General features: G+C 70.3%; 79 protein-coding genes, 1 tRNA gene and 4 pseudogenes (1 of these 84 cut by a window edge). 40 read left to right on the top strand and 44 right to left on the bottom strand.

Going from position 1 to position 92,666, the window contains the following annotated elements; translation table 11 throughout:
• Window positions 1-178: pseudogene (locus tag SPR02S_RS55855) on the bottom strand (DNA-directed RNA polymerase subunit alpha); the annotation flags it as partial.
• A 362-nt stretch (window positions 179-540) separates the two neighbouring features.
• Complete coding sequence (locus SPR02S_RS63135; RefSeq protein ID WP_019058182.1) at window positions 541-1,572, bottom strand: LysR family transcriptional regulator; 1,032 nt, start codon at window positions 1,570-1,572, stop codon at window positions 541-543.
• An 82-nt stretch (window positions 1,573-1,654) separates the two neighbouring features.
• Between SPR02S_RS63135 and SPR02S_RS16980 the strand changes: the two genes are divergently transcribed.
• The 8 genes from SPR02S_RS16980 to SPR02S_RS16945 all read left to right on the top strand — a co-directional run bounded on the left by SPR02S_RS16980 (window position 1,655) and on the right by SPR02S_RS16945 (window position 9,331).
• A complete protein-coding gene (locus tag SPR02S_RS16980) occupies window positions 1,655-2,395 on the top strand; it encodes an amino acid ABC transporter ATP-binding protein (RefSeq protein ID WP_043258314.1) in 741 nt (246 codons plus the stop codon).
• 118 nt (window positions 2,396-2,513) lie between these two features.
• Window positions 2,514-3,470: a glutamate ABC transporter substrate-binding protein gene (locus SPR02S_RS16975; protein WP_019058180.1), complete on the top strand. Its 957-nt coding sequence runs from the start codon at window positions 2,514-2,516 to the stop codon at window positions 3,468-3,470.
• Between the two features lie 8 nt (window positions 3,471-3,478).
• Entirely contained in the window at window positions 3,479-4,126 is a 648-nt protein-coding gene (locus tag SPR02S_RS16970; RefSeq protein ID WP_019058179.1) for an amino acid ABC transporter permease, read from the top strand.
• Window positions 4,123-4,941, top strand: coding sequence for an amino acid ABC transporter permease (locus SPR02S_RS55850; RefSeq protein ID WP_019058178.1), 819 nt, complete (start codon window positions 4,123-4,125; stop codon window positions 4,939-4,941). Before SPR02S_RS16970 ends, SPR02S_RS55850 begins: the two co-directional genes overlap by 4 nt.
• Before the next feature lie 52 nt (window positions 4,942-4,993).
• Window positions 4,994-5,800, top strand: coding sequence for a class II glutamine amidotransferase (locus SPR02S_RS16960; RefSeq protein ID WP_019058177.1), 807 nt, complete (start codon window positions 4,994-4,996; stop codon window positions 5,798-5,800).
• A 22-nt stretch (window positions 5,801-5,822) separates the two neighbouring features.
• On the top strand, window positions 5,823-6,179 hold the full coding sequence (locus SPR02S_RS16955; protein WP_019058176.1) for an ArsR/SmtB family transcription factor: 357 nt from the start codon (window positions 5,823-5,825) through the stop codon (window positions 6,177-6,179).
• 17 nt (window positions 6,180-6,196) lie between these two features.
• Window positions 6,197-7,657: a substrate-binding protein gene (locus SPR02S_RS16950; protein ID WP_019058175.1), complete on the top strand. Its 1,461-nt coding sequence runs from the start codon at window positions 6,197-6,199 to the stop codon at window positions 7,655-7,657.
• 129 nt (window positions 7,658-7,786) lie between these two features.
• Window positions 7,787-9,331: an amidase gene (locus SPR02S_RS16945; RefSeq protein ID WP_019058174.1), complete on the top strand. Its 1,545-nt coding sequence runs from the start codon at window positions 7,787-7,789 to the stop codon at window positions 9,329-9,331.
• On the opposite strand, the gene SPR02S_RS16940 is transcribed toward SPR02S_RS16945, so the two are convergent.
• A complete protein-coding gene (locus SPR02S_RS16940) occupies window positions 9,326-11,140 on the bottom strand; it encodes a flavin-containing monooxygenase (protein ID WP_019058173.1) in 1,815 nt (604 codons plus the stop codon). The two genes, SPR02S_RS16945 and SPR02S_RS16940, sit on opposite strands and share 6 nt — an antisense overlap.
• A gap of 123 nt (window positions 11,141-11,263) precedes the next feature.
• On the opposite strand from SPR02S_RS16940, the gene SPR02S_RS16935 reads away from it, so the two are divergent.
• Entirely contained in the window at window positions 11,264-12,286 is a 1,023-nt protein-coding gene (locus SPR02S_RS16935; protein ID WP_026150623.1) for an SMP-30/gluconolactonase/LRE family protein, read from the top strand.
• Window positions 12,287-12,302: 16 nt separating this feature from the next.
• Here SPR02S_RS16935 and SPR02S_RS16930 read toward each other — a convergent pair whose 3' ends face one another.
• From SPR02S_RS16930 to SPR02S_RS55840, 6 genes and pseudogenes are all read right to left on the bottom strand, one after another.
• On the bottom strand, window positions 12,303-12,893 hold the full coding sequence (locus SPR02S_RS16930) for a TetR/AcrR family transcriptional regulator (protein ID WP_019058171.1): 591 nt from the start codon (window positions 12,891-12,893) through the stop codon (window positions 12,303-12,305).
• Window positions 12,894-12,959: 66 nt separating this feature from the next.
• Entirely contained in the window at window positions 12,960-14,495 is a 1,536-nt protein-coding gene (locus tag SPR02S_RS16925) for a class I adenylate-forming enzyme family protein (protein ID WP_019058170.1), read from the bottom strand.
• Window position 14,496: 1 nt separating this feature from the next.
• Window positions 14,497-15,039 carry a hypothetical protein gene (locus SPR02S_RS16920; protein ID WP_019058169.1) on the bottom strand — a complete coding sequence of 181 codons (543 nt, stop codon included), beginning with the start codon at window positions 15,037-15,039 and terminating at the stop codon, window positions 14,497-14,499.
• Window positions 15,040-15,159: 120 nt separating this feature from the next.
• On the bottom strand, window positions 15,160-17,205 hold the full coding sequence (locus SPR02S_RS16915) for an MDR family MFS transporter (protein WP_019058168.1): 2,046 nt from the start codon (window positions 17,203-17,205) through the stop codon (window positions 15,160-15,162).
• 19 nt (window positions 17,206-17,224) lie between these two features.
• A pseudogene (locus SPR02S_RS60225) lies at window positions 17,225-17,509 on the bottom strand (SDR family oxidoreductase); the annotation flags it as partial.
• Window positions 17,497-17,988 (bottom strand): annotated as a pseudogene (locus SPR02S_RS55840) (IS110 family transposase); the annotation flags it as partial. The pseudogenes SPR02S_RS55840 and SPR02S_RS60225, both read right to left, overlap by 13 nt.
• Before the next feature lie 299 nt (window positions 17,989-18,287).
• Here SPR02S_RS55840 and SPR02S_RS55835 point away from each other — a divergent pair.
• Together SPR02S_RS55835 and SPR02S_RS16895 are read left to right on the top strand one after the other, a co-directional pair.
• The gene (locus SPR02S_RS55835; RefSeq protein WP_373283322.1) at window positions 18,288-18,965 is read left to right on the top strand and encodes an MFS transporter; all 678 of its coding nucleotides are present in this window, start codon (window positions 18,288-18,290) and stop codon (window positions 18,963-18,965) included.
• Between the two features lie 100 nt (window positions 18,966-19,065).
• Entirely contained in the window at window positions 19,066-19,794 is a 729-nt protein-coding gene (locus SPR02S_RS16895) for a GntR family transcriptional regulator (RefSeq protein WP_019058164.1), read from the top strand.
• Window positions 19,795-19,833: 39 nt separating this feature from the next.
• Here the strand turns inward: SPR02S_RS16895 and SPR02S_RS16890 are convergent, their stop codons facing one another.
• The 6 genes from SPR02S_RS16890 to SPR02S_RS16865 all read right to left on the bottom strand — a co-directional run bounded on the left by SPR02S_RS16890 (window position 19,834) and on the right by SPR02S_RS16865 (window position 26,033).
• Window positions 19,834-20,157: an L-rhamnose mutarotase gene (locus SPR02S_RS16890; RefSeq protein ID WP_026150621.1), complete on the bottom strand. Its 324-nt coding sequence runs from the start codon at window positions 20,155-20,157 to the stop codon at window positions 19,834-19,836.
• Complete coding sequence (locus SPR02S_RS16885; RefSeq protein WP_019058162.1) at window positions 20,154-21,680, bottom strand: sugar ABC transporter ATP-binding protein; 1,527 nt, start codon at window positions 21,678-21,680, stop codon at window positions 20,154-20,156. The genes SPR02S_RS16890 and SPR02S_RS16885 overlap by 4 nt, the downstream gene beginning before the upstream one ends.
• Window positions 21,677-22,720, bottom strand: coding sequence for an ABC transporter permease (locus tag SPR02S_RS16880; RefSeq protein WP_019058161.1), 1,044 nt, complete (start codon window positions 22,718-22,720; stop codon window positions 21,677-21,679). Before SPR02S_RS16880 ends, SPR02S_RS16885 begins: the two co-directional genes overlap by 4 nt.
• Complete coding sequence (locus SPR02S_RS16875) at window positions 22,717-23,781, bottom strand: ABC transporter permease (RefSeq protein WP_019058160.1); 1,065 nt, start codon at window positions 23,779-23,781, stop codon at window positions 22,717-22,719. The genes SPR02S_RS16880 and SPR02S_RS16875 overlap by 4 nt, the downstream gene beginning before the upstream one ends.
• A complete protein-coding gene (locus SPR02S_RS16870) occupies window positions 23,778-24,872 on the bottom strand; it encodes a mandelate racemase/muconate lactonizing enzyme family protein (protein WP_019058159.1) in 1,095 nt (364 codons plus the stop codon). The genes SPR02S_RS16875 and SPR02S_RS16870 overlap by 4 nt, the downstream gene beginning before the upstream one ends.
• 69 nt (window positions 24,873-24,941) lie before the next feature.
• Window positions 24,942-26,033, bottom strand: a complete 1,092-nt coding sequence (locus tag SPR02S_RS16865; RefSeq protein ID WP_019058158.1) for a sugar ABC transporter substrate-binding protein — start codon at window positions 26,031-26,033, stop codon at window positions 24,942-24,944.
• Between the two features lie 335 nt (window positions 26,034-26,368).
• On the opposite strand from SPR02S_RS16865, the gene SPR02S_RS16860 reads away from it, so the two are divergent.
• Window positions 26,369-27,271, top strand: coding sequence for a helix-turn-helix domain-containing protein (locus tag SPR02S_RS16860; RefSeq protein ID WP_019058157.1), 903 nt, complete (start codon window positions 26,369-26,371; stop codon window positions 27,269-27,271).
• Between the two features lie 15 nt (window positions 27,272-27,286).
• Here SPR02S_RS16860 and SPR02S_RS16855 read toward each other — a convergent pair whose 3' ends face one another.
• Complete coding sequence (locus tag SPR02S_RS16855) at window positions 27,287-28,102, bottom strand: SAM-dependent methyltransferase (RefSeq protein ID WP_019058156.1); 816 nt, start codon at window positions 28,100-28,102, stop codon at window positions 27,287-27,289.
• A 213-nt stretch (window positions 28,103-28,315) separates the two neighbouring features.
• Window positions 28,316-29,485, bottom strand: coding sequence for an MFS transporter (locus SPR02S_RS16850; protein ID WP_019058155.1), 1,170 nt, complete (start codon window positions 29,483-29,485; stop codon window positions 28,316-28,318).
• A gap of 643 nt (window positions 29,486-30,128) precedes the next feature.
• Between SPR02S_RS16850 and SPR02S_RS64880 the strand changes: the two genes are divergently transcribed.
• Window positions 30,129-30,452, top strand: a complete 324-nt coding sequence (locus SPR02S_RS64880) for a hypothetical protein (RefSeq protein WP_019058154.1) — start codon at window positions 30,129-30,131, stop codon at window positions 30,450-30,452.
• A gap of 303 nt (window positions 30,453-30,755) precedes the next feature.
• On the opposite strand, the gene SPR02S_RS16835 is transcribed toward SPR02S_RS64880, so the two are convergent.
• The gene (locus SPR02S_RS16835) at window positions 30,756-32,507 is read right to left on the bottom strand and encodes a serine/threonine-protein kinase (RefSeq protein ID WP_019058153.1); all 1,752 of its coding nucleotides are present in this window, start codon (window positions 32,505-32,507) and stop codon (window positions 30,756-30,758) included.
• A gap of 480 nt (window positions 32,508-32,987) precedes the next feature.
• Between SPR02S_RS16835 and SPR02S_RS16825 the strand changes: the two genes are divergently transcribed.
• Genes SPR02S_RS16825 through SPR02S_RS16810 form a run of 4 tightly spaced genes read left to right on the top strand, consistent with a single transcriptional unit; the run spans window position 32,988 to window position 38,340 of the window.
• Entirely contained in the window at window positions 32,988-33,491 is a 504-nt protein-coding gene (locus SPR02S_RS16825) for a DUF4365 domain-containing protein (protein WP_019058151.1), read from the top strand.
• An 8-nt stretch (window positions 33,492-33,499) separates the two neighbouring features.
• Window positions 33,500-34,585: a hypothetical protein gene (locus tag SPR02S_RS16820; RefSeq protein ID WP_019058150.1), complete on the top strand. Its 1,086-nt coding sequence runs from the start codon at window positions 33,500-33,502 to the stop codon at window positions 34,583-34,585.
• A 30-nt stretch (window positions 34,586-34,615) separates the two neighbouring features.
• A complete protein-coding gene (locus SPR02S_RS16815; RefSeq protein ID WP_019058149.1) occupies window positions 34,616-35,227 on the top strand; it encodes a hypothetical protein in 612 nt (203 codons plus the stop codon).
• The gene (locus SPR02S_RS16810) at window positions 35,224-38,340 is read left to right on the top strand and encodes an ATP-binding protein (protein WP_019058148.1); all 3,117 of its coding nucleotides are present in this window, start codon (window positions 35,224-35,226) and stop codon (window positions 38,338-38,340) included. Before SPR02S_RS16815 ends, SPR02S_RS16810 begins: the two co-directional genes overlap by 4 nt.
• A 365-nt stretch (window positions 38,341-38,705) precedes the next feature.
• Here SPR02S_RS16810 and SPR02S_RS55825 read toward each other — a convergent pair whose 3' ends face one another.
• From SPR02S_RS55825 to SPR02S_RS16795, 4 genes and pseudogenes are all read right to left on the bottom strand, one after another.
• Complete coding sequence (locus tag SPR02S_RS55825; RefSeq protein WP_019058147.1) at window positions 38,706-39,260, bottom strand: nucleotidyl transferase AbiEii/AbiGii toxin family protein; 555 nt, start codon at window positions 39,258-39,260, stop codon at window positions 38,706-38,708.
• Between the two features lie 90 nt (window positions 39,261-39,350).
• Window positions 39,351-39,425, bottom strand: a tRNA-Gly gene (locus SPR02S_RS63130).
• Window positions 39,426-39,504: 79 nt separating this feature from the next.
• A pseudogene (locus SPR02S_RS64875) lies at window positions 39,505-39,780 on the bottom strand (MFS transporter); the annotation flags it as partial.
• Between the two features lie 225 nt (window positions 39,781-40,005).
• Entirely contained in the window at window positions 40,006-41,112 is a 1,107-nt protein-coding gene (locus tag SPR02S_RS16795) for a sugar ABC transporter substrate-binding protein (RefSeq protein WP_019058145.1), read from the bottom strand.
• A 609-nt stretch (window positions 41,113-41,721) separates the two neighbouring features.
• Between SPR02S_RS16795 and SPR02S_RS16790 the strand changes: the two genes are divergently transcribed.
• Window positions 41,722-43,470, top strand: a complete 1,749-nt coding sequence (locus tag SPR02S_RS16790; RefSeq protein WP_106436968.1) for an esterase — start codon at window positions 41,722-41,724, stop codon at window positions 43,468-43,470.
• Between the two features lie 65 nt (window positions 43,471-43,535).
• Here SPR02S_RS16790 and SPR02S_RS16785 read toward each other — a convergent pair whose 3' ends face one another.
• Window positions 43,536-47,198 (bottom strand): nSTAND1 domain-containing NTPase, encoded by a 3,663-nt coding sequence (locus SPR02S_RS16785; RefSeq protein ID WP_026150619.1) that lies wholly within the window; start codon window positions 47,196-47,198, stop codon window positions 43,536-43,538.
• A gap of 333 nt (window positions 47,199-47,531) precedes the next feature.
• Between SPR02S_RS16785 and SPR02S_RS58960 the strand changes: the two genes are divergently transcribed.
• A complete protein-coding gene (locus tag SPR02S_RS58960) occupies window positions 47,532-49,190 on the top strand; it encodes a serine/threonine-protein kinase (protein ID WP_052346991.1) in 1,659 nt (552 codons plus the stop codon).
• A 204-nt stretch (window positions 49,191-49,394) separates the two neighbouring features.
• Window positions 49,395-49,934 carry a hypothetical protein gene (locus SPR02S_RS16775; RefSeq protein WP_019058142.1) on the top strand — a complete coding sequence of 180 codons (540 nt, stop codon included), beginning with the start codon at window positions 49,395-49,397 and terminating at the stop codon, window positions 49,932-49,934.
• Window positions 49,935-50,218: 284 nt separating this feature from the next.
• Here the strand turns inward: SPR02S_RS16775 and SPR02S_RS16765 are convergent, their stop codons facing one another.
• Entirely contained in the window at window positions 50,219-51,088 is an 870-nt protein-coding gene (locus SPR02S_RS16765; RefSeq protein ID WP_019058140.1) for an SDR family NAD(P)-dependent oxidoreductase, read from the bottom strand.
• 146 nt (window positions 51,089-51,234) lie between these two features.
• Here SPR02S_RS16765 and SPR02S_RS16760 point away from each other — a divergent pair, with 146 nt between their 5' ends.
• From SPR02S_RS16760 to SPR02S_RS16750, 3 genes are all read left to right on the top strand, one after another.
• A complete protein-coding gene (locus tag SPR02S_RS16760; protein ID WP_026150618.1) occupies window positions 51,235-52,095 on the top strand; it encodes a helix-turn-helix transcriptional regulator in 861 nt (286 codons plus the stop codon).
• A gap of 206 nt (window positions 52,096-52,301) precedes the next feature.
• Window positions 52,302-54,056, top strand: a complete 1,755-nt coding sequence (locus SPR02S_RS16755) for a hypothetical protein (protein WP_019058138.1) — start codon at window positions 52,302-52,304, stop codon at window positions 54,054-54,056.
• A 187-nt stretch (window positions 54,057-54,243) separates the two neighbouring features.
• Window positions 54,244-55,977, top strand: coding sequence for an LCP family protein (locus tag SPR02S_RS16750; RefSeq protein ID WP_019058137.1), 1,734 nt, complete (start codon window positions 54,244-54,246; stop codon window positions 55,975-55,977).
• A gap of 6 nt (window positions 55,978-55,983) precedes the next feature.
• Here SPR02S_RS16750 and SPR02S_RS16745 read toward each other — a convergent pair whose 3' ends face one another.
• The 7 genes from SPR02S_RS16745 to SPR02S_RS16715 are packed head-to-tail and all read right to left on the bottom strand — an operon-like array spanning window position 55,984 to window position 63,234.
• Window positions 55,984-56,451, bottom strand: coding sequence for a DUF5990 family protein (locus SPR02S_RS16745; protein WP_019058136.1), 468 nt, complete (start codon window positions 56,449-56,451; stop codon window positions 55,984-55,986).
• A gap of 34 nt (window positions 56,452-56,485) precedes the next feature.
• Window positions 56,486-57,466, bottom strand: a complete 981-nt coding sequence (locus SPR02S_RS16740) for an ABC transporter ATP-binding protein (protein ID WP_019058135.1) — start codon at window positions 57,464-57,466, stop codon at window positions 56,486-56,488.
• 23 nt (window positions 57,467-57,489) lie between these two features.
• On the bottom strand, window positions 57,490-58,560 hold the full coding sequence (locus tag SPR02S_RS16735; protein ID WP_019058134.1) for an ABC transporter ATP-binding protein: 1,071 nt from the start codon (window positions 58,558-58,560) through the stop codon (window positions 57,490-57,492).
• Complete coding sequence (locus SPR02S_RS16730; protein ID WP_019058133.1) at window positions 58,553-59,521, bottom strand: ABC transporter permease; 969 nt, start codon at window positions 59,519-59,521, stop codon at window positions 58,553-58,555. The genes SPR02S_RS16735 and SPR02S_RS16730 overlap by 8 nt, the downstream gene beginning before the upstream one ends.
• Window positions 59,522-59,526: 5 nt before the next feature.
• Window positions 59,527-60,564 carry an ABC transporter permease gene (locus tag SPR02S_RS16725; protein ID WP_052346990.1) on the bottom strand — a complete coding sequence of 346 codons (1,038 nt, stop codon included), beginning with the start codon at window positions 60,562-60,564 and terminating at the stop codon, window positions 59,527-59,529.
• Window positions 60,552-62,279: an ABC transporter substrate-binding protein gene (locus SPR02S_RS16720; protein ID WP_019058131.1), complete on the bottom strand. Its 1,728-nt coding sequence runs from the start codon at window positions 62,277-62,279 to the stop codon at window positions 60,552-60,554. Before SPR02S_RS16720 ends, SPR02S_RS16725 begins: the two co-directional genes overlap by 13 nt.
• A gap of 58 nt (window positions 62,280-62,337) precedes the next feature.
• Window positions 62,338-63,234 carry a proline iminopeptidase-family hydrolase gene (locus SPR02S_RS16715; protein ID WP_019058130.1) on the bottom strand — a complete coding sequence of 299 codons (897 nt, stop codon included), beginning with the start codon at window positions 63,232-63,234 and terminating at the stop codon, window positions 62,338-62,340.
• Between the two features lie 299 nt (window positions 63,235-63,533).
• Between SPR02S_RS16715 and SPR02S_RS55815 the strand changes: the two genes are divergently transcribed.
• Window positions 63,534-64,235 (top strand): FadR/GntR family transcriptional regulator, encoded by a 702-nt coding sequence (locus tag SPR02S_RS55815; RefSeq protein ID WP_019058129.1) that lies wholly within the window; start codon window positions 63,534-63,536, stop codon window positions 64,233-64,235.
• Here SPR02S_RS55815 and SPR02S_RS16705 read toward each other — a convergent pair.
• The gene (locus tag SPR02S_RS16705; protein WP_019058128.1) at window positions 64,232-65,074 is read right to left on the bottom strand and encodes a PhzF family phenazine biosynthesis protein; all 843 of its coding nucleotides are present in this window, start codon (window positions 65,072-65,074) and stop codon (window positions 64,232-64,234) included. The two genes, SPR02S_RS55815 and SPR02S_RS16705, sit on opposite strands and share 4 nt — an antisense overlap.
• 76 nt (window positions 65,075-65,150) lie before the next feature.
• On the opposite strand from SPR02S_RS16705, the gene SPR02S_RS16700 reads away from it, so the two are divergent.
• The 4 genes from SPR02S_RS16700 to SPR02S_RS16685 all read left to right on the top strand — a co-directional run bounded on the left by SPR02S_RS16700 (window position 65,151) and on the right by SPR02S_RS16685 (window position 68,225).
• Window positions 65,151-66,167, top strand: coding sequence for a permease (locus SPR02S_RS16700; protein WP_019058127.1), 1,017 nt, complete (start codon window positions 65,151-65,153; stop codon window positions 66,165-66,167).
• Entirely contained in the window at window positions 66,164-66,910 is a 747-nt protein-coding gene (locus tag SPR02S_RS16695; protein ID WP_019058126.1) for a TIGR03943 family putative permease subunit, read from the top strand. Before SPR02S_RS16700 ends, SPR02S_RS16695 begins: the two co-directional genes overlap by 4 nt.
• Window positions 66,911-67,126: 216 nt before the next feature.
• The gene (locus SPR02S_RS16690; protein WP_019058125.1) at window positions 67,127-67,579 is read left to right on the top strand and encodes a phospholipase; all 453 of its coding nucleotides are present in this window, start codon (window positions 67,127-67,129) and stop codon (window positions 67,577-67,579) included.
• A gap of 55 nt (window positions 67,580-67,634) precedes the next feature.
• Window positions 67,635-68,225, top strand: coding sequence for a dihydrofolate reductase family protein (locus SPR02S_RS16685; RefSeq protein WP_026150612.1), 591 nt, complete (start codon window positions 67,635-67,637; stop codon window positions 68,223-68,225).
• A gap of 49 nt (window positions 68,226-68,274) precedes the next feature.
• On the opposite strand, the gene SPR02S_RS16680 is transcribed toward SPR02S_RS16685, so the two are convergent.
• Window positions 68,275-69,063, bottom strand: coding sequence for a DeoR/GlpR family DNA-binding transcription regulator (locus tag SPR02S_RS16680; protein ID WP_019058123.1), 789 nt, complete (start codon window positions 69,061-69,063; stop codon window positions 68,275-68,277).
• Between the two features lie 125 nt (window positions 69,064-69,188).
• Here SPR02S_RS16680 and SPR02S_RS16675 point away from each other — a divergent pair, with 125 nt between their 5' ends.
• Complete coding sequence (locus SPR02S_RS16675; protein ID WP_019058122.1) at window positions 69,189-70,070, top strand: SIS domain-containing protein; 882 nt, start codon at window positions 69,189-69,191, stop codon at window positions 70,068-70,070.
• A 34-nt stretch (window positions 70,071-70,104) separates the two neighbouring features.
• Window positions 70,105-70,971, top strand: a complete 867-nt coding sequence (locus SPR02S_RS16670) for a class II fructose-bisphosphate aldolase (RefSeq protein ID WP_019058121.1) — start codon at window positions 70,105-70,107, stop codon at window positions 70,969-70,971.
• Here SPR02S_RS16670 and SPR02S_RS16665 read toward each other — a convergent pair.
• The gene (locus tag SPR02S_RS16665; RefSeq protein WP_026150611.1) at window positions 70,968-72,101 is read right to left on the bottom strand and encodes a methyltransferase; all 1,134 of its coding nucleotides are present in this window, start codon (window positions 72,099-72,101) and stop codon (window positions 70,968-70,970) included. The genes SPR02S_RS16670 and SPR02S_RS16665 overlap by 4 nt on opposite strands.
• 77 nt (window positions 72,102-72,178) lie before the next feature.
• Between SPR02S_RS16665 and SPR02S_RS16660 the strand changes: the two genes are divergently transcribed.
• The 4 genes from SPR02S_RS16660 to SPR02S_RS16645 all read left to right on the top strand — a co-directional run bounded on the left by SPR02S_RS16660 (window position 72,179) and on the right by SPR02S_RS16645 (window position 75,699).
• Window positions 72,179-72,820: an alpha-ketoglutarate-dependent dioxygenase AlkB family protein gene (locus tag SPR02S_RS16660; RefSeq protein WP_019058119.1), complete on the top strand. Its 642-nt coding sequence runs from the start codon at window positions 72,179-72,181 to the stop codon at window positions 72,818-72,820.
• Window positions 72,821-72,932: 112 nt separating this feature from the next.
• Entirely contained in the window at window positions 72,933-74,147 is a 1,215-nt protein-coding gene (locus tag SPR02S_RS16655) for an ROK family protein (protein WP_078622915.1), read from the top strand.
• A 107-nt stretch (window positions 74,148-74,254) separates the two neighbouring features.
• Window positions 74,255-74,506 carry an NfeD C-terminal domain-containing protein gene (locus SPR02S_RS16650; RefSeq protein WP_019058117.1) on the top strand — a complete coding sequence of 84 codons (252 nt, stop codon included), beginning with the start codon at window positions 74,255-74,257 and terminating at the stop codon, window positions 74,504-74,506.
• Window positions 74,507-74,517: 11 nt separating this feature from the next.
• Entirely contained in the window at window positions 74,518-75,699 is a 1,182-nt protein-coding gene (locus SPR02S_RS16645) for an SPFH domain-containing protein (RefSeq protein ID WP_019058116.1), read from the top strand.
• Window positions 75,700-75,819: 120 nt separating this feature from the next.
• On the opposite strand, the gene ilvY is transcribed toward SPR02S_RS16645, so the two are convergent.
• Window positions 75,820-76,671 (bottom strand): HTH-type transcriptional activator IlvY, encoded by an 852-nt coding sequence (gene ilvY, locus SPR02S_RS16640; RefSeq protein WP_019058115.1) that lies wholly within the window; start codon window positions 76,669-76,671, stop codon window positions 75,820-75,822.
• 88 nt (window positions 76,672-76,759) lie between these two features.
• On the opposite strand from ilvY, the gene SPR02S_RS16635 reads away from it, so the two are divergent.
• Window positions 76,760-78,229, top strand: coding sequence for a ketol-acid reductoisomerase (locus SPR02S_RS16635; RefSeq protein WP_019058114.1), 1,470 nt, complete (start codon window positions 76,760-76,762; stop codon window positions 78,227-78,229).
• Window positions 78,230-78,272: 43 nt separating this feature from the next.
• Here SPR02S_RS16635 and SPR02S_RS16630 read toward each other — a convergent pair whose 3' ends face one another.
• From SPR02S_RS16630 to SPR02S_RS16615, 4 genes are all read right to left on the bottom strand, one after another.
• Window positions 78,273-79,073, bottom strand: a complete 801-nt coding sequence (locus SPR02S_RS16630) for a TIGR03943 family putative permease subunit (RefSeq protein ID WP_026150610.1) — start codon at window positions 79,071-79,073, stop codon at window positions 78,273-78,275.
• On the bottom strand, window positions 79,070-80,083 hold the full coding sequence (locus SPR02S_RS16625) for a permease (protein ID WP_026150609.1): 1,014 nt from the start codon (window positions 80,081-80,083) through the stop codon (window positions 79,070-79,072). The genes SPR02S_RS16630 and SPR02S_RS16625 overlap by 4 nt, the downstream gene beginning before the upstream one ends.
• An 81-nt stretch (window positions 80,084-80,164) precedes the next feature.
• A complete protein-coding gene (locus SPR02S_RS16620; RefSeq protein ID WP_019058111.1) occupies window positions 80,165-80,749 on the bottom strand; it encodes a DUF4865 family protein in 585 nt (194 codons plus the stop codon).
• Window positions 80,750-80,760: 11 nt separating this feature from the next.
• Entirely contained in the window at window positions 80,761-81,342 is a 582-nt protein-coding gene (locus tag SPR02S_RS16615) for a TetR/AcrR family transcriptional regulator (RefSeq protein WP_019058110.1), read from the bottom strand.
• 201 nt (window positions 81,343-81,543) lie between these two features.
• Here SPR02S_RS16615 and SPR02S_RS16610 point away from each other — a divergent pair, with 201 nt between their 5' ends.
• The 3 genes from SPR02S_RS16610 to SPR02S_RS16600 are packed head-to-tail and all read left to right on the top strand — an operon-like array spanning window position 81,544 to window position 85,162.
• A complete protein-coding gene (locus SPR02S_RS16610) occupies window positions 81,544-81,855 on the top strand; it encodes an SHOCT domain-containing protein (protein ID WP_019058109.1) in 312 nt (103 codons plus the stop codon).
• Window positions 81,852-82,604 carry an ABC transporter ATP-binding protein gene (locus SPR02S_RS16605; RefSeq protein WP_019058108.1) on the top strand — a complete coding sequence of 251 codons (753 nt, stop codon included), beginning with the start codon at window positions 81,852-81,854 and terminating at the stop codon, window positions 82,602-82,604. Before SPR02S_RS16610 ends, SPR02S_RS16605 begins: the two co-directional genes overlap by 4 nt.
• Window positions 82,601-85,162 carry an ABC transporter permease gene (locus tag SPR02S_RS16600; RefSeq protein ID WP_019058107.1) on the top strand — a complete coding sequence of 854 codons (2,562 nt, stop codon included), beginning with the start codon at window positions 82,601-82,603 and terminating at the stop codon, window positions 85,160-85,162. The genes SPR02S_RS16605 and SPR02S_RS16600 overlap by 4 nt, the downstream gene beginning before the upstream one ends.
• 410 nt (window positions 85,163-85,572) lie before the next feature.
• Here the strand turns inward: SPR02S_RS16600 and SPR02S_RS16595 are convergent, their stop codons facing one another.
• Together SPR02S_RS16595 and SPR02S_RS16590 are read right to left on the bottom strand one after the other, a co-directional pair.
• Complete coding sequence (locus SPR02S_RS16595; RefSeq protein WP_026150607.1) at window positions 85,573-86,130, bottom strand: ATP-binding protein; 558 nt, start codon at window positions 86,128-86,130, stop codon at window positions 85,573-85,575.
• A gap of 359 nt (window positions 86,131-86,489) precedes the next feature.
• Window positions 86,490-86,813: a hypothetical protein gene (locus SPR02S_RS16590; RefSeq protein ID WP_019058105.1), complete on the bottom strand. Its 324-nt coding sequence runs from the start codon at window positions 86,811-86,813 to the stop codon at window positions 86,490-86,492.
• Between the two features lie 374 nt (window positions 86,814-87,187).
• Here SPR02S_RS16590 and cds1 point away from each other — a divergent pair, with 374 nt between their 5' ends.
• Window positions 87,188-88,312, top strand: a complete 1,125-nt coding sequence (gene cds1, locus SPR02S_RS16580) for an L-cysteine desulfhydrase Cds1 (protein ID WP_019058103.1) — start codon at window positions 87,188-87,190, stop codon at window positions 88,310-88,312.
• Window positions 88,313-88,323: 11 nt separating this feature from the next.
• Here cds1 and SPR02S_RS16575 read toward each other — a convergent pair whose 3' ends face one another.
• Window positions 88,324-88,794 carry an SRPBCC family protein gene (locus SPR02S_RS16575; RefSeq protein WP_026150606.1) on the bottom strand — a complete coding sequence of 157 codons (471 nt, stop codon included), beginning with the start codon at window positions 88,792-88,794 and terminating at the stop codon, window positions 88,324-88,326.
• Between the two features lie 65 nt (window positions 88,795-88,859).
• Window positions 88,860-89,690, bottom strand: coding sequence for a DeoR/GlpR family DNA-binding transcription regulator (locus SPR02S_RS16570; RefSeq protein ID WP_019058101.1), 831 nt, complete (start codon window positions 89,688-89,690; stop codon window positions 88,860-88,862).
• 291 nt (window positions 89,691-89,981) lie between these two features.
• On the opposite strand from SPR02S_RS16570, the gene SPR02S_RS16565 reads away from it, so the two are divergent.
• Entirely contained in the window at window positions 89,982-92,324 is a 2,343-nt protein-coding gene (locus tag SPR02S_RS16565) for a membrane protein (RefSeq protein ID WP_019058100.1), read from the top strand.
• On the opposite strand, the gene SPR02S_RS16560 is transcribed toward SPR02S_RS16565, so the two are convergent.
• Window positions 92,294-92,666: the final stretch of a right-handed parallel beta-helix repeat-containing protein gene (locus tag SPR02S_RS16560; protein ID WP_019058099.1), read on the bottom strand. The gene runs 2,063 nt beyond the window's last position; the window shows 373 of its 2,436 coding nt (coding positions 2,064-2,436); its start codon lies beyond the right edge, outside the window — the gene reads right to left on this strand; it ends in the stop codon at window positions 92,294-92,296. The two genes, SPR02S_RS16565 and SPR02S_RS16560, sit on opposite strands and share 31 nt — an antisense overlap.

Below are 92,666 nucleotides of genomic sequence, written 5' to 3'. Positions count from 1 at the left end.
GGACACCGTCGATCCGGATGGACGTGACCGCCGCACCCGGGATCGAGGACAGCAGGGTCCGACGGAGGGAGTTGCCGAGGGTGTAGCCGAAGCCCGGCTCCAGAGGCTCGATCACGAACCGGGAGCGGAACTCGTCGACAACTTCTTCGGTCAGGGACGGACGCTGAGCGATCAGCACGGTGGTGTTGCCTCCAGTGGTTTGGCGCCCGCTATGTGACGCCGTGGACACCACGAAGGGTACGGGGCGGCGCGGGTGATTCGGTCTCCGCCATGGCCGAACCACCCTCCTCCCCGCTCCGGCGAGGAGGCTTTGGGCTTTTCGCCCGCCGTCTCCACGGCCGATTCTGCCTTGCCGGCGTCCAGTTCCAGGGCGTGCGGGGCGGCCAGGCAGGGATGCGAGGATCTTGACGAAGGGGCGCGGAGCGTCACCGGCCAAGGAGGCCGGCCTGGCAGCGCCGGACCGGCAGACGCATCACGTCACCCTGTTCAGCGAGCGCCGTGATGACGGAGCGGCGCACGATCTCGCTGGGCCGCTCCCGGTCACGGCGGCCCGGCCGTGTCGCGCAGTGCGTGAAGGAGGGCGGCGGCCGCGGGGATGCGCAGGGTGTCCGGCCAGAGCAGGGCGAAGACCCGGCGGACCGGCCAGTCGGCGAGAGGGCGGGCGACGACCCGGGGGTCGCAGTGGGCCGTCACGCCGAGTTCGTTCATGACCGCGAGGCCGATGCGGTTGGCGACCAGGCTGTGCAGGGTCAGCTGGTCGTCGGCGGTGGCGGCGATCCGGGGCACGAACCCGGCGTCGCGGCACGCGGCCAGGAAGCGGGTACGCCCGGACTCCAGCACCCAGCGTTCGCCCGCGAGGTCGGCCAACGACACCGTGGGCGAGGCGGCGGCCGGATGGTCGGCAGGGAGCAGGACGCAGCGGCGGTCGGTGAGCAGTGGGACGCGGCGCAGACGGGGGTCCACGGCTACGGACGGGTCGCCTGTGCTGTCGGGCGTGCCGCCTGTGCTGTCGGACCGGTCCGCCTCCGTCTCCCTGCCCGTCCCCGTCTCCCCGCCCGTCTCCGTGTCCCGCTCCCGGTCCCTCTCCTTGTCCTTCTCCCTGAAGTCCAGCTCCCTGAAATCCAGATCGCACATCACCGCGAGCTCGACCGCGCCCTCCAGCAACAGACCGTGCGAGACGCGGCACTCGGCCTGGGTGACCGTGACCTCCAGCTCCGGACGGGTCCGGCGGAGGGTGCCCAGCGCGCGGGGGACCAGGCTGACGCAGCTGCTCTGCATCGCGGACAGGCGGACCCGGCCGGCCTCGGGGGCGGTCAGCGCGGCCAGTTCGTCCTCGGCGGTGCGCAGCGCGGCCAGCACCGTTCCCGCGTGGCGGGCCAACGCGCGGCCCTCCGGGGTGAGTTGGACGCCCCGCCCGCGACGGGTGACCAAGGGGGCACCGACCGACCGCTCCAGCATCCGCATCTGATAGCTGATCGCGGGCTGCGTGTAGCCGAGGGCGTCGGCCGCGGCCGTGTAGGTGCCGGTGCGGGCGACCTCGGCCAGGACCTGCAACTGTCGGGGGTCGTACATCGGGCAAGCATAAAGAGCCTTTATTAATTCCGGGTGACATTCGAATTGGACGCCGGAGAGCGGCGCCGACGATGCTGATCGCGTGCCTGAGGTTCTCGTACGTATAGAAAAAGTGAACAAGCACTTCGGGGAAAACCATGTGCTGTGTGACATCGACCTCGACATCCACTCCGGCGAGGTCGTCGTCCTGCTCGGCGCGTCCGGTTCCGGGAAGTCGACGCTGTGCCGGTGCGTCAACCGGCTGGAGACCGTCGACTCCGGAGTGATCAGCCTGGCGGGCGTTCCGCTGCCCGACGAGGGAGGCGAACTCGCGCGGCTGCGGGCCCGGGTGGGGATGGTCTTCCAGTCGTTCAACCTCTTCGGGCATCTCAGCGTGCTCGACAACATCACCCTCGCCCCGATCCGCGTGCGCGGACTCTCCCGTCGGGAGGCCGACGAGCGGGCCCGGCAGCTTCTCGACCGGGTCGGACTCGGCGACAAGGCGGACGCCCGGCCCGCGCAGTTGTCCGGCGGGCAGCAGCAACGGGTCGCCATCGCACGGGCGTTGGCGATGGACCCGCAGGTGCTGCTCTTCGACGAACCGACCTCGGCACTGGACCCGGAAACGGTCGGCGAGGTGCTCGACGTCATGGCCGCACTGGCGGCCGACGGGATGACCATGCTCGTCGTCACCCACGAAATGGGGTTCGCACGACGGGTCGCCGACCGGATCGTCTTCCTCGACGAGGGCCGCGTCCACGAGACCGCCACCCCCGACGAATTCTTCGACGCGCCCCGCACCGAACGGGCCCGTGAATTCCTGTCGAAGGTCCTCAGCCACTGAAGCCGTCGAGACCATCGAAGCCACTGAGTCCGGCAACCGCCGCACCCTGATTTCGCTGCATCGCGTATTCGCCGCTCCTCTCCCCGCATTCGCGCAATGACGAAAGGGATTCCGCCCGATGAGACTGTCCCGGCCCCGCCCTGCCCTCGGTGCCGCCTCCGCCACGGCCGCGCTCGCCCTGACCCTCACCGCCTGCGGCGGGTCCGCGACCCTGCCGGCCGCCTCCGGTTCGTCCGGTTCCGCCGCCGCGGACGCCTCGAAGACCTACGACGAGATCCTCGCCGTCGCGCCCGTCGCGCCCGCCGGTCAGATACCGGCCGGCAGCCTCATGGCGAAGATCAAGAAGCGCGGGACGCTGATCGTCGGCGGCACCGACACCTCCGCGCTCTTCTCGCTCAAGGACCCCGTCACCGGCGAACTCACCGGATTCGACGCGGGGTTGGCCGCGATGCTCGCGAAGTACATCACCGGGAGGACCAGCACCAAGCTGGTCCAGGTCAGCGTGGCCACCCGTGAGCAACTGCTGCGCAACGGCACCGTCGACACGGTGTTCGCCACGTACTCGATCACCCCGGAGCGGGCCAAGAAGGTCGACTTCGCCGGGCCGTACTACTCCTCCGGCGACGCGATCCTCGTCAAGAAGGCCAACACGGCCATCAAGGCGGTGGACGATCTCAACGGCAAGACGGTGTGCACGCAGAGCGGTTCGACGGCGGCCAACGACATCAAGGACTTCGCCCCGAAGTCGAAGGTGATCCTCTTCGACGGCAACAGCCAGTGCGTACAGGCCGTCAAGCAGGGCCGGGCCGACGCCTATGTGATCGACCAGGCGATCCTCGTCGGCACGCAGTACCGCGACCCGTCGGTCAAGGTGGTCGGACAGCCCTTCACCACCGACCCGTACGGCATCGGTACGCCGAAGGCCGACCCGGAGATGAAGACGTTCGTCGACGCCTGGCTGAAGAAGATCGAGGCCAGTGGCGCGTGGGCGAAGCTGTGGAAGGCGACGCTGGGCACGGCTGTGACCGGTGCCGCGCCCAAGCCGCCGGTGGTCGGCTCGGTCGAGGGCAGCTGACCGAGCCCATGTTCACCCATGTCGACGCCGTCGCCGGGCAGTTGGGGCGAGGGCTGCTGCTGACGCTCGCCATGACCGCGCTCACCTTCACGGGCGCGGTCGCGGGCGGCCTCGTGGTCGCGGTGCTGCGGATCTGCCCGGTGGCACCCCTGCGGGCGTTCGGCGCCGGGTACGTCACGGTCTTCCGCAACATCCCGCTCCTCGTCCTGCTCGTGCTGTTCGTGTTCGGACTGCCCGATCTCGGGCTGCTGTACCCGCTGTTCGCCACCGTGACCACGGCGATGGCCCTGTACTGGGCCGCGTTCGTGTGCGAGGTCGTGCGCTCCGGAGTACGGGCCGTACCGCGCGGCCAGGCCGAGGTCGCCCGGGCGCTCGGACTCGGCTTCGGGCAGTGTCTGCGCCATGTGATCCTGCCGCAGGCCGTACGCCCGATGGTGCAGCCGCTGGGCAGCATCTTCATCGGCTGCGCGCTGAGCACCTCACTGGCGGCGGCGGTCGGCGTCGCCGAACTCACCGGCCAGGCAGAGTTCCTGACACTCCGTTACGACCAGCCGCTCACCAGCTTCGCCCTCACCACGGTCGTCTACGTCGCCCTCACCCTCACGTCCGGCCTCGTCGCGGGGCGCGTGGAACGGAAGTTGGCGGTGGCCCGATGAAGCAGCTCACGAAAGCTCGGCGCGACGACATCCACCTCCTCTTCGATCCGCCCGGACCGCGCGCCCGGCGCCGGATCAGGATCGCGACGGCCGTCTCCCTGGCCGTGTTCGCCGCCCTACTCGCCTTCGCCGTACGGCAGTTCGCCGCGCACGGACAGCTCGACGCCGACCAGTGGCGGATGTTCGGCGAGTGGCCCATCATCCGCTTCCTGCTGTCCGGGCTGGGCCAGACCCTGCTGGTCACCGCGGTCGCCGCCGCGCTCGCCTTCCCGCTGGGCGGGATCGTGGCCCTTGGCCGGCTGGCCCGCAACCGGCCGACACGCGCGCTCGCCCGGACGTACGTCGAACTGTTCCGGTCCGTCCCGCTGCTGCTCCTGCTGTACGTGTTCCTGTTCGGGCTGCCCGGAGTCGGTCTCACGTTCCCGGTCTTCTGGCAGCTGGTGATCCCCATCGTGCTGGGCAACGCGGCCGTCGTCGCCGAGATCTTCCGGGCGGGGGTGCTGAGCCTGCCGCGCGGACAGACGGAGGCCGCGTACAGCCTCGGTATGACACACCGTCAGACCATGTCGGGCGTGGTCTTCCCGCAGGCGCTGCGGGCGGTGAGCCCGGCGCTGGTCAGCCAGTTGGTGCGGCTGCTCAAGGACTCGACGCTGGGCTATGTGGTCAGCTACCTCGAACTCCTGCACCAGGCAAAGGTGTTGGGCGAGTACTACCACGCCGTGCTGTCCACCTACCTGGTCGCCGCGGCCTGTTTCATCGCCGTCAACTCGGCGCTGTCCGGGGCCGCTTCATGGCTGGAAGCGCGTCGCGCCTGACACCGGCGTGCGAGAAGAATCGTAAGCAATGTGAGAGAAGGAGCGAACCGGCATGTGCCGTCTGCTCGGCGTGGTCACCCGCGCCCCCCTGCCGCTCGACACCGCGCTTGACGGTCTGGTCGGGCCGTTCACCGAGCTGAGCCTTGAGCACCGTGACGGCTGGGGCATCGCCGCCGGGCAGGGGAGCGGGTCAAGCCCCTTGGTCGTCAAGGGAATTGAGCCCGCCGCCGGGACCGACTCCTGGGGGCGGACCCTCGCCGGCACGGTCACCGACGCCGCCCTGCTGCACCTGCGGCTGGCGAGCCCGGGGCTGCCGGTCGTCCCCGGCAACACCCACCCGTTCACGGTCGGCACCGTGGCCTTCGCGCACAACGGGTACTTCACGCCGTACGACGCCCTCGACGAACTGATCGCTCCCGAACTGCTGGCCGGGGCGGCCGGGAGCACCGACTCCGAGCGGTACTTCCTGCGCGTGCTGACCCTGCTGCGGGAGACGGGGCCCGCCGACGCGCTCGCCCGGGCCGCGGCGGACGTCCGGGAACGGGCCGCCGCCTACGCCAGCCTCAACTGCCTGCTGCTCACCGAGGACGCCCTGTACGCGTACGCCGACGAGGACCCGGAGTCCGAGGTCAGCAGGCGGCGCGGCCCCGACTTCTTCCGGCTGCGCTACCGCGTCGACGAGGACCGGGTGGTCATAGCCTCCAGCGGCATTCCGCAGCCCGACGACCGCTGGACTGTGCTGCCGTACCGCGAGGTCCTGGAGATACGCCGGGCCGACCTGCGTGTCACGACCACGCGGGCGGCTCCGCACAGCGGTCCGGCACCCTCGACTACGCTGGCACATGTCAACCGTCGCTGACCTATGGAGGGGGCGAACACAGGTGCCCGCAGACCTGGCGTTCGACGCGCTCGCCGACCCCGTACGCCGCCAGATCCTGGGCGTGCTGGCCGAGCGCGAGGAGTGCACCGTGGGGGAGCTGGCGGAGCGGATCACCAGCATCGGCCGTACCGGAGTCTCCAGCCATCTGCGTGTCCTGCGTGCCGCCGGCCTGGTGACCGAGCGGAAGGCGGGCCGGTTCCGGCACTACTCGATCGACCCGGCCGGCCCCGCGCGTGACGTCATCGCGACGCTGCAGGCGCTGTTCCAGGGCGCGCTCGCCGACGCCGGGCGCGCCGCCACCGCGACGGAGGCCGCGGCCACCGACGCCGACATCCAGGACAGCCGGTCCGCCGGATGACCGCATGAGGTGACGTGATGGCCGCACTCCTGCTGCCCGCCGAGGAATGGACCGACGCATCGCCCGTCACGACGTTCGGCCTGTTCGGCGCGGGCGCGGGTGCGGGCTGGGTCTTCGACGCCGTGTGCGACCGGGTCGCGGCGGGCGCGGTGGTGCGGATGGGCGCTCCGCTCGGCGGCCCGGTCGCCGACCAGGTGGAGATCATCGGCCGGATCACCGAGGCACGGCCGCCGTCGCCGGCACGCGGCCACGCCGGGCAGGGCGGCCGTATCGAGATCGTGCACGACCAGCCCTGGCGGGGCCGCATCAAGCTGCGATTCGACGCCGACCGGGGCGGAACGAGGGTCCGGCTGTTCGCCGAACTCGACGAGGCCGGGCTGGAGTGGCTGATGCGCCGCCGCGGCCTGCCGGCCGGTCACGGGGCCGCGCTGAATCCGAACGCGCGGCTCGGCCTGCTGAACAGCAAGTCGGGCCTGGGGAGCATGTTCGGGGCCGCGACGGACCACATGGCCATGCTCGCCGTCGAGGAGATCAACGCGGAGGGCGGGGTGCGCGGCCGGCCGGTGGAGCTGGTGGTCGGGGACGACGCCTCGGACCCGGCGGTCGGTGTCGCCGAGGCCCGGCGGCTGGTCCGGGCCGGCTGCCGGACGATCCTGGTCGCCACGACCTCCGCCACCTACTTCGCGGTCTCGCGGGCGCTCGCCGGGACCGAAGTGCTCCTGATCCAGCCGCACATGAACGAGGGCGGCGGCACCGGCCCGCTGCGCGTCCAGCTCGGCGAGCACCACGAGGGCCAACTGGCCGCAGCCGTAAGGCCGTTGATGCGGGCGGCCGGCGGAAAGCGCTGGTTCCTGGCCGGCAACGACTACTGCTGGCCCCGCAGCACGCACGCGGCCGCCCGTCGCATCCTGCCGCGATCGGGCGCGCGGGTGGTGGGGGAGCGGTACGCCGCACTGGGCACCCGCGACTTCACCCAGGTCATCGACGCGGTGACGGCCTCGGGCGCGGACATCGTGCTGTCCACGTTCGTGGGCGCGGACGCTGCCGCGTTCGAGCGCCAGTGCCACGCGATGGGCCTGCGCGAGCGGTGCGTCACGCTCGCACCGGCCATGGACGAGTCCACTCTGGAGCACGTGGGAGCCGACGCGGCGCCCGGCCTGTACGCCGTCTCCGGCTACGTCGAGCAACTCGCGTCGCCCGGCAACGCCGTACTGCTGCACCGCTACCGGGAGGCGTACGGCCGCTGGGCCCCGCCGCTGTCCACTTTGAGCGAGTCGGTCTTCGAGGCGGCGCACATCTGGTGGTCCGCCGCGCGCCGGGTCGGTGCGGACGAACCGCGGCTGATCGCCGAGGCGATGCGCCCCGGCAGCTTCCAACTCCCGCGCGGCACCGTCACGTTGGACGACAGCGGCCGGGTCACCCAGGACCTCTTCGTCACCGAGGCGACCGGCACCGGACTGCGGCCGGTCTCGCTGTAGCCCTGCCGGTCCGGTCGGCCCAGCCCTACCCGGCCCGGTGTGGTTAACCGCGAAGTTACGTCAATAAGTATTGACCTATTGGCGCAATGTTCTAGGTTGATGGGTGCCCAGCCGAAAAGGAGTCGTCCCTTGTCCTCACTCCCCGCACCCGATGCCGCCCGCCTCGCAGAGATCGACAAGCACTTCCACTTCGGCCTGTCCGCCGAGGAGTTGGCGGAGTTCGCGCCCGCGGTGGCAGGCTCCCTCGCCGCCTCGGAAGCGGTCGAGCGGCTCTACGAACGCACGGCTCCCACCGCCCCGGACCGCCCCTGGACCTCGCCTGCTCCGGACGAGAACCGGCTGGGCGCCTGGTACGTGAAGACCTCGGTCACCGAGTCCGCCGAAGGCCAACTGGCCGGCCGTACGGTCGCGGTGAAGGACAACATCGCGGTCGCGGGCGTGCCGATGATGAACGGTTCGCGGACCGTCGAGGGCTTCGTCCCGCGCCAAGACGCCGTCGTCGTACGGCGGTTGCTCGCCGCCGGTGCGACGATCGCGGGCAAGTCGGTGTGCGAGGACCTGTGTTTCTCGGGCGCCAGTTTCACCTCGCACCCGGCGCCGGTGCGCAACCCGTGGGACGAGAGCCGGAACACGGGCGGTTCGTCCAGCGGCAGTGCCGCGCTCGTGGCGACCGGTGAGGTCGACCTCGCCCTAGGCGGGGACCAGGGCGGCTCGATCCGGATGCCGGCCGCGTTCTGCGGCATCGTGGGACACAAGCCAACCCATGGCCTGGTGCCCTACACCGGCGCCTTCCCCATCGAGCGGACCATCGACCACGTGGGCCCGATGACCCGTACCGTCGCCGACGCGGCCGCGATGCTGGGCGTGTTGGCCGGCGTGGACGGCTTCGACCCGCGCCAGCCCGACGCGATCGAACCGGTGGACTATCTGGCCGCCCTCGCCGAGCCCGCCTCGGGCCTGCGCGTCGGTGTCGTCACGGAGGGCTTCGGCACGCCGGTGTCGGACCCGGGCGTCGACGAGGCCGTCCACGCCGCGATCGACGTGCTGGCCTCGGCCGGACTCACCGTCGAGAAGGTGTCGATCCCCTGGCACCTGGACGCCCTCCACGTGTGGAACGTGATCGCGACCGAGGGCGCCGCGTATCAGATGCTCGACGGCAACGCCTACGGCATGAACGCCGAGGACTTCTACGACCCGGAGCTGATCGCCCACTACGCGCAGGGGCGCGTCGACCGGGGCGCCACCCTCTCCAAGACCGTCAAACTCGTCGGCCTGTCCGGCCGTTACACCTTCGAGGCCGGGGGCGGGAAGTACTACGGCATGGCCCGCCGCCTCCTGCCCGAGGTCCGCGCGGCCTACGACGAGGCACTGGCCCGGTACGACGTGCTGGTCATGCCCACCGTCCCGTACACGGCCAAGGAGATCCCGCCCGCCGACACCTCCCTGGCCGACTACCTGCACACCGCGTTGTCGATGGTCGGCAACACCGCGCCCTTCGACGTGACCGGCCACCCGTCGTGCAGCGTGCCGACCGGCCTGGTCGACGGCCTGCCGGCGGGCCTGATGATCACCGGCAGGCGCTTCGACGACGCAACGGTGCTCCGCGTCGCGCACGCCTATGAGCAGGCGGTCGGCGGATTTCCGAGGCCTCCTGTCACCGGGAGCGGTTCATAGCTCGATGCCGGGGCCGGACGATGCGGAGAGGATCTCGTCCATCGAGTTCTCCCGCCAGTGCTTCAGGAGTTCGTGGAAGGCGACCGGGCTGTGGGGATAGGCGGGTGAGTCGTTCGGCCGGCCGCGTCCTTCGCGGTTGTAGTAGCCGGGGGTGCACTCCGCGTGGAACCACTCGTGGTCGGGGGCGTCCTCGGCCAGGGTGGCGAGCCAGGCGTCCTCGGCCGCGCGGGACGGTTCGATGAGGGCGCCCTTCGCCTCGGCGGCGGCGACGAGGGCGGCGGCGTGAACGGCCTGCTCGTCCAGGATGTGCGTGAAATTGACGCCGACGGCGTTGTGCAGGGTGCCCAGCCGGATCAGGTTCGGGAAGCCGTTGCTGGTGAAGCCGTGCAGCGTGCGCGGACCCTGTTGCGCCCATACACGCAGGAGTTGAGCGCCGCCCCGGCCGTGGACGGGGAGTGTGCCGGAGTGGATGCCGGAGGTTCCGACGGAGAATCCCGTGGCGAAGATCAGGCAGTCGAGCTCGTACGTGGTGTCGCCGACCACGACGCCCTGTGGGGTGACGCGCTCGATGCCGTGGGTGTCCGCGGTGTCGACCAGGGTCACGTCGGGCCGGTTGAACGCCGGGTAGTACCGGTCGGAGAAGGTAGGGCGCTTGCAGGCGTACCGGTACCAGGGTTTGAGCTGCTCCGCCGTGTCCGGGTCGATGACGGTCCGCTCGACACGGGCGCGGAGTTCGTTCATCTTGGCGGCGTCGGCGGCCTCGTAGGCGGCTTCGAATTCCTGTCGGTCGCCTTGACGGCGGAAGCTCGTCAGGAGTTTCTCCAGGAGGCCCGCCGACATGGTCCAGCGGTCCGCCACGAGATCCTGTTCGGCCATCTCGCCGGAGACGATGCGGAGATGGTTCTCGCGTCGCTCGCGTGCCCAGCCGTCGTGGTCGGCACCGACATCTCCAGCGGTGGTACGGCAGTTGGCGCGCACGTCCACGGTGGAGGGGGTGCGCTGGAAGACGTAGACGTGTCCGGCGTCCTCGGCCAGCATCGGGATGACCTGGACGCCCGTGGCGCCGGTGCCGACGATGCCCACCCGTTTCCGGGAGAGGCCGGTCATGCCGCCGTCCGGGCCGCCGCCGGTGTAGGCGTAGTCCCACCGCGAGGTGTGGAAGGTGTGGCCCTCGAAGTCCTCGATACCCGGTATCCCGGGGAGCTTCGGTTCCGACAGCGTGCCGGTGGCGGTGACCACATAGGTGGCCCGGAACGCGTCGCCCCGATCGGTGGCCACGATCCACGTCCCGCTTTCCTCGTCCCAGGTCAGCGAGGTGACCGAGGTGGAGAACAGGGCGTCCGAGTAGAGGCGGAACTTCCGCGCGATCCGCACGGCATGGCGGCGGATCTCCTCGCCGGGAGCGTACTTCCACTCCGGCACGTATCCGGTCTCGTCGAGCATCGGCAGATACACATGGGACTCGATGTCGCAGTGGATGCCCGGGTACCGGTTCCAGTACCAGGTGCCGCCGAAGTCGCCCCCCTTCTCGACGATCCGGACGCGCTCCAGGCCCTGCTGCCGCATCCGCGCCCCGGCGAGGATGCCACCGAAACCGCCACCGATCACGGCGACGTCGACGGTGTCGCGGAGCGGCTCGCGCTCGGTCACCTCGTCCACGTAGGGATCCGCGGCGTAGTAGCCGAACTCGGCGTCGGTGGAACGGTATTGGCGGGCGCCGTCGGGCCGTACGCGCCGTTCTCGTTCGAGGCGGTAGCGCTGCCTCAGCGCGGCGAGCTCAGCGGGGGACGGTACTTGAGGGGGTGTCATGTGGGGGACCCCGATCCTGTCGGTCGGCTGACTTGCGGGCCACCCGTGCTGATGTGAGCGGCTGTCGGCTACCGTAACAAGAACCGGACAACAGTGTCCGGTTGGATGGCTGGAGCACGCCCCATGCGACGAATCCCGATCCACCCCCTTGCCTTACTCGCCGTGTTCGGCACGCTGGCCCTCACCGGATGCGGTACGGCCACGGGCGACCCCGGTGACACGGCCGGCTCCGTCGGAGCGGGCAGGACCATCCGCGCCCAGCAGCTCATGCAGCTGACCAAGACCCACGCGGAGACCGGGACGACCCTGCTGGAGGGCCCGACCTTCGACGCCGACGGCACCCTCCTCGTCGTCGACGTCACCGCGCCCGAGGGCGAGCCGAAGGTGATCCGGGTCGACGTCGGGAGGAAGACCTCGCGCTCGGTCCACACCGACGACCGGGGGGCCTACACCTCGGCGCAGTTCAGCCCGTACGACGGACGGCTCTATCTGACCGACTACGCCCACGGCGAGATCGTGAGCCTGGCCGCGGACGGTGGTGATCAGCGGACCTTCTTTGCCGGAGAGGTCGACGGCGCGCGGATGAACCCCGACGACATCGCCTTCGACAAGGAGGGCAACCTGTACGTCAGCGACTCGGGGGGCGACTCGTCCGGCGGTGCGGCGAAAGGCCGCGTGATCCGGATCGACCGCGACGGCAAGAAGACCGGCGTGCTGGCCGACGGCCTGGCCGACACGAACGGGATCTCGTTCGACGTGGACTACCGCGGACTGTGGATCAGCGAGCTCACGGAGAACCGGATCTCCTACCTTCGCCTCGACGCGACCGGAGAGGTGACCGCCCGGCACACCGCCATCCACGTCGACGGCGGTGTCGCCCAGACCGACTCGATCGCGGTGGACGCGGACGGCAACCTCTACCAGGCGCTGTACGGCCGACCCGCGATGGTCGTGTACGACAAGTACGGTGAGCGCCTGGCGACGGTCGAGGTGCCCCGCGGCGCCACGGGAGTCGACTCGGCCACGAACGTGGCGATCACGCCCGGCGGCACCAAGGCCTACATGACCGTCAGCGGGCCCGCCGGAGGCTACCTCTACACGTTCGACGCGTTGGCGGCGGGCGTCCGGCAGTCCAACGGCGGCTGATGCCACCCCGCCGCGCTCACCCCTCGTAGGGCCGCACCGGTCCCACCTCGACACCGAGCAGCCGCCAGGCCGCCAGCACACGGCGTTCCCGTTCCTCGTGGCCGGGGCCGGTGGCGGCACCGGAGACCATGGCGACCGCGAGCATCAGGTCGTCCGCCGTCTCCAGCCGATGACCGGCCGGCAGGTGCCCGCGCAGCGCCCGCTCGACCCGCTCCGACAGCGCCAACGCGTACGGGCGGGTCTCGGAGCCGTTGCTTGTCCCGTCGGCGTGCATGAGGCCGATGAAGGCCGCCGATTCCGCCATGTGCCAGGTCAGTACTCCCAGCACACCGGCGAGACGGGCGCCGTCCGCGGCGGCCGCCTCTTCCACCTGGCACACGTTCTCCTCCAGCACCGCGGCGGACAGGGCGGCCCGGTCGGGAAAGTGCCGGTACAGAACTCCCTGCCCCACCCCGGCCCGACGCGCGATCGCGAACAACGGGGCGTCCAGGCCGTGTTCCGCGTAGACCTCCCGGGCGGCGGCGACCAGAGCGGCACGGTTGCGGGCGGCAGCCTTCGGCCCCTGGTTGGGGGGCCGCCGTTCGTCCGGCACCGGGCGCTGCGTCACCCCGGAAGGGTACCCGGGCAGGCCGGAACGCCCTGTCCGCTCCCGGGTTCGACGGGGGTCGCGTGGTCACGCCATCGGGGTCCCCGGTGTGCCGGCCGGCGGTGCGAGGTCACGGCGTCTGATCTTGCCGCTCGACGTGGTGGGCAGGGCCGCTACGACATGGACCGCCTTCGGGATCTTGTACGGGGCCAGCTGGGTGCGGGCGAACGCGAGGCCGGACTCCGGATCCGGAGTCCGGCCCTGCGCCGGCACGACGTAGGCGTGTGCGACCTCGCCGAGTCTGGGGTCGGACACCCGGCCCACTCCGACCAGGGCGACGTCCGGATGCCCGGCGAGGACCCGTTCGATCTCGGCCGGATAGATGTTGTACCCGCCGGTGAGGATCATGTCCTTGAGCCGGTCGACGATGTAGAAGTGCGCGCCGTGCCGGTGCGCGATGTCGCCGGTGTGCAGCCAGCCGTCCGGTTCGATGGTCTCGCGGGTCGCCGTCTCGTTGCCGTGGTACCCGAGGGTGACCAGCGGACCGCGGACCATCAGCTCGCCGTCCTCGCCCTCGGGCGCGTCCGCGGTGACCTGGTCGAGGGAGGCCACCCGGACCTCCGTCCCGGGGAAGGCCACCCCGATGGAGCCCCTGGCCGGCGGAGCGTACGCGGCGTGCGTCGTCGCCAGGCCGGAGAGTTCCGTCATTCCCCACAGCTCCAGCAGGGGTGCGCCGGTCGCCTTCTCCCATGCGTCCACGACCGCGTCGGAGATGGTCTGGCCGCCGACCGTGCAGCGGGTCAGCGTCGTGAAGTCGGCGACCGTCGTGGCGAGGGCGTCCAGCAGCATCGCGTACATGGCCGGCACGCCCTCGATCATGGTGACGCCGTGCTCGGCCACCAGTCCCAGCATGCGCGTGGCGTCGAAGCGCGGCTCAAGGACGACCGTCGCTCCGGCCAGCAGAGCGGAGTTGACCGCGCAGTTGCCGTAGACGTGCGGCAGGGGCAGTGCGGTCAGTACGACGTCCGCGGCGGACCGGCCGTGCATCGCGGCGGTGTAGGCCCAGTTCAGCAGGAGCGCCTCGCGGGCCTGCATGGCGCCCTTCGGACGGCCGGTCGTGCCCGAGGTGTAGGAGATGCCGCACAGGTCCCGGGGCCGGGCGGAAGCGGAGTCCCAGCCTGCCGGGCCGTCGCCGAGCAGATCGGCGAACCGTACGACCGCTGCCGGGGAGTCGTCGAAGGTCACCCGGAGCCGGACGGCGTCCGGCAGTGTGGAGCCGATCCGCTCGGTGCAGGGTCCCGAGGCGAGGAGCGCCGCCGAGCCGCAGTCCTCGACGATGGCCGCCAACTCGGGTGCGGTGAGCATCGCGTTGACCGGGTTGACCACGCAGCCGGCCCGCAGGATGCCGTGGTGAGCGGCGACCCACTCCCAACGGTTCTCCGAGAACAGGGTCACCCGCTCGCCGGGCCGGATGCCCTGCCCGGTCAGACCGGCCGCGACCTGGCCCGCGGTGGCGTCGAGCGCGGCGTAGGTCAGGGTCCGGCCCCGGCAGACGAGCGCGATGCGGTCGCCGTGCCGTGCCGCGGCGACACCGAGCATGTCCGCGGGATCCAGGGCGCGCATGTCAGCCCACCAGTCCGGCGGGATAGTCCGCGGGGATCTCCTCGTCGGCCAGCGGGCGCGCGCCGGTGACCACGGAGTAGCTCTCCTCGCCGACGATCAGACCGGCCTCGTCGAACGGCCAGGAGATGATCGTCCGGATCGTCACCTCGTGGACGGCCTCGGGCCGCGGGGTCCGCAGGCCCATTCCCACCACCGTCGTGCCGGGGAAGAGCGAGGTCATCACCCCGTCGGTGACGATGATGTCGTCGGCGACCGTGAGCCGGTCGATGTCGAACTGGAAGTACAGCTGGCCCAGGGCCTGTCGCTCGAGGTAGAACGCCCGGATCGCTTCTCGCGAAGCCGGCTGCATGTCCTCCGGGGAACCCCAGCTGCGGTACTGCTGACGCACCGGGGAGATCGTCGCGAGGAGCGCGTCCACGTCCTCGTTGACCTCGCCCATCATGTGCGCGCGCAGCATGTTGAGCAGTGCGAGGTGTTTCGGGTCGTCGGTCTTCGCGATACGGGCATCGATGTAGTCGATCATCGCGGTGCGGTTGATGGGCATGTCGATCTCCTGTGTCGGGGTTGCGGGTCTCCGGTCGGTCGACTGCGCGACCGACCGCAGGGGGCTTGGGACTTGGGACTGTGCTCCGCCCGGCTCAGGGTGGAGACGTGGTGGGTGTCGTCAGGTCAGCGCGTGCTGTGCGCGTGTCGGGTCGTCGACGCCCTGGTCGAGCAGGCGTCCGGCCACCCGGCCGATCGCGGCGTCCAGCTCGGGGCCGCTGCCCCAGTCGTCGAGCCGTTCGGCCAGCCAGTCCTTCCACGCCGTGGCGAGCTTCTCGAACTCCGTCCGGCCGCCGGCGGTGAGCGTCCACTGGCCGCTCGCGTGCCGCAGGTGTCCGGTTCGCTCCAGGTGCGTGAACGCCGGTTCGAGCACCTGGGCCGGTACGGAGAACCGTTCGCCGATCGCCGTCAGGGTCGGTGGCTCATCGCGCCGTTCCTGGAGGTACACCTGGACCAGGCACCACAGGCCGCCGGGATCCAGTTCCGTCCCGGATCTCGCGACGATGCCGGGCGCGGCCTTCTTGCGTTCACGGAAGAAGAGCTTCGCGACGGCGCGTTCCAGCTCACGGTCCTGATCACGCGCCTCGGGCCTGCCGAAGCCGTCACCGATGTCCGCCGCGCCCGCCTTCGACGTGTCGCGCAGCGGGACCTCCTTGAGGAACAACGCGAGCACCAGCGCGACCAGGCCCACGGGCGCGGCGGCGAGGAACACCGTCTGCAGCGAATCGCTGTAGGCGTCGATCACACCCCGGGACACCGAGGCCGGAAGCCTGTGCAGCAGCGCCGGAACCTCCGCGGCCCGGGGGTCGGTCCCCGCAGGCAGCGGATGCGCGGCCAGCGCGTGCCCCAGGTTGGTCGACAGCCGGCCGGTGTAGACGGTCCCGAAGATCGCGGCTCCGAAGGCGCTGCCGATCGACCGGAAGAAGCTCACCCCCGAGGTCGCCACCCCCAGGTCGGAGTAGCCCACCGTGGACTGCACGGCGATGACGAGCACCTGCATGCCGAGCCCGATGCCGAGGCCCAGCACGGCCATGTAGAGCGACGCCTCCCAGAAGCCGGTGTCGGCGTCGAGGCGGGAGAGCAGGAACAGCCCGAGGGTGATGAGCACGGCGCCGAGGACCGGGAAGATCTTGTAGCGCCCGGTCCTGCCGACGAGGCTGCCGGACACGATCGACGCGATCAGCGGGGTGAGCACCATCGGCAGCAGCCGGATGCCCGAGGACGTCGCCGTCGCACCCCGCACGTACTGCATATAGGTCGGCAGATAGGACAGCGCGCCGAGCATGGCGAAGCCGACGACGAAGCTCAGCAGCCCGCCGATGGTGAAGACCGGGTTGCGGAACAGCCGCATCGGCAGCATCGGTTCCTTCGCGCGCAGCTCCACCAGCACGAACAGCCCGAGGAGCACGACCGACCCGACGGCCATCCCGATGATCGTCGGCGAGCCCCAGGCGTACTGCGTCCCGCCCCAACTGGTCACCAGGATCAGGCCCGTTGAGGCGAGGCCGATCAGCAGGATGCCCAGGTAGTCGACCACGGGCTTGAGCGCGGCGTGGGCGCTCGGCATCGCGGACGCGGCCACGGCGAGCACGACGACGACCAGCGGGATGTTGACGTAGAACGACCAGCGCCAGGACAGGTGGTCGACGAACAGGCCGCCGAGCATCGGGCCGGCGACGGTCACCACGCCGAAGACGGAGCCGAGGATGCCCTGGTACTTGCCCCGTTCGCGCAGCGGCACGATGTCGGCGATCAGCGCGGTCGAGGTGACCATCAGCCCGCCGGCGCCGAGCCCTTGCACCGCGCGCCACAGAACGAGCGCGGTCATGCTGTCGGCGAACCCGCAGAAGAACGAGCCGGCGCCGAAGACGACCACGGACAGCTGGAACATCGGCTTGCGGCCGAACAGGTCGCCGAACTTGCCGACGACCACGGTCATGACGGTCTCGGCGAGCAGATAGGACGTGACCACCCAGGACAGGTGGCCCGCGCCGCCGAGGTCGCCCACGATGGTCGGCAGCGCCGTGCCCACGATCGTCTGGTCCAGCGCGGCCATCAGCATGCCGAGCAGCACCGCGCCGAACACGGCGTTGGTCTTCTTGCGGCTCAGCCGCGCCGGGGCCGCCGCGCCCCGTTCCCTCGTGGCCGTAGCCGTGGCCGTCATCATGCCCAGTTCCTCGTTCGGTTCAGGGTGCGAGCGTGCGGGCCGCGGCGACGACGCCGCCGTCGACGGTCAGGTCGGTACCGGTGATGAAGGTCGCCTCCGGTCCCAGCAGGAAGGCCGTGGCGCCGGCGATGTCGCCGGGGGTGCCGACTCGCCCGGTCCCGGACATGCCGATCAGTTGGCGCATGAACTCGCCGTCCGGACCGGCGAGTTCGGCCTGGCCCATGGCCGTGGAGATGACGCCGGGGCTGACGCTGTTGACCCGCGCCCCGCGCTGCCCCCACGCCGTACTGGCCGCTCCAGGCCGGGGAAGAAGCCGGTGAGTCGAGACCGGAGCCGGTTGACGGTTCGGGTGCGGTCGGTGACCAGATCGATGCGACGGCCGGTGAGAATCTTGAGGTCGGTGACTGTCTCGTCGCCAGTGCGCAACGGGTGCAGGTCCCGTCGGATGCGGACCTGATCGGCGATGACCGCAGCGTCCTTGGCATCGGTTTTTCCTTCGCCGCGGTAGCTCTCTGAGGCGCGGTGGATGGCCCGGCCGGAGATGTAGTGCACCGGCTGGTCGTGGTTGAGGAGGATCGTGATGGTCAGGGCGGCTCCGCCGTCTGCCATGTCGATGCCCCAGACCACTTCGTCGCCCAAGGCCAGTACGTCGGTGAGGAGTTCGAGCAGTTCGGGTTCGTCGTTGGCGACGCGTCGGGACAGCAGCCGGTGGCCGCTCTCGTCGATCGCGACGCAGTGGTGGTGGGTCTTGCCTGCGTCGATGCCGGCCCAGGTCGTGGCCATGCGGTGCCTCCGTGCGGTGTGGTGCTGATGCCTCCCAACGGACGACCTCGCTGTCGATTCCCTACGGAGCGATCATTCGCGATTCCTAATTGGCAGCCGAGTCGTCGTGGGGTACCCGGCGGCCAATCACTGAGAGCCACAAGCGGCAGAGCTTTTTCAACCACACCCGGCACCCCTGGGCGGGTCAACCATACGAAGGGCTCACCGCGTCCCGCAGAACAACGTAGGGAGCGGTTTCCAACCTCACGCTGATGCGTGGTGAAGGCCGTCCTCGTCCTTCACCACGCATCAGCGTGAGGTTGGAAAAAGCTCAGTACTTCCAGCTCAGCCGTGGGCACAGTCCGACCGAGGCGGGCCTGCTGACGATTCCGATGATGGCCGGCATCCTCGTCGCTTCCACGGTCGCGGGGCGGCTGATCAGCCGGACCGGGAAGATCAAGCCGTTCATCATCACCGGCGCCGTCCTGCTCACGGTCGGGTTCGCCGTACTCGGCACCATCGACTCGAAGACGCCCATGCTCCTGCTGGGCATGGCGATGCTGTGCGTCGGGATGGGCGTCGGCATGACGTTGCAGAACCTGGTGCTCGTCGTGCAGAACACCGTGCCACTGAAGGACATCGGCGCGGCCAGCTCCACGGTGTCGTTCTTCCGCTCCCTCGGCGGCACGATCGGCGTCTCCGTCCTCGGCGCCGTACTGGCCCGGCACATCCAGGACCAGATCGCACACGGACTCGTCTCGGCGGGACTGCGCACCACGGGCTCCGCCTCTGACGTCTCCGCGCAGCCCGCCGCCGTACAGGAGATCATCCGTGTCGCGTACGGCGACGCTACCGCCCAGATCTTCCTCCTCTCGGCCGGGGCGGCCGTCCTCGCCGTGATCGCCGTGATCCTGCTGAAGCCGGTCAGCCTGCGCAGCAGCCTCGACCTGACCGAGAAGAGCGGGGGAGCGGCGACGGTCGCGGCGGAGGCGGGGTGATGGGCCGAACCAGTCGGCGATGTTCTGCGGGCACCCCTCTCTCAACCCGTCTACCTGGGTAAACTGTCGGGAACGCCAAGTGCCTTGAGAGGGAGTCGGGATGCCGCCGCACAGTCCTTCCGCGGCCGGGGTTCCGGACGAGGGCGAGGGTGACGAGCGGAGTGCGCCGCCCGTCCGGCAGGCGCTGTCGGACAGCGTGTACGAGCGCATCAAGGCGATGGTCATGGACCACGAGATCGCCCCCGGCGCCCGCGTCGGCATCGAAGCGCTCGCCCGCACCCTCAAGGTCTCGCCAACTCCCGTACGGGAAGCGCTCGCTCGACTGGAGTCCGACGGTCTGGTGGTGAAGCGGGCGCTCTCCGGATACCGGGCCACGCAGCTGCTCACCAGTCAGGGTCTCGGCGAACTCTTCGAAATGCGGCTGCTGTTGGAGCCGAAGGCAGCCGCGCTGGCCTCCGTCAACGCGACCGAAGCGCAACTCGACGGACTTGAGCGGATCGTCGAGGAGATGCAGGCCCACCCGAGCCCGAACGAACGGTACGCGTCGTACCGCGACTTCGCCGCCCTCGACCAGCGCTTCCACGAGGCGATCGGACAGGCCGCGCACCGACCGCTGCTGGCGGACGCGGTGGAACGGCTCCACGCGCATCTGCACATCTTCCGGCTCAGCAAGGTGGTTGGCGCGTGGGGGCCCACCGTCGCCGAGCACGAGCGGCTCGTACGGGCCGTCCTGCGCCGCAACCCGGAACGGGCGGCCGAGGCCATGACGGAGCACCTGACGCGCAGCCTGGAACGGCAGATCGAGGACGGCGAGGGGCCTGTTTCCTGAACGGCCGCCGCAGAAGCCGGAGTTGGGGTCCTGCCCCGCTCACTCCATCAGGAACACCTGTTCCGCCGTGGCCCACCATTCGCCGGGCGCCGCCTCCGGCACGGGCACCTGGCAGGGGGCGGTGAGTTTCCACCACCGCTGGGTGGCCTCGTCCTCGGTCATCAGGGCCAGGTCCGCCGCGAGATCGTCGCCGTGGTACTCGAAATAGCTGAACAGGCGGTCGCCCAGCAGATGGATCGAGTAGTTGGCGATGTGGCAGTGCCGGAGCCGGTTCAGGACCGGCTCCGGCACCCCGCGGTGCAACTCCCGGTATTCGTCCAGCCTTTCCGGGTGTACGGCGATGACCTGGGCCACGCGCCTCACGAGCGCACCGCGTCGCGGTCGTGGATCAGGCGGATCACCCGGCCGCTCATGCGGTCGTAGTCGCGGTCGTTGTCGAGTTCGCCGCGGATGCGGTGGTCCGTCATGACGACGATGCGGTCGGCGAGGGTGACCATCTCGGCGAGGTCGCTGCTGATGAGGAGGATGGGCAGGCCGTCGCGGGCCAGGTCCCAGATGAGCTCGTGGAAGGCGCGCTTGGTGCGGACGTCCACGCCGACCGTCGGCTCGTCGATGACCAGCAACTTGGTGTCCGCGGCAAGCCACTTGGCGAGGCTGACCTTCTGCTGGTTCCCGCCCGAGAGCTCACCCGCGTTCTGCCCGAGCCCCGTGACCCGGATGCCGAGCCGGTCGACGAGGTCCTGCGCGACGTCCCGTTCCTCGCGCGCCGAGACGAACCCGAGGGCCTTGGCGAGCCGCTTCCACACCGTCACCGTGATGTTGCGGATGATGGGCTGCTCGAGGAAGACGCCCTCCTCCTTGCGGTTCTCGGTGACGTACCCGATGCCGAACTCGTGCAGGGCCTGGCGGGGTGAGGTGATGCGGACCGGGCTGCCGTGGACGCGGACCTCGCCGCCGGTGATGCGGTCCAGGCCGAGCACCGCCTTGACCAGTTCGCTGCGCCCGGCGCCGACCAGTCCGTACAGGCCGACGATCTCGCCGGGCCGGACCTCCAGGCTGATGTCACGGTGTCCGCCGGCCGTGGAGACCTTGTCCAGTACGAGAGTTGGGGTGGCGGTGTGGTCGACCGTGCGCGGGCGCATCTCCGTCGCCGCGTGGGCGCGGCCCACCATGAGGCCCACGATGTCGTCGTGGGTGTGGTCGGCCAGGGGCGAGGACTCCAGGACCGACTTGCCGTCGCGCAGCACGGTGACGGTGTCGCAGACCTCGAAGACCTCCTCCAGCTTGTGGCTGACGAAGACGACACAGGCGCCTCGGGCGGCCAGTCGCCGGATCACCTCGAAGAGGCGCTCGGTCTCCTGCGGGGAGAGGGACGCGGTCGGTTCGTCGAGCAGGAGGACCCGGCTCTCGGTGTAGAGGGCCTTGGCTATCTCCACCAACTGCTGTTGAGCCACGGACAGTTCACGCACCGGCCGCTGCGGGTCGAGGTCGACGCCGAGTTCCGCGAGACAGGCGACGGCCGGTGCGGTCATCGCCTCGCGGTCGACCAGGCCACGGTGGGAGGGCGGGTTCTGCAGGGTGATGTTCTCCGCCACCGAGAAGCCCGGGATCAGATTGCGTTCCTGGTGGACGACACCGATACCGGTGCGGGTCGCCTCCAACGGCGAGCGCAGATGGACCTGTTGGCCGTTCCAGGTGAGCCTGCCGCCGTCGGGGGAGTGCACGCCGGTGAGGACCTTGATGAGGGTCGACTTGCCGGCGCCGTTCTCACCGAGGAGCGCGTGCACGCTTCCGGCAGTGAGCCGTAGCCCCACGCCGTCCAGCGCCCGGACACCGGGGAAGACCTTGACCAGGTCCTCGCATTCGAGAAGAACCGTGCCGCTCACTGGGCACCTCCGGTCTGCGGCAGGACGGCGCCGTCGGTCGTCGCGGACTTCTCCAGGCGCGTCTGGTGCAGCCGGCCACCGGCGACCGTACCGAGCACGACCAGACCGATGAGGAGGTTCACCCAGCTCGGGTCCAGCGAGAACTGGGCGCGGGCAGCGTCGATCAGCCTGGTCACGAAAGCCGCAAGTACCGTGCCCAGCACGGCGATTGAACCGCCGGTGAGGGCCACGCCCCCGATGATCGGCGCGGCGAAGCTCGGCAGCAGCCAGTCGCCGCCGACGCTGCGGTTGACGCCGGGCAGCGAGGCCGTGGCGGTCACGGCGGCCACGCCGATCAGCAGCCCGGACAGGGTGTGGGCGGCGACGATCTGCCGGTCGGTGGAGATGCCGGAGAGCCGGGCCGCGAGGGGGTTGCCGCCCGCGGCGAGGAGCCGCCGGCCCGCGACCGTGCGGTACATGAACGCGGCCAGCAGCGCCGCCGCGACGAGCGCGGTGACGAAGACCAGGGGGATGTTCAGGGGCGCCGCCGTGCCGAAGTCGCGCAGGGTGCGCGAGTAGCCGTCGACGGTGCGGGTGCCGGTGAGCCGGTACTGCGCGCCCAGGAGGATCGTCATCGTCGCGAGGGTGACGATGAACCCGTTGATCTGGGTGCCCACGATGGCGACACCGGTCGCAAGCCCGATGGCCGTCGCCGTCAACAGGCCCACGATCACGGCGACTCCGGCGGGCACACCGTGGTCGGCCATGAGGACGCCCATCAGGCATGCCGTGAAGCCGCCCAACGCGCCTACGGCGAGGTTGAGTTGACCGACGCACAGCGCCACCATCTGGGCCAGCCCGATGAGAATGGGAGTGGCCAGGTACTGGAGGAAGACCCGCACCGAGGGGCCCTCGAAGAATGAGCCCGACGAAGCGATGCCCAGCGCCACGTACCCCACCACGACCACGCACAGCAGCATCGCCGCCGTGGAACGGGAGAACCGGCGCAGCGCCGAGCCGCCCCAACTCCCTTGACCCAGCGTCACGTTCAAGCGGTTCATGTCGAACGCACCACCTTGCGATAGGACACCACGGTGCGGATCCGGTCGGCCGACAGGGCCAGCAGGAGGACACAGCCGAGATAGATGTTCAGGCTCTCCAGACCTACGCCGAGCAGGTCGAGGCCCTTGCGGATCACACCGACCAGCGCGGTGCCGAGCAGCGTGCCCAGCACGGAGACCACTCCGCCGGTGAGCAGGGTGCCGCCAAGTACCGCGCCCAGGAAGGACGGCAGCATGAAGTCGTCGCCGATGGAGGCGCGGAACGTACCCGTGCCGGCCGCCGCCATGAACCCGGCGAGCGCCGCGAGCAGCCCCGACAGCGTGTGCGCGAGCAGGACCCGGCGTCCGGTGGGAATGCCGGACAGCTCGGCGGCGGCCGGATTGGCGCCGGTGAGCAGCAGTTCACGGCCGATGCGCGTACAGCCGTAGAGGAAACCGAGGGCGAGCATCGCGAGGACGGTGAACTGGGCTATCTGCGGGACAGCGGGGGATCCGCAGATGGGGCCCGCGCAGATGTCGGCGAGGGAGTAGGAGCGCAGGGCGTCGATGCCGGCGGGGTGGGTGGTGAAGGCGGCGTCGTCGGTGAGGGACGAGTACATGAGGGAGACCAGGCCCAGGAGGGCGAAGTCCATGGCCAGGGTGACGACGAAGGAGCTCACTCCGGTACGGGCGATGAGCCAGCCGGTGACCGCGCCGATCGCCGCCCCGGCGGCCAGGCACATCAGCAGCCCGACCTGCATGGGGACGCCGAGACGGTCGTAGCCGAGGCCCGCGAACATGGCGCCGAAGGCGGCCATGCGGCCGACCGCGAGGTTCATGTGGCCCACGGACAGGACGACCATCTGCGCGAGTGCGACCACGGTGAGTGTGGCGATGTCGCGCAGGAGCGGGAAGAGCACCAACTGCTGGTCCAGGAAGGCCGGTCGGAGCACGCCGAACAGGACGCTGAGCGCGATGACGAGGACCAGGAGACCGAGTCGCTGGTTGACCCAGAACGGCATGCGGTGCGTGGCCGCCTTCTCCTCCGGGACGGTGTCCGGCGGACTGATCGAGGTCGTCATGCCACCCTCCGGTCGTCCAGCGCGTCCGGGTCCCAGTCGATGCCGATGCCCGGCGAGTCCGGGGCCACGGCCTGCCCGTCGCGGATGGTCAGTTCGGTGCGGGTCACCGCCCTCAACTGCGGTATGTACTCGACGTATTGGCCGTTCGGCACGGCGGCGGCGAGGCTCACGTGCAGCTCCATCAGGAAGTGCGGGCAGACCGAGACGTTGTGACTCTCCGCCAGATGCGCGACCTTCAGCCACGGCGTGATGCCACCGATCCGCGCGGCGTCGACCTGCACGACGGACGCGGCACCGGCCTCCAGGTAGGAGCGGAACTGCATGAGCGAGTACATGGACTCGCCGACGGCGACGGGGATGCGGGTCGCCGCCGCGAGCCGCGCGTGCCCGCTGATGTCGTCCGCGGGCAGCGGCTCCTCCAGCCAGTACGGGTCGTACGGCTCCAGCGCCGCCGCGAGCCGGAGAACGGAGGACGCCGTCTGGGACTGGTTGGCGTCGGTCATGATGTGCAGGGAAGGTCCGACTGCCTCGCGTACCGCGCGCAGGCGTTCCGCGTCCTCGGCGGGATGCGGCCGGCCCACCTTGATCTTGACGCCCGCCCACCCCAACTCCTGGGCGCGCAAGGCGCTTTTGACCAGTTCCTCGGCGCTCAGATGGAGCCAGCCGCCCTCGGTGTCGTAGACCGGCACCTCCTGACGGTGACCGCCGGCCAGCCGCCACAGGGGTTCGCCCGCCCGCTTGCAGCGCACGTCCCACAGGGCGGTGTCGACGGCGGCGAGGGCGAGTGAGGTGATGGCACCGGTGGTGGTGGAACGGGTCAGCGCGAACAGCCGTTGCCAGAGCCCCTCGACGTTGCGGGCGTCCTGCCCGACGAGCGCGGGCAGCAAGTGGTCGCGCAGCAGGGCGAGTACGGAGCTGCCGCCGGTGCCGATCGTGTAGGAGTAGCCGGTGCCCGCGAGGCCGTCGGCCGTCTCCAGGCCGACCAGGACCGTCTCCTGTTTGACGAACGACTGCACCGCGTCGGTACGGTCCTGCTCGACGGCGATGTCGACCAGCCGCGCGGTCGCGGCCGTGATGATGCTGCTGCTCATTCAGCAATTCCGGTTTCTGTCGGGGGAGTTGGCCATCAGCGGTGCTTGGCCGTCAGCGGTGGTCGGTCGTCAGCCGCAGGTGAGGATCTTGTCGGCGAACTGCTTCTTCAGTTCGGCGGTCTTCGTCTGCCGCGCCTTGTCGTACCCGGCGACATTCGCCTTGGTGACGACGAACGAACCCGAGTCCACCTCCACGCCGGGAGAGCGCACCGTGCACTGCTTCGTCTGGAGCAGCGCCAGCGCCCAGGTCCCGATCTCGGCCTGGCCGACCGGGTTCTGGACCACGGTGGCGGTGACCGTGCCCTGCTTGATGCCGCTGAGGATCTTGGCGTCGTCGTCGATCGCGATGACCTTCGCCTTGGACCCGGACGACTTGACGACGTCGGCCGCGGCGACGGCCGGGTTGTAGGCGGTGGCGACAATGCCCGTGATCTGACTGCCCTTTGCGGCCATCAGGTCGGACACCGCCTTCTGCGCGGTCTGCAGGTCCGTGTCGATGTCGGTGATGGTCTGCAGGAGCTTGACCTTGCCGCCCGACTCCTTCACGGCCTGGGTGACGCCCTTGATCCTCAACTGGGTATTGGCGTCGACGTTGTTGCCGGTGAGGTGGACCAGGGTGCCCTTGCCGCCCATGGCCGCGATCGCCGCCTTCGCGGCTTTGTAGGCGGCGAGTTGGACGTCGGTGGAGAGACAGAAGTCGGCGTCGTCCTTGTCACCCGCCGGGCAGGACCCCAGTGAAGCCACCGGGAAACCCTGGGACTTGAGGTCCGCGAAGGTCGAGTTGATGTCGGTGGGGGAGACGCCGAACACCCCGAACGCGTTGTAGCCGCGGGCCGCGAGCGTGGACAGCAGGTTGTTCTGCTTCTGCTGGTCCCACTCCGCCGTCTCGTCGAAGGCGACGGCTCCGAGGCCGTACGTCTTCTTCGCTGCGGCGCCCGCTGTCTTCCAGGGCTGAAAGTACGGGTGGGCGCCGCCGGGCACGAGGGCGACCTTGGTCTTGGAGCCGTCCACGAGGTCGGCGCCGGCGCCGGTCCGAGCGGCCGGCGCGGCCTGACTGCCGGACTGCGCATCGGAGTTCTTGTAGGTACAGGCCGCTGTCCCCGTCGCCAGCAGCGCGACGGCGACAACTCCGGGCAGGACAGATCTGGTTGGGAAGCGCATGACCCACCCCTGCGGATTCAGATAGGAATCAGATAGGAAATCGATGCGGCGATCGTGGGGGGAGGAACCTGCGCCCGTCAAGACTTGCGGCACGAACAGGTGTGCTGGGTAGGGAGTTTGTGACTCTCAGGGCTCCTGTCCGTGCCTCTCGTGTGGCCCGGCTGTGAGTGAAATCGTATAGGAAATGCCTGCGTGTCGGCCTGGCCGTAAAGGTATAGATCATTCCCGCAACGTGAAGATCGTGCGCCCCTCGGCCCTCTAGGATGACTGGCTTCAGCGTTCGCGATGGGGCAAGTAGCGGGCGTGCAAGGGTCGTTCACCGCAGGGAGTTGCGCATGGGTTCCGACATGGGTTTCGACGAGGTCTTAACCACGCCGCTGGACGGGCTGTCGGCCGGACCCGTGGTGCCACGGCTGGTGCTGGGCGCGCGGTTGCGCGCACTGCGCGACGAGCGGCGCATCTCCCGGTCGGCCGCGGGCGACGCCATCCGCGCCTCCCGGTCCAAGATCAGCCGACTGGAGGCCGGCCGCCACCGCTTCAAGCCGCGTGACGTGGCCGACCTGCTCACGCTCTACGGCGTCACGGACGAGGCCGGGCGCGCCACCCTGCTGGCCCTGGCCGAGGAGGCCAACTCCCCTGCCTGGTGGCAGCACTTCAATGATGTGGTGCCCACCTGGGCGCGGGCCTACCTCGGGGCCGAACAGGCGGCGAGTCTCGTCCGCTGTTTCGAGGTCCAGCGCGTTCCCCACCTGCTGCAGACCCCCGACTACGCGCGCGCCTCCCTCAGGCTCGCCCACGCGGGCGCCGGTGGCGCGGAACTCGACCGGCGGGTCAAGCTGCGGATGACCCGGCAGCGGATTCTGCGCCGGCGGCCGGCGGCACAGCTCTGGGCCGTGATCGACGAGGCGGCGCTGCGTCGACCGGTGGGTGGAATCAGCACGATGCGGGGCCAGTTGAGGCATCTCATCGAGATCTGCCGGCTGCCGCAGGTCACCGTCCAGGTGATGCCGTTCCTCGCGGGCGGGCACGCGGGGGAGGCCGGACCGGTGACCATCCTGCGGCTGCCCGGCGGCCGGCTGCCCGACATGGTCTACCTCGAACAGCGGGTCACCGCCCTCTACCCCGACCGGCCGACCGAGATCGAGTGCTACTGGGACGTCATGAACCGCCTGGTGGTGGAGGCGGAATCGCCGGAGGAGACTCCGACGATCCTGCATCGCATCCTTCAGGAAACGTGAACTGCCGGACAGGCGCTAGCGCTTGAGGGCGACACCGCCGTACTGGTGCACCTCCGCGGGGAGGCCCCAGGCGCTGTCGTCGGGACGCCAGCGGGAGCAGGACGCGACGCCCGGTTCGATCAGCTCCAGCCCCTCGAAGAAGCCCGCGATCTGCTCGGGGCTGCGCAGGATGTACGGGATCGAACCGCCCTCGTTGTACTGGCGGATGGCGTCGACGTAGGCCTCGCTGGTGTCGGTGCTGTCGTAGTGCACGAGGTAGCTGCCGGAGGGCAGGGCCTCCACCAGGCGCCGTACGATCGAGCGCGCCTCGTCGTAGTCCTCGATGTGGCCCAGGATGCCCATCAGCATGAGGGCGACGGGCTTGTCGAAGTCGAGCGTCTTGCCGGCCTCCCGCACGATGGTGGCCGGGTCGCGCAGGTCGGCGTCGACGTAGTTGGTGACGCCTTCCGGGGAGCTGGTGAGCAGCGCGCGGGCGTGGGCCAGCACCAGCGGGTCGTTGTCGACGTAGACGATGCGGCACTCGGGGACCACCCGCTGGGCTATCTCATGGGTGTTGTCCACGCTGGGCAGTCCGGTGCCGATGTCCAGGAACTGCCGGATGCCCTCCTCGGCGGCCAGATGCCGGACGGCGCGGGCGAGGAAGTACCGGGCGGCCCTGGCTCCGGTCTCTATCCCGGGGAAGATCTCGCGGAACGCGTCACCGGCGACACGGTCCACTTCGTAGTTGTCCTTGCCTCCCAGCCAGTAGTTCCAGATCCGCGCCGACTGCGGCACGGTGGTGTCGAACCTGGCGAGCGGATCCTGCTCGGAGTTGTCTGCCGCTTCGGTCATGGAAGCTCCTGTGCGTACGGCGGTGAGAACCACGGAACCGTCGAAGATCGGCCGTGGACACCCACGTTATTCCCCCGTGGCTCGACTCATGCGCCACGTCGGCATCAACTGCGTTTCTCGGACCGCTCGTTGGCTTGTTCGCTGCGGCTGGTGACGTGGAATCAGCCCTGCGCCAAGCATCGGTGCGTCAGCGCGTCGGCCCTCAGCCGTGCGTCAGTTCTCTGCCGCGTGCCGGGTGAGGAATCCGATGACGGCCGCTACGGCGGCCAGGGCGGCCACGCTGGTGAGGGCGGCGGGGAGGGAGTACCAGTCCGCCATGAAGCCGATGGCGGGCGGGCCCAGGAGCATGCCGCCGTAGCCGAGGGTGGAGGCGATCGCGACGCCGTCCGGGCCGGCGAGGCTGCCGGCGCGCTCGACGGCGACGGGGAAGAGGTTGGCGAGGCCGAGCCCGGTGATCACGAAGCCGAGGACGGCCGCCCACAGGGTGGGTGCGAGAGCACCGAGCAGCATGCCGAGGGCGGCGACCGTGCCGCCGGAGACGAGGGTGCGGGTGCGGCCCAGACGTTCGAGCAGCCGGGTGCCGGTGAGCCGGCCGGCGGTCATGGCGAGCGCGAAGCAGGAGTAGCCGATCGCGGCGGCGCCGGCGGTGGCGTCTAGGTCCTGCTCCAGGTGCAGAGCGCTCCAGTCGGCCAAGGCGCCTTCGCCGAAGGCCGTGCACAGGGCGATCAGGCCGAAGGTGAAGACGAGGCCGCGGGTGCGGGGGGTGAGACGGCGGGGCGGTGTCACCTCGTTCGGTGAGTCCTGGGGTGGTGCCGGCGGCTGGAGACGCAGCAGTTCGCGGCCGACCACGGCGGTGACGAGCAGGCCGATCACGGTGAGGCCGAACAGGTGCTGGGTCGGGGTCAGGAACCCGGCGACCAGTCCGCCCAGCCCGGCGCCGACCATGCCGCCGAGGCTGAACGCGGCGTGGAAGCTGGGCATGATGGGCCGCCGCATGGCCCTGACCAGGTCGACCGCCGCGCTGTTGAACGCGACGTTGATCCCGCCGTAGGCCGCGCCGAAGATCAGCAGGACGAGGCCGAGGGTGAGGGGTGAGTGGGTGAGTGGGGGGAGGGAGATGCTGAGGGACAGCAACACGGCGCAGACGACGGTGACTTGGTGGTTGCCGTAGCGGTGGCAGAGGCGGCCGGTGAGCATCATGGTGATGACGGCGCCGGCGGAGACGCCGAGGAGGGCGAGTCCGAGGGTGCTGGCGGAGGCGCCGGTCTGGTGCTTGATGGCGGGGATGCGGACGACCCAGCAGGCGAAGATGAAGCCGTCGAGGGCGAAGAACGCGGTGAGGGTGATCCGGAGCCGGGTGAGGTCGGTGGGGGTGCCCGGCACGGCGTTGTGCGTTCGGGGTTTGTTTATTTGCGGCACAAAATCAGGCTAGGTGGGGGCCACGCCCAGGGCAAGGGGGTTGGCGGGCGCCCGGGGCGAGGCACGGCTCGCCCCGGGCGCTGCCCGTGGACCATCTCGGGGGCGTCGACAGCCGGATCTGGAGCGGCATGATCAGACGGGCGTGTCCGCCGGCTCGTCGACCTCCCACGGCGATGGTGAGGGTCAGGAGATCGGCCGGGACAATCGGTCTCACGTCGGGTCGGGTCGACCGACGGCGGCTCCACGCACCACCGATGCGACGGCACCCGTGGCCGTCGCGCCCTCATCAACGCTCCTTCAGGTCTCCTCGTGGAAGTGGTGGCTCCGCCCGGGCAGGGGGCAGAACGGGTTCATGCAGGACGACAAGGACCCAACAAGTCCCTGGAGGCGGTGACTTGACCGTCATCGTCGGCCTGGTCCATCGCGGGCGCACTCATCTCGCCGGAGACTCGGCAGGCAGCAGCGGGTCACAGCTCACGATCCGTCGTGACCCGAGGTCTTCACCAACGGCCCCTATGTACTTGGATTCACGACCTCGTTCCGTAGGGGCCGGCTGCTGCACCACGCATTCGAGGCCCCGCACCCCGAGGGCGACCTCGACCGTTTCATGGCCACGCGCTTCATCAACGCCGTCCGAGCCTGCCTCAAGGACGGTGGGTGGGCCCGCAAGGACTCCGAGCAAGAACAGGCAGGTGTCTTCCTGGTCGGTGTCCACGGCCGTCTCTTCGAGATCCATGACGACTATCAAGTCGGTGAGCCCATGGAGGGATATGCCGCTGTGGGCTCCGGGGACGACCTGGCTCTCGGCGCTCTGCACGCCACCGCCGAGCTCGGACTCAAACCGCGCGAGCGCCTCACCGCCGCCCTGCGCGCCGCAGATCATCACAGCACGTATGTCTCCGCCCCGTACCCCCACGTCAAGACACGCTGAATGATCCCGAGGGCGGGACGGAACTTCGTGCTGTACGACCTCATCCATCCGATCGTCAGGCATCGCGAACCGATCACCCCCGACTGAAGTGGCCGACCGAGCGGGCGGGGTCGCCGTGGCCTAAGGATGTCCGGTCGATGCTGTCCTCGCCGATGGACGCCACGTCGAAGCCGCGGGTGGCCGGTGCGACGCCCAGGTGGTCGCAGCATGGGTGGCTCGGGAGCGGGTACCACCCGGCCGGACCCGGCCGGATTCGGCGACCGAGCCGCCCCTGTTCAGCACTGCGCGGGTGGGGCACGGGCATCACTCCGCGCTGCGCAGGGCGAGCCAGGTCTCGCGGTCCACGATGCCGTCGGCGTCCAGCAGTTTGTCGCTCTGGAAGCTCCGCACCGCCGACTCGGTTCCGGCACCGAAGTCGCCGTCCACGCCTGTGCTCCCGACGCCGTATCCGCGTTTCATCAGCATGCACTGCACCTGCAGCACACGCTTGCCGCTGTCTCCCAGGCGCGTGCGTCCGCTGCCGCGGTAGTACGTGCAGTCCGAGATCCAGGCCGGGGTCGCGGGCTCGGTGGTGGGCGGACTGCTCGGGGACGAGGAGGGAGTCGCGTCGGCCGAGGCGCCGGGATCGGCATAGGGAGCGGAGGGAGTGCCCTGCACCGCCGGTGCGGCGGAGCCGGAGTCCTCGGGACGCGTGGCCGCGCCGTCCGGGTTCGCGGGGCCGTCGACGCTTTTGCCGGAGGCAGCCCTCGCGCCCGAAGCCCCGGGCGTCGGTGAGACGGCGGTGCCACCGGGCACGGTGCGGCCGGTCGTCGTGGCGGAACCCGGGGCGGAAACGGCGGGCGGGGCGTCGTGGCCACTGACCATGAAGACCCCTGCGGCCACCGCGCAGACGGCGATGCCCGCGGCGACGGCCCGTACCGACTTCTTCCGTGCCCAGGTAGGGACTTTGCTCCCCGGAGGGCGCGCCGATGGCATGCCGGTGGCGGCATCGGCGGCCACCACCAGTGGTTCGGGAACGGGCGGATCAGGTCGGCCGTCCGGCCCGGCCGGTGACGGCGGCATCGCCATCGGCCGTTCGTCCGGAGACCGTAATCGGGCCTGGGGTGCGACGGGGAGGCGGTACAGCACCTCGTACGCCCGCTGCCGGGCCAGCAGTTGGTCGGCCAGCGGCTGGGGCCACACGGTCGTTTTGGTTCGTTCGCCGGCCGTGTCGATCAAGTCCTGCCCTGTGGGCCGCTGTTCGGGCTCCTTGGCCAGGCAGGCGGTCAGCAGCGAGCCGAGCGCGTGGTCCGCCGCCGAGATCTCGGCGATCAGCTCGGGGTCCGGCTCCTCGAACGCCACCCGGTGCATCACGTCGACTCCCGTACCGTCGCCGAACGGGGCGCGCCCCACCGCCGCGTACACCAGCGTTCCGGCGAGTGAGAACACGTCCGACGCGGTGTCGGATCTGCCGGTCCTCAGGTGTTCCGGCGACATGTAGGCCGGAGTTCCCACCCGGACACCCGTGCCGGTGATCGTGCTGGCGTCGATGGCCTTCGAGATGCCGAAGTCGATCACATGCGCGCCTCCGACGGACAGCAGCACGTTGGATGGTTTCAGATCCCGGTGCACGATCCCCGTGGCGGCGAGGTCGGCCAGTGCCTGCCCCAGTTCCGCGACCAGGCGCCATACTGCGGCCGTCTCCAGGGCACCGTGCTCACGTACGGCATGCGCCAGATCGAGCGCCGGGAGGTACTCGGTGGCCATCCACAGCAACTCGTCCTGGAAGCCCGTGCCGCAGAGTCTCGGTGTGTGCGACGTGCTGACGCGTTCGTGCACCGACGCCTCACGCTCGAACCGGCGCCGGAAGCCGGGATCTTCCGCGTACTCCGGCCTGATCACCTTCACAGCGGCCAGACCGGCACTGCCGTCCGCCGGACGTGCGAGGTAGACGCGCCCCATACCGCCGCTGCCGAGCAGGGCCAGCGGCGTATAGGGGCCGATGTGGTCCGGGTCGCCCAGGCGCAGGGGTGAGGCACCGGTCTGCCGCAGCGCGGCGGCCTCGTTCGTTGCCAAGCCCGGTGGCACCGGCCGCTGTTCTGACACGGATCCCCCGAAGTGATGTGCGCCGTACGTCAGTTCGGCCCCCAGGGTTGACGAGGCTATCCGAGCCGTGGCGTCCGTTCAGGGTTTCCCGTACTTCCGTTCCACCGGAGGGCTGCTCGGGCTTGCGTTCTGGGAAGTGGTGTACGGACTCGACCTGATCCGTACGTGAGGTCAGGCGCAGAGTTGTTAGGACACATAACTGCGTTGAGCAGGGGCGAGGTTCGTCGTTCCCTAACGGGAGAACGAGCCATATGCGGCAACCACAGCATCGTCCGTACCCGGCCGGAGCGGAGGCCCGCCCCTGCATCGCATCAGGGATGAACAGCTGCCTGTCGGCCATCGTTTCGCAGGCCTGTCGGAAGGTCCGTTATGGGGCCCTGACAGTTGTCAGCGCGTGCCGTAAGGTTCTGACTACTGTGTGCCACAGTAGGGGGACATTGGGGGGCTTTCGTGCTCGATGCGAAGCAGCATCAGGGCAAGTTCGGCGAAGACTACGTCCGTGTGCTGGCCTCTGCCGCAGGCCTGATCGTCCTGCAAGGCGATCTCGACGCGGACGGGGTCGACCTCGGGTTCCGCGCCACCGGCCGCTACGGACGGACGCTGTCACCCACTGTCGAGGCTCAGATCAAGACATGGTCGACGCCGTCCGTGTCGTCCGGCCACCTGAACTTCCGCGGGCTCAACGAGCGGCAGTTCAACAAGCTCGCCGGTCCCGACTTCACCGTGCCCCGGTTTCTGTTCGTCATCTGCGTCCCCGCCGACAACCAGGCGTACGCGGCCATGAGTACCGACGGTGTGATGCTCCGTCACCTCGGCTACTTCGTCTCGCTTCGTTCCGAGGAGCCGATCAAGGACCCCGACCGTCGCCGAAAGCGTCCGGTCAGAGTTCCGACAGCGAACGTGCTCACCGCCGCCTCACTGCGCCGGCTCGCCGAGACGCAGTCCGACTGGTAGGGGAACCGATGACGATTCCGCTGAAGGTCGACGACATCGCCAGTTATCTGGCGGAAACGGGCTGGGAGCGGGATCCACAAGGCTGGCGCGGCGCGAGTGTGTGGCAACACCCGGGCGACTACGAGGTGTTGGTACCCGCTCGCGACGGCATGGGCGACAACGACCGCCGAGTACGGGAGATCCTGCGCTGTCTGTGCGCGCTGGAGGACCGGCCGGCGGGCGACATCGCCCTGGAGATCGCCAGACCGCAGCTGGACAAGCAGTCCTTCCGCACGTTTCCCACCGGCCACGACCCCGGCTACACCTCGCTGCTCCTGGGTACGCAGACGGTGCTGGGTGTCCGCAACCTCCTGACGGCGGCGGCGCGCACCGTCGTGCAGGGTCCGCACTTCGCCTTCGCCGGCCGGCAACCGGGCGTGGTGGGCGACCTCTTGCGCGCAGCCGAACTCGGCCCCTCCCGCGCCGGGAGCTACGTCGTCGAGATCCGGGTGGCGGCGGACGCGACGGCCCGAACCCCGAGCGGGGAGCAGGTCACCGGTCGGGCCGTGCTGGTCCAGATGCTCGAGGCGGTGAGCGCGGCCCAGGCAGCCGTGGCGGCCGACGCGCCCGCGGCCTTCGACGAGACCGTCACGGCCGGCGTCTCCGCGGATCTGTGCAAGGCGCTCAGTGAACTCTCCGGTTTCGACCGGAGCGAGCCCTTCGAGATCGGCTTCCGGTGGGCGCGCTCGCAGCCACTCGATGTGCCGTCACGTGTCGTCGCGTTCCCGGAGACCTCGGGATCGCTTCTGCACGCCGCGTCCCTGCGGCTTCGCGGCCTCAACGCCACCGGTGCCGCGACGCTCTCCGGTGTGGTCGAGGGGCTGCATGACGACTCCTCCGGCAACGACCGGTGGCGGATCAAGGTCCGCGGTGAGTTGCGCACCGAGCACGCCGAACTGGTCCGGCGGGCCGTCTGGGTGCGGCTCCCGGACCAGGCCTCGTACGACCGTGCGATCACCGCGCATCGGGAACGGCAGGTGATCACCGTCATGGGCGAGTTGTCCAGCATGACCGGCCGGGTGGAACTGGTGCCCAGGCGGGGGTCTGACATCTGACCGCATTTCGGCTCATCGAGGAGGGGTACTGTGCCGACGGAGTTGACTGTACGGGATCATGCATCGCTGTTCGCCCTGATGGTGGTCGCACGGCCGGTGACCAACCGTGAACTGCGCGAACTCGCCGGCCTGGAGATCACCGCGGCGGTGCGACGGCGAGTGAACCAGGATGCCGAGCGGATCGTGACCAGGAAGCACGGTGCGGTCAACACGCACCAGCTCACGTCCGCGGGCCGGACCTGGTGCGAGTCCGCTCTGGTGGCCGGACGTCCGGACGGAGCGAAGTTTCCGGCCGGGGTGCTCTATGCGGTGCTGGACAACGTCGGACAGTACCTGGCCCGCTCCGGCACCAAGTTCGGCGAGTTCTTCCAGCCCGACGTCGAGGACTGGATCCGCGCGGCCTACACGGAACTCACCGTCCGCCGGAAACCGGGCAGCTGGGTCAGACTGTCGGCGCTGCGCCCATGGCTCGAGAACCTGCCGCGAAGGGCCGTCGACGCCGAACTCGACCGGATGATCGAGCAGCCCGACGTACAGCTGATGGGCGAGCTCAACCAGCGCACGCTCAGCGACGAGGATCGCGGAGCCGCCGTCGACATCGGCGGCGAACCCCGCCACCTGCTGCGGATCGGACCGGCGTGAACGGGGAACTCGCCGCCCTGGAGACGCTGTACATCAACACCGCGCTGACCCAGGAAGAGATCTGGACACCGGTGACCTCCTACCACGTCGACGGCCTTCATCCTGAGGTGTTCCGGCGGCTGGGGAGGGCGATGAGCGCCGTCGAGCGCGCCCACTCGCCGGTTGCGACCGTGGTGCGTGGCGAGAGCGGCTCGGGCAAGACGCATCTGCTCGGCTGGACCCGCCACGAGATCCAGGAGCGCGGCGGCTCCTTCTTCTACGTCAAGCTCGTCACCGGCCGGAACTTCTGGGAGAGCGCCGCCGACAGTCTCGTCGACAGTCTCTACCGGGAGGACGAGGGCGGCCAGGAACAACTGATTCGCCTGCTCGACAAGCTTTCGCGCCAGGCTCGCCTCGACCCGGACACCCATACCGCCGTCACTGGCCGGCGCGAGTTGACGCGAGCCCATGTCGATGCGTTCGTTCGGGGAATCCGGACCATCGACCGGCAGGTGGGCAACGAGGCCGCGGACACGGCCCGCGCGCTGGCGCTCATAGCCTCCACCGGCGACTCCGTGGAGATCGGCAGGGCCTACTTCGCGCTCAACGACGACGACGGGGACAAGCGCGCCGCCTGGGGGATGTCGCCGGGCGGGCGACAGGCCCAACTCGTCCTCCGCGATCTGACGCGCCTGTTCGCCCTGGCCGGACCGCTGGTGTTCGCCTTCGACCAGCTCGACACCCTGGTGTCCGCCGCGGAGACGTCGTCGCTGACGTCGGTCCCTTCCGGCGAGGGCCGGGCCGCCAAGCGGCTGAGCAGTGAGATCGCCACCGGCCTGATGGAACTGCGGGAGGAAGCCCGCCGGACCCTGATGGTCGTGGCGTGCCACGAGGACACCTGGGAGCAGATTTCCCGGGCGGCCGTCCGGTCCGCCCTGGACCGGTTCGAGGTTCTGCCGACGCTCGGCGCGATTCCCGACGAAGCCACCGCCGCCGCCATCGTCAGCAGCCGCTTTCGGACCTCCTACGAGTCGGTGGGGTTCACTCCGCGGTATCCCACCTGGCCGGTCACCGCGGCGGCGCTGGCCGAAGCCCCACACCGTTACACCGCACGGCGGCTGCTCATCCGGGTCCAGAGGCACATCGAGGCGTGTCTGCAGACCGGCACGGTGGCCGAACTGATCTCCCTGGCAGGCGCAGAGCCCACGGCAGCCGCACCGCCCGCACCGGCGAGGGCCGTCAACCTGAGCACCCTCACGGAGCACTTCGACAAGCTCCGTGCCGAGGCGGACGACCTCGGGCCGCTCGACCCCACGACCGAGGACGGGTTGATGCCCGCTCTGCTGGGCGCGGGGCTGCGGAGTCTGGTCAGGGAACTGGGCGCCGACGAGACGCGGTTCTCCATCGAGACCGACTTCGGCCGCAAGGCGGCGTTGCACGCCCGGTTGCGCTATGTCGTGGACGAGGCCAGCGAGAACGAATTCCACTGGTCCTTCCGGGCGATCGCCGCGAACAACGCCATCGCCGCCCAGAACCGGATTCGTAACGCGGCCGTGGAGGCCGGCCTGACGGCCGACCTGGCGAGCCGCCGGCTGATCCTGCTGCGGAACATGCCGTACCCGAGCGGCCCCAAGACCAAGGGCATCAAGGACGACTTCGAGGCGCGGGGCGGCGTGTCGTTACCGATCGGCGCCGCCGACCTCCGGACCCTGGCCGCCCTCCGGGCCATGCTCGACGACCGTACGTCAGGCCTGGACGAATGGCTTCGGCAGGATCGCCCCGCTTCCCGCATCGAGGTCTTCGCGCCGGTGCTGGGAGACTTACGGCAGCATCTCGGCATCGCGACCACGGAAGTCGGCTCCAGGGTGGCGGCGGATGCGGCGGACATACCGGAGGACGCCGAGGCGGCTCGTACCGAAATCGTCGTCGGAACCACGGTCCGGGGCGGCCGTTCGTTCGCGATACCCATGGAACGACTCCGGATGCACACCGCGGTGGTGGGCGCGGCGGGATCGGGCAAGACGGTCCTGATCAAGCGACTTGTGGAGCAGTGCGCTCTGCGCGGCGTCTCGGTGATCGTGCTGGATCCGAACGACGACCTCGCACGGCTCGGCGACCCCTGGTCGCGCCCGCCGAAGGGCTGGACGGACGACCATGAGCGCGAGGCCCGACGCTATTTCGCGGATGTCGAAGTGGTGGTGTGGACACCGGGTCTGAACCGGGGACGTCCGATCTCCTTCTACCCGCTTCCCGACTTCGGTCCCGTCCTTGACGACGAGGACGACTTCCCCCGTCTGGTCAGGTCGACCGTGACCTCACTCGCGCCACATGCCGGTGTACGCGGCAGCAGTGCTCGCGCGACCCAGCAGCTGGGGGTCCTCAAACGTGCCCTCGAACGGTACGCGCGCGACGGCGGCAAGACCCTGGCCGGCTTCGTCGAGCTGCTCGCCGAGCCCCCGAGCGACATCGTGAACAGCAGGACCAGTCGCTTCGCGGTTCAGATGGCGGACACGCTGGAAGCCGCGATGGAGACCGACCCGCTGTTCGGGGAGTCCGGCGCACCCGCCGATCCCGGAATGCTCCTGATCCCGTCGCCGGGGAAGGCCGCCCGTATCTCGGTGATCAGCTTCATCGGCCTGTCCGGCGACGGACCGGCCCAATTCGTCAGCCGCCTCCAGGCGACCTTGTTCTCATGGTTCAGGGCACACCCGGTCGGCGACCGTGCCCTGGGCGGGCTGCTGGTGATGGACGAGGCGCAGAACTTCGTGCCCTCCGGTGCATCGAATCCGAGTACGGACAGCACGGTCGAACTCATCCGCCAGATACGCAAGTACGGACTCGGGATAGTCCTCGCCTCACAGCTCCCCAGGGGGATCCACAACCAGGCGCTGGGCAACACCGTGAACCAGTTCATCGGCCGACTCACCCAACCCGCGCACATCGAGGCCGCCAAGACCATGGCCCAGGCGCGGAACGCGGTCCTCGACAACCTCGCCGGTCTCAAGGCCGGCATGTTCAACGCCGCAAGCGAGGGGACCGGATTCAGCAAGATCGAGGTGCCGATCTGCCTCAGTCACCACGATGTGCCGCTCACGGAGGACGAGATCGTCGAGCGAGCCCGCCGGGGTACCTGAGCGGTCGTGAGGTGGTGAGCGCGTCCTGGCCCGTGCCGAAACCCTGACCTGCGCGGACAGGGTCGCCAGGGCGCTTGAGCCGTCCTGTCCCGGCGGTCACCCCCATGGCGGTGGGTGAGCTGCTCACCGCTCATCTGGCCGTCGTAGTCCAGTCCCCCGACGGACCACGCCGTTTCCGACCGCACGATGTCATCCGGGAGCACACCCAGCAGGTGTCGAGGGACCTCACGGAGGCCGAAAGCCGCGCCGTTCTGCGGGCCGTGGCCGACCTGATTTCCGTCGGCGGCGATTCAGCGGCGAGGCTCGGACGACGCGCCGGACCGCCTCAGCCGACGCTGCCTGGCGCGCGAGGACTTCACTCTGGTTCAGCTGCGATCTTGGTCGGATTCGGGCTGGGTGAGTTGCTGTTGCCAGTCGTTGAACTGCCGGCGGAGCGCGGCGGCTGCCTGGGTGTCGAGGCCGTAGGTGGCGTATTGCTTGTCGGTGTAGCGCTGCACACGGCGGAGGGCGTTGGCGAACATCCGACGGTCGAATCCGGCGTCGTTCTGTGTGGCGAGTTCGATCAGCCGCTCATGGCTGTAGCCGGTCTTGAGCAGGCCGTCGACATCGATGGCGTCGCGGGCCTCGGCCCGGGTGAACAGGGCGATGGTTTTGCCGGCGGCGACGTCGTAACGGTGGAGCAAAGGACCGAGCTCGGAGGGGACGGGCGCATGGCGGAGGAATTCTGCGACGAGTTCCACCTTGGTTTGCGATCCGGTGGACGGATCGATGACGTTCAACCGGCTGTAGGTAGGGGTCTGTTGGGCCGTCTCCACCGTGTATCCAGCCGCCGAATACGCCTTGATGAGCCGGGCGACCGCCTCGGGCATCTCGTCGGCGGCGCGATCGATGGGCGCTAACAGGTCGACGTCATCGCTCATTTGACGCGAGCAACGCGCCACGAGAGGAAGTGCCATCGGTAAGCCCTACAGCCGACCTGACCTGCGGAAACGCGGGGTGTAGCGAAGCGCCCCCGGCAGGACTCGAACCTGCGGCCAAGCGCTTGGAAGGCGCCTGCTTTGGCTGTGCTTGATGGGCGCTGAGCTGCGGAAACCGCCAGCTGTAGCAGGCCCCTGTATAACGCGGAACCTGCGCGGGGAGGCGGAGTCTTTGTGTTCGTGGGTTGTTGATCCCGCCGTAGGCCGCGCCGAAGATCAGCAGGACGAGGCCGAGGGTGAGGGGTGAGTGGGTGAGTGGGGGGAGGGAGATGCTGAGGGACAGCAACACGGCGCAGACGACGGTGACTTGGTGGTTGCCGTAGCGGTGGCAGAGGCGGCCGGTGAGCATCATGGTGATGACGGCGCCGGCGGAGACGCCGAGGAGGGCGAGTCCGAGGGTGCTGGCGGAGGCGCCAGTCTGGTGCTTGATGGCGGGGATGCGGACGACCCAGCCGGCGAAGATGAAGCCGTCATCAGGCTAAGTGGGAACGGGACGTGGGGACAAGGGCGCCGATGGGTGGGCTGGCAGGCGTCGTCCGCAGCGCTCGGCGTGTGCGGCTTCTTGGCCTTGTCGCTCCGAAGACCGCGGGGGACGGCCTGAGGGAACCGCGGAACTCGTCCGCCGTTCCCTTGTCGGCTGTCCCCTGCGGCGGTCGGCCGGTGGCGGCCACGTGCCGGTCGGTGGCTGTTACTTCAGGCCGATCGCGGCGCAGTCCGCCGCGTACTTCGGGGTGCAGATGTCCTTGACGGTGTAGATGCCGTCCGCGATCACCGTGTCCTTGATGTTGTCCCTGGTGAGGGCGACCACCGGTACCAGCATCGTGGGGATCTTCTTCTCGGTGGGGCTGTCGGCCGTGTCGCGGGTCAGCGAGTCGAACTGGATGTCGCGGCCCTGGACCTTGTACACCGCCATCTCCGCGGCGCGGGTGGCCTCTTCCGGGAAGGGTTTGTACGCGGTCATGTACTGCTCGCCCGAGACGATCCGCTGCACCGCGTCCAGGTTCGCGTCCTGGCCGGTCACCGGTGGGATCTTGGTGGCGCCCGCGTCCTTCAGCGCCTTGATGACGGCACCCGCCAGGCCGTCGTTGGCCGCGTAGACGGCGGCGATGTCGTCGAGGCCGACGGCCTTGATCGCCTTCTTCATGTTCGCCTCGGCGACCGCCGGCGACCATTTCGAGGTGTCGTATTCCTTGGCTATGACGACCCGGTTCTTCAGTTCGCCGAGAGCACCGTCCTTGAACTTCGCGTAGTTGGTGTCCGCGGGGTCGCCGTTCATCATGACGATCTTGCTGGATGCCGCCTTGCTGCCGAGCGCCCCCATGATGGCGCGGGCCTGGATCTCGCCGACGAGTTCGTTGTCGTGCGAGACGTACGCGTCGATCGGGCCCTCTGCGAGCCGGTCGTAGGCGATGACGGGGATGCCGGCGTCCTTCGCCTTCCGGACGTCCGGCGCGATGGCCTTGGAGTCCAGCGCGTCCACCAGGATGACGTCGACTTTCTGGTCCACCATCTGCTGGAACTGCGCGCTCTGCTTGTCCTGGCTCGCGTCGGCGTTGGCGTAGACGACCTTGCCCTTGCCGTTGGTGAGGGCGGCGACCTCCTTCGTGATGACGGGGTGGTCGAAGTTCTCGAAGCGTGCGGTGTCCCTGTCGGGCAGGAGCAGTCCCACCGTGATGTCGTCGCCCTTCTTCGGAGACGCGGAGCTGTCGCCTCCGCCGACTCCGTCGATGACGCCGCACGCGGTGAGTGCCAGCGCGGACGCGGAGGCGGTCAGGGCTGTCGCGAGATGACGCACGGGGATTCCACAAAGGACGGGAGCGCTCACGTCAGGCGCCTTTCGATTGTGCGAGGGGTGCAGGGGGGGCTTTTGGTGGTCGTTGATGTGCGGTGGGAAGTGGCCGCCGGACAGGGGGACTTGGCCCTTTTGCGCCTGCGGGGGCAGGAAGGCTCCGATACGGCTTCTGCGACCGGGGGAGCTCCTTCGTCTGTGGCGTTCCTGTGGCCGACCGTTACCGTCCCACTTCCTTGATGTGGACGGGGTGGCGCTCGTGGAGAGAGGTTGTGGTGGATTCGGTGACCCGGTTTGACTCGACCGCGTCCGTGAGGCACACCCGCCACGAGGCGACAGGGCCCAGGGAGAGCAACACGGCCCGGGCGACGGTGACTTGGCCACTCGCATACCTCGCCCTTCGTGGCGTACCGGGCGGGCGTCCCGCGGCGAGATTCCTTCTAACAAAATTATCATCAAAATTGTTAACAATTATGGCCACGACTCAGGGTCCCCACCTACAGTCTGGCACTCGTATGAGCCGCACAGCCTGACGTGCCCGCGGTGCCGCCGGGGTGGTGCCCAGGCGCGGCTGTGACCACGCAATTCGCTGTACAAGGAGGTCCACGGGTGGACATGAACCGCAGAACGGTTATCCGCAGCGCCACGGGCGTCGCGGCCCTGGCCGCGATCGGAACCGCCGAGGGCACGGCGGGCACGGCGTTCGCCGCCACCTCGTCGTCGAGCAGTTCGTCGAGCACGTCCTCGGCGTACTCGCTGGAGTTCGACTCCACCGCCTGGTCGTACGACGCGACCAACGACGTGTACTACCAGGTCGGCAAGGTGTACGTCACGAACCCGGCCGCGACGGACTACGAGAACCTGTCGATCTACGTGCCGGGCGCCTATCTGACGGCCACCGCGAACAGCGACGGGACCACGTACACCGCGAAGATCAACCGGAAGGGCACCGTCGGCCAGTACTCGGGACACACGGCGCCGATCGTGATCCCGGTCAACACCCCCGGCTACGCCCAGCAGGCGCCCGCCACCTCCTACAGCTACACCAGCGTGTCGGAGTACCTGGAGGCCGGCCTCATCTACGTGTGGCCGGGACTGCGCGGCCGGGACAGCTCGACCAGCACCCGCTCCGACGCCGCGCCCTGGGGCGTGACCGACCTGAAGGCCGCGATCCGCTTCCTCCGGTACAACCGCGGCGTCCTGCCCGGCAGCACGGACGACATCGTCCTGTTCGGCATGAGCGGCGGCGGCGCCCAGGACACCGTGGCGGGCGCCTCCGGCGACAGCCCCCTCTTCGACCCGTACCTGCGCACGATCGGCGCAGCGATGGAGGACGCGCACGGTCGGCCGCTCAGCGACGCGGTCGCCGGCGTCATGGCCTGGTGCCCGATCACCGACCTCGCCGAGGCCAACCTGTCCTACGAGTGGAACATGGGCCAGTTCGCCTCCACCAGTACGCGCGCGTCCACCACGTGGACCAGCGCCTACTCGAAGGACCTCGCGAAGGCCTGGCCCAAGTACCTCAACCGTCTGGGTCTGCGCGACGAGCACGGCAGGCGCCTGCAGTTGACCGAGTCCAGCAGCGGCACCTACCTGGCCGGCAGCTACTACGACCACCTGATCGGGGTGATCACCACCTCGCTGAACGACTTCCTGTCCGACAACACCTTCCCGTACACCATCACCACCCAGGGCGGCCCGCCCGGATCGGGCCAGACGGGGACCTCGACGACGTACGAGACGGTCGCCGACTACATCGCCCACCTCAACACCGACAGCACCTGGGTCACCTACGACGCCACGACCAACACCGCCACGGTGTCCGGCCTCGAAGGCTTCGTGAACAGCCAGAAGACCGCGAACAAGCCGGTCGGCGCGTTCGACGGGTACTCCCGCGGGCAGGGCGAGAACAGCGTCTTCGCGATGGGCCTCAACGCCCCGTCGCACTTCGCGCCGCTCACGCGGGACGTCATCGAGGCGAACGAGACGACGTACGCCACGTACTCCGACTGGAATTCCGCCTACGGCTCCGCGGCGTACGACAGCGACTTCGCCCAGAAGGACAGCGTCGGCAAGGACATCCTCTGGCGGGGCGACGCGTACAACCCGCTGTACTTCCTCTCGCCCGCCTTCGACGGCTACCGGCGGTCGCGGGTGGCGCCGCACTGGCGCATCCGCACCGGCATCATGCAGGGCGACACGGCCAACACCACTGAGATCAACGTCCAGTTGGCCCTGCTGAACTACGGCGTCCGCGATGTCGACTTCGCCACCGTGTGGGCCATGGCGCACACCATGGCCGAGCGCACCGGCGACGCGACGGCGAACTTCATCAGCTGGGTGGAGTCCGTCGTCAAGAAGTGATCCCCGGTTCGGACAGCCCGGGTGCCCGCCCGACAGACCTCGACCGGGCACCCGGCACCGAACGATCAGCCGGAGCAGGCCGCGTCCCGGTGGCCACCCAGGTAGGTGGCCCGTTCCAGCGGTGTGAAGCCGCGGTGCTCGGCGGCGCAGATCTTGTCGACGGACTGCTTCGGGTCGAGCAGTGTCAGGTTCCACAGCCGGGCCGTCCCGTCGCTGCTGCCGGTGGCCAGCGTGCGGCCGTCGCGGCTGAAGGCCACGGACCGTACGGGCCCGGTGTGTCCGGTGAGGGTGGCCCGCAGCCGTCCGGTGGCCGCGTCCCACAGGCGTACCGTGCCGTCGTCGCTGCCGCTGGCGACGGTGCGGCCGTCGGCGCTGAAGGCCACCGCCCACACCTGGTCGCCGTGGCCGGTCAGTACGGCCCGCTGCTTCCCGGTGTCGGTGTTCCACAGCCGTACGGTGCGGTCTTCGCCGCTGCTGGCGAGGGTCCGCCCGTCGGGGCTGAAGGCCAGTGCCTTGACGGTGCTGGTGTGGCCGGTGAGGGTGGCCAGGGTGGTGCCGGTGGCCAGGTCCTGGAGCAGGATCGTCTTGTCGTACGCGCCGGTTGCCAGGGTGTGACCGTCGGGGCTGACGGCGACGGACCACACGGGTTTGGTGTGCCGGGTGGTGAGGGAGCGGCCCTTGCCGGTGGCCGTGTTCCACTGCCGCAGCTCGCCGTCGTCGTAACGGGCGATCAGGCTCCGGCCGTCCGGGGTGAAGGAGACCGACCAGACGTTGGCCCCGTAGCGCAGAATCCGGCGGGACGCCGCCGTGCGCACGTCCCACAGGCGTACGGTCCCGCCGACGTTGCCCGTGGCCAGCGTGCGGCCGTCGGGGCTGAACGCGACGAACCGTACGGCCGCGGTGCGACCGGGGAGCGTGGCCCGGAGTTTTCCGGTGGCCGGGTTCCACAGACGGGTTCTCCCGTCGTCGCCACCCGTGGCCAGGGTGCGGCCGTCGGGGCTGAGGGCCACCGAACGGACCGGCCCCGTACGGCTGTTGAGAATGGCCCGGGCCTGCCCGGTGTCCGGCTGCCACAGCCGTGCCGTGCTGTCCTCGCTGCCGGTGGCCAGGGTGCGGCCGTCCGGGCTGAACGCCACCGACGTGACGGAGTCCGTGTGTCCGGTGGTGATGGTCCGGCTCTCGTCGGTGGCCAGGTTCGTCAGCCGCAGCGTCTTGTCGTTCCCGGTGGTGGCCAGCGTGCGGCCGTCCGGGCTGAACGCGACCGCCATCACCGGGCCGGTCTGGCCGGTACGCAGGATGTGGCTCTCGTGCAGCTTGACGGACCGTACCGGCCACATCCGGACGGTTTTGTCGAACCCGCCGCTGGCGAGAGTCCGTCCGTCGGGTGCGAAGGCCACGGACCGCACGGGTCCGGTGTGGCCGGTCAGCGTGGCCAGCGCGCGACCGGTGGCCGCGTCCCACAGGCGCGCGGTGCGGTCCTCGCCGCCGGTGGCCAGGAGGTGGCCGTCAGGGCTGAACGCCACCGACCAGACGAGTCCGGTGTGGCCGGTGAGCGTGGCGCGGGTCTTCCCCGAGTCCACGTCCCACAGGCTCACCGACGCGTCCCCGGCGGCCGCGATCGTACGGCCGTCGGGGCTGAACGCCACCGCGAACACCGTGCCCTGGCCGGGGAACCTGGCGCGGACCGTGCCCGAGGCCACATTCCAGAGCCGGACACCGCCCTCCCCGCCGGCGGCCAGCGTCCGGCCGTCGGGCGCGAACGCCACCGCCACGGGCACACCGTCGGGGTCGGTGAGCGTGGCCCGGATCCTGCCGGTGGCCGTGTTCCACAGCCGTACGGTCCCGTCGTCGCTGGCGGTGGCCAGCGTGCGCCCGTCCGGGCTGAACGCCACCGACCACACCTGGGCACTGTGTTCGGTGAGGCGGTAGCGCAGCGGCAGGGCGGCAGCCGTGTAGAGGCCGGCGACGGCCTCGGCGGTGGGTTTCGTGCGGTACGCCTGGACCGCGAGCAGCGCGGCCAGGTCCGGGTTGGTGTCCAGCAACGCCCCGGACTGGGCGGCGAGTTGCCGGGACAGCGCCGTGCGCTGCGCGGTGACGGCGCTCTGCCGCTGGGTGAACGCCAGCCCGGCGGCGATGACCGCCAGCACAAGCAGAATGGCCAACCCCGCGACCAGAGAACGCAGTCGGCGGGCCGTACGAGCCGTCACGTGCTGTTCCGCGTCCCGCGCCCTGAGGCTCGCGGCAAGGAACGCCCGCTCCGACGGCGCGAGTTGGGTGACACCGGCAAGCGCGTTGAAGGATTCCTCCGCCGCCGTCAGCCGCGCCCCCCGATACAACGCACCGGCGTCCCGGTCCAACTGCTCCCAGGCGACGGCCGCTTCGGTGAGCAGTCGATGCCGGCGCAGCAGCTCACGGTCGCGGTCGATCCATTCGCGCAGTCGTGGCCACGCCGTGATCAGCGCCTCGTGGGCGAGGTCGACGGTGTCGTCGTCGAGGGTGATCAGCCGGGCCCGGGCCAGCCGGTCGAGGACGACGGCCGTGTCGACGGTGCCGCCCGCGTCGAGTTCGGCGCGATGGGCGGGGCGGCTGGTGTCGTCGCTGTCCTCGCCCGGCACGATCAGCCGCAGCATCACCCTGCGGGCGAGCGCGGCCTCCTCGGGGGAGAGGCTGCCGTACAGGTCCTCGGCGGTCTGCGTGATCGCGCCCCGGACGCCGCCGGCGGCCTCGTACCCCTTGACGGTCAGTGTGCGGCCGCGGCGGCGGCGCCAGGTCTCCAGGAGCGCGTGGGACATCAGCGGTAGTCCGCCGGGCCGGTCGGACACGTCCGCGACGATCCGGTCGGTCAGGGCGCGCTCCACGGTCAGGCCCTGGGCGGCGGCGGGTTTCACGACGACCTCGCGCAGTTCGTCCGTGCTCATCGGGGCGACGAGCAGGCTCGCGCCGCGCAGCGCGTCCGCGAGACCGCGGTGCTCGCCGAGACGGCCGTAGAGGTCCGCGCGTACCGCGATCACCACCCGCAGCCCGCCGCCGGGCCGGGAGGCAGTCAGCAGCCGGTCGAGGAAGCGGGTGCGCTCGGCGGGGTCCTGGCAGAGCGTGAAGACCTCCTCGAACTGGTCCACGATCACCCACGTGTCCCCGTCCCCCGTGGTCTCGGCGGGGGTGAGCGCCCGGGCGTGGGTACGCGCCGGATGCTCGCCGGGGGTGAGGATGCGTACGGCCGACGGGCGGGTACCCGGCCAGGCGTCGTCGCGCAGCGCCGGCACCAACCCGGCCCGCAACAGGGACGACTTGCCGCTGCCCGAGGTGCCGACGACGGCCACGAACCGGTTGTCGAGCGCCAACTCCGCGAGATCGGCGACCAGTTGGTCCCGGCCGAAGAAACGGCCGCTGTCGCCCGGTTCGAACCGCGCCAGCCCCCGGTACGGCGCCGTGACACCCTCCTTGTCCTCGGCCGGCCGCCCCGCCTCCTCCTCGGACGCCTCCCGCCAACGCCGTTCCCACTCACCGGGGTCCGCGCCACAGGCCCCTACATACGCGAGGACGACAGCCAGCGACGGGAGACGTTCACCGGCCGCCGACTCCGACAGCGTGGCCGCGGAGAAGTCGACGCGCTCGGCCATCGCCCGATAGGTGATCCCCCCGGCCTCCCGGCGCAGTTGACGCAACGCGTACGCGAACCGCTGCACCGGCCCGGCCGCGGGATCCAGCGGACTCTCCGGACGCCCCATGCCGTGCCCCCCCTCTACGGCCGTCTACGACCATCTACGACGTCACCCGCGGAACCGTGGGCCGGCCGAGCGTCCCGCGTTCCCTCCCCCCAAGGGGAACGCGGGACGACCTCCCCCCACAGCACCGAGTTCACCGGGCCGACAGTTGATTGGCAGCCCATTCGGACGCGTCAATCAATGGGAAGTCTCCCGTGGAATGGGGGAGTTGGACCTCGGCCTTCGCGCGCGGGACCTCCGCCTGCGGGAGACCCGGTCAAGGAGCCTGCCCGGGCCCGGCGTTGCCGATACGCTGACGGGCAGCCATGAACCGGGGGCGGGGCTGGGGGCGGGTGCATGGATCCGCAGAAGCGGTTGTCGGTGGGCGGATACGTCTGCGAACGCGTGCTCGGCCGGGGCGGGCAAGGTGTCGTGTGGCTCGCCCGGGACGGGGCGGGGCGGCAGGCCGTGGTGAAGTTCCTGCTGCCGGGCAAGGAGTACGACGAGGTCGCGCTCGCCCGCGTACGCCGGGAGTTCGGCGCGGCGAGCCGGGTCGGTGAACTCGCCACGGCGCGGGTCCTCGACGCCGACCTGTCCGGGCAACACCCGTACATCATCAGCGAGTTCGTCCCGGGCCCCACGATCCACCAGCATGTGCGGACCACCGGCCCGCTGTCCTCCGGGCGGCTCCAGTCCCTCGCGCTGGCCGTCGCGCACGCGTTGGCGCAGGTGCACCGGGTGGGCGTCGTGCACCGGGACATCAAACCGTCCAACATCCTGCTCTCCCCGGACGGACCGCGGATCATCGACTTCGGTATCGCCCGCGACGACCGCTCGCACGAGTCGGCGCTGACCACACCGGGCGGTGTGCTCGGCTCGCCCGCGTACATGTCGCCCGAACAGGCCAGGTCGCTCCAGATCACCGGCGCCTCCGACGTGTTCTCCCTCGGCGGCACGCTGTACTTCGCCGCCACCGGGCGGCATCCCTTCGCGGGGGAGAGCGACTACGAGGTGCTCGTCGCCGTGTGCGACGGCGCCGCGGATCTCTCGGCGGTGCCGGAGCCGGTCTGTTCGGTCATCGCCGACTGTCTGCGCAAGGATCCGGCGCAACGCCCCACAGCCGCCCAGCTCGTCACCCGGTTCGCGGAGGCGGTGGGGGTTGTGGGGGCGGGGGCGGCGCCGGAGGGCGTGCGGACGGAGTCGCGTACGGCACCGCCACCCCAATCACCCCCGCGAACCGGGAGCGGCGACGCGGGCTCCGGCAGAAGCGCCAAGCAGTTGCGGCTGTGGGGGTTCGCGGCCGGTAGCGCCGCTGTGGCGGTGCTGCTCGCCGTCGTGCTCAGCACCACCTCGGGCGGATCGGCGACGGAGGGCGGCCCGCAGCCGCACGGCTCGGATTCCGCGAGCTCCCAACTCCTCTCGTACACCGATGACTTGACCGACTCGGGCGACTGGTCGCACAAGGACCCGGCCCTGGCGAGGATCACGCACCAGGGCGGGACCATGCTGGTGGATCCCCGGCCGGAGTTGGAGGTGTGGCCGCAGGCGCCCTTCGAGCCGTCCTCGTTCGCGGTACGACTGAGCACCCAGACGGAGTGGTACGGGGGCGAGGGCGGGGTCGGGCTGTGGTGCAACGGCTCGGGGGACTACGCGAAGGGCTCCCGCTGGGCGACCTACCTGACCACCGATCAGGAAGCGCTGATCGTGCGGGAGTTCAGGTTCAAGGGAAAGTTCCAGCACGACAGAGTCGTCGAGGTCGACCTCGCGGACGTGGGCCTGAAGCTGGCGAGCCGGCGGGAGATCGACATGTCGATGACCTGTTCCGCCGCCGGCCAGGGCCGGATCAAGGTGGGGCTCGCCGTCAACGGCACCTCGGTCGCCTCGTACACCGGCGCCGCCTTCGACGCCCGGGGCTGCGGTGTGGCCGCCTTCCACTACAGCGCGACCGACCCGCAGGGCACGGCGTACCACGCGGGTTTCGAGCGCTTCACCGCGACCGAGTTGTCGGCGGGCTGACGAGGTAGGGCGGGGAGTTGACGTCGTAGGCGGCGCGCTGCTGGCCCCCTTCTCAACGAACGCTTTCATCGAACGCTCTCACCAACTCTCCCTCGGCTCTCCTCTCCCCTTGCGGAATCGGTAGCTCCGCCCGGGCGAAGGGCAGAACGGGTCCATGCACCATGCAAGTCGACAAGGACCCAACAAGTCCCTGGAGGTGGTGACTTGACCGTCATCGTCGGCCTGGTCCATCGCGGGCGTGTCCATCTCGCCGGAGACTCCGCGGGCAGCAGCGGGTCGCAGCTCACGATCCGGCGCGATCCGAAGGTCTTCACCAACGGCCCCTATGCACTCGGCTTCACCACCTCGTTCCGTATGGGACAGCTACTGCACCACGCGTTCGAGGCCCCCCATCCCAAAGGCGACCTCGCCCGATTCATGACCACGGGTTTCATCAACGCCGTCCGAACCTGCCTCAAGGACGGCGGTTGGGCCCGCAAGGACTCCGAGCAGGAACAGGCGGGCGTCTTCCTCGTCGGCGTTCACGGCCGTCTCTTCGAGATCCACGGCGACTATCAAGTCGGCGAGCCCGTCGAGGGATACGCCGCCGTGGGCTCCGGGGACGACCTGGCTCTCGGCGCCCTGCACGCCACCGCCCACCTCGGCCTCAAACCACGCGAACGCCTCACCGCGGCCCTGCGCGCCGCCGATCACCACAGCACCTACGTCTCCGCTCCGTACACCTACGTCAAGACACCCCGCTGAACTCCGCCCATCGGTGTCGGTGGCCCATGGCGCGATCCCGGCCATGACATCGATCGACGAACCGCTCCTCCTTGGGACGGCCGCGAAATACGGCGTACCCGCCGCCGGGCGGTATGCCGGGCTCCGGTACGAGCAGCATGGCCGGGAGTGTGGGATCACCGGCCACGGCGCAGTTCATGCGGATCTCGCCGAGGCGACGGTCTGTTCCGGGTAACCGTGCGGGACGCAGATCTCGGCGTGGTCGGCGGCATCGAGGCGAGCCCCGACGCAACCCTTCGGGCGGCTCATCGGGCGACCGCGCCCACGAGGTCGGCGGTCGCGTCCCACAGGCGGCCGGCCAGGGCCGGGTCGAGCCCCGCCTTGCCCGGCTTGCGGAGGGCGGGGGAGCCGCGGAAGCCGCCCGGGCCGGCCGGGCCGACGTAGGAGTTGCCGGGGACGTCCTGGGTCGCGGCGTAGAGGATCGACAGGGCCCCGCGCTCGGGGGTGTTGGTGAGGAATGTGAGCCGGTTGACGACGTTCGAGCGGGAGTGGGCCGCCAGTGAGGTGCGGGCGATGCCCGGGCTGGCGAGGACCGAGCGGACCGGGCTGCCCGCGGCGGTCAGTCGGCGCTGGAGTTCGAGGGAGAAGAGGACGACCGCGAGCTTCGACGCCTGGTAGGCCTGCATGCCGTTGTGCTTGCGGGTGCGCCAGTCGAGGTCGGCCAGGTCCAGCCTGCCCTGCTTGTGCAGCTCGCTGGTGACGTGCACGACGCGGTCGGTGATGCGATCGAGCAGCAGGGTGGTCAGCAGGAAGGGGCCGGTGTGGTTGGTGGCGGTCTGCAGGTCCAGGCCGTCGGCGGTGCGCGCGGCGGGGATGTCCATCACGCCGGCGTTGTTGATCAGGAGGTCGAGGTCGCCGGACCAGGCGTCGGCGAAGGCGCGTACCGAGGTCAGGTCCGACACGTCGAGCGGGCGGACCTCGAAGGTGCCGGGCAGTCCGGCGACGGCGTCGCGGGCCTTGCCGGTGTCGCGCACCCCCAGCACGACTCGGGCACCGGCGCGGGCGAGTTCGCGTGCGGTGATCAGGCCGAGGCCGCGGCCGGCCCCGGTGATCACCACCGTACGGCCGGTCAGGTCGGGCAGGTCGTTCGAGGTCCAACTGGGCATGCTGGTCATGGGACTTGGCTCCTGGTTCGCTGTGTGGGGCGACCGGTGATCGCATCGCCAGTGAACTCGCCCCGCCTCAGGCGCCGGAAGGACCTCCGCAACCACTGAATGCCAGGTCGTGGCTAAGCCCGGCCGGATGGCCAACGATGAGCACCATGGACCGTACGTTCGACCGCTCGTCCCTCGGCACCTTCCTGCGCACCCGGCGCGCGGCCCTGCAACCGGAGGACGTCGGGCTGCGTCGCGGGCAGCGCAGGCGTGCTCCGGGTCTGCGCCGCGAGGAGGTGGCGGAGCTGTGCACGATGTCCGCCGACTACTTCGCCCGGCTGGAGCGTGGCGACGGGCCGCAGCCCTCGGAGCAGATGCTCGCGGCGATCGCCCGCGGCCTGCGGCTGACCCCGGACGAACGCGATCACCTGTTCCTGCTCGGCGGGTACCGAACTGCCCACCGTGACCTACGACTTCACCATGTGAGCCCCGGGCTGATGCGGGTCATGGACGGCCTGGCCGACACCACCGCGCAGGTCATGGGCCCGCTGGGGGAGACGCTGCTGCAGACGCCGTCCGCCGTGGCGCTGCTCGGCGAGCAGACCCGGTACACCGGCAACTCCCGCAGCGCGACCTACCGTTGGTTCACCGACCCGGCCGAGCGCGAGCGCTACGACCCCGAGGACCACGACGACAACAGCCGGACCAACGTCGCCCTGCTGCGCGCGGCCGTCACCCGAAACGGGCCCAACTCCCCTGCGGCAGACCTGGCGGACGTCCTGCGGCGCGTCAGCGACGAGTTCGCCCGGCTGTGGGAACGGCACGAGGTGGGCCTGCGCTGGAGCGAGACCAAACGCTTCGTCCATGCCCAGGTCGGACGGCTGGACCTCTACTGCCAACTCCTCCTGGAACCGGACCAGGGCCAGTCGCTGCTCGTCTTCACCGCCACCCCGGGCACGGAGAGCCACCAGAAACTCGCCCTCCTCACCGTGCTGGGCACCGACCGGTTCACCACCGACGCGGAGTGATCCGGACGATGCGCGCGAGCTGACCCGGCGGACCCCGCCCGACCTGGGCCGATGCGTCAACCCACCCTGCACGTCAGTACTTTCTTCCCCAGCTCTTTCCTTCCGCCGGTGAACCTCGGCGGCTCCTTTCACCTCTACGACGGGTAGTGGAGGGTGCCCCGGAGCGAACTGCCGACCGACGGGGACGGAGCGAGGAGAAGCACGCCATGGATGACGGTCCCCGTGCCGGCGGTGATCTCCGGTCGAGGCAGGGCGACGCGCCCGCCACGGCGGGGCCGCAGTGGGCCCGGCCGCTCACGACCGGACCCGAGGCGCCCCAGCAGCTGCACCGGGGGATGACGCTGATCGCCGCGATCAGCCTGTTCATCGGCACCCGTGACGCCTGGACCAGGGCGATGACCTCCCGTCCGGACGTCGCCGGGATCATCTCCGTCTGCTACGCCGGAATCCTGGTCGCGGGCGTCCTCGCCCTCACCACGCGCACCCGGCGCGCCCTGACCCGGGTGGACGCCGGCGTCCTGCTGCTCGCCGTCGTGCTGGTGCTGTGCGGCTACTGGCTCAACCACGCCGGCACCGACGAGGGCGTGCTCACCGCCCAGGCCGCGAGCCAGATCCTGCACGGACACCCCGTCTACGGCCAGCCCTGGCCGTGGCTCTTCGACTCCTCGTCCGTCGGCATCACCAAGACCATGTCGGGCGGCGCCGACTACACCTACGGCTATCCGCCGCTGACCGCGCTGCTCGCCGCCCCCGTCCACGCCGTGCTCCACTCGACGGCCGCCGCCACCCTCGTCACCACCGGCGCGCTGCTCGCGGGCGCCGTCCTGCTGTGGTGGCTGCTCCCGGCCCCCTGGCGCTCCGGCGCCACCGCCGTGTGCCTCGGCTTCGGCTTCCTGCCCGGCTACGCCTACTCCGGCTACCCCGCCGTCCTCGCCCTGGCCCTCCTCATCCCGGTGGTGGTCCGCTGGCCCGACACCGGAGCCGGCGGCCGGCTCGGCCTGTCCGGAGCGGCCCAGGCCCTCTGCCTCGGCGCGGCCTGCGCCACCCAGCAACTCGCCTGGTTCCTCACGCCGTTCCTCCTCATCGGCCTCTACACCGTCCGCCGCGGCGACCTCGGCCCCCGGCTGGCTCTCGGCGTCCTCGCCCGCTACACCGGCGTCGCCGCGCTCACCTGGGCCGCGATCAACGCCTACTTCGCCACCCAGGACTTCTCCACCTGGCTGCACGGCCTGCTGCTCCCGCTCACCCAGAAGGCGATCCTGCACGGCCAGGGCCTCATGGGCATCTCGTACTACTTCACCGCGGGCAGCAGGCACCTCGACTACTACTCCTACGGCAGCCAGCTGCTCCTGTTCGGCCTGCTCGCCGCCACGCTGCTCTTCGTACGACGGCTGGGCCCGGCGATCACCGTGCTGCCCTGGCTGAGCTTCTACCTGGCCACCCGGTCCCAGGACGGCTACTTCCTGATGATGACCCCGCTGTGGCTCGCGGCGGCGGCCACTGTCCCGGCCTCCGCGTTCGCCTCGGCCTGGCAGCCCCGCATCCCGTTCATGAGCGGCCACCGGGCCAAGGCCGTCCTCGCGGTGGCGCTCGTCACACCCGCCGTGGTGTGCGCGACGGTCGCCGCGGCCAGTGCGCCCCCGCTGCGGATGAACGTCACACCGAGCTTCGCGGAGCGGGCCGGCCACCGGGACCTCACCGGTCTCGCGGTCCGGGTCGTCAACATCACCGGCACCCGGCTCACCCCCCACTTCGCCAGCCGCCTCGGACAGGGCGCCTCCGACTGGTGGACCGCCTCCGGCGGCCCGGCGACCCTCGCCCCGCACGCCTCCGCGACGTACGTCGTGAAGCCGCCCGGAGGGGTCCGGCGGGTGCCGGGCGGGTCGCATCCCCGCTTCTACCTCATCGCCGTGACCGGTACCCCGATGACCATCACCACTGCACGGATTCCGATCAGTTGACCGAGTTTGACGTAAAAGGATATCCCGTAAATGAGAAAGGCCCTGCGGAGTTCTCATCTGAGATTGTTATATTGCGCAACCACGCAAGAGAGGCGGCAACCCCGCCTCGCCCGACCCGACACGGCCGCGCGCCCCTGGCCGCAGCATCGAACGGCCTGAACGGCCCGACCGTACGTGGGAGTGCCAGATGACCGACCTCGGGGACGGCCCCGTGGGACACGCCACGCGCAGCCGCACACGAGGGGTGCCCAGACCGCGTGCGGGGGAAGCGGACGAGCCGCTGCCCACCGGCGGCCGGGCCGCCTCCCGCGCCGCGGCCCGGCAGGCCCCGCGCGGCGGATCCCGCGCGCGCGGCCGCACCGCCTCACGCCGCCGCGTCAAGCAAGCTCCGCGCGGCAGGCGGGTGTTGAAGTTCAGCGCGATATCCCTGTCGGTCGTGATCATGGCGACCGCGGGTGTCGGCTGGTGGTTCTACGAGCACCTGAACGGCAACATCAACAGCGTCGCGATCGACGACGGCGCGGGCGGCAAGGAGAAGGCCGACGCCTTCGGCCGGACGCCGATCAACCTCCTGGTGATGGGCAGCGACGCCCGGTCCAGCGCGACCGACTGCAAGCTCGGCGGCGGCTGCTCGACCACCGGAGTGCAGTCCGGGAACGGCAACGCGGACGTCGAGATGGTGGTGCACATCTCCGCCGACCGTTCGAACGCCACCGTGATGAGCATCCCGCGCGACACCATGACCCAGGTCCCCGCCTGCAAGGACACGGACAGCGGCCAGTCGACGGGCGGCTACTACGGCCAGATCAACAGCGCGCTGCAGTACGGCCAGGAGTGCCAGGTCAAGACCGTGCACGCGCTCACCGGCATCACCATCGACCACTTCGTGCAGATGGACTTCTCCGGCGTGGTGAAGATGTCCGACGCGGTCGGCGGCGTCTCGGTGTGCGTGAACGCCGACGTCTACGACACCTACTCGCACCTGAAGCTCGCCAAGGGCACCCACACTCTCAAGGGCACCGCGGCGCTCGAGTTCGTCCGCTCCCGGCACGGCTTCGGCGACGGCAGCGACCTGGGCCGTACCGTCTCCCAGCACCTCTTCCTCAGCGCGATGATCCGCAAGTTCAAGAGCGCCGGCACGCTCACCGACCCCACGGCGGTCTACAACCTCGCCGACGCCGCCACCAAGGCGCTCACCGTGGACACGGGCCTCGGCACCGTCAAGAAGCTCATCGGGCTCGCCGCGGACCTCGACAAGGTCCCCACGAAGCGCATGACGTTCACCACCATGCAGACCGGCGCCGACCCGAACAACGCCGACCGGGTCATACCCGCGACGGCGGCGAAGAGCCTGTTCGCGACCATCGCCAACGACCAGTCGCTGACCACCTCCTCCGGGAAGAAGTCCTCGGCGGCCACCGCGACCGCCACGGCGGCGGCCGTACCCGCCGCGCAGATCGCCGTGACGGTGGAGAACGGCACCAGCATCAGCGGGCGCGCCTCCACGGTCGCGACCTCCTTGATAAACGGCGGCTTCAGTTCCGACACCACGACCGGCAACGCCGGCGTCAGCGCGACCACGACCACCCTCACCTACGGCTCCGGACAGAAGGCCCAGGCCCAGACGGTGGCGAGCGCGCTCGGCCTCGCCTCCTCGCACCTCAAGCAGGGCACCGGCACCGGCCTGACCGTGGTCATCGGCACGGACTGGCCCAGCGGTACGACCTACCCCGGCGCCACCTCGTCCCCGGCCCCCGCGGACACCAAGGCGGCCACCTCCAACGCCCAGGCCTCGACCGCCGACCAGGCGAAGTCCTGCGCCAAGGTCAGCACGTACAAGACGGTCAGCCTGAACGGCGTCGCGATGACCCCGACCCAGGCGTACCGGCTGGCGACGAACAAGAAGGACTCGGCGTCCTGACCGGCGCTATACGACGCTCTCGGCGGTCCAGGTGATGTGCGGGGGATCCACCCGCGCGCACAACGGGCCGCCGTTCGCGTCGGTCAGCCCGAGCCGCCCGACCAGCAGCCCGTTGGACGCGGCGGCGGCCAGGACGTCCTCGGGCACCGAGTCGAGCATGAGCTTGGCGCGCCGGAACATGGTGAAGACACCGGCCGCGTCGACCGTCCCCCACGACAGATAGACGAACCGCAGACCCATCCGGTGCTGCACATAGGGGCCGGTGACCACGACGCCGTCCGGCGTGGCCTCCGCCGTGCACTCCAGCGTCCAGGTCGCGGACGCGGCATCCCCCGGCCGCGGGCCGAGGAGTTCGGCCGGCCGGTCCCGGCGCTGCACGGCGACATGGACGTCGTCGTACGTCGAGAAGGGCTTGTCGGCGGGGGCGGGGAAGGTACGGCCGGGCAGGTCGACGGCGTCGATGCGGAGGTGCATACGGGCCATCATGCAGGGTCCGCCCTCCGTCCCCTCAGTCGACCAAGGGGAAGTGGCAGGCGGTGTGCCGTCCCGACGCGGTCACCGTCAGCCGGGGCCGCTCCACGGCACAGCGCTCCCGCGCGTACGGGCACCGAGTCCGGAACGGGCACCCCGTCGGCTTGTCCACCGGGTTGGGCACCTCACCGGAGAGCACGATCCGCTCCCGGGCGACCTCATCGGTGACCGTGCCGTCGTCGATGTCCGGTACGGCCGACAGCAGTGCCTGCGTGTACGGATGAGCCGGCTCCTTGTACAGGGCCTCCGTCTCGCCGAGTTCGACGATCTCACCGAGATACATGACCGCGATCCGGTCCGACACATGCCGGACCACCCCGAGGTCGTGCGCGATGAACACGTAGGTGAGCGCGAACTCCTCCTGCAGATCGGCGAACAGGTTCAACACCTGCGCCTGGATGGACACATCGAGCGCGGACACCGGTTCGTCCGCGACGATCAGCTTCGGGTTGGTCGCCAACGCCCGCGCGATCCCGATGCGTTGCCGCTGCCCACCGGAGAACTCGTGCGGATACCGGTCCAGATGAGCCGTCGCCAGCCCTACGACATCGAAGAGCTCGGCGACCCGACGGCGCACGGCGGCCCCGTCGCCGTACCGGTGCACGAGCAGCGGCTCCGCCACGATGTCCCCGGCGCGACGGCGGGGGTTGAGTGAGGCCTGCGGGTCCTGGAACACCAGTTGCATGCCCGGTCGTACGGGACGCAGTCGCCGCGTGGACAGTGTGCTGATGTCCCGGCCGTCGAACTCGACCCGCCCGCCGGTGAGTTCGGTGAGCCGGACCAGACAGCGGCCGAGCGTGGACTTGCCGCAGCCCGACTCGCCGACGATGCCGAGCGTTTCCCCGCCGCGCACCTCCAACGACACACCGTCCACGGCACGGAGTACTTTGCGGTGCCGGGAGAGCCCGTCCGCACGCAGGGGATAGTGCTTGGTGACGTCCGAGGCGCGCAGCAGCACCTCTGCCGATGTTGTTGACGCGCTCACGGTGTCGCCTCTCGTTCCAGGTCCGGTACGTCCGTCGCCGCCGACCGGGAGGTCAGGCGCAGCGAGGCGCGGTCGTCGTCGGGCAGCCAGCAGGCGTCGCGGTGCGCGTCGGCACCGGCGCCGACGTCGGCGCCGGTCGAGCCGATCGACAGCACCGGCCGCTCCTCGCACCGTTCGTGCCGCAACCGGCACCGGGGCGCGAACGCGCACCCTTCCGGCAGGCTCCCCGGCGCGACCGGCATCCCCGCGATGGTGGGCAGCCGCCGCAGCCGGGGACCGCCGACGCGCGGCACCGAGTCGAGCAGCCCCCACGTATACGGGTGCCGCGGTCCGTGGAACACCGCCCGGCGCGGACCCTCCTCGGCCGCCCGGCCGCCGTACATCACCAGGACCCGGTCGGCGATCTGCGAGATCACGCCCATGTCGTGGGTGATGAGGACGACGGCCGAACCCTGCGCGTTCAACTCCCGCATCAGATCCAGGATTTGGGCCTGGACCGTCACGTCCAGCGCCGTGGTCGGCTCGTCGGCGATCAGCAGTGCGGGGCCGCAGGACAGGGCCATCGCGATGACCGCGCGCTGGCGCATGCCGCCGGAGAACTCGTGCGGGTAGGCGTTCGCGCGCGAGGCCGCGTCGGGGATGCCGACGTCGGAGAGCAGGCTGACGGCACGGGCGTGCGCCGCCTTGCGGGACACCTTCTCGTGCGCCCGGATCTGCTCGGCGATCTGCCAGCCCACCGTGTACACCGGGGTCAGCGCGGTCATCGGATCCTGGAAGACCATGGCGATCTCCCGGCCCCGTACCGCGCGCATCTCCTTGTCGGGGAGGGCGAGCAAGTCCCGGCCACGGAACCGGACTGCGCCCTCGACGGTGGCGTTCGGACTGGTCAGCAGGCGCAGTACGGCGAGCATCGAGACGCTCTTGCCGGACCCGGACTCGCCCACCACGCCCAGGATCTCACCGGGTGACACGGAGAAGGACAGGCCGTCGACGACGGTGACGGAGCCTCGGCGGGTGCGGAAGGACACCCTCAAGTCACGTACGTCCAGCAGGGGTTGGTCAGGCATGGCGGGCCCTCGGGTCGAGTCGGGCGTACAGGATGTCCACCAGGGCGTTGGCGAGGACCACGAAGAACGCCGCGTACAGGACGGTGCCCATGATCACGGGCAGGTCCAGGTTCTGGAGGGCGTCGAAGGTGAGCTTGCCGATGCCGGGGAGGCCGAAGACGACCTCGGTGAGCAGCGCGGCGCCGCCCACGAGCGCGCCGAAGTCCAGGCCGAACAGCGACACGATCGGGATCAGCGAGCAGCGCAGGGCGTGCCGGATCAGGATGCGCCGCTCGGAGAGGCCCTTGGCGCGTGCGGTGCGGACGTAGTCCTCGTTCAGCGCGGTGACGACCTCGCCGCGCAGCAGCCGGGCGTAGATCCCGGCGTACAGCAGCGCGAGGGTCAGCCAGGGGAAGAGCAGGTGCAGGGCCCACTGGCCGGGGTCGTGGCTGAGGTCGACGTAGCCCGGTGGTGGCACCCAGGAGAAGACCGAACTGTGCAGCTGCTTCTGGGTGATGAGGTTGACGACCTCGCCGAGCCAGTAGGCAGGCAGTGAGACCCCGACCACGCCGACGAGCATGATCAGCGGGTCGGCCGCCTTGCCGCGCAGGGCCGCCGCGGCCGTGCCCATGATGATGCCGGCGGCCATCCAGATCAGCGCGGCGCCGATGACGAGCGACAGGGTCACCGGGGTGGCCTGCACGATCTGCGGGATGACGCGGGAGCCGCGGTTGACGAACGACTCCAGGTCACGGTCGATCAGCAGGTGCCGCATCATCAGCAAGTAGCGGATCGGCATGGGGCGGTCGAGGCCGAAGGAGTGCCGGACCTGGGCGAGCGTGGCCGGGTCGGCGTTGCGGCCCGCGATACGGGCGGCGGGGTCGACTCCCGGTGTGGCGAAGAAGATCAGGAAGACCAGCACACTGATCGCGAACATCACCAGCAGGGCGGACGCGAAGCGTTTGACGATGAACCGGAGCATCGGAGTCACACCCCTCCGCGCAGCCGGGCGCCCGGGTCGAGCGCGTCGCGCACGCCGTCGCCGAGGACGTTGAGGGCCGCCGTGGTCAGCGCGATCAGCAGGCCGGGCGCGATCGTCACGGCGGGGCGGGTGTAGAGCAGCCCGAGTCCGTCCTCGATGATCGTGCCCCAACTGGCGTCCGGCGGCTGGACACCGACCGACAGGAAGGACAGCGCCGACTCAGTGAGCATGGCGAGCGCGGTCATCAGCGGGACGAACACGATCGCCGTCGGCAGCACGTTCGGCAGTACTTCGCGGCGCAGGATGCGCACGGTCGGCGCCCCGGAGCCGATGGCCGCCTGGATGTACTCCTTGTTGCGCAGCACCAGCACCTGACCGCGCAACGGCCTTGCGATGTACGGCACATAGATCGCCGCGATGATCGCGACGGGCAGCCAGAGACTCCCCGCCTCGACGGTGAGCGGTCCGAGGTGGAGCCCGTCGGTGAGCAGGACGACCGAGAGGCAGATCGCCAGCAGGTACACGGGAAACGCCCAAATGACGTCCAGGACACGGGAGATGACGGCGTCGACGACACCGCCCGCGTACCCGGCGACGACGCCGACGACCGTGCCGAGGGCACAGGTGAGCAGCGCCGCCGTGAACCCGATGAACAGGCTCGTGCGGCCGCCGTAGAGCAGGCGGGCCATGACGTCGCGGCCCTGGTTGTCGGCTCCGAGGAAGTAGTGGGCGGGGTCCCAGGTCGGGCCGATCGGGGTGACGCCGAGGCCGAGGCCGGTGCTGCTCGGGGTGAGCACCGGCACGGTCTTCCCGTCGGCGACCGTGGAGCCGGAGACGTGGGACTGGAAAGGGTCGGTGTGGGCGACGTGGTGCGCGTACAGCGGTGCGCACAGGGTCGCCAGGACGACGAGGAAGAGGACGACGGCCGCGGCCAGCGCCGACCTGTTGTGCAGCAGGTCGGCGCCGGCCGTCCGCCAGGGGCCCGGCGGGCGCCGGGCCTCGACGGTGGCCAACTCGGGTGCGGCGGTGCTCACTTGACCCATGTCTGGCCGACGAGCATGTAGAACTGCTTGCTGAACTGGTAGTTGCCCAGGCGCTTCGACGTGAAGTCGATGATCTTCGGGTTGATCAGCGGGACGACCGGCGACTGCTGCATGATCGACTGGTCGATCGCGCCCCACTGCTTGTTCGCCGCCGTCGGGTCGGTCTGCGCGGTCTTCAGCGCGGTCTGCATCTTCGCGTCGGTGCCCTTGTCGCAGAAGCCGGAGATGTTGATGCTGGAGTCGCTGCCGGGGTGGAACGCGGCGCAGGAGAACAGCACGTTGAGGAAGTCCGAGGCCGCCGGATAGTCCTGGTACCAGGATGTCAGGGCGAGTTGGACCTTGTTCTTCGTGTTCTGGATGTAGGTGAACTGGATGTTCGCCGACAGCGGCTTGAGCGTCGCCTTGTAGCCGAGCTGGGTGAGCAGGCTCTGCAGGTACTGCCCGATGGACTTGTTGACGTCGTCGTCCTGCACGACGATGCCGACCGCCTGCCCCGCCGTACCGGACTTCTTCACCAGCGCCTTGGCCTTGGCCAGGTCGGCGGCCGTCCAGGTCTTGCCGCCGCCCTTGGTGTAGTCGCACGAGTCGACGTGCCCGGGGAAGCCCGGCGGCAGGATCGTGCACGCGGGGGAGGCGAGGTTGGTGCCGCCGTACAGCCGCACCACGGCCGACCGGTCCACGGCGTAGTTGATGGCCTGGCGCGCCAACTTGTTGTTGAACGGGGCCGAGTTGACGTTCAGCGTCGCGTACCAGAACGCGGTCAGCGGGTTCACATGCGCCTGGGACGTGTACTTGGTGCCGATCTCGTTGAGCCGGTCGGCGGGCGGCGGGTCGAACATCCAGTCCGCCTCGCCGTTCTCGACGGCGGTCACCTCGGACTCGACGGTCTGTCCGAAGGTGTAGTCGATCTGGTCCGGATAACCCTGCGGCTCCGCCTCTCGCGACCACTCCTTGAAGTGCGGGTTGCGCACCAGCTTCAGCTCACGGTTCGGGTCGTACGAGGCCGCCATGTAGGGCCCGGTCGTCGGCAGCGGCTTTGTGCCCGCGTCCTTCGTCGGCGAGTCCTTCGGCACGATGCTGGCGTGCGGGACGGCCAGCTTGTACGGGAACTCCGAGTCCGGCGCGGTGAGGTTGATGGTGACCGTGTTCGCGGTCGCGTCGCCGGTCACGCCGCCCTTGAGGGTGCAGGACGCGGGCGTCTTCAGGCAGGCGGTGGCGCCGACGATGCCGTTGTAGAACGTGCCCGCGGTGGGGCTGGAGACCTTGAAGATGCGCTGGAAGGACGCCACCACGTCGTCGGTGGTCAGCGCCTTGCCGTTGGAGAAGGTGATGCCCTTGCGGAGCGTGAAGGTGTACGTCTTCCCGCCGTTGGTGACCTTCGGCATCGCCGCGGCCAGGTCCGGGACGACCGTGAACGACTCCTGGCCGCCGACCTTCTTGAACGACAGCAGTCCGTCGTACATCGACTGGTACAACTGCCAGTACTGGAGCGTGTAGTTGACCTGCGGGTCGAGGCTGCCCGCCGCCGCGTGGGCGACCAGCTTCAGCGTGCCGCCCTTGTGCTGCGGCTGGAACGCGACGGAGCCGGCCGTCGTCGAGGACGACGACGTGGTCGGGTCGGAGGAGCCGCTGTCGGAGGACGAACAGGCGGCGGTGGTCAGGGCGAGGGCGACGGTGGCGGCGGCGAACGCGCCTCGTCTCGTACTGCGGGACATCCAGGGAACTCCCGTCGGGGGAAGGGGTGTTGGGGCGACCGGGTGATCAGTGGGGTGATCAGTCGGTGGAGTCGAGGAAGGTGCCCACGACCTGGAGGTAGAGCTCCTCCTCCTCGACGTGCGGCATATGGCTGGAGTGCTCGAACATGTGCCAGCGCACGTCGGGGATGTGGTCGGCGAACGGGCGCAGGGTCTCGGGAGTCGCCTCGTCGTACCGGCCGGACACCAGCAGGGTCGGTGCCTCGACCAGATGCAGCCGGTCGATCACGGACCAGTCCTTCATGGTGCCGACGACATGGAACTCGTTCGGCCCGTTCATCGTGTGGTACACGGTCGGATCGGCCGCGATGTTCTCCCAAGTCGCCTGCACCTCGGGCGGGTTGGGGTTCAGCCGGCACACATGGCGTTCGTTGAAGACCTGCTCGGCGGCGAGGTAGTCGGGGTGGTCGGTGGTCCCGGCCGCCTCGTGGGCGAGCAGGGTCCGCTGGACGCCGGGCGGGAGCTGGGCGCGCAGTTCGGCCGCCGCCGCGAGCCACAGCTCCATGGACGCGGGGGAGTTGGCGATGACCAGACCGCGCAGCCCGGCCGGCCGGCGTACCGCGTGCTCGGCGGCGAGCATGCCGCCCCAGGACTGACCGAGGAGGTGGTAGGCATCGGCGATGCCCAACTCCTTGAGGAGAGTGTCGAGCTCGTCGAGGAAGAGCTGGACGGTCCAGAAGTCGGCGCCCTCGTCGGGCAGATGGGTGGACAGCCCGGTGCCGAGCTGGTCGTAGTGCACCACCTGGCGGCCCTGTTCGGCGATGCCCGCGATGCTGAGCGTGTAGTTGTGACCGGCGCCGGGTCCGCCGTGCAGGACGACCAGGGGTGTCCTGCCGGACTCGCCGGTGATCCGGTACCAGGTCGAATGGCCGTTGAAGTCGACGGTGCCGGTGTGATTCGGTTCGGGAATCGCCACGCGAGGGCCTCCCAGACGGGCCGGACGCGAACCGGCCTGTGGCGGAAATGGAAAAGGAAGTGACGGATGGCTGTGATGGTGATTGGGTAAAAGGTCAGCGCACAAGACCTTTTAGCGGGGGCTGGGCAAGACGTAACGGCGCGTTCACGTGGCCCGCCCGCGTTTACAGAAGCGGCATTGAAGGGGGAGGACAGCTGACATCCGTACCTGAGGCATCCGAAGCGGGCGACGAGTTCTCACGCGTCCTCGATCGCGTCCTCCTCGGCGGCTCCCCGTCCTCCGCGCTGCGCCCGGTCCGGGTGGCCTCTGCGGTCGACGAGGTCTCCGACCGGCTGCTCACCGCGATCGCTGTCGGCGACTTCCTGCCGGGCGAACGGCTGCCGGCCGAGCGTGAGCTCACCGGCCTGCTCCGGGTCAGCCGCCCGACCGTGCGCGAGGCGGTCGCCCGGCTCCAGGCCGTGGGCGTGGTCGAGATCCGGCGCGGGCGCAACGGCGGGACCTACGTCCGCGACAGCTGGACCGAGTCGACGGCCGCCGCGGTCCGGCACACGCTGCTGCCCCGCTGGGAGGAGTTCGAGCAGCTCTTCGACCTGCGCGGCCTGGTCGAGGGCATGGTCGCCGCGACGGCCGCCCGACGCCGTAGCGCCAAGGACCTCGAACCCATGCGGGACGCCCTGTCCGCCTACCTCTCCGCGAGCACCCAGCGCGACGCGCACACCGCGGACAGTGCCTTCCACAGGGCCGTCCGCGAGGCCACGGGCAACCCCCAGATCGTCATGCTCAGCCAGGACCTGCTGGCCCGCATCAGCCTCGGCTTCCCCGTCGAACCCTGGGGCAAGGGCGAACAGACCCACTTCCATCAGGGCGGCGAGGACCACAAGGCCCTCTACGAGGCCATCGCGGCGGGAGAACCGGAACGCGCCGAGGAGATCGCCCGGGGCCACTTCACCATCAGCGCCGACCTGATCCGGGACGTACTGGAACGGGTCAGGGCCCGCTAGCCGGTCAACTCCCGTACGGCATCGCCGACTTCGGCGACACCGCCCACCCGCAGCACGGGCCGCGCGCTCGCCGTGATCGTGGCCGGGCTGCCGAGCGAGTCGCCCATGTCGACGGCGATCTCGGTGACACCCCGGCCGGCCAGGTCGGCGGCGAGACACGCGGTGCTGTTGGCGTTCGCGATGTCCTCCGGGACACCGATCGACGGCGCGAACATCCGCGCCGCGATCCGCCCGGCGGACGTCGGCACCGAGTAGACGTAGCAGCCGAGGAGTCCGAACCGGTCGCAGGCCGCGCGCAGAGTCTCGAAGTCCGGGGCCAGCGCGGCGAGTTCGGAGCGCGAGGAGACCGGGACGAGCAGACGTGCCCGCCCGACCGAGGCCACCCGGGCACCCGCGGCGAGCGCGCCCGGGGTGACGCCCAGCGTGGGCAGGACGAGCGCGTACTCGTCCGCGGTCGGCTCGCGCAACGCGACGGGACCCGGCTCGAAGACGGCACGGAACCGCGCCCCCTCCCGTACGGCCCGGCCCGCGAACGAACGCCCGGCGGCGCGCAGGACGCCCTGGTACTCCGAGCCACCGGCCCGTGCCGCGAGGAAGGCCAGGGCGGCGACCGTGCCGTGACCGCACGCGGGCAGCTCGCCCCCGGCGGTGAAGAAGCGGAGCGACACCTCGGACCCGCGCACCGACACGAACACGGCGTGCGAGGTCCCCGCCAGCACCGGCACCCGGCACCGCTCGTCGTCGTTCAACGGCGTCTCGTCCAGTACCGCAGTGGGACTCCCGCCGGTGCCTTCACGCAGACACGCGCGGACGATGCTGACGGACAGTCGGCTGATCACACGAGAACCGTACTATCTTCTGTCACAACATCAGACATTCGGAGCAAATATGCCAAAAACGGATGAGCTGCTTGATGTGACGGAGACAGCGATCCCGGCCGCCGTCCATCCACCCGAGCGACGGCGCCGCGCTGTTCGCAGACCCCCGCCCACGACAGCGTTCGCCCTCGCGCTCGGCCTGGCGGCGGCCGTCCTCGCCCTGTCGGGCACGCCATGGCTCAACGACCCCGCCGTGGCGGCCTGGCGGACCGTCTGCCTGGCCATCACAGTGCAGGCGCTGCCCTTCCTCCTCCTGGGCACCGCCCTGTCCGGAGCCATCAACGCCTTCGTCCCGGCAGACCTGTTCACCAAGGTGCTGCCCAAGCGGGCCGCGCTCGCCGTACCTGTCGCGGGCATCGCGGGCGTGGTCCTGCCGGGCTGCGAATGCGCGTCCGTGCCGGTCGCGAACAGCCTGATCCGCCGGGGCGTCACCCCGGCCGCCGCCTTCGCGTTCCTGCTCTCGGCGCCCGCGATCAACCCGATCGTGCTGACCGCCACCGCCGTCGCCTTCCCGGGCAGCCCCGCCATGGTGCTGGCCCGGCTCCTCGCCTCGCTCGCCACCGCCGCCGTCATGGGCTGGCTCTGGCTCTGGCTGGGGCGTGAGGAGTGGCTGCGGCCCGTCGTACGGCACACCGGACACCAGTCGGGGCACAGCCGCTTCACCGAGTTCCGGCTCGGCTTCCAGCACGACTTCCTGCATGCCGGCGGCTTCCTCGTCCTCGGTGCCATGGCCGCGGCCACCTTCAACGTGACCGTCCCGCGCTCCGTCCTCGACACCTTCTCCGGCTCGCCCTGGCTGTCCGTGCTCTTCCTGGCCGCGCTCGCCGTCGTCCTCGCGGTCTGCTCCGAGGCCGACGCTTTTGTAGCGGCCTCACTCACAGGCTTCTCGCCCACTGCCCGGCTGGCTTTCATGGTGGTCGGCCCCATGGTGGACCTGAAGCTGATCGCCCTTCAGGCGGGCACCTTCGGCCGGGCGTTCGCGGTGCGTTTCTCCACCGCGACCACCGTCGTGGCCGTGGCCGCCAGCGTCCTGATCGGAGGCGCCCTGCTGTGAAGCGCACCGCCCAAGTACCGCTCCTGGTCCTGACCGGCCTGGGCCTGCTGCACACCGCCCTCTTCACCGACCTCTACCTGCGCTACGTCAAGGAGGGCCTGCGCCCGCTCCTGATCATCTCCGGCGCCCTCCTCCTGCTCCTGGGCCTGGCCCACGCGGCACTCGACCGCGGCACGGCGGACGAGGAGAAGCACGACCACGGCCACGGGCATGACCACGGCCACGACCACTCCACCGCCCCGCGCATCGCCTGGCTGCTCTTCCTCCCCGCGCTCAGCCTCCTCTTCTACGCCCCACCCGCCCTCGGCGCCTACACGGCGTCCCACGCGGGCAGCGAGGCCGTCAAGCAGCAGAAGCGGTTCGCCGCACTGCCCGCCACCTCACCCCTGCCGATGACCCTCACGGACTTCACCACCCGGGTCCAGCAGGACAAGGAGCTGGCCATCAAGGGTCGAAGCGTCGAGATGACCGGGTTCGCCACGCCGGTCCGGGGCGGCGGCTGGGACCTGACCCGCATCATCTTCACCTGCTGCGCGGCGGACGCCCAGACGGTCAAGGTCCACATGTACGGCACCCCGGCCCCGCCCGCGAACACCTGGCTGGCCGTCACCGGAACCTGGCACACACAGGGCGCACTCGGCACGCGAACCGCGGCGGCGGCCCTCGACGTCCACGGCACCCGGAACATCGCCCAACCGGTCAACGCCTTCACGGACGACCTGCCCCTGACGCCGTCGTCCTGAGACCTTCCTCGGAAGGTGAACTCCGCCCGGCAGCAGGGGTGTTGCGTGTCCCCTCTGCCGGTCTCTCCCATGAGGTTCATGTCCCGAACTCCTGGCATATCCGAGAGTTAACGGGTCATTGGGGCACATGCAGTGTGAAGGCATGGTCGACGTGTAAATCATCTTGTCATGGACCTGCGATCCGACGGGCGGATCGCGGTCCCATGGAGGTGTTGAATGCACCGCAGACTCGCCACCGGTCTCGCCGCCTCAACTCTGGCTCTGGTAGCCGTCGTCGCCACCGCGACAGCCGCCACCGCCGCCCCCGCCGACAAGCCTCAAGTCCTCTCCGGCTGGACCCAGACCAGCGCATCGAGCTACAACCTCTGGGTCGCGGCCCGCGCCAACCAAACCGCCTGGTCCGCCTACGCGTTCGACTGGTCCACCGACTACTGCTCCGACTCGCCCGACAACCCCTTCGGCTTCCCCTTCGCCACCTCCTGCGCCCGCCACGACTTCGGCTACCGCAACTACAAGGCCGCCAACGCCTTCAGCGCCAACAAGTCGCGGCTCGACAGCGCCTTCTACGACGACCTCAAGCGGGTCTGCGCCGGTTACAGCAGCGCCGTCGCGACCACCTGCAACAGCACGGCCTGGACGTACTACCAGGCCGTCAAGGCCTTCGGCTGACGGATCGCACACCGCTCAGGCGATGAGTCCGGGCGGCGCGGACGGTCTACCCGACATGACTGACAAGGTGATCTCAGGAATGTCCATGTCCCTGGACGGCTTCATCACCGCCCCGGACGACACCCGCGCCAACCCCCTCGGCGTCGGCGGCGAACGCCTGCACCGCTGGGTCCAGGAAATGGACGACGCCGACGCCAAGGTCCTCGCCGAGATGGCCGACGGCGTCGGCGCCGTCCTCATGGGCCGGCACTCCTACGACGTGTGCGAAGGCGAGGGCGGCTGGGGCGACGGAGGGCCGGTGGGAAAGGTCCCCTGTGTCGTGCTCACCCACCACGCCCCCGATCCGGCGGACGTCGTCGCCCCCGACGTGTTCACCTTCGTCACCGACGGCATCGAGTCCGCGGTGGCCCGCGCCAAGCAGACCGCCGCCGGCGGGGACGTCGGGGTCCATGGTGCGAGCGTCGCCCAACATGCCCTGAACGCCGGCCTGTTGGACGAGGTGCACATCATGCTCGTCCCCGTGCTGCTGGGCGCGGGCAAGCGGCTCTTCGACCACCTCGGCGGTCCCGTCGAACTCCGCCGGCTCTGGACACGCGAGTCGCCGGACATCACCCACCTGCGCTTCGAAGTCCTGACCAAGCATTGAGGCAGATATTGAGCAAGCACCGATCGGGTGTCCGGGGCGGGGCGGGCCGTCACACGGCGACGACCCGCACCCCCGCCTCCTCGAACCGCCGCACCATGTCCGCCCCCACCCCCGCATCCGTCACCAGCGTGTTCACGGACTCCACCGAGCAGATCCGGGCGAACGCCCGCTGCCCGAGCTTGCTGGAGTCGGCCGCGACGATCACGCGCTCGGCGCGCTCGCACAGCAGCCGGTTGATCGCCGCCTCCGCCTCGTCGTGGGCCGCCGCGCCGTGCGTCACGTCGAAGGCGACCACACCGAGCACCGCCACATCGACGGTGATCTGCGAGAGCACCCCGTCCGCGAGCGGCCCGACGAGTTCGTACGACTGCGGTCGCGCGACCCCGCCGGTCAGCACGATCTTGAACTGGGGCCGTACGGCAAGCTCGTTGGCGATGTTGAGCGCGTTGGTCACGATGGTCAGCGCCGGTGATCCGGAGGCTCCGGAGGTGAGGTCGCCGCGTACGGCCAGGGCGCGGGCCACCTCCGTGGTCGTCGTACCGCCGGTCAGGCCCACCGCCTCACCCGGCGCGACGAGTTCGGCGACCGCCTTGGCGATCCGCTGCTTCTCGGAGGCGTGCCGGGCGGTCTTGTAGCGCAACGGCAGTTCGTACGACACCCCGTGCACGACCGCGCCGCCCCGGGTGCGCACCAGCATCTGCTGCTCGGCGAGTTGGTCGAAGTCACGGCGGATCGTCGCGGCCGACACCGCGAGGTCGACAGCCGCTTCCTCGACGTCGAGCCGGCCGCGCTCGACGAGCAGCTCCAGCAGCGCCTTCCAGCGGGCGTCGCGCGACATCCGCACTCTCCGTTCCTCGATTCTCCGGCGACCCTAGCGCACACCATCCTCACCGAATTTGCTTGATTGTGCTCGAAACCTCGCTATATCTTGCAGGAACAAGCATCAGCGGGGAGGGGTACGGCATGACCTATGTCGAGGACGAGCTGAACAGTCAGCCCGAGTGCTGGATACGCGCCGCGGCGGAGGCGCGCCGATACCGGGAGGTGCTCCCGGCCCTGGGGGAGCGGGTCGCGATCGTCGGCTGCGGAACCTCGTACTTCATGGCCCAGGCGATCGCCACCCTGCGCGAGGGAACAGGCCAGGGCGAGACCGACGCCTTCGCCGCCTCGGAGTTCCCGCACGGTCGGACGTACGACCGCGTCCTCGCCCTCACCCGCTCCGGCACCACCACCGAAGTGCTGCAACTCCTGCGGGAGTTGAAGGGCCACACCCGCACCACCGCGATCACCGCCGACCCGCACACGCCCGTCATGACGGCCGCCGACGAGGTGGTCGTGCTCGACTTCGCCGACGAACGCTCCGTCGTGCAGACCCGGTTCGCGACCACCGCGGTCACCCTGCTCCGCGCCCACCTCGGCCTGCACACCGACGCCGTGGTCGCCGACGCCCGCACCGCGCTCGTCGCCGAACTGCCCCAACAGCTCGTCGCCTGCACCCAGTTCACCTTTCTCGGCCGCGGCTGGACGGTCGGCCTCGCCAACGAGGCCGGGCTGAAGATGCGCGAGGCCTCCCTGTCCTGGACCGAGGCCTACCCGGCGATGGAGTACCGGCACGGCCCGATCAGCATCACCACCCACGGCACCGCCACCTGGATGCTCGGCGAGGCGCCCGAGGGACTCGCCCAACAGGTGGGCGCCACCGGCGGGTTGTGGATCGAGGGCGGCCTCGACCCGCTCGCCGAACTCGTCCGCGCCCAGCGCCTCGCGGTCGCCGTCGCCGCCCACCGCGACCTGGACCCCGACCGCCCGCGCCACCTCACCCGCTCGGTGATCCTCGCCCCCTGAAGCCCCGGTACTCCAGGACTGGAAAGGAAAGGCCGTGCCCCTCGTCACCACCGGCGAGCTTGTCACCAGCGCCGCCACGGCCCGCTCCGCGGTCGCCGCCTTCAACATCATCACCCTGGAACACGTCGAGGCCGTCATCGCCGGCGCCGAGTCCGCGACCGCCCCCGTCGTCCTCCAAGTCAGCGAGAACGCCGTCAAGTTCCGCTACGGCCGCCTCCTCCCGCTCGCCCGTGCGGCCGTCGCCGCCGCCGAACGGGCCGCCGTACCCGTCGCGTTGCACCTCGACCACGTCCAGAGCGACGAGCTGCTACGACAGGCACGCGACGGCGGATTCAGCTCCGTCATGTACGACGCGGCCCGCCTGCCCTACGCCGAGAACCTCGCCGCGACCCGCACCGCCGCCGACTGGGCCCACTCCCAAGGCCTGTGGATCGAGGCCGAGTTGGGAGAGGTCGGCGGCAAGAACGGCGAGCCGCCCCTCGACGCCCACGCACCCGGCGCCCGCACCGACCCCGCCGAGGCCCGCGCCTTCGTCGCCGACTCCGGCGTGGACGCACTCGCCGTGGCCATCGGCAGCACGCACGCCATGACCACCCGTACCGCCACCCTCGACCACGACCTCCTCAAGCGGCTCACCGCGGCCCTGGACGTCCCCCTCGTCCTGCACGGCTCCTCGGGAGTCCCCGACGACGAACTGACCGCGGCCGTCGCCGGCGGCATCACCAAGGTCAACGTGGGCACGGCCCTCAACCAGGCGATGACCGGCGCGATCCGCGCGTTCCTCGCCGAACACCCCGAGGCTGTCGACTCCCGCAAGTACCTGAGCGTGGGGCGGGAGGCCATGGCGGAAGCGGTGGCCCGGATCATCGGCGTACTCGCCGGAGACGGACGGTCGGGCTAGCGCTTGACGGCCTTCAGCACCACGAACTTCGCGTCGCTGGCGACCAGTTGACTGTTGCCGAAGAGCCGCTTCAGCTTCACGTGGTACGCGAGATGCCGGTTGCCGATCACCCACAGCTCGCCGCCCGGCCGCAGCGCGCGCCGCGCCCCGGAGAACATCCGCCAGGCCGTCGCGTCGGTCGTCGCCTGGTGGGAGTGGAACGGCGGATTGTTGAGCACGAGGTCCACGCTGTCGGCAGGCACCCCGACCAGCCCGTCCCCGACCCTGAACTCGGCCTGCCCCGGAACGCCGTTCGCCTTGTACGTGGCCTCCGCCGAGGCGACGGCCTGGAACGACTCGTCCACGAACAGGACTTCGGCCTCCGGATCGGCCAACGACACCGCCGTACCCACGACACCGTTGCCGCACCCGAGGTCAACCACCTTGCCGAGCCCACGACTTGAGGGCAGATGCTGGAGGAGGAAACGGGTGCCGATGTCGAGGCGCTCGGCGCAGAACACACCCGCGTGATTGACCACGGTCCGCCCCGACACCACGCCGATGCCGTCGGGCAGGGCGTAACTGTGCGGCCAGGGGTTGGTGCCACGCGCTGCCGACGACCGTGGCGTGCAGAAGATCAGCCGGGCCTTCTTCTCGGCCAGCGAGGTCCGGGTCGGGCCGAGGATCCGCTCGAACAGCTTCAGCGTCGAGGTGTGGATCTCCTTCGCCATCCCGGTACCGACGACGACGGTGTCGGCGTGCACCGCGGGCGCCAGCCGCAGCAGCTGGTCCTCCAGCAGCGCGAGGCTCTTGGGCACCCGGACCAGCAGCACGTCGACCCGCTCGGGCGGCGGATCCTGGGTGGTGAGCAGCCGTACGGAATCCGCGTCGACCTCACCCCGGGCGAGGTTCGCCTTGGTCGCCTCCTGCGTGAGGAACGAGTCCGTGATCTGCACCGGACCGTGCTCCGCGAGGGCCGTGGCCAGGGCGCCCCAGCGGTCGCCCACGATCACCACCGTGCCGGACAGCGGGGTGTCCTGTTCCGCCAGATGCCGCAGAAGGTATTCGTCGGAGGCGTCCCAGGCACGCAACTGGTCGCGCGGGTCCTCGGGGAAGCGGGCCAGGGCGCGCTCGCCCCACGGAGTCGTCATTCGGTCGATATGGTCGTCCATCGTGCGCCAAGGCTAACCGAGTGCCAGCTCATGGCCGGTCGGGGCAGGATGGGGCCATGGACGCCGAGCTGTTTCCGAGAGTTCGTACGGAGATCACGCCGGGCGCGGTGCAGGTGCCGGACTGGCTCTCCCCGGACCGCCAGCGCGACCTCCTGACGGCCTGCCGCGAGTGGGCCCGGCCGCCCGCCGGCCTGCGCACGGTCCGCACCCCCGGCGGCGGCACGATGACCGCCCGACAGGTGTGCCTGGGCTGGCACTGGTACCCGTACGCCTACTCCCGCACGACGACCGACGGCGACGGCACCCCGGTGAAACCCTTCCCGACCTGGCTCGACGACCTCGCGCAGCGGGCGGTCACCGACGCACTGGGGGCGCCGACGGCGTCGTACGACATCGCCCTGATCAATTTCTACGACGGCGACGCCCGCATGGGCATGCACCGCGACGCCGACGAGCGTTCCGACGCCCCCGTGGTCTCCCTCAGCCTCGGCGACACCTGCGTCTTCCGCTTCGGCAACACCCAGACCCGCACGAGGCCGTACACGGACGTCGAGTTGAGGAGCGGCGACTTGTTCGTGTTCGGGGGCGCGTCGAGGCTGGCGTATCACGGGGTGCCGAGGGTGTACGAGGGCACGGGGCCGGGGGAGTTGGGGCTACGGGGAAGGCTTAACGTGACGCTGAGAGTGAGTGGCTTCTGAGCGGGCGTTGCTTTTCAGGGGCGCGGGGAACTGCGCGACCAGCCCCCACCGGCCGTCACTGTGACCACGACCCCCACCGGCTCGCTCTACGGATCATGGGAGACTCCCCCTCATGAGCGGCGAAGGGACAACCTCAAGGGCACGACTGGACCGGGGCCGCGGAGCGCTCGGCCCCGCCCTGGAGCTCGTGCACACCGGCCGTGCCCCCACCCGCGCCGTACTCACCGCCGAACTCGGGGTGACCCGCGCGACGGCCGGCGCGGTGGCCGCCGAGCTGGAGGCCCTGGGCCTGATCAGGGTCGACGCAAGGCCCGGCGCGGCAGCCGGTTCACAGGGACGCCCCTCGCACCGACTCGCGCTCGCCGAGGACGGACCCGTAGTCCTCGCAGCCCAGGTACACGCAGACGGCTTCCGCGCCGCACTGGTCGGACTCGGCGGCCAGATCGTCGCGACCGCGCCCGGCTGCGAGGCCGTGGACGCAGACCCGGCGAAGGTGCTCGGTTCGGTCGTCGAGGCCGGTGCCGATCTGTTGCGTGAGACCGGCCGGCGGTGCGTCGGTGCCGGGCTCGCCGTACCGTCCGCCGTGGCCGAGCCCGAAGGACTGGCGCTCAACCCCCTCCACCTGGCCTGGCCCGCAGGCGCGCCGGTGCGGCGGATCTTCGCCGAGTGCGTGCGCGCGGCCGGCCTCACCGGTCCCGCGTTCGCGGGCAACGACGTCAACCTCGCCGCGCTCGCCGAGCACCGGCACGGCGCGGGACGCGGCGCCCGGGACCTGCTGTGCGTGGCGACCGGACACCGGGGTGTGGGCGGCGCGCTGGTGCTCGACGGGCGTCTGCACACCGGGAGTTCGGGCCTCGCGCTCGAAGTCGGGCACCTCACCGTCAACCCCGAAGGGCGCCCCTGCTACTGCGGCAGCCGCGGCTGTCTCGACGTCGAGGCCGACCCGCTCGCCTTCCTCACGGCCGCCGGTCGTGAGCCCGGCCCCGAGGTGTCCCTGCTCCAGGAGTCCAACGAGCTGATCCGCCACCACTACGACGACCCGACCGTCCGGAAGGCCACCGAAGCGCTCATCGACCGGCTCGGGCTGGGGCTCGCGGGCCTGGTGAACATCCTCAACCCCGACCGGATCATCCTCGGCGGACTGCACCGCAGCCTCCTGGACGCCGACCCGGACCGGCTGCGCGCGGTCGTCGCCGACCGGAGTCTGTGGGGGCAGAGCGGAGGCGTGCCGATCCTCGCCTGCACCCTCGACCACAACAGCCTGGTCGGGGCAGCCGAGTTGGCGTGGCAGCCGGTGCTCGACGATCCGCTGGCGGCCCTGTCCTGATCTTGAGGACGGTGTCCGGAAGAAGGAATCGACGAGCCCGTTGGGAGCCGGGGCAGAGTAGGTCTATCGTCGGAAACCTAAGGCCAGAGGATGGAGGGCGGCGTGTGATGCCGCAGGATGAGCCCGTGATCGGATGCACGGGGCAGGTGATCATCGCGACCCGCGGAAGCGCGGGCCCCGGCGAGATCCTGGTGCGCGTCCGAGGCGGCTCCGAGACCTTCCTCGCCTGGTCGGACGATCCTCTGCCCACGGGGGCGACCGTACTCGTGATCGAGTCGCGAGGAAGTCGTGAGGTCCACGTCATCAAGTGGGTGGATCCATTGGACGCGCTGGGCGGGGACCCCGCCGGCGCTGAGTGAGGAGTACCAGAATGTTCGGTTACCGCGTTCCCGCCCCCGATGAGGCGATGCTGATCTCGGGTGGCAGGCGGGGACTGGGGGGCGCGCCGTTCCGAGTGGTCACGGGGCACGGAAAGTTCGTGCTGCCGGTCTTCCGCAAGACCCGCTTCCTCACGCTGTCGATGTGCGAGGCCGAGGTCACCGAGACCTGTGTGACCAGGCAGGGCATCGCGCTGCACGTCCGCGCCGTGATCGCGTTCAAGGTCGGCAACGACACCGAGAGCATCATCAACGCGGGCCAGCGCTTCCTCTCCGACCAGGACCAGATGTCGGTCCTGACCGGCCGGATCTTCGCCGGTCACCTGCGGTCCATCATCGGCTCGATGACGGTCGAGGAGATCGTCACGGAGCGGCAGAAGCTCGCCGCCGAGGTTCTCGACACGTCAAAGGTCGAGATGGCGAAGATCGGCCTGATCGTGGACTCGCTGCAGATCCAGTCGATCGACGACGGCGAGGTCGGCTACATCGAGGCCATGTCCGCGCCGCACAAGGCGGCCATCCAGCGGCAGGCCCAGATCGCCCAGGCCCAGGCCACCCAGGCCTCCGTCGAGGCGGAGCAGGTCGCGGCCCGCAACCAGGCCGAGTACGCCCGGCAGACCGCGGTCGTCAAGGCCGAGTACTCGGCCGAGGTCGACCGCGCCCAGGCGCAGGCCGCGCAGGCCGGACCGCTCGCGCAGGCCCACGCCCAGCAGGAAGTGCTCGCCGCGCAGACCGAACTGGCCCAGCGCCAGGCCGAGTTGCGCCAGCAGCAGCTGGTCGCCGAGATCGTCAAGCCGGCCGAGGCCGAGGCCCAGCGGATCAAGCTGCTCGCCATCGCCGAGGCGGACCGGATGAAGATCCAGGCCGAGGCGGCGGCGTCGTACGACCGCGTCGCGCTCGACCGGATGCTGATCGACCAGCTTCCGCAGATCGTCAAGGAAGCGGCGGGGGGTCTTGCGGGGGCCAACGTCAACGTTCTCAACGGGGCGGACGGGCTTGGCGAGATCGCCGCGGGGCTTGTCTCGCAGGGGCTGACGATTCTGGACTCGGTGCGGGGGAATCTGAGCGGGGCGGACCCCGACGGGCGTCGGCCCGGTGACGAGGTCAAGAATCTGCTCCAGTTGCAGGCGAAGAAGGACGAGAAGAAGAACGACGGGCCGGTTGACCTGGACTAGGCGCTCCGCTGGGAGTAGCGGGGCGTGCGTCGTCGGTTTGCTGCGGCGCCCGTTGTGGCTGGGCGCGCCCGCGCGGCGGTAGCCGCAAATCAAATACAGCCCTGCGCCCCTTTGGGGCGCCTATGGCGCCGTCAGGCTCCACAGGGCTGCCACCAGTGGGCGGCGCAGGTCCGCTCGTCGTACGCAGAGCCCGATCGGGAACGGCTCCGGTGGTGGGTCCGCCGGGATCACCGTCAGCCGTTCCCGTACGGCGCTGTTGTCCAGGACGAGGCGGGGTACCACTCCCGTCCCGCAGCCCAGGGCGACCAGGGTCAGCAGGCCTTCGTGGCCGTCCGGTTCGCAGGCCACGTCGGGTGTCGTGCCCCGGGTGCGGAACCAGCGGTCGGCAGCCTCGCGGACCAGGCCCCGGTGCGGGAGGACGAACGGGCCGTCGAGACCCGGGTCGGGACGGTCGCGCGCGGTGACCAGGACCAGTTCGGTCACCGTGACCGTCCGGCTGACCAGGGGTTCCGGCAGCCGGGGTGGGATGCCCGCGACCGCCACGTCGGCCTCGCCCTCGTCGAGGCGGGCCAGCGCCGCCGCCGCGTCGCCGGTGCGCAGATCGAGCCGTACCTGCGGATGCGCGGCCCGGAACGGCGCCAACAGGTCGGGCAGCAGGGCCTGGCAGGCGGTCACCGTGGCGAACAGGGTGAGACGGCCGGTGAGTTCGGCCGGGTCGGGATGCTCCTCGCGGTAGGTGCGCCACAACTCCAGTGCCTGGACGGCGTATTCACGGAAGCGGTGCCCCTCCGCGGTGAGGGAGACCCCGCGCGCACCGCGGTCGAAGAGCCGGTGTCCGAGGCCGGCCTCCAGCCGCTGCACGGTCCGGGTGAGCGTCGCCGGACTGACATGGCAGTCGAGACTGGTCCGCCCGAAGTTCAGCGTCTGCGCCAGATGCAGGAAAAGCCGCAGTTCCCGATGGTCGTCCCGCATACCGTGACCTGGCCCTTTCGCTTTGCGCAACAGGCCGCTGCGTAAGTTGCGCTTGCTGCAACACTTGCCCGGAGCCTACAACTCGACCATGACCTCGACCACGTACACCTCCGCCGTCTTCGCCCTCGAAACGATGGACGTGCCCGGCGGCACGGAGACCATCCTGCGCGGCGGCCGGCACCTCTTCCCGCTGCTCCCCGAGGCCTTCGCCGGCGTCCGCCGCATCGGCGTCATCGGCTGGGGCCCGCAGGGCCGCGCCCAGGCCCGCAACCTGCGCGACTCCCTCGCCGGTACGGACATCCGGGTGAGTGTCGGGCTGCGTCCTGGCTCGGCATCGGTGGCGGACGCCCGCGCGCACGGCTTCACCGAGGAGGACGGCACGCTCGGCGACTGGCTCGCGGTCACCGCCGACAGCGACCTGGTGATCCTGCTGATCGCGGACGCCGCCCTCGCCGCCCATCACGAGGAGATCTTCGCGGCGTTGCAGCCCGGCGCGACCATCGGCCTCTCGCACGGCTTCCTGCTCGGTCATCTCCGGGCTACCGGTGGGGAGTTCCCGCCCGGACACGGAGTCATCGCCGTCTGCCCCAAGGGCATGGGCGACTCCGTGCGCCGGCTCTACGAGCAGGGCGCCGAGATCAACGGCGCCGGTATCAACAGCAGTTACGCCGTCCACGCCGACCCCGACGGCAAGGCCACCGACCGCGCGCTCGGCTGGTCGGTCGCGCTGGGCTCGCCGTACACCTTCCGCACCACCCTGGAGAGCGAGTACCGCTCCGACATCGTGGGCGAACGCGCCATCCTGCTCGGCGCCGTCCACGGCATCGTCGAGAGCCTGTTCACGCGCTACCGCCTGACCGGCGACGACGCGGTGACCGCGTACGAGCGCTCCTGCGAGAACGTCACCGGCCCGATCGCCCGCACCATCTCCCAGGCCGGACTCCGCGCCGTCCGCGAGGAGTTGGACCCGGCCGGACGGGAGGTCTTCGACCGCGTGTACTCGGCGACCTACGGTCCCGCCCGCGAGATCGTCGCCGAGATCTACGACGAGGTCGCCGACGGCACCGAGCTGCGCAGCGTGGTTCTTGCCGAACGGTGGCTCGGGGCGCGGGAGATGAGCGGGATCGGCGGTTCCCCGATGTGGGCCGTAGGAGCTGAGGTGCGGGCGCGCCGGGCCGAACGGGCCCTGCCCGTCGATCCGTTCACCGCCGGGGTGTTCGTGGCGACGATGACCGCCCAGGTCGACGAGTTCGCCGAGCGCGGCCACCCCTGGTCCGAGATCGTCAACGAGTCCGTCATCGAGGCGGTCGACTCCCTGCTGCCCTACATGCACGCACGGGACGTGGCCTACATGGTCGACAACTGCTCCCGCACGGCCCGCCTGGGCGCCCGCCGTTGGGGCCCCCGCTTCCAGGCGGCCTACGAGCAGATCGCCTACCCGGCATCCGGACTCCCGGCGGACGAAGCCCTGTTGGAGGCCTTCGACGGCCATCCCATGCATGAGGCCCTGGCCGCTGCGGCGAAACTGCGGCCGTCCGTGGACATCTCGGTGGCCTAGCTCAGCGGTCTGGCCTCAGCGGTCTGGCCTCAGCGGTCTGGCCTCAGCGTGAGGTCGCGAACGGCGGGGCGTCCTGGTAGGCGTTCACCGGCTTGGCGACCTTCTCGACGGTCACGCCGTTGAGCGCGGCGCGGGCAGAACTCGTCCCCAGGGTTCCGCTCGCGTGCCAGGTCCCGGTGATCGTCACCCAGGTGTTGGCGGCCAGGGCCGGGATGCCGTAGACCCGCACCTTGATGGACTGGGCGTCCGCCGCGCAGCACGAGATCATGATCCGGGTCAGGTCCCAGTAGGTGCTGCCCTTGTCGGGCGTGACGAACCCGGTCAGCTGGACGGTCCGGCCCTTGATGGCCCGCTTGCGGTCCTGCTGCACGCGGGTGGTGAAGTCGGTCAGGGTGATCGGCAGCGGCGAGGTCGCGGGCAGCGGGTCGAAGGCGTCCTGCACGGGGACGGCCTTGGTCGCGGCGCGGGAGGCGGTGTAGGCGCCGAGGGCGGGCGGGGCGTAGAAGAGGAGGCTGAGCGCGGGGAGGAAGAGCAGCCAGGCGACGCGGGGCACCTTGGAGTGGTTGTGGCCCGTGTGCTCTTCGGGGAGTTCGGTGTGGTGCTGGTCTATGTGGTTCTCGCCTATGTGGCCTTGGCCTGTGTGGTGGTCATCCACGCCCGGGGTCTGCCGTGACCGTGACCAGGCCTCCGCGATGCCGAGCAGAATCAGCAGGAACCCGGACACGACCAGCATCGGGCGCATGCTCGGCTTGACGTAGCGCAGGCACAGGTCGGTGAAGAGCGAGGCGTGCAGCAGGCCCAGGCCGCTGAGGACGAGCAGGGTCACCTGGAGGGGGCGTCTCACAGCAGTACGGCTCCGATCAGCGCGCTGGACAGCACCGCGACGACCGTCGTGGCGGCGGAGAAGCGGACCGCGAAGGCCCGGCCGAAGGTGCCCGCCTGGAGGGCGATCAGCTTCAGGTCCACCATGGGGCCGACCACCATGAAAGCGAGCCGGGCAGTGGGGGAGAAGCCCGTGAGCGAGGACGCCACGAAGGCGTCGGCCTCGGAGCAGACCGCGAGGATGATCGCGAGCGCGGCCAGGAAGAGCACGGACAGCCAGGGCGAGCCGGCGAAGGTGTCGAGCACGGAGCGCGGTACCGCGACATTGAAGGTCGCCGCCGCCATGGCACCGACGACCAGGAACCCACCCGCGTGCAGGAAGTCGTGCTGGAAGCCGGTCCGGAACTCCGTGAAGCGGCTGTGCCCCGGCCGGTGCCCGGTGTGCCGCGCGACCGGCCGCAGCCACTCCTCACGCCCCAGCCAGAGCCACAGCCAGCCCATCACCACGGCGGTCGCGAGCGAGGCGAGCAACCGGGCCAGCACCATCACCGGGCTGGCGGGAAACGCGATCGCGGTGGCCGTCAGTACGACCGGATTGATCGCGGGCGCCGAGAGCAGGAACGCGAACGCGGCGGCCGGGGTGACCCCGCGCCCGATCAGACTGTTCGCGACCGGCACCGACGCGCACTCGCACCCCGGCAGCACGACCCCCGCCATCCCGGCGACCGGCACGGCGAACGCGGCCCGCTTGGGCAGTACCTTCGTGAACACCCGCGCCGGTACGAAGGCGTTGATCGCCCCCGACAGCGCCGTACCCAGCAGCAGGAAGGGCAGCGCCTGCGTGGTGATGGCGAGGCACACGGTCCGCCAGGCCTGCACGGCCGGGGAGTCCATCCACCGCCCGACGGAGAAGAGCAGCAGCCCGGGAACGACGGCCGCCCCCAGCAACAGAAGCGGCCAGTACCGCGGCCACCCGGCTGCCGTTACCTCCGCCTCCGCCGCTGCTCTCGGCGGCTCCACTGTCGTCTGCACACGAGCTCCACATGTTCGATGTTCGCGTCGAACATAGCGGTCCCTCGCCGGCCTCCGCCGACCGGCTCCGGCGAGAGCGGGTCACCACTGCCGCCCTCGCGGCAAGGCGCCCCGCCCCGGCGCCGAAAGATGCAGCACCTGGAACACGTCCCCCTCCGCCTTCGGCGTGTCCTGCTCCCAGAGCGAGAAGTGGACCAGCTCCCAGCTGTGCGGGTCGACGGCCGCCGCCGCGAACACCGCACCGTCCGCCCCGGCCAACTGCCGTGTCTCGCGCACCGCTTCTTCCATGACGGCGGCCAACTCCCCACCCTCCGGTATCCGTTGGCGCCGCCGCACCGCGACCGCGGCGGGGGAACCCGAGGCGCCGCCCTCCTCGTACGCGAGGCCCGACCACCGCACCACCTTAGGCCGCCCGAAGTCATTGACGAGCCCCTGGAACGCGCCGCCCCAGAGGAAGCGGTTCATGCCCTCCACCGTGTTCCACAGATAGAACGGCGCGTACTGGTTGACCGGCGAACCGTGCACCCCGCGCTCACGCAGGAGATACGCCTTGACGCCGAGCCCGTCCCACTCGTCGAGCAGATGCCCGACCCGCGCGACCCGGCCCCGGATGATGCCCATGTCGTAGTCGGCGGGCAGGGTGAGTTCGTACTGCATGGCGTGCATCAAGTGCCTCCTCAGGAGGGAGAGTCGGAGGGGGATTTCACGGGCGAGAGCAGGGAGAGCAGTCCCCGAACGCCTGCGTCGAAGGCGGCCGGTGACCCCGACGCGCGGGCCAGCACATAACCGCCCTGCAAGGTCGCGAGGATCGTCGCCGCGATCTCCTCGCCGTCCAGCTCCGGCCCGAACTGCCCCTGCTCCTTGCCCTCTTCGACGATCCCGGCGAGCCGCTCCAGGATCGCGTCGAGCGTCGCGTCCACCGGTTCCCGCAGCTCGGCGCTGGCGATCACGTCGGGATCCATCGTCAGCCGCCCGACCGGACACCCGCGCAACACATCGCGCTCGCGCCGCAGATACGCCTCGATCCGCTCGTACGGCGTGCCGGGCCCGTCGAGTACTCCCTCGGCGGCAGCCCGCAACTCCTCGGCCGTCCGCCGGATCGCGGCCAGCGCCAGCTCCGGCTTGCCTTTGAAGTGGTGGTACATGCTGCCCTGCCCGGCGCCCGCGCGCTCCAGGATCGCCTTGGGGCTGGTGCCGACGTAGCCGCGCTCCCACAGCAGCTCGCGGGTGGACTCGATCAGTCGCTCCGGGGTGCTCATACGCGGACTGTACATACTAGTAGGTACAGAAGTCGAGAACCTACGGAGCAGCCGGAACGCACGCACGTACTCCCCGGGAGGTACACGCACTGCCGCTGGCCGTACGACGACCCGGACCCCTCCCCGGAGCCAGGCTCGATACATCACCAGACATCACAGGAAGCCCCCTCCGGGCTCCGGACCACTTGGAGATGAATCGACATGCAGACTCTGGCGAACTGGAACGGCGGCGGCCCCGGCCCGTGGATCCTGTTCTTCCCGCTGATCTGGGCGGCCGTGGTGGTCGGCGTGGTGACCGTCCTGCGCCGCACCGGCTGGAGCGGTCGCGGGATCGGGCGCGGCGGACCGTGGCGCGCGCTGGCCGACACCCGCCCCACCGGCGACTCCCCGCTCGCGGTCCTCGGCCGCCGCTTCGCCTCCGGCGAGATCGACGAGGACGAGTACTGGCGCCGCCTCTCCGTCCTGGACGAGCAGTTCGGCCGCACCGCAGGCAAGGGAGGCGGCCCGGCATGACCACCGCGACCACCACCCGCACGGCCGCGCGGGTCGTCGACGCCGTCAAGGTGTACGGCGTCGGCGACACCGCCGTACGAGCCCTGGACGGAGTGAGCGTCGACTTCCCGGCCGGCCGCTTCACCGCGATCATGGGCCCCTCGGGCTCCGGCAAGTCGACCTTGATGCACTGCGCGGCCGGACTGGACACACTCACCTCGGGCGCCGCGTACATCGGCGACACGGAACTCGGCTCCCTCGACGACCGCCGCCTGACCCTCCTCCGCCGCGACCGCGTCGGCTTCGTCTTCCAGGCGTTCAACCTGGTGCCGACGCTGACCGTCGCGGAGAACATCACCCTGCCTCTCGACCTCTCCGGGGCGAGGGGCGACCGGGAGTGGATCGACGCGCTCGTCGACGTGGTCGGCCTGCGCGACCGCCTCCACCACCGCCCCTCCGAGCTCTCCGGCGGCCAGCAGCAACGCGTCGCCGTGGCAAGGGCGTTCGCGGGCCGCCCGGAGGTCGTCTTCGCCGACGAGCCGACCGGCAACCTCGACTCCCGCTCCGGCGGCGAGGTCCTGGGCCTGCTCCGGCGCGCGGTACAGCAGACGGACCGCACGGTCGTGATGGTGACCCACGACCCGGTGGCCGCCGCCCACGCGGACGAGGTCGTCTTCCTCGCGGACGGACGCCTGGTGGACCGTATGGATTCCCCCACGGCCGAAAAGGTCCTGGACCGCCTGAAGGCCTTCGAGGACGTGAGGTCATGAACGCCTCCGCCCGCCTCAGCATGTCCTCCCTACGGGCCCACAAAAGGCGCTTCGCCGGTACGTTCCTCGCCGTGTTCCTAGGAGTCGCCTTCCTCGCCGGGACCCTGGTCATGGGTGACACCCTGCGCGCCAACTTCGACACCATGTTCGGCGACGCGACCAGCGGCACGGACGCCGTGGTGCGCAGCGCCGACGCCATCACAACACCGGGCGAGAGCGAGGGCGTTCGGCAACCGGTGAGCACGGCCCTGCTGAAGACCATCGGCCAAGTCCCCGGCGTCGCGGCAGCCGCCCCCAGCATCCAGGGCGCGGGCCAACTCGTCGGCGCCAACGGCGAGGCCATCGGCGGCAAGGGCCCGCCCACCCTCGCCGGCAACTGGATCACCGACCCGAAACTCAACCCGTACCGCCTCGCGGAAGGCCGAACTCCGGCCAGGCCGGGCGAGGTTGTCATCAACCGAGGTGCCGCCGACAAGGGCCACCTGGAGATCGGCGACACGACGACGCTGCGCACGCCCAACCCCGTCAAGGTGACGATCGTCGGCCTCGCGACCTTCGGCGGCGAGGACGGTATGGCACAGGTGACCTTCACCGGCATGACGCAGGCCGACGCCGAGAAGTACCTCACCGCCAAGCCCGGCGAGGCGTCGAGCATCAGCGTGCGCGCCGGCCCCGGCATCAGCCAGACGCAACTGGCCGACCGGCTGACTCCCGTCCTCCCCAAGGGAGTTGAGGCGATCACGGGCCAACAGTCGGCCCAGGAGAACACGGACATGATCTCGTCCCAGTTCCTCACCATCTTCACCACGTTCCTGCTGGTGTTCTCCGGCATCGCCCTGCTGGTCGCGACCTTCTCCATCCACAACACCTTCGCGATCGTCATCGCCCAACGCACCCGAGAGAACGCCCTGTTGCGAGCGCTCGGCGCCTCCCGCCGCCAGGTGACGGCGGCCACGGTCACCGAGGCGAGCGTCGTCGCAGTCGCCGCATCCGCCGCGGGACTGGCGGGCGGAATCGGCATCGCGGCCGGACTGAAGGCACTGTTCCCGGCCATCGGATTCCCGTTCCCCGAGGGCGACTTGGTGATCAAAACGCTCTCCATGGTCCTGCCACTCGCGGTCGGCATCATCGTCTGCCTGGGCTCCGCACTCATGCCGGCGGTACGAGCGGGCCGCACCGCACCCCTCGCGGCGCTGCGCGAGACGGCCGTGGACCAGTCAGGCGCGTCCCGCGTCCGAGCGGTAACAGGAACGGCCCTCGCGCTCCTTGCCGTCTCCGCGACGCTCACCGGCGTACTGATCTCACCGTCCTTGCTGCTGGCGGGAGTTGGGGCGGTACTGGCCCTGGTCGCCTTCGTGGTCCTCGGCCCGGTCGCCTCCTCCACGGCGGTACGCGTCCTCGGTAGCCCCCTGGACCGACTGCGCGGCGTCACCGGTGGACTGGCCCGACGCAACGCCCTGCGCAGCCCCCGCCGGACGGCCGCCACCGCCAGCGCGCTGATGATCGGCGTGGCCGTGGTGTCGCTGTTCACCGTCTTCGGCGCCTCGTTGAAGGCGACGATGGACCAGACGGTGTCCCGGTCCTTCGCCGGTGACGTAGCCGTCAGCACTCCTTCCTTCGGAGCGGGCGGCAGTGGCCTGAGCCCCGAACTGGCCGGAGCCATCGGCAAGTTGCCCGAGGTGGACACGGCAGTGGGACTCGGCCGCGGAGTAGCCGAAGTAGACGGCAAGGGACGGGCATTGACGGTCACGGATCCCACCGCCCTCGCCCGCACCTTCGACCTCGGCACGGTCCAGGGCTCCCTCCGCTCCCTCGGCACCGACGGCATCGCCATCACCAGAACGGAAGCCGACCGCCAACACCTGACCACCGGCAGCACAGCCCAACTGGCCTTCACCGACGGCCAGAAGAAGACCTTCACAGTCCGCGCGATCTACGGTCAGTCCGAACTCGCCGGCGACTACGTCATCACCCGCGCCGCCTGGTCCCCACACCGCACCCAGGACTCCGACACGCTCGTCGCCGTCTCCTTCAAGGAGGGCGTGAGCACGGCCAAAGGCAAAGCCGCAGTCGATTCGATCGCAGCCCACTACGGCAACCCACAAGTTCAGACCCGCCACGAATACGCGCAGTCCTCGGCGGGCGGGATCGACATGATGCTGACCCTCGTCTACGCCCTGCTGGCCCTCGCGGTCCTGATCGCGCTCCTGGGCATCGCCAACACACTCACCCTGGCGATCCACGAACGCACCCGCGAACTGGGCCTGTTGAGGGCAGTGGGCCAGACCCGTTCCCAACTCCGGGCCATGGTCCGCTGGGAGTCGGTCCTGGTCGCCGCCTTCGGCACGCTGGGCGGCCTAGCCCTGGGCGCCTTCCTCGGCTGGGTCCTGGTCAAGGCCTCGGACGGCGCCAGCGACAGCGCCTTCGCCTTCGCGCTCCCGCCCGTACAACTAGTGGTGGTGGCCCTGGTCGGCGTAACCGCAGGAGCACTCGCGGGCCTACGCCCAGCCCGCCGGGCAGCACGGCTGGACGTACTCCGGGCGATCGCCACAGAGTGACAAGACACCGGTAGACAAGTGCAGGGCGTCCACCCAAACAGACGGTGAGGGCCCACCAAGTCGGACTGTCCCCACGTGGACGGCCGAGAGGGAGCCGTAGGGGCGCGCCGGTGTCGAGAGCCCCAGCGCGCGGAGGCGCGCAGCGCCGAGCACGGTGGGGCTCTCGACACCGGCTTTGGCGCCCCGAAGGCGACCGAACCAATAAGAGGTGCGCGCGGGTGCCTGATCAACACCGGACCAGCATCCCGGCGTTCGCAACACCGGCCCAGCATCGCGCTGTTGAAAAAACACGCCTCAGGTAAGCCGCTGTCAGAAGACAGGCCCAGCCACCCCTCCCGCTCAACACCGCCACCCCAAAGCCACCCTCCCCGCCCCCTCCACCACCCCCCCCGCAACGAATCACCGCCCGATCAACCGGCAACGGCGGACCGGGCGGGAGCGTGTTGGGGCCGGTGGCCGTCAACCGGGTGCTCGACCTCGGTGACGAACCGGTGCGCGGGTTTCTCCACCGCCGTACGGCGCGGTGAACGACCCGGCGTCGCAGTCGCCGTCGCCGTCGCGGGCGTAGCCGCACTGAGCGCGAACCACACGACCTTCCCGGACTCACCGTCCGGCCGCACCCCCCAGTTCTCGCTCACCGCGGCGACCATCGCGAGTCCACGCCCACAAGTGGCCGTAGGAGAGACCTCGTCGATGTCACCGACCACCGGAAGCCGGGGATCGTGGTCGTGCACCGAGACCATGAGCTGGTCGAGCACCAGCTCGATCTCGACGACGCACGTCTTGTCGGGCTGGGCATGCCGGTGGACGTTGGTCAGGAGCTCTGTGACACCGAGCGCGGCCCGGTCTATCAGAGGGTCCAGATGCCAGTAGCGCAATTGCGCAGATACGATTCTGCGGACCTGGCCGATCCGCGACGGCAGGGCTTGGAGCTCCACCGTGCAGTGCCTGCTTGGGTGACTGATCACGGCTGCGACTCCCCGACTGAGGTCCGGAAGAACACGGAGTTCGGATCCAGCAGAGTGGTCGGAGAACGGCCGCCTGCTGTTGTGTCCGGCGGGCTGGTTCGCAGCGTTATCGCCGGTAAACCCAGAGTGACGTGAGACCAGAGTGGCTCAGGGGCCGCGATCCCGCAACTCGCGGCCGACGACTGCCCGTCAATGGCGCGGATCAGCTCTACCACGGAGCCGAGCGCTCCCTACCACGGAGCCGGGCGCTCCCCGCCACGAACCGGCCACCCCCCCCCACCATGGAACCGACCGCTCCACGACATGGATCAGCCGCTCTACGGAGCAGGATCCGAGACGCCACAGCGCCACAGCGCCTGTCAGCCGCCCCGCCCCGCCGCCTTCCGCACAGCCTCGATGAACCGGCGTGCCGCAGGCGGACCCGGTTGCCCGGGCGCGGGGTCGTGCTCGCCGAGGGTCAACAGATACCTGTTGCCGTTGAGGTCGGCCAGCGCCCGGTCCTCGGGAGCGAACCAGGGTTTCGACGCGCGCACCGCCTGCACCGGCGCGCTGTCGATCTCGCTGCCGTAACTGGTGAGCAACTCCAGCCTGCCGTCATTGATCCGGACCTGTCCGGCCCGCGTGAGCGACCGCAGCCGCTTCCCGATCCGCACGCCCGTGGCCGTGAACTCCGGCTCCGCCATGCTTCCCCGCCCCCTTGGTCCAGGACCTCTGTGATCCAGTGTGCGCCCCCGTTCAGGACGTTCGTCCCGCTCCCGTGCAGTCTGCCCGCCACGGGCGTCGAGCACCAGTACGTACCGCACGGTCACGGTGAGTACCCGGAGCACTCGCGCGAGTGCGCCCCCGCGCCCCTGTCGGAAGCCCGGCGAAAGCTTGCCGAAGACCTCCTGACGGCCTAATGACGGCCTGCCGATGCCCTGTTGACGCCCTTGCCCCAGGGATGCCTTTGAGGCACCCAAAGGCACGTTTATGCAGGTGAGAAGCGTGCCGAAGGTGCATATGATCGAGACGTCGGCCGCGCGAGGCGCCGTCGGCGCGAAGCGTAAGGAGCCCCGCCGTGAGCACCACCCCACAGGCCCTGACCGGTGCCACCCTCGACGTCGACCGCAGCGACGCCGCCTACCGGAGCTGGCTGAAAGAAGCCGTCCGCAAGGTCCAGGCCGACGCCAACCGCTCGGCCGACACCCACCTGCTCCGCTTCCCGCTCCCCGAGCGCTGGGGCATCGACCTCTACCTGAAGGACGAGTCGACCCACCCCACCGGCAGCCTCAAACACCGCCTCGCCCGCTCCCTCTTCCTCTACGGCCTCTGCAACGGCTGGATCCGGCCCACCCGCCCGGTGATCGAGGCCTCCAGCGGTTCCACGGCCGTCTCCGAGGCGTACTTCGCCAAACTGATCGGGGTCCCCTTCATCGCGGTCATGCCGCGCACGACCAGCGCGGAGAAGATCCGCCTGATCGAATTCCACGGCGGGCAGTGCCACTTCGTGGACGACCCGCGCAGGATGTACGAGGAGTCGGCCGCCCTCGCGGTGGAGACCGGCGGCCATTACATGGACCAGTTTACCTACGCGGAGCGGGCCACGGACTGGCGCGGCAACAACAACATCGCCGAATCCATCTTCCGCCAGCTGGAGTTGGAGCGTTTCCCGGAGCCCGCGTGGATCGTCGCCACGGCCGGCACCGGCGGTACCTCCGCGACCCTGGCGCGCTACGTCCACTACATGCAGCACGACACCCGCGTCTGTGTCGCCGACCCGGAGAACTCCTGTTTCTTCGAGGGCTGGACCACCGGCGACCAGGACGTCACCCGCGACTGCGGCTCCCGCATCGAGGGCATCGGCCGCCCCCGGATGGAACCGAGCTTCGTCCCCGGCGCGATCGACCGCATGATGAAGGTCCCGGACGCGGCCAGCGTCGCCGCCGTAAGAGCCCTGGAACAGGCCATCGGCCGCAAGGCGGGCGGCTCCACGGGCACCGGCCTCTGGAGCGCCCTCAAAATCATCGCCGAGATGGTGGAAACGGGCCAACAGGGCAGCGTGGTAACCCTGTTGTGCGACCCGGGCGACCGCTACCTGGACAAGTACTACTCGGACACGTGGCTGGCGGAACAGGGCCTGGACATCGCCCCGTACAGCAAGGCGATCACCTCGCTCCTGGCAACGGGAGTCTGGCCGACCTGAGCAAAGAACCCCTAGCCGGCCAGCCGCCGATCCAACGCCGTCACCGCATCCCTGAACGCCCGCCCCAACCCAGGCCGCGCCAACCGCAACACAGCCCGAAACGGCGCAGCCCCATCCGCGGCGAACGTCCACTGAACCCGAGTCCCACCCCCGACAGGAGTCAACCGCCACTCCTCGACCAACGCGCGAATCCCCGGCGCGTTGGTCACATCGACCCGATACGCGTACGTCTCCGGCGACTTGGCCACCAACACGGTCTCGTCGAACCGCGTCCCGCCCAGCAGCCGAACCTCACGCCCAGCCCCGTCACCGGTAGGCCGAGCCGACCTCACCGCCGAGAACCACTCGCTCCAGCCGGTCACATCCTCGGCCAGCGCACCGAACACCGCCTCCGGCGGCGCGGCGACCTCTCGAGCGAAGACGAGCCGTACGGGCGCGGTCTCGACGAAGTCGATCCCCACCGGACGCAGACGGTGAGCCATGGTGAAACCTCCGCTACGCAACGGTAGTTGGGGTCGGGGAGGGCGTCACCCTAGCTGACGGAACGTCAGATGTCTTCCCCGTCATCGGGTTCGCCCGCCACCACAAGCCGTCGCAGATGCTCGGCGATGTCCGCCCGCGCCTCGGCCGGCAACCCCGCGTCCGTCACCAGCGTGTCCACCTGTTCCAGCGCGGCGAACGAACTCAGGCCCACCGTCCCCCACTTGGTGTGGTCGGCGACGACCACGACCCGCCGCGCGGACTGCACGAGCCGCCGGTTGGTCTCGGCCTCCGCGAGGTTCGGTGTCGACAGGCCGGCCTCGACCGATATGCCGTGCACGCCGAGGAACAGCATGTCGAAGTGGAGCGCCGCGATCGCCTGGTCGGCCACCGGGCCCACCAACGAGTCGGAGGGGGTGCGCACTCCGCCGGTCAGTACGACCGTCGCCGCGCCCTGGAGCTGCCCCGAGGTGCGCTGCGCCGCGTGGAACACGTCCGCCACCCGCACCGAGTTGGTGACCACGGTGAGATCGGGGACCTCGAGCAGGTGATGCGCGAGCGCGTACGTCGTCGTACCGCCCGAGAGCGCGATCGCCGTACCCGGCGCCACCAACTCCGCCGCCGCCCGCGCGATGTCCTCCTTGGCGGTCAGCTCCAGCCCCGACTTCGCCTCGAAGCCCGGCTCGTGCGTGCTCGCCTCGACGACCGGTACCGCCCCGCCGTGCACCTTCTCCAGGACGCCCTGCCGGGCCAGCGCGTCGAGATCGCGGCGCACGGTCATGTCCGACACGCCGAGCTTGCGGGTCAGTTCGTTGACGCGGACGCCACCGCGGCGCCGGACCTCGTCGAGGATCAGTGCGCGCCGCTGCTCCGCGAGGAGGTTCTGATTCTCACTCACGTACGCTCCGGTCCTTTCGCCGCAACCCGTCAGACTGCCCAGCGCGCCCGCCCCGACCAGGACATTCTTCCCGGCTGCGGTGCGCGGACGCCCCAATCCTCGCACGCCCCCGCAAGCACCGCGCCACCGCCTGTCCCGACGCGCACATGTCATTCGGTCATCCTCCGTTCCTCACGTGTCACACCGATCGGGGGAGATTCGGTGACGGGGCGTGTGCGACGCGCCGGAAAGGACGATCCTGGTGTGCACACGGACACAGACAGACAGTGCGTCACGGGGGATGTGCGAACAGTGGAGCGTGTACAGGAACACGCCGTCACGAGCGAGGCGAAGAGCCCCGCCGGACGGCTTGATCAGACCGAACCCGCCCTGGAACTCCTGGTCCATGGAGTCGGTGGCGCCACACCCGAGGAGATGCTCGGCGATCCACGCACGGTGCGGATCACCGGCGACGACACGGCCGCCGTCTTCCGGCGCACCGCCGACGTCGACGCCGAGTCCCAGCCCGCCGACCAGCGCGAGGGGCCGATCCGCGAGGCCTACGTCTGGTGCAACCTCACCTCGGGCAACGGCACCCGTGCCCTGTGGCTGCTGCTCCTGCCGTTCATGGTCGTCAACCTCGCCCACTGGATGCGCCCCACCGCCCGCGACCGGAAACGAACGGTCCGTTTCTACGGCCTCCTGGTGCGCCTCGCGGGACTGACCCTGACCGTGCTGCTCGTCGCCGCGGCCTGCGAGGTTGCCCTCGATCTCGCCGCCTGGCAGTGCGCCGGCACGCGCGCGTGCGCCGAACGGCACACCTGGCTGGGCTTCCTGTCGCCCGCGATGTCGCACGACAGCTGGTGGAGCCGCCCCGGTCGCCGCCTCGCGCTCGCCGCCCTGGTGCCGACCGCGCTCACCGTCCTCCTCTGGTACCTCTCCCGCCGCACCTGGAGCGAGTACGAGTCCCAGCAGCCGATGCCCCGCAGAGCCGAACCCGACGACGAGCCCGACCGCAGTTCCCTGGGCCGCCCCGGCTTCTGGTACGGCCGCCGCCTGGTCGCCCGACTCCGCGCCGCCCACACCGCGGCCGGCCTCCTCACGGTCGCCGCGGCCGTCACCGTCTCGGCGGTCCACTTCGACCGCGGACCCGACGGCTCCGACCCGTTGGCCCGCCTCGGCGTACTCCTGGAGACCGCACTCGCCGGCCTCGCCTTCGTCGTGGTCTACGTGGTGTGCCGCCGGGGCCGCAGCGAGAACCGCCTCGACCAGGCCCTCGACCGCCGTCTCGTCCGACGCCTCCCGCTCGGCGCACTCCTGCTGCTCGCCCTCGCCCTGCTGTACGCCGGCTGGTCGCGCCCGGGATGGGAGTCGTCCGGGCGGCTGCCGGGTGACCCGGCCTTCGGCGGAATCGCTCTGGTCCAGGGCCTGTTGGTTATCGCCCTCGCCGTGGTCGCCCACCTTCTGCACCGCACCCACCCCGACCCGCGCGCCGCGATGCACGGGCTCGGCGGGCCGGCCGTCGCGATGCTGGCCTGCGCCCTGGGCGGCGTGATGTCCGGCGGGGTCTCGCAGCGGGTCTCCGACTGGCTGGACGGCACCGGGACGTCCATCGCGGGCCCGCCCGTCCTGCTCACCTGGCAGGCCTCGGTGATCCCGGCACTGCTGATCGTCGTCCTCGTCCTCTGCGCCGGGCTCGGCCACCGCACCTGGCGGCTGCGCCGCAGCGAACTGGCCGCGGTGGCGCGCGATTACCCGGGCGGGCGCAAGGACCGGGCGCGCACCGCGCGGATCGCGAGCATGCGCGCGATGGCCACGCTCACCGACCGCGGCCCCCTCCTCGTCGCCGTCACCTCCACTGCGACCCTGCTCCTGGGCGCCGGGGCGCTCGTCGGCGCCTTCACCACCGACAGGACACCGTCGCGGGCCGGAGAGGAGGGCCACGCCTTCGTGCACGGCGCCGCCCAGACCTCACAGGGCCTCGGCTCCTGGCTGATCGGGCTCGGCTTCATACTCTTCGTCACCTGGGGCAGGCGCGCCTACAAAGACGCCTCCGCGCGGCGCACGATCGGCATCCTCTGGGACGTGGGCACCTTCTGGCCGCGCGCCGCCCACCCCTTCGCCCCGCCCTGCTACGCCGAGCGCGCGGTACCCGACCTGACCTGGCGGATGGCCACCTGGACCCGCGCCACCGGCGGCCGCCTCGTCATCTCCGGCCACTCCCAGGGCAGCGTCCTCGCCGCAGCGGCGGCCTGGCAACTCAAGCCCGCCCAACGCAAACGAGTAGCCCTCCTGACCTACGGCTCACCCCTGGAGCGCCTCTACGGCCGCTGGTTCCCGGCCCACTTCGGACCGGCCGCGCTGACCCGGCTGCACCGTGAGGTCGACTGCTGGCGCAATCTGTACCGGCTCACCGACCCCATCGGCGGCCCGGTGCGCGTCTCCGCCGACTGCGGCCCCGAGGTGGACCACGAACCACCCCTCAAGGACCCACTGGAATACGGCCGTACGGCACGACATCCGCTGCCCGCACCGATCCTCGGCCACTCCGACTACCAGGCCGACCCCGCGTTCGCGGAGGAACGCGAGCGGCTGCTGGCCCGGCTGCGGCCCGAGGTGCCGCCTCAGGGCAGCTCGGGCAGGTCGTCCGCGTAGAGCAGGGTCAGGTCGTCCGTGCTCGGCTCCTCGAACTGGGCGACCCGGCTCGCGTGCCGCTCCACCATCGCCTCGAACGTCTGCCGCGCGGTGCGGCCGTTGCCGAACGCGGCGCCCTTGGGGATCGCCGTGAAGTACTTCGTGAGCCCCTCGGACGCGCCCTCGGCCAGCCGGTACTCGTGCTCCTCGGCCTGCTGCTCGACGATCCTCAGCAGTTCCTCGGGGTTGTAGTCGCTGAAGGTGATGGTCCGTGAGAAACGGGACGCCACACCGGGGTTGACGGACAGGAACCGCTCCATCTCCGCCGTGTAGCCCGCGACGATCACCACGACCGCGTCCCGG

Origin of the sequence: Streptomyces prunicolor NBRC 13075 (genome assembly GCF_000367365.1) — a bacterium.
Lineage (GTDB): Bacteria > Actinomycetota > Actinomycetes > Streptomycetales > Streptomycetaceae > Streptomyces > Streptomyces prunicolor.
Note: the sequence above shows the minus strand (reverse complement) of the source record. Positions and strands in the feature narration are given on the sequence as shown.

Bases quoted from the DNA above. Each gene is read 5' to 3' on its own strand.
- SPR02S_RS16720 (WP_019058131.1), bottom strand. From the start codon at position 62,279: ATGTCCCGCAGTACGAGACGAGGCGCGTTCGCCGCCGCCACCGTCGCC.
- SPR02S_RS16865 (WP_019058158.1), bottom strand. From the start codon at position 26,033: ATGCGCTTCCCAACCAGATCTGTCCTGCCCGGAGTTGTCGCCGTCGCG.
- SPR02S_RS16895 (WP_019058164.1), top strand. From the start codon at position 19,066: ATGCCGCCGCACAGTCCTTCCGCGGCCGGGGTTCCGGACGAGGGCGAG.
- SPR02S_RS16635 (WP_019058114.1), top strand. From the start codon at position 76,760: ATGACCTCGACCACGTACACCTCCGCCGTCTTCGCCCTCGAAACGATG.
- SPR02S_RS55825 (WP_019058147.1), bottom strand. From the start codon at position 39,260: ATGAGCGATGACGTCGACCTGTTAGCGCCCATCGATCGCGCCGCCGAC.
- SPR02S_RS16745 (WP_019058136.1), bottom strand. From the start codon at position 56,451: ATGCACCTCCGCATCGACGCCGTCGACCTGCCCGGCCGTACCTTCCCC.
- SPR02S_RS16935 (WP_026150623.1), top strand. From the start codon at position 11,264: ATGCGACGAATCCCGATCCACCCCCTTGCCTTACTCGCCGTGTTCGGC.
- SPR02S_RS16920 (WP_019058169.1), bottom strand. From the start codon at position 15,039: ATGCCCATCAACCGCACCGCGATGATCGACTACATCGATGCCCGTATC.
- SPR02S_RS16600 (WP_019058107.1), top strand. From the start codon at position 82,601: ATGAACGCCTCCGCCCGCCTCAGCATGTCCTCCCTACGGGCCCACAAA.
- SPR02S_RS16615 (WP_019058110.1), bottom strand. From the start codon at position 81,342: ATGAGCACCCCGGAGCGACTGATCGAGTCCACCCGCGAGCTGCTGTGG.
- SPR02S_RS16665 (WP_026150611.1), bottom strand. From the start codon at position 72,101: ATGACGACTCCGTGGGGCGAGCGCGCCCTGGCCCGCTTCCCCGAGGAC.
- SPR02S_RS16735 (WP_019058134.1), bottom strand. From the start codon at position 58,560: ATGCCTGACCAACCCCTGCTGGACGTACGTGACTTGAGGGTGTCCTTC.
- SPR02S_RS16790 (WP_106436968.1), top strand. From the start codon at position 41,722: ATGAACCGCAGAACGGTTATCCGCAGCGCCACGGGCGTCGCGGCCCTG.
- SPR02S_RS64880 (WP_019058154.1), top strand. From the start codon at position 30,129: ATGGCCACGCGCTTCATCAACGCCGTCCGAGCCTGCCTCAAGGACGGT.
- SPR02S_RS16650 (WP_019058117.1), top strand. From the start codon at position 74,255: ATGCCGCAGGATGAGCCCGTGATCGGATGCACGGGGCAGGTGATCATC.
- SPR02S_RS16925 (WP_019058170.1), bottom strand. From the start codon at position 14,495: ATGCGCGCCCTGGATCCCGCGGACATGCTCGGTGTCGCCGCGGCACGG.
- SPR02S_RS16660 (WP_019058119.1), top strand. From the start codon at position 72,179: ATGGACGCCGAGCTGTTTCCGAGAGTTCGTACGGAGATCACGCCGGGC.
- SPR02S_RS16680 (WP_019058123.1), bottom strand. From the start codon at position 69,063: ATGTCGCGCGACGCCCGCTGGAAGGCGCTGCTGGAGCTGCTCGTCGAG.
- SPR02S_RS16755 (WP_019058138.1), top strand. From the start codon at position 52,302: ATGGATGACGGTCCCCGTGCCGGCGGTGATCTCCGGTCGAGGCAGGGC.
- SPR02S_RS55850 (WP_019058178.1), top strand. From the start codon at position 4,123: ATGAAGCAGCTCACGAAAGCTCGGCGCGACGACATCCACCTCCTCTTC.
- SPR02S_RS16970 (WP_019058179.1), top strand. From the start codon at position 3,479: ATGTTCACCCATGTCGACGCCGTCGCCGGGCAGTTGGGGCGAGGGCTG.
- SPR02S_RS16880 (WP_019058161.1), bottom strand. From the start codon at position 22,720: ATGAACCGCTTGAACGTGACGCTGGGTCAAGGGAGTTGGGGCGGCTCG.
- ilvY (WP_019058115.1), bottom strand. From the start codon at position 76,671: ATGCGGGACGACCATCGGGAACTGCGGCTTTTCCTGCATCTGGCGCAG.
- SPR02S_RS16610 (WP_019058109.1), top strand. From the start codon at position 81,544: ATGCAGACTCTGGCGAACTGGAACGGCGGCGGCCCCGGCCCGTGGATC.
- SPR02S_RS16875 (WP_019058160.1), bottom strand. From the start codon at position 23,781: ATGACGACCTCGATCAGTCCGCCGGACACCGTCCCGGAGGAGAAGGCG.
- SPR02S_RS16860 (WP_019058157.1), top strand. From the start codon at position 26,369: ATGGGTTCCGACATGGGTTTCGACGAGGTCTTAACCACGCCGCTGGAC.
- SPR02S_RS16975 (WP_019058180.1), top strand. From the start codon at position 2,514: ATGAGACTGTCCCGGCCCCGCCCTGCCCTCGGTGCCGCCTCCGCCACG.
- SPR02S_RS63135 (WP_019058182.1), bottom strand. From the start codon at position 1,572: ATGTACGACCCCCGACAGTTGCAGGTCCTGGCCGAGGTCGCCCGCACC.
- SPR02S_RS16750 (WP_019058137.1), top strand. From the start codon at position 54,244: ATGACCGACCTCGGGGACGGCCCCGTGGGACACGCCACGCGCAGCCGC.
- SPR02S_RS16690 (WP_019058125.1), top strand. From the start codon at position 67,127: ATGCACCGCAGACTCGCCACCGGTCTCGCCGCCTCAACTCTGGCTCTG.
- SPR02S_RS16915 (WP_019058168.1), bottom strand. From the start codon at position 17,205: ATGATGACGGCCACGGCTACGGCCACGAGGGAACGGGGCGCGGCGGCC.
- SPR02S_RS16760 (WP_026150618.1), top strand. From the start codon at position 51,235: ATGGACCGTACGTTCGACCGCTCGTCCCTCGGCACCTTCCTGCGCACC.
- SPR02S_RS16870 (WP_019058159.1), bottom strand. From the start codon at position 24,872: ATGAGCAGCAGCATCATCACGGCCGCGACCGCGCGGCTGGTCGACATC.
- SPR02S_RS16620 (WP_019058111.1), bottom strand. From the start codon at position 80,749: ATGCACGCCATGCAGTACGAACTCACCCTGCCCGCCGACTACGACATG.
- SPR02S_RS16655 (WP_078622915.1), top strand. From the start codon at position 72,933: ATGAGCGGCGAAGGGACAACCTCAAGGGCACGACTGGACCGGGGCCGC.
- SPR02S_RS16820 (WP_019058150.1), top strand. From the start codon at position 33,500: ATGACGATTCCGCTGAAGGTCGACGACATCGCCAGTTATCTGGCGGAA.
- SPR02S_RS16730 (WP_019058133.1), bottom strand. From the start codon at position 59,521: ATGCTCCGGTTCATCGTCAAACGCTTCGCGTCCGCCCTGCTGGTGATG.
- SPR02S_RS16940 (WP_019058173.1), bottom strand. From the start codon at position 11,140: ATGACACCCCCTCAAGTACCGTCCCCCGCTGAGCTCGCCGCGCTGAGG.
- SPR02S_RS16645 (WP_019058116.1), top strand. From the start codon at position 74,518: ATGTTCGGTTACCGCGTTCCCGCCCCCGATGAGGCGATGCTGATCTCG.
- SPR02S_RS16950 (WP_019058175.1), top strand. From the start codon at position 6,197: ATGGCCGCACTCCTGCTGCCCGCCGAGGAATGGACCGACGCATCGCCC.
- SPR02S_RS16575 (WP_026150606.1), bottom strand. From the start codon at position 88,794: ATGGCTCACCGTCTGCGTCCGGTGGGGATCGACTTCGTCGAGACCGCG.
- SPR02S_RS16685 (WP_026150612.1), top strand. From the start codon at position 67,635: ATGACTGACAAGGTGATCTCAGGAATGTCCATGTCCCTGGACGGCTTC.
- SPR02S_RS16675 (WP_019058122.1), top strand. From the start codon at position 69,189: ATGACCTATGTCGAGGACGAGCTGAACAGTCAGCCCGAGTGCTGGATA.
- SPR02S_RS16590 (WP_019058105.1), bottom strand. From the start codon at position 86,813: ATGGCGGAGCCGGAGTTCACGGCCACGGGCGTGCGGATCGGGAAGCGG.
- SPR02S_RS16785 (WP_026150619.1), bottom strand. From the start codon at position 47,198: ATGGGGCGTCCGGAGAGTCCGCTGGATCCCGCGGCCGGGCCGGTGCAG.
- SPR02S_RS16765 (WP_019058140.1), bottom strand. From the start codon at position 51,088: ATGACCAGCATGCCCAGTTGGACCTCGAACGACCTGCCCGACCTGACC.
- SPR02S_RS16855 (WP_019058156.1), bottom strand. From the start codon at position 28,102: ATGACCGAAGCGGCAGACAACTCCGAGCAGGATCCGCTCGCCAGGTTC.
- SPR02S_RS58960 (WP_052346991.1), top strand. From the start codon at position 47,532: ATGGATCCGCAGAAGCGGTTGTCGGTGGGCGGATACGTCTGCGAACGC.
- SPR02S_RS16960 (WP_019058177.1), top strand. From the start codon at position 4,994: ATGTGCCGTCTGCTCGGCGTGGTCACCCGCGCCCCCCTGCCGCTCGAC.
- SPR02S_RS16605 (WP_019058108.1), top strand. From the start codon at position 81,852: ATGACCACCGCGACCACCACCCGCACGGCCGCGCGGGTCGTCGACGCC.
- SPR02S_RS16725 (WP_052346990.1), bottom strand. From the start codon at position 60,564: ATGGGTCAAGTGAGCACCGCCGCACCCGAGTTGGCCACCGTCGAGGCC.